This is a genomic window from Niastella soli (assembly GCF_017742245.1).
GTDB classification, from domain to species: domain Bacteria; phylum Bacteroidota; class Bacteroidia; order Chitinophagales; family Chitinophagaceae; genus Niastella; species Niastella soli.
The window spans coordinates 678,216-793,558 of the sequence record NZ_JAGHKO010000011.1; the positions used below are offsets into that span (position 1 = coordinate 678,216).

The 115,343-nt window shown below is 44.9% G+C and carries 84 protein-coding genes and 1 tRNA gene (2 of these 85 cut by a window edge); 47 read left to right on the forward strand and 38 right to left on the reverse strand.

Annotated elements, in window-relative coordinates:
• The 4 genes from J7I42_RS28585 to J7I42_RS28600 form a co-directional block, all read left to right on the forward strand.
• Positions 1–1,317, forward strand: partial view of a RagB/SusD family nutrient uptake outer membrane protein gene (locus J7I42_RS28585; protein ID WP_209142682.1) — the 3' portion only. The gene continues 294 nt to the left of window position 1, outside the view; only the last 1,317 of its 1,611 coding nucleotides appear in the window; the start codon falls outside the window, past its left edge; the stop codon is at positions 1,315–1,317.
• Positions 1,318–1,412: 95 nt separating this feature from the next.
• A complete protein-coding gene (locus tag J7I42_RS28590) occupies positions 1,413–2,450 on the forward strand; it encodes a SusE domain-containing protein (protein WP_209142684.1) in 1,038 nt (345 codons plus the stop codon).
• 11 nt (positions 2,451–2,461) lie between these two features.
• A complete protein-coding gene (locus J7I42_RS28595; RefSeq protein WP_209142686.1) occupies positions 2,462–4,360 on the forward strand; it encodes an alpha-amylase family glycosyl hydrolase in 1,899 nt (632 codons plus the stop codon).
• 10 nt (positions 4,361–4,370) lie between these two features.
• Positions 4,371–6,800 carry a glycoside hydrolase family 31 protein gene (locus J7I42_RS28600; RefSeq protein WP_209142688.1) on the forward strand — a complete coding sequence of 810 codons (2,430 nt, stop codon included), beginning with the start codon at positions 4,371–4,373 and terminating at the stop codon, positions 6,798–6,800.
• 93 nt (positions 6,801–6,893) lie between these two features.
• Here J7I42_RS28600 and J7I42_RS28605 read toward each other — a convergent pair whose 3' ends face one another.
• A complete protein-coding gene (locus J7I42_RS28605) occupies positions 6,894–8,150 on the reverse strand; it encodes a polysaccharide lyase (RefSeq protein ID WP_209142690.1) in 1,257 nt (418 codons plus the stop codon).
• Between the two features lie 533 nt (positions 8,151–8,683).
• A complete protein-coding gene (locus J7I42_RS28610; RefSeq protein ID WP_209142692.1) occupies positions 8,684–8,875 on the reverse strand; it encodes a hypothetical protein in 192 nt (63 codons plus the stop codon).
• Positions 8,876–9,571: 696 nt separating this feature from the next.
• Here J7I42_RS28610 and J7I42_RS28615 point away from each other — a divergent pair.
• The 7 genes from J7I42_RS28615 to J7I42_RS28645 all read left to right on the forward strand — a co-directional run bounded on the left by J7I42_RS28615 (position 9,572) and on the right by J7I42_RS28645 (position 18,051).
• Entirely contained in the window at positions 9,572–10,429 is an 858-nt protein-coding gene (locus J7I42_RS28615) for a hypothetical protein (RefSeq protein ID WP_209142694.1), read from the forward strand.
• Positions 10,430–10,483: 54 nt separating this feature from the next.
• A complete protein-coding gene (locus tag J7I42_RS28620; RefSeq protein WP_209142696.1) occupies positions 10,484–12,352 on the forward strand; it encodes a phosphoenolpyruvate carboxykinase (GTP) in 1,869 nt (622 codons plus the stop codon).
• 10 nt (positions 12,353–12,362) lie between these two features.
• On the forward strand, positions 12,363–13,148 hold the full coding sequence (locus tag J7I42_RS28625) for a threonine/serine exporter family protein (protein ID WP_209142698.1): 786 nt from the start codon (positions 12,363–12,365) through the stop codon (positions 13,146–13,148).
• A complete protein-coding gene (locus J7I42_RS28630; protein ID WP_209142700.1) occupies positions 13,148–13,624 on the forward strand; it encodes a threonine/serine exporter family protein in 477 nt (158 codons plus the stop codon). The genes J7I42_RS28625 and J7I42_RS28630 overlap by 1 nt, the downstream gene beginning before the upstream one ends.
• 11 nt (positions 13,625–13,635) lie before the next feature.
• Positions 13,636–14,580 carry a 1-phosphofructokinase family hexose kinase gene (locus J7I42_RS28635; RefSeq protein WP_209142702.1) on the forward strand — a complete coding sequence of 315 codons (945 nt, stop codon included), beginning with the start codon at positions 13,636–13,638 and terminating at the stop codon, positions 14,578–14,580.
• 11 nt (positions 14,581–14,591) lie between these two features.
• Entirely contained in the window at positions 14,592–16,568 is a 1,977-nt protein-coding gene (locus J7I42_RS28640) for a fumarate reductase/succinate dehydrogenase flavoprotein subunit (RefSeq protein ID WP_209142704.1), read from the forward strand.
• Positions 16,569–16,692: 124 nt separating this feature from the next.
• On the forward strand, positions 16,693–18,051 hold the full coding sequence (locus J7I42_RS28645; protein WP_209142706.1) for a rhamnogalacturonidase: 1,359 nt from the start codon (positions 16,693–16,695) through the stop codon (positions 18,049–18,051).
• A 2-nt stretch (positions 18,052–18,053) separates the two neighbouring features.
• Here the strand turns inward: J7I42_RS28645 and J7I42_RS28650 are convergent, their stop codons facing one another.
• Positions 18,054–20,849, reverse strand: coding sequence for an ATP-binding protein (locus tag J7I42_RS28650; RefSeq protein WP_209142708.1), 2,796 nt, complete (start codon positions 20,847–20,849; stop codon positions 18,054–18,056).
• Positions 20,850–21,257: 408 nt separating this feature from the next.
• Between J7I42_RS28650 and J7I42_RS28655 the strand changes: the two genes are divergently transcribed.
• The 5 genes from J7I42_RS28655 (at position 21,258) to J7I42_RS28675 (ending at position 43,401) form a co-directional block, all read left to right on the forward strand.
• Positions 21,258–22,205 carry a hypothetical protein gene (locus tag J7I42_RS28655; RefSeq protein ID WP_209142709.1) on the forward strand — a complete coding sequence of 316 codons (948 nt, stop codon included), beginning with the start codon at positions 21,258–21,260 and terminating at the stop codon, positions 22,203–22,205.
• 329 nt (positions 22,206–22,534) lie between these two features.
• Positions 22,535–30,925, forward strand: coding sequence for a Tc toxin subunit A-related protein (locus J7I42_RS28660; protein WP_209142711.1), 8,391 nt, complete (start codon positions 22,535–22,537; stop codon positions 30,923–30,925).
• Between the two features lie 44 nt (positions 30,926–30,969).
• A complete protein-coding gene (locus tag J7I42_RS28665; protein WP_209142713.1) occupies positions 30,970–38,406 on the forward strand; it encodes a SpvB/TcaC N-terminal domain-containing protein in 7,437 nt (2,478 codons plus the stop codon).
• A gap of 158 nt (positions 38,407–38,564) precedes the next feature.
• A complete protein-coding gene (locus J7I42_RS28670) occupies positions 38,565–40,985 on the forward strand; it encodes a hypothetical protein (RefSeq protein WP_209142715.1) in 2,421 nt (806 codons plus the stop codon).
• A gap of 7 nt (positions 40,986–40,992) precedes the next feature.
• Entirely contained in the window at positions 40,993–43,401 is a 2,409-nt protein-coding gene (locus tag J7I42_RS28675; protein ID WP_209142717.1) for a hypothetical protein, read from the forward strand.
• A gap of 75 nt (positions 43,402–43,476) precedes the next feature.
• On the opposite strand, the gene J7I42_RS28680 is transcribed toward J7I42_RS28675, so the two are convergent.
• Complete coding sequence (locus J7I42_RS28680; protein ID WP_209142719.1) at positions 43,477–43,857, reverse strand: YciI family protein; 381 nt, start codon at positions 43,855–43,857, stop codon at positions 43,477–43,479.
• A 174-nt stretch (positions 43,858–44,031) separates the two neighbouring features.
• On the opposite strand from J7I42_RS28680, the gene J7I42_RS28685 reads away from it, so the two are divergent.
• On the forward strand, positions 44,032–44,493 hold the full coding sequence (locus tag J7I42_RS28685) for a YybH family protein (RefSeq protein WP_209142721.1): 462 nt from the start codon (positions 44,032–44,034) through the stop codon (positions 44,491–44,493).
• 96 nt (positions 44,494–44,589) lie between these two features.
• Here J7I42_RS28685 and J7I42_RS28690 read toward each other — a convergent pair whose 3' ends face one another.
• The 3 genes from J7I42_RS28690 to pdxR all read right to left on the reverse strand — a co-directional run bounded on the left by J7I42_RS28690 (position 44,590) and on the right by pdxR (position 47,529).
• On the reverse strand, positions 44,590–45,069 hold the full coding sequence (locus tag J7I42_RS28690; RefSeq protein ID WP_209142723.1) for a hypothetical protein: 480 nt from the start codon (positions 45,067–45,069) through the stop codon (positions 44,590–44,592).
• Positions 45,070–45,246: 177 nt separating this feature from the next.
• Positions 45,247–45,933 (reverse strand): FkbM family methyltransferase, encoded by a 687-nt coding sequence (locus J7I42_RS28695; RefSeq protein WP_209142725.1) that lies wholly within the window; start codon positions 45,931–45,933, stop codon positions 45,247–45,249.
• 135 nt (positions 45,934–46,068) lie between these two features.
• Positions 46,069–47,529 (reverse strand): MocR-like pyridoxine biosynthesis transcription factor PdxR, encoded by a 1,461-nt coding sequence (gene pdxR / locus J7I42_RS28700; protein WP_209142727.1) that lies wholly within the window; start codon positions 47,527–47,529, stop codon positions 46,069–46,071.
• A gap of 76 nt (positions 47,530–47,605) precedes the next feature.
• Here pdxR and J7I42_RS28705 point away from each other — a divergent pair, with 76 nt between their 5' ends.
• From J7I42_RS28705 to J7I42_RS28740, 8 genes are all read left to right on the forward strand, one after another.
• Positions 47,606–48,247, forward strand: a complete 642-nt coding sequence (locus tag J7I42_RS28705; RefSeq protein ID WP_209142729.1) for an FMN-dependent NADH-azoreductase — start codon at positions 47,606–47,608, stop codon at positions 48,245–48,247.
• Positions 48,247–49,167 (forward strand): EamA family transporter, encoded by a 921-nt coding sequence (locus tag J7I42_RS28710; protein ID WP_209142731.1) that lies wholly within the window; start codon positions 48,247–48,249, stop codon positions 49,165–49,167. Before J7I42_RS28705 ends, J7I42_RS28710 begins: the two co-directional genes overlap by 1 nt.
• The gene (locus J7I42_RS28715) at positions 49,151–49,588 is read left to right on the forward strand and encodes a carboxymuconolactone decarboxylase family protein (RefSeq protein WP_209142733.1); all 438 of its coding nucleotides are present in this window, start codon (positions 49,151–49,153) and stop codon (positions 49,586–49,588) included. Before J7I42_RS28710 ends, J7I42_RS28715 begins: the two co-directional genes overlap by 17 nt.
• A 766-nt stretch (positions 49,589–50,354) precedes the next feature.
• Positions 50,355–51,170: a universal stress protein gene (locus J7I42_RS28720; RefSeq protein ID WP_209142735.1), complete on the forward strand. Its 816-nt coding sequence runs from the start codon at positions 50,355–50,357 to the stop codon at positions 51,168–51,170.
• A gap of 94 nt (positions 51,171–51,264) precedes the next feature.
• A complete protein-coding gene (locus tag J7I42_RS28725) occupies positions 51,265–52,095 on the forward strand; it encodes a helix-turn-helix domain-containing protein (protein WP_209142737.1) in 831 nt (276 codons plus the stop codon).
• 61 nt (positions 52,096–52,156) lie between these two features.
• The gene (locus tag J7I42_RS28730; protein ID WP_209142739.1) at positions 52,157–52,606 is read left to right on the forward strand and encodes an SRPBCC family protein; all 450 of its coding nucleotides are present in this window, start codon (positions 52,157–52,159) and stop codon (positions 52,604–52,606) included.
• Between the two features lie 564 nt (positions 52,607–53,170).
• Positions 53,171–56,290: a SusC/RagA family TonB-linked outer membrane protein gene (locus tag J7I42_RS28735; protein WP_209142741.1), complete on the forward strand. Its 3,120-nt coding sequence runs from the start codon at positions 53,171–53,173 to the stop codon at positions 56,288–56,290.
• Between the two features lie 12 nt (positions 56,291–56,302).
• Entirely contained in the window at positions 56,303–58,282 is a 1,980-nt protein-coding gene (locus J7I42_RS28740) for a RagB/SusD family nutrient uptake outer membrane protein (RefSeq protein ID WP_209142743.1), read from the forward strand.
• Between the two features lie 160 nt (positions 58,283–58,442).
• Here the strand turns inward: J7I42_RS28740 and J7I42_RS28745 are convergent, their stop codons facing one another.
• Positions 58,443–58,832 (reverse strand): hypothetical protein, encoded by a 390-nt coding sequence (locus J7I42_RS28745; RefSeq protein WP_209142745.1) that lies wholly within the window; start codon positions 58,830–58,832, stop codon positions 58,443–58,445.
• A 135-nt stretch (positions 58,833–58,967) separates the two neighbouring features.
• Here J7I42_RS28745 and J7I42_RS28750 point away from each other — a divergent pair, with 135 nt between their 5' ends.
• On the forward strand, positions 58,968–60,527 hold the full coding sequence (locus tag J7I42_RS28750) for an alpha/beta hydrolase-fold protein (protein WP_209142747.1): 1,560 nt from the start codon (positions 58,968–58,970) through the stop codon (positions 60,525–60,527).
• Positions 60,528–60,605: 78 nt separating this feature from the next.
• Here the strand turns inward: J7I42_RS28750 and J7I42_RS28755 are convergent, their stop codons facing one another.
• From J7I42_RS28755 to J7I42_RS28825, 15 genes are all read right to left on the reverse strand, one after another.
• A complete protein-coding gene (locus J7I42_RS28755) occupies positions 60,606–63,071 on the reverse strand; it encodes a glutaminase family protein (protein ID WP_209142749.1) in 2,466 nt (821 codons plus the stop codon).
• A gap of 305 nt (positions 63,072–63,376) precedes the next feature.
• A complete protein-coding gene (locus J7I42_RS28760; protein WP_209142751.1) occupies positions 63,377–64,201 on the reverse strand; it encodes a DJ-1/PfpI/YhbO family deglycase/protease in 825 nt (274 codons plus the stop codon).
• Positions 64,202–64,239: 38 nt separating this feature from the next.
• Positions 64,240–65,667, reverse strand: coding sequence for an antibiotic biosynthesis monooxygenase (locus tag J7I42_RS28765; protein ID WP_209142753.1), 1,428 nt, complete (start codon positions 65,665–65,667; stop codon positions 64,240–64,242).
• A 64-nt stretch (positions 65,668–65,731) separates the two neighbouring features.
• Positions 65,732–66,538: an alpha/beta fold hydrolase gene (locus tag J7I42_RS28770; RefSeq protein WP_209142755.1), complete on the reverse strand. Its 807-nt coding sequence runs from the start codon at positions 66,536–66,538 to the stop codon at positions 65,732–65,734.
• Positions 66,539–66,759: 221 nt separating this feature from the next.
• Positions 66,760–67,170, reverse strand: a complete 411-nt coding sequence (locus tag J7I42_RS28775; protein WP_209142757.1) for a hypothetical protein — start codon at positions 67,168–67,170, stop codon at positions 66,760–66,762.
• Positions 67,171–67,439: 269 nt separating this feature from the next.
• Positions 67,440–68,447 (reverse strand): cbb3-type cytochrome c oxidase subunit II, encoded by a 1,008-nt coding sequence (locus tag J7I42_RS28780; RefSeq protein WP_209142759.1) that lies wholly within the window; start codon positions 68,445–68,447, stop codon positions 67,440–67,442.
• Between the two features lie 9 nt (positions 68,448–68,456).
• Complete coding sequence (locus J7I42_RS28785) at positions 68,457–70,205, reverse strand: cbb3-type cytochrome c oxidase subunit I (protein ID WP_209142761.1); 1,749 nt, start codon at positions 70,203–70,205, stop codon at positions 68,457–68,459.
• Positions 70,206–70,238: 33 nt separating this feature from the next.
• Complete coding sequence (locus tag J7I42_RS28790; protein ID WP_209142763.1) at positions 70,239–70,811, reverse strand: carboxymuconolactone decarboxylase family protein; 573 nt, start codon at positions 70,809–70,811, stop codon at positions 70,239–70,241.
• A 17-nt stretch (positions 70,812–70,828) separates the two neighbouring features.
• Positions 70,829–71,398: a cupin domain-containing protein gene (locus tag J7I42_RS28795; RefSeq protein ID WP_209142765.1), complete on the reverse strand. Its 570-nt coding sequence runs from the start codon at positions 71,396–71,398 to the stop codon at positions 70,829–70,831.
• A gap of 10 nt (positions 71,399–71,408) precedes the next feature.
• Entirely contained in the window at positions 71,409–71,633 is a 225-nt protein-coding gene (locus J7I42_RS28800) for a 2TM domain-containing protein (RefSeq protein ID WP_209142767.1), read from the reverse strand.
• A gap of 217 nt (positions 71,634–71,850) precedes the next feature.
• Positions 71,851–72,420, reverse strand: a complete 570-nt coding sequence (locus J7I42_RS28805) for a Crp/Fnr family transcriptional regulator (protein WP_209142769.1) — start codon at positions 72,418–72,420, stop codon at positions 71,851–71,853.
• 97 nt (positions 72,421–72,517) lie between these two features.
• Positions 72,518–73,351 carry an alpha/beta hydrolase gene (locus tag J7I42_RS28810; protein WP_209142771.1) on the reverse strand — a complete coding sequence of 278 codons (834 nt, stop codon included), beginning with the start codon at positions 73,349–73,351 and terminating at the stop codon, positions 72,518–72,520.
• 263 nt (positions 73,352–73,614) lie between these two features.
• Positions 73,615–75,564, reverse strand: coding sequence for a sigma 54-interacting transcriptional regulator (locus tag J7I42_RS28815; RefSeq protein ID WP_209142773.1), 1,950 nt, complete (start codon positions 75,562–75,564; stop codon positions 73,615–73,617).
• 41 nt (positions 75,565–75,605) lie between these two features.
• Entirely contained in the window at positions 75,606–78,158 is a 2,553-nt protein-coding gene (locus J7I42_RS28820) for a tetratricopeptide repeat-containing sensor histidine kinase (protein WP_209142775.1), read from the reverse strand.
• Positions 78,159–78,414: 256 nt separating this feature from the next.
• Positions 78,415–79,464 carry a LacI family DNA-binding transcriptional regulator gene (locus J7I42_RS28825; protein ID WP_209142777.1) on the reverse strand — a complete coding sequence of 350 codons (1,050 nt, stop codon included), beginning with the start codon at positions 79,462–79,464 and terminating at the stop codon, positions 78,415–78,417.
• Between the two features lie 183 nt (positions 79,465–79,647).
• On the opposite strand from J7I42_RS28825, the gene J7I42_RS28830 reads away from it, so the two are divergent.
• Positions 79,648–79,722, forward strand: a tRNA-Val gene (locus tag J7I42_RS28830).
• Between the two features lie 166 nt (positions 79,723–79,888).
• Positions 79,889–80,143 (forward strand): GIY-YIG nuclease family protein, encoded by a 255-nt coding sequence (locus J7I42_RS35765; RefSeq protein WP_209142779.1) that lies wholly within the window; start codon positions 79,889–79,891, stop codon positions 80,141–80,143.
• 122 nt (positions 80,144–80,265) lie between these two features.
• Here J7I42_RS35765 and J7I42_RS28840 read toward each other — a convergent pair whose 3' ends face one another.
• The 3 genes from J7I42_RS28840 to J7I42_RS28850 all read right to left on the reverse strand — a co-directional run bounded on the left by J7I42_RS28840 (position 80,266) and on the right by J7I42_RS28850 (position 87,033).
• Positions 80,266–83,058 (reverse strand): bifunctional aconitate hydratase 2/2-methylisocitrate dehydratase, encoded by a 2,793-nt coding sequence (locus J7I42_RS28840; RefSeq protein ID WP_209142782.1) that lies wholly within the window; start codon positions 83,056–83,058, stop codon positions 80,266–80,268.
• 960 nt (positions 83,059–84,018) lie between these two features.
• On the reverse strand, positions 84,019–84,636 hold the full coding sequence (locus J7I42_RS28845; protein WP_209142784.1) for a histidine phosphatase family protein: 618 nt from the start codon (positions 84,634–84,636) through the stop codon (positions 84,019–84,021).
• A gap of 81 nt (positions 84,637–84,717) precedes the next feature.
• On the reverse strand, positions 84,718–87,033 hold the full coding sequence (locus tag J7I42_RS28850) for a TonB-dependent receptor domain-containing protein (protein ID WP_209142786.1): 2,316 nt from the start codon (positions 87,031–87,033) through the stop codon (positions 84,718–84,720).
• Between the two features lie 109 nt (positions 87,034–87,142).
• Between J7I42_RS28850 and J7I42_RS28855 the strand changes: the two genes are divergently transcribed.
• Both J7I42_RS28855 and J7I42_RS28860 read left to right on the forward strand, forming a co-directional pair.
• Positions 87,143–88,738 carry a sensor histidine kinase gene (locus tag J7I42_RS28855; RefSeq protein WP_209142788.1) on the forward strand — a complete coding sequence of 532 codons (1,596 nt, stop codon included), beginning with the start codon at positions 87,143–87,145 and terminating at the stop codon, positions 88,736–88,738.
• Positions 88,735–89,442: a LytR/AlgR family response regulator transcription factor gene (locus J7I42_RS28860; RefSeq protein ID WP_209142790.1), complete on the forward strand. Its 708-nt coding sequence runs from the start codon at positions 88,735–88,737 to the stop codon at positions 89,440–89,442. Before J7I42_RS28855 ends, J7I42_RS28860 begins: the two co-directional genes overlap by 4 nt.
• Positions 89,443–89,457: 15 nt before the next feature.
• Here the strand turns inward: J7I42_RS28860 and J7I42_RS28865 are convergent, their stop codons facing one another.
• Positions 89,458–89,970, reverse strand: a complete 513-nt coding sequence (locus tag J7I42_RS28865) for a hypothetical protein (protein ID WP_209142792.1) — start codon at positions 89,968–89,970, stop codon at positions 89,458–89,460.
• A 168-nt stretch (positions 89,971–90,138) separates the two neighbouring features.
• Between J7I42_RS28865 and J7I42_RS28870 the strand changes: the two genes are divergently transcribed.
• A complete protein-coding gene (locus tag J7I42_RS28870; protein WP_209142794.1) occupies positions 90,139–91,353 on the forward strand; it encodes an erythromycin esterase family protein in 1,215 nt (404 codons plus the stop codon).
• 54 nt (positions 91,354–91,407) lie between these two features.
• Here J7I42_RS28870 and J7I42_RS28875 read toward each other — a convergent pair whose 3' ends face one another.
• Both J7I42_RS28875 and J7I42_RS28880 read right to left on the reverse strand, forming a co-directional pair.
• Entirely contained in the window at positions 91,408–92,316 is a 909-nt protein-coding gene (locus tag J7I42_RS28875) for an ATP-grasp domain-containing protein (protein WP_209142796.1), read from the reverse strand.
• A 91-nt stretch (positions 92,317–92,407) separates the two neighbouring features.
• Positions 92,408–93,823, reverse strand: a complete 1,416-nt coding sequence (locus tag J7I42_RS28880) for a sulfatase family protein (RefSeq protein ID WP_209142798.1) — start codon at positions 93,821–93,823, stop codon at positions 92,408–92,410.
• Positions 93,824–94,212: 389 nt separating this feature from the next.
• Here J7I42_RS28880 and J7I42_RS28885 point away from each other — a divergent pair, with 389 nt between their 5' ends.
• Entirely contained in the window at positions 94,213–95,304 is a 1,092-nt protein-coding gene (locus J7I42_RS28885; protein ID WP_209142800.1) for a WG repeat-containing protein, read from the forward strand.
• A 36-nt stretch (positions 95,305–95,340) separates the two neighbouring features.
• Complete coding sequence (locus tag J7I42_RS28890; protein ID WP_209142802.1) at positions 95,341–95,736, forward strand: (R)-mandelonitrile lyase; 396 nt, start codon at positions 95,341–95,343, stop codon at positions 95,734–95,736.
• Positions 95,737–95,764: 28 nt separating this feature from the next.
• Here J7I42_RS28890 and J7I42_RS28895 read toward each other — a convergent pair whose 3' ends face one another.
• Complete coding sequence (locus J7I42_RS28895) at positions 95,765–96,286, reverse strand: hypothetical protein (protein WP_209142804.1); 522 nt, start codon at positions 96,284–96,286, stop codon at positions 95,765–95,767.
• 265 nt (positions 96,287–96,551) lie between these two features.
• On the opposite strand from J7I42_RS28895, the gene J7I42_RS28900 reads away from it, so the two are divergent.
• Positions 96,552–98,183, forward strand: coding sequence for a PAS domain S-box protein (locus J7I42_RS28900; RefSeq protein WP_209142806.1), 1,632 nt, complete (start codon positions 96,552–96,554; stop codon positions 98,181–98,183).
• Here J7I42_RS28900 and J7I42_RS28905 read toward each other — a convergent pair.
• Complete coding sequence (locus J7I42_RS28905) at positions 98,180–98,590, reverse strand: response regulator (RefSeq protein ID WP_209142808.1); 411 nt, start codon at positions 98,588–98,590, stop codon at positions 98,180–98,182. The genes J7I42_RS28900 and J7I42_RS28905 overlap by 4 nt on opposite strands.
• 134 nt (positions 98,591–98,724) lie before the next feature.
• Here J7I42_RS28905 and J7I42_RS28910 point away from each other — a divergent pair, with 134 nt between their 5' ends.
• Positions 98,725–98,910: a DUF3606 domain-containing protein gene (locus J7I42_RS28910; RefSeq protein ID WP_209142810.1), complete on the forward strand. Its 186-nt coding sequence runs from the start codon at positions 98,725–98,727 to the stop codon at positions 98,908–98,910.
• Position 98,911: 1 nt separating this feature from the next.
• On the opposite strand, the gene J7I42_RS28915 is transcribed toward J7I42_RS28910, so the two are convergent.
• Positions 98,912–99,145, reverse strand: coding sequence for an RNA recognition motif domain-containing protein (locus J7I42_RS28915; RefSeq protein WP_209142812.1), 234 nt, complete (start codon positions 99,143–99,145; stop codon positions 98,912–98,914).
• Between the two features lie 325 nt (positions 99,146–99,470).
• Here J7I42_RS28915 and J7I42_RS35650 point away from each other — a divergent pair, with 325 nt between their 5' ends.
• The 5 genes from J7I42_RS35650 (at position 99,471) to J7I42_RS28940 (ending at position 103,593) form a co-directional block, all read left to right on the forward strand.
• Complete coding sequence (locus tag J7I42_RS35650; protein ID WP_317196270.1) at positions 99,471–99,920, forward strand: cold shock domain-containing protein; 450 nt, start codon at positions 99,471–99,473, stop codon at positions 99,918–99,920.
• Between the two features lie 43 nt (positions 99,921–99,963).
• On the forward strand, positions 99,964–100,248 hold the full coding sequence (locus J7I42_RS28925) for a hypothetical protein (RefSeq protein WP_209142814.1): 285 nt from the start codon (positions 99,964–99,966) through the stop codon (positions 100,246–100,248).
• Positions 100,249–100,268: 20 nt separating this feature from the next.
• Positions 100,269–100,520 carry an RNA recognition motif domain-containing protein gene (locus J7I42_RS28930; protein ID WP_209142816.1) on the forward strand — a complete coding sequence of 84 codons (252 nt, stop codon included), beginning with the start codon at positions 100,269–100,271 and terminating at the stop codon, positions 100,518–100,520.
• Positions 100,521–100,713: 193 nt separating this feature from the next.
• Positions 100,714–101,022, forward strand: coding sequence for an RNA recognition motif domain-containing protein (locus J7I42_RS28935; RefSeq protein WP_209142818.1), 309 nt, complete (start codon positions 100,714–100,716; stop codon positions 101,020–101,022).
• A gap of 138 nt (positions 101,023–101,160) precedes the next feature.
• Positions 101,161–103,593 (forward strand): mechanosensitive ion channel family protein, encoded by a 2,433-nt coding sequence (locus J7I42_RS28940; RefSeq protein ID WP_209142821.1) that lies wholly within the window; start codon positions 101,161–101,163, stop codon positions 103,591–103,593.
• Positions 103,594–103,664: 71 nt separating this feature from the next.
• On the opposite strand, the gene J7I42_RS28945 is transcribed toward J7I42_RS28940, so the two are convergent.
• The 4 genes from J7I42_RS28945 to J7I42_RS28955 are packed head-to-tail and all read right to left on the reverse strand — an operon-like array spanning position 103,665 to position 104,565.
• Positions 103,665–104,021 carry a response regulator gene (locus J7I42_RS28945; RefSeq protein WP_209142823.1) on the reverse strand — a complete coding sequence of 119 codons (357 nt, stop codon included), beginning with the start codon at positions 104,019–104,021 and terminating at the stop codon, positions 103,665–103,667.
• Between the two features lie 10 nt (positions 104,022–104,031).
• Positions 104,032–104,148 (reverse strand): ATP-binding protein, encoded by a 117-nt coding sequence (locus J7I42_RS35770; protein ID WP_378572840.1) that lies wholly within the window; start codon positions 104,146–104,148, stop codon positions 104,032–104,034.
• Entirely contained in the window at positions 104,111–104,269 is a 159-nt protein-coding gene (locus tag J7I42_RS35775; protein WP_378572843.1) for an ATP-binding protein, read from the reverse strand. The genes J7I42_RS35770 and J7I42_RS35775 overlap by 38 nt, the downstream gene beginning before the upstream one ends.
• Positions 104,270–104,319: 50 nt before the next feature.
• Entirely contained in the window at positions 104,320–104,565 is a 246-nt protein-coding gene (locus tag J7I42_RS28955; protein WP_209142827.1) for a hypothetical protein, read from the reverse strand.
• A gap of 189 nt (positions 104,566–104,754) precedes the next feature.
• On the opposite strand from J7I42_RS28955, the gene J7I42_RS28960 reads away from it, so the two are divergent.
• Both J7I42_RS28960 and J7I42_RS28965 read left to right on the forward strand, forming a co-directional pair.
• Positions 104,755–105,324 (forward strand): YciE/YciF ferroxidase family protein, encoded by a 570-nt coding sequence (locus tag J7I42_RS28960; RefSeq protein WP_209142829.1) that lies wholly within the window; start codon positions 104,755–104,757, stop codon positions 105,322–105,324.
• 86 nt (positions 105,325–105,410) lie between these two features.
• Positions 105,411–106,067 carry a DUF6766 family protein gene (locus J7I42_RS28965; protein WP_209142831.1) on the forward strand — a complete coding sequence of 219 codons (657 nt, stop codon included), beginning with the start codon at positions 105,411–105,413 and terminating at the stop codon, positions 106,065–106,067.
• Here the strand turns inward: J7I42_RS28965 and J7I42_RS28970 are convergent, their stop codons facing one another.
• A complete protein-coding gene (locus J7I42_RS28970; RefSeq protein ID WP_209142833.1) occupies positions 106,068–106,550 on the reverse strand; it encodes a CinA family protein in 483 nt (160 codons plus the stop codon).
• A 124-nt stretch (positions 106,551–106,674) separates the two neighbouring features.
• Here J7I42_RS28970 and J7I42_RS28975 point away from each other — a divergent pair, with 124 nt between their 5' ends.
• Positions 106,675–106,980, forward strand: a complete 306-nt coding sequence (locus J7I42_RS28975; protein WP_209142835.1) for a DUF6496 domain-containing protein — start codon at positions 106,675–106,677, stop codon at positions 106,978–106,980.
• A 376-nt stretch (positions 106,981–107,356) separates the two neighbouring features.
• Here the strand turns inward: J7I42_RS28975 and J7I42_RS28980 are convergent, their stop codons facing one another.
• Positions 107,357–107,839 (reverse strand): inorganic diphosphatase, encoded by a 483-nt coding sequence (locus tag J7I42_RS28980; RefSeq protein WP_209142837.1) that lies wholly within the window; start codon positions 107,837–107,839, stop codon positions 107,357–107,359.
• A gap of 86 nt (positions 107,840–107,925) precedes the next feature.
• On the opposite strand from J7I42_RS28980, the gene J7I42_RS28985 reads away from it, so the two are divergent.
• The 4 genes in view from J7I42_RS28985 to glgX are tightly spaced (at most 19 nt apart) and all read left to right on the forward strand, a layout consistent with a single transcriptional unit that may run on beyond the window.
• Positions 107,926–109,473 (forward strand): FAD-dependent oxidoreductase, encoded by a 1,548-nt coding sequence (locus J7I42_RS28985; RefSeq protein ID WP_209142839.1) that lies wholly within the window; start codon positions 107,926–107,928, stop codon positions 109,471–109,473.
• Positions 109,473–111,302 (forward strand): malto-oligosyltrehalose trehalohydrolase, encoded by a 1,830-nt coding sequence (treZ, locus tag J7I42_RS28990; RefSeq protein ID WP_209142841.1) that lies wholly within the window; start codon positions 109,473–109,475, stop codon positions 111,300–111,302. Before J7I42_RS28985 ends, treZ begins: the two co-directional genes overlap by 1 nt.
• A 19-nt stretch (positions 111,303–111,321) precedes the next feature.
• Entirely contained in the window at positions 111,322–113,991 is a 2,670-nt protein-coding gene (treY, locus tag J7I42_RS28995) for a malto-oligosyltrehalose synthase (RefSeq protein ID WP_209142843.1), read from the forward strand.
• A gap of 9 nt (positions 113,992–114,000) precedes the next feature.
• On the forward strand, positions 114,001–115,343 hold the 5' portion of the coding sequence (glgX, locus tag J7I42_RS29000) for a glycogen debranching protein GlgX (RefSeq protein ID WP_236065600.1). It continues 805 nt past the right edge of the window; only the first 1,343 of its 2,148 coding nucleotides appear in the window; the start codon lies at positions 114,001–114,003; the stop codon falls past the right edge of the window.

A 115,343-nucleotide genomic window follows, 5' to 3' on the forward strand; every position in this document is an offset into this window, starting at 1 on the left:
AGCTGGGCAGACGCGGGTTTACCTGATTTTCATGCCATGAGCTGGTCGGCTTCCAACACTTTCCTGGCAGGGTTATATTATCGCAGTACTTATCAGATCACTTTGTGTAATGAATTTATCCGCCAGTGTTCCGATGCCAACATCAGCAGCAGGGGCATTACAGGGGATAGCGCCACTATGGTACGTTATTACAAACAGGAAGCCAGGTTGCTGCGGGCTTACCAATATTGGGTGCTGATGGACCTTTTTGGGAACGCTCCGTTTGCCACCGAAAAAGATGTATTAGGATCTGCCACACCTAAACAAATTGACAGGGCCTCACTGTATACCTATATCATGAACGAGTTGAAGGATGTGGAAGGCAGTTTGGTGGCTCCCCGCCAGAATGAATATGGCCGGGCAGATCAGGCAGCGGCATGGGCGTTGATAGCACGGGTGGCACTCAACGCTAAAGTATATACAGGAACTGCTAACTGGGATGATGCGGTCAAATATTCAAAAAAGGTGATAGATGCAGGGTATTCTCTGATCAACGATTACACACACCTGATGCTGGCCGATAACCATAACAATAAGTCAGAATTTATTTTAACCATCAACTATGATGGCAATGCCACTCAGAACTATGGTGGGTCAACGTTTATGACGCATGCCGCTGTGGGCGGAACAGAAAAGGCATCCGACTTTGGGATCGATGGCGGCTGGGCCGGTATTCGCGCCACGGCTAACCTGATCGATCTGTTCCCCGCGCCTACCAGCACAGCATTCCCCAATAATGGCAATCCCGACAAGCGTGCACAGTATTGGATGAATGGGCAGACCAAGGCCATTGCGGATATCAGCGTGTTTACAAATGGATATTCTATTACCAAATACCGGAATGTAGATGTGAATGGGGTTGCAGGAAAGAATATCTATTATGCCGACATTGACTTTCCTGTTTTCCGGTTGGCCGAGCAGTACCTGATCTATGCCGAGGCAACCCTTCGCGGTGGCTCGGGTGGCGATGGGTCACAGGCGCTTACCTACATCAATAAGTTAAGAACAAGAGCATATGCAGGCAATAGCGGAAATATCGCTGCTTCTGAAATGACCCTGAACTTTCTCCTCGACGAACGGGCCCGCGAACTGTATTGGGAAGGTTTCCGCAGGACTGATCTGGTCCGTTACGACCGGTTTACTGATGGCTCCTACTTGTGGCCCTGGAAAGGCGGATCTAAAAATGGTACGGGTGTACCGGCCTACCGGAATTTGTATCCCCTGCCAACTGCCGACCTGAACGTAAACCCTAACCTGAAACAAAATACCGGATACTAAAAAATAGTAAGACCTGTAAGGTGCATCATTGGGTCATGCAAGATCAGCGGGCTTATTTACACCTAACAGGTCCTTTAAAAACGATTGAATCGCATATGAGAAAAATATTCATCCTTTGCGCTGCATGGTGCGCCGGTTTGGCGCTGATGCTGGCCGCCTGTAATAAAACAGGTTCGCTGACTTACCTGGGCAATGGAATACCAGGATCAGTAACCGCTTCTTCTACCAAAATAGTGCTCGACATTTCGAAGATGACCACTACCGATACGAGCGTGTTGTTTACTATTAAGAACGCCAACTTTGGTTACGATGCTGCCATTGCCAATGAGCTGCAGTTTGATTCTGTGGGCGACAACTGGGCAAAACCTCAGTCGGTTACCCTTAATGCCGGGGCCACCACATTATCTTACACCACCTATAATCTCAATGCGCTGGCGCTGAAACTTGGATTACATACGAATGCAGCCGGTCAGGTGCTGGTAAGGTTGAAGAGTACCCTGTCTACGATTACTGTATTTAGCGATGCTGTTACATTAACGGTAACGCCTTTTTCTGCAGCTTCTTCGGTTTTTGTACCCGGTGCTTACCAGGGATGGAACCCCGCATCGGCCGACAGCCTGGTTTCTGAAACCTCCAATGGTATTTATACAGGCGTCATCAATTTTACCGGCAGCGATCTGGGGTTCAAGATCACCACGGCCAAGAACTGGACGGCTGCCTATGGTCAGGGTTCAACTGCCGGTACTGTTAGTTTGTCTGGCGGCAATCTTACCGCACCGGGTAATGGCGGTTATCTGCTGACGCTGAATACCGATTTGCTCACATTGACCTTTACACCACAGTGGAGCGTTATTGGCGATGCCGCCGGCGGCTGGAGTGCTGATTCCCAAATGTACCTGGATAAAACAAACAATACCTGGTATGTGACCACGAAGCTGAAAAGCGATGGCACTAATACTATTAAATTCCGTTTTAAAAATGACTGGGGGACCAATTTAGGCGCTGGCGCCGGTGCCGGTACGCTTTCATCGGGCGGTTCCAATATCATCATCCCGGCAACCGCTGCTGGCGGAGATAATTACAAGATCACCATAAACCCAACGGGGTTAACATATACCTTATTGAAAATATAAAATACTGATCAGTGAAGAGGATACTCCACGGCGCATTGCTTTGTCTTATGACCGGCAGTATTGTCTGCTGCAATAAGAACGCGGGGCTTACTACGGCGAAACTGGCCATCACCGCAGACGTGCCTGCTAAGGTCTCGGATGGTGTAACGTTTATCAACAGTGGAGCTTCGGCTGTTTTCAATTTGTATGCACCAGGCAGGAACAGGGTGGCCGTCATAGGCGAATTCAATAACTGGAAGGCAACCACCATGACACAGTCAACCGACGGCAATCGCTGGTGGGTACAGATCGATAACCTCGATCCTGCCAGGGAATATGCCTATCAATACCTGTTAGACGATACCCTCCAGGTGGCCGACCCCTATACGCACAAGGTCCTTGATCCCGATCATGATGCCGCTGTCCCCGCCAGCGTATATCCAGATCTGAAGGCTTACCCTGCTGGTACGGCGGCAAAGGGCATTGTGAGTGTAATGCAGGCAAATCCTGCTGCCTATACCTGGCAGGTGGGTTCATTTACCCGGACTGATCCTAAGGACATGGTGGTGTATGAACTGCTGGTGCGGGATTTTGTAGCTACACACAGCTATGTCACGCTTATCGATTCCCTGAATTACCTGGCCAACCTGGGTATAAATGCCATAGAGTTATTGCCGGTGAATGAATTTGAAGGGAATGACTCATGGGGGTATAATACCAACTTTATGTTCGCATTGGATAAATACTACGGTACTCCCAATGCCTATAAAGCTTTTATTGATGCCTGTCATGCCAGGGGGATAGCAGTGATACAGGATATTGTCTTGGAAGACCAGTTTGGGTCCTCGCCCATGGTGCGGATGTATGCCACTTCATCGGGCAGTCCTGCTGACAAAAATCCCTGGTTCAATCAAACGAACAGACATCCTTATGCAGTGGGTTATCAACTGAATCACGAAAGTGAGGCCACTGTGTACTATACAGAGAACGTATTGAAATACTGGATGCAGGAATACCATATTGATGGCTACCGGTTTGATCAGTCGAAAGCATTTACCCAAACCAATTCGGGCAACAACGACGCTACCTGGTCGGCATATGATGCCAGCCGGGTAGCCATCTGGACGAAGTATATCAGGTACCTGCAAAGCCTGGATGCCAGCTTTTATATCATCCTGGAACACTTTTCGGCAGACCAGGAAGAAAAAGCGCTTGCTGGCCTGGGCGCCATTATGTGGAATAACCTGAATACAAATGCCAGTCAGGCCACTATGTCGTATAATGATGCCGGAGGTTCGTGGGACCTTAAACGCCTGTTCTACGATGCGCATGGATTTACTACTCCCTATAACCTGATGACATATATTGAAAGCCACGATGAGGAGCGATTGCAGTTTAAGAACGGGCAGTATGGCAACCATGCAGGCGCGTACAATATCAGGGACCTGACGACGGGGCTTGGCCGGCAACAATTGATAGCGGCATTTGCTTTAGCGGCGCCAGGCCCCAAAATGATATGGCAGTTCGGCGAACTGGGGTACGACATTTCCATCGACTACAATGGCCGCACGGGCAGTAAACCCATTTACTGGAACTACCTGCAGGATGCCAACCGGAAAGCACTGTATAATACTTATGCAACATTGATCAAGCTGAAAAAGAAGAACCCCGTTTTTACCACCACCAATTATACTTATAAACTGGATGATGCGGTAAAGACGATTTCGCTCAATGGCCCCGATGGCACCCGGGTAATGGTGGTTGGCAACTTTGATGTAGTGGCTCAAACGGCTGTGATTGCGTTTCCAGTTACAGGTGACTGGTACGACAACCTTTCAGGAGGAAAGGTATCAGTAACAGCTTCCCCTTTTTCCATAACATTGGCCCCGGGGCAATATCATATTTACAGTACTACACTGCTAAAGCAGTAATTATATTAAAATGAAGAAATATCTTTTTGTTATTGGTTTGTTATTTACTGGTAGAAGTTTTGGTCAGGTGCATAGTGCCGGTAATGTTACTTCCGTTAAGGTAAAGGGACCGCAATTGATGCTCACTATGCAGCATGCAGTTGGTGAAATAACCGTTTATAGCCCAACGATAGTGCGGGTACGGCTCGATCAGCATTCACTGGGCAGGGATTTCTCATATGCCGTAGTGAACGGACCGGTGGCAACACACGTTGACGTAAACCAAACGCCGGAGGCGATTACACTCTTAACCGATTCGCTGAAAGTAATTATCGCCCGAAAACCATTTCATGTGGCTTTTTTTACCCGGGATGGACGTGTTATCAATGAAGACGAACAAGGACTGAATACGTCCTGGGTAAACTCCTTTGTGACCACGTATAAGCACTTGCAGGAAGGGGAGCGGTTTATTGGGCTGGGTGAAAAAGTGGGTGGCCTCGACAAACGAGGGAATGGATATACGAATTGGAACTCGGACAACTTCGGATACCGTACCGATAAAGACCCCTTGTATGCAACATTCCCTTTTTACATTGGTATCCATCACGGGTTGCGCTATGGCATTTTCTTAGACAATAGCTGGCAGACCGACTTCAACTTCGGGGCCAGTACCGACCGGTTTTCTTCCTTTGGGGCGCACGGGGGCGAAATGAACTATTACTTTATAGCCGGTGCGCGTATAGACGATATTATTACTTCTTATACGGGGCTCACCGGGCGGATGAAGTTGCCACCGTTATGGAGTTTGGGGTACCAGCAAAACCGCTACTCGTATTATCCGGAAACAGAGGTGATGCGTATTGCGCAAACCTTGCGTGAGAAGAAGATCCCCGCCGACGGGATTACCCTCGACATCCATTATATGGATAAATACAAGGTCTTTACCTGGGATAAGCAGCGGTTCCCTGACCCGGCGGCCATGAGTGCAAAGCTGGCCGACATGGGTTTTAAACTAACGGTGATCGTTGATCCCGGCGTGAAGCGGGAAGAAGGATATGGTGTATATGAACGGGGTAAAAAAGAAGGGGCCTTTATCAAATACCCAGACAGTACCGACTATATCGGCCAGGTATGGCCTGGTTGGTGCGCCTTTCCCGATTTTACCGGGGTAAAGGGACGCGCCTGGTGGGAAAAGGAGATCAGTAAATATGCCAGTGATGGGGTAAGTGGTATTTGGAATGATATGAACGAGATCTCTACCTGGGGGCAGAAGATGCCGGATAATGTTTTATTTAACAATGAAGGAGAACCCGCCACCCATTTGCAAATGCACAATGTGTATGGGTTGAATATGGCGAGGTCCAGTTTTGAAGGATTCAAACAGGCATTGAACCGGCGTCCATTTATATTGTCACGGAGCGGGTATGCCGGTCTGCAGCGCTACAGTGCCATCTGGACGGGTGATAACCGGGCGGAAGAGGACCACATGCTGTTAGGGGTGCGGCTTTTGTGTAACCTGGGTTTGGCCGGTATTCCTTTTACGGGCATGGATGTGGGTGGTTTTACTGGCGGCCCTTCTGTTGGGTTGTATGTACGCTGGATGCAGATAGGGTCATTCAATCCTTATATGCGTAACCATACAGGAGTGAATACCAAATCAAGCGAACCCTGGTCGTATGGCGAACAGGCTACTGAGATCGTAAGGAATTATATCTCACTTCGCTATCGTCTGCTGCCCTATGCTTATTCAAACTTTTACGAAGCCACACAGAACGGATTGCCCCTGATGCGAACGCTGGCATTGGATTATACGGATGATGCCGCGATCTATCGCTCCGCTTTCGAAAATCAGTTCATGTATGGGCGTGCTTTTATGGTTGCGCCGTTCACAGGATCGGAAGGTTTTGGGAATATTTATTTCCCTGCGGGAAACTGGTTTGATCTGTATACCGATCAGGTGATCAAAGGCGGCCAGGAATTGGTATCCCCGCTCACGATGTCGAAGCTGCCGGTGTATGTAAAAGCAGGCAGCATCGTTCCGATGCAATCCCTGGTGCAGCACACCGCAGAAAAACCTACTGATACGCTGCTGCTGCATGTGTATGCCGGGGACCAGGGTAGTGATTTTGTTTATTATGAAGATGACGGATTTAGCTATAATTATGAGAAGGGTGACTTCTTTCGCCGGCGTATTACCTATGACCCTGTTTTGCGGCAGATCATCCTGGGAAAGGTAGAGGGCCAATATGCGTCAAAATTTAAATTTATAAAGCTGGCGTTGCATGGTTTTGGCGATGGAAAGCTTACAGTAGGAGGGCAAGCGGCCGGTAGCGAATTCGAAGCGTTGCTTACGCCGGTTTCCAAATTCGATCCGCAAGGGGAAGCCAATGCACCCGAAGGACATACGATCAGAACGGTAACGGTGAGAAATACATCGCAGGAAGCGATACTTAAGTACTGAGTTAGCTTTGAGGTTTTTTATAAAGAAAAGAAGCCGTCCCGCTTTTCGGGACGGCTTCTTTTTCCCGTCTATATGAATTTTCTAAAGTCTAAGTTATTTTGAGAAGGTAAAGGTGATGGTCTTTGACACACCCGCTACGCCTTTTGCATCATAAGGAGTTGCTTTCAGGGTATATTTACCGAGCGCAGGTGGGTTCCAGTTACCATAAAAGTAATTACCTTTTCCATCATCACCTTGTAATGCATAAGGAGCTGCAGCATCAGTAGCTGTTAAGCTTTGTGCACCGCTCAATTCAAGCTTCACATTAGCAATAGTGCCGGCTGTAACTGCACGGATGTTTGCTTTTGTAAGGTTCAGTGAGCTCAGGCTGATTGTTGATCCATCGGTAATGGTTTTTACTTCTTTTTCTGTAGAAGCATCAACCAGGCTGAAAGAGCTAACGCTTATGCTGGTGTTGGTGGGTGGTAATGATGGTTGTGTGGTTGCTGGTGGTGTTGTAGATACGAGTTTGCTAACAGGCAACATTTGATTATAGGTTGCAGTAGCATTGGCATATTTAATGTCATCGAAGTACAGCACTCTCAGGTTGGTAGAAGTGGTTTTTGTACCATTCCAGTCTGATTTGTAAATACCCATTTTCCAGTTAGGAAGATGGAAATCACCAGTAATTGCATACATGCTGGCACCTTTACGTGTTACGATCTTTTGACCGTCTTTCCAGATCTCGATCAAACCATCAGAACCAGATGAGTGAATGATGTGGTATACATATGTATGCCATTTGTCTTTTTCAATTACACCCAGGTCAGTTCTGGCATCGTCTGGTGTTCTCATGCTAAGACGACCATTTGATACCCGGATGGAGATAGCCGGGGTAATACCGCCGCCACCATGCCATTGGCTGATAACCTCGTCTTCGGCCTCATCTTTATATTGTGCGCTGGGCATATACAAGGCATAGGAATACCAGAAATTATTGGTCGTAGGCGTAGGGAAAGATATTTCAGCCCTTGTACCACTATGACTTTCCGGATCAGTATCTCTTAACTCAAAACGAGCTGATTTTGTACCATTAAAAACCTGGTTGGTAGATTGAGTAATACCATAGGTGGTTGCAGTTTGTACAGTACACAGGGTATTTATAAAACTGCTTCCTTCTGCATCTTCCTGCCAGATTATATTTCCACTGGAAGTTGATTTTGTTGATACCTGTTCATCGCTGTCAATACCAACGGGTTTTTGATCAATATTTTTCTGACAAGCAGCCAATGTAGCCAGTAATAGGGAAACGGAAAGCACACGCTGATTTCTCTGTAAAAAATTGCCTCTTTTGTGCATCGAAGTCTTCATTTTAGGTAGTTAATTCTAGATTTTAAAAAATGTTTTCAATTGTCGGTTACGTCTTGCTTACGCACAGAACTTCCCCGTTCACATCACAGGTGCTTTTTTAAAACCTGTAATGCGTTACATGCCTGCCACGTCGCACTATGCGGCGTGTAACAGCTTAATCCTCTCTTATCAATTCTAAAGACAGATACAATACTTCGTTCTGTCATTTTTTCTTTCCAGTGACCCGGAAAGCCAAGGCTTATGCTTCATAGGGTACGAATCCATGATTGAGAACTATAGCCAAGGTAACAGATAAGGAGCTTACAAAAGGGTGATGGAAAACTGATTTAGACCTCTCTTAAAATAAATTCCGATACAATTGATTAACTCCGTGCACTCGTATATCCATAGAATTCCTTTTCAAAAACGCCTTCATGATCATTACACGATAGTGTGCCTTCACAGCCGGTGTGGTGAATCCAAATCCGTGTGTTTGCGACAGTCACTGTTTTAACAGATCAATCAAATGATCTGTCGTGAATCACGAAGAACAGTTATTGAAGCCATATCGCTTTTTGCGCGATGGCTGCTCTTCTTCCAAATTGTTTGGTGGAAATTGTTACTGGCTGCGCGAACCTGCAAGTCAGCGAGCCTTTTGCAGCAACAGTACGGATCATTTGTTTTTCTGGTACGGATGAAAAGATGCTGGTGACATCTTTGAGGAATTTTCTAATAGTGTTCATCATATGGATTTTGTCGTTTTCAAAAAGGATATTCGAGTGTGTCATTCAATTTGACAATGCAAATGTCTATCCTTTTTGGTTCAATTGATGCAATCGATTGTAGAAATGGTGACGATGTAGTCGATTTGCTATAAAATGTAATAAGTGTTATTTCTTACAATAAAAGCATTTGAAAAATTAATGTGCGAAAAACAATTCATTAACAATCTGCAGGAGATTGTGAGGTATCTGTAAAGGGTGTAAAGCTGCACAAAAAAATGAAAATTGTAATCTTTGAGAGGGTGAAAAGCAGGCGGGCGTTTCAGTCGCCGGCCGGTAACAACAGTCATCATTACTTGCACATGCTATAGCCGGGAAAAGCTTCGGAAAAGAACAATGTTGTTGTTAGTAAGGCTGAAATAGTCAGGTGTGCAAATGTGCCTGTTTGCCCAAAATTATAAAAACGTGCCGATTAGCTGCAGGTATTGAACATGTTGGTGCGGAGTGCCGGTTGTGAAAAGCAAAAAATCAAATAACTTTATTTAGCGATCTTATCCCTTTCCTAAAACGCATTGATCATGGTGCGTTAAAAACCACGCTGCATTTCCTAAAAGATCACATAAGTTTTTTAACTGTTCTGTAAAATAGTCCCAGGCCCTGTATTGTGTTATATCACTGGTTGTTTGCTGTTTTATCGTGTTTTCATTTTTTGTGCAGATCATGACACCTATCATAACAAAAGAACAAAGCCGGTTACAGGAGGCAGGCAATGGCACGGCTGCCTGGAAAAAATGGGGCCCTTACTTAAGTGAGCGGCAGTGGGGAACCGTGCGTGAAGATTATAGTGAAGGAGGTGACGCCTGGAATTATTTCACCCATGATCAGGCCAGGGCGCGCACTTACCGTTGGGGAGAGGATGGCCTGGCTGGCATCAGCAATGACAGACAGAACCTGTGTTTTGCACTGGCGTTGTGGAACGGTAAAGATCCCATTCTGAAAGAACGGCTCTTTGGTTTAACGAACACGGAGGGAAACCATGGTGAAGACGTGAAGGAGTACTATTTCTATCTGGATTCAACTCCTACACATTCGTACATGAAATACCTCTACAAATACCCGCAGGCAGCTTTCCCATATGCTGATCTTGTGGAAACAAACCGCCACCGTTCCCGACGGGAATTTGAATATGAATTGCTTGATACCGGCGTATTCAATGAAGATTGCTACTTTGATGTATATGTAGAATATGCCAAGGCAACACCAGAAGAGATACTTGTGAACATCCAGGCCGTCAATCGGAGACCGCATGCTGCCGAACTGCATCTGCTGCCTACGCTGTGGTTCCGTAACGATTGGGCGGAATGGCTGGTCACATCAGCGCCTAAGCCGGTTATCAGTGAAATACCGGGAACAGCGGGCATTCACACCGCATTGGCAAGCCATCACACCCTGGGAGATTACCTGTTGCTTTGTGAAGGGGAGACGACCTTGCTTTTTACCGACAATGTAACCAATCTGCAGACAGGGAAGCAATTCATTTTCGCTGCAAAAGGTGAGCAGGTGGCAGCAACAGCCTGAGCCCACTTTTAAAAGACAGTAATTCTTTTTCAATAGCCTATTAATATGTGATATATGAAATTACAAATTGAATTTAGTCTAAGCCATATTTCCTTTCCGGCAAAAAGAGAAATAGAATCAATGGTGGAGAGTTTCGCTTCTTATTGCGAGGCCGCAGATGTTCATTGGTGCGACGGTTCCGAGGGCGAATTTCAATATTTGTGTGACAAGCTGGTGAATAAGGGAACGTTTATTAAGCTGAATCCAGATAAACGACCCAATAGCTTCGCCTGTTTTACGGACCCAAGTGATGTGGCCCGGGTTGAAGACAGGACCTTTATCTGCAGCCGGTTAAAAAAAGATGCAGGTCCCACTAATAACTGGATGGCGCCAAAGCAAATGAAATCAATTCTTAACGACCTGATGAATGGCTGTATGAGTGGTCGTACTTTATATGTTATTCCCTTTTGCATGGGGCCAGTTGGTTCCAGATTTTCAAGATACGGTATTCAACTGACCGATTCAGAATATGTGGTAGTGAGTATGCGCACGATGACCCGGATGGGCGAAGATATTTATCCCCATCTCGAAAAAGACAACTATGTTGAATGTATTCACACCGTAGGGGCGCCATTAAAACCAGGGGAGGAAGACAGTACCTGGCCCTGCGATCCGGCAGTGAAATATATAGCGCATTTCCCAGAGGATAGGATCATTATGTCGTACGGCAGTGGATATGGTGGGAATGCTTTATTGGGGAAAAAATGTTTTGCGCTCCGGATAGCATCTGTATTGGGTAGGGAAGAACATTGGCTTGCCGAGCATATGCTTATTACAGGGGTCACTTCCCCGGAAGGCAATAAGACCTATCTGGCGGCGGCATTTCCAAGCGCCTGTGGCAAAACAAACTTTTCTATGATGATCCCTGCAAAGGGATTAGCAGGCTGGAAAATAACTACCGTAGGGGACGATATTGCATGGATCTATCCGCAGGAAGATGGCCGCCTTCTGGCTATAAATCCTGAAGCAGGATATTTTGGGGTTGTTCCCGGTACCAATTATAACACCAATCCCAATGCCATGGAAACAATAAAGGCCAATACAATTTTCACCAATGTTGCTGTTACACCGGAACTGGATGTATGGTGGGAGGGATTGACCCCACAGCCTCCTGAAGGATTGATAGATTGGCATGGGAACGAATGGGATCCTCAAAGTGGCAAACCCGCAGCCCATCCTAATTCGCGGTTTACTGTCGCGGCAAAACAGAACCCCGCAATTGATCCAGAGTGGGAGAACCCGGATGGCGTGCATATTGAAGGTTTTATCTTCGGTGGAAGGCGTAGTGCGGTTGTGCCGCTGGTTTATCAATCGTTTAACTGGAGTTTTGGCGTTTATCTTGCCGCCACCATGGGGTCGGAAACAACCGCTGCAGCCTTTGGTGAAATAGGCAAAGTAAGAAGAGACCCCTTTGCCATGTTGCCTTTTGTTGGCTATCACATCGCTGATTACCTCGATCACTGGTTGCAGTTTGGAAGGGAACTGCCAAACGCTCCTCGCATCTTCGGCGTTAACTGGTTCAGAAAGGACGAACAGGGAAAATTTGTATGGCCGGGATTTGGCGAAAATATAAGAGTGTTGAAATGGATTGTTGAACGCATTCAGGGTAAAGCATCTTCTGTTGAACGTCCCATAGGCTGGGTGCCAAGGTATGAAGACCTTGATTGGACAGGGATTGATTTTTCAAAAGATGATTTCAATAAGATCATGGATATAGACCCGGCGCAATGGAAAAAGGAATTGTTTGATCATGAGGAACTGTTTTCAAGGATCTATGATAAACTACCCAAGGAATTTTTCTTTATGCGGGTTTTATTATTATCCTCATTATGGCGGTCGCAGGGAAAATGGGGTATGGCGCCTGAATTCGAATATGATGAGTGAAGTCAAACATATGGAAGAAAAGATCGCAACAACGGTGATTGAAAACAATGCCTTTGGTACTTTATTACTCGATGTTGGCATCTCACTTTTACAAGCGGGGGCCAACAGCGAGCGGATAAGAACCGCCATGTCTGAACTGGCGGCGGTATACCAGTATGTACCGCTCGTTACCATTGGCACCAGCTCAGTTTCGCTTGTTTTAAATGATAAAAACGGGAATGCGCTGTTCAATGATGTTCGCCGCACAGCGGTACATGGAATCAATTTTGCCGTGATCTCAGGAATGAGCCGGCTGAGCTGGCTGGCAGCAGAAAAGGGATGGTCGGTACAGGAGCTAAAGAATGAAATAAAAAAGTGCCAGGCACCCGGACATTACCCCCGGTTGGTCTTACTCTGCTTTGTAAGTCTTGCCGGTGCGGCCTTCTGTTATACTTTCGGCGGCGGTTATGTCGAAATGGCCATCACATTCAGCGCCACCTTTTGTGGTTTGTTTGTAAAGCAGCAATTGACAAGAGCAAACTTCAATCCTTACATCATTACTTACATCGCAGCAACGGCAGCCTCTTTTTTTACCGGGCTTTTTCATATAACGGGTCTGATCGACTCACCGGTAAATGCATTTTCCACCTGCGTGTTGTTTCTTATCCCGGGTGTTCTGTTGATCAATTCTTTCACCGATCTTATTGAAGGAAGCACAGTGAATGGAATAGCAAAGGGGGTAAATGCCCTGAGCCATATAATGGCTATCGCATTAGGACTATTAACCACTATTGCCATTTTAAATTTGAAAGAGTAATGTCAGAATTACTAAATATGCTGTTTAAAGCTTTCTGGGTCGGCTGTGCAGCCTTTGGGTTTGCTATACTATTCAATGTGCCCCGGAAATACCTGGCCACTGTGTGGATTGGGGGCGCCCTGGTAGGACTTATTAAATACGGGGTATTACTGTATATCTCCTCTTCAATAATCCTGGCCACTTTCGTGGCAGCGCTGGTGGTGGGTATTTACAGCGTAGTCATTGCCCGCATCCGGCGTGAACCACCTATGATCCTGACTATTCCTACTGTTATTCCTCTTGTGCCGGGGGCGTTTGCATACCGTACTATGTATGGACTGATAAAACTGACCGGGAATGTGGATGCTGACTATTCCCGCATTTTATCAGAAACAGTGCGCAATGGCGCATTGACCCTTTTTATCATCCTGTCATTCACCATAGGGATTATTATTCCTTACGAGATTGGAAAAGAGATCGCTAAAAAAATCAACTAAAAAAGAAGGTCATGGAAAAAGTGCTGACCATTACACTGAACCCCGCAATAGATGTAAGTACAACTATTCCCGCGCTATTGCCTGAAAAGAAATTGCGCTGTTCGGCGCCTTCATTTGAACCCGGTGGGGGCGGGGTCAATGTATCACGCGTGTTGCATAAAATAGGTTACCCCTCTACCGCTATGTTTATGGCAGGCGGCCATACCGGCCAGTTTTTTACGGAGCTGGTTGAAAAGGAAGACATTGAAACATTGGTTGTCCCTATTGAAGGCAGTACCAGGCAAAATCTCATCGTGCATGATGGGTCAAATTATCTGCAGTACCGTTTCGGAATGCCTGGTCCGGATATAGCTGAGCGTGAATGGCGCAACTGCCTGTTGATGCTAAAGAACGCAAAAGATTTCAGTTATACCGTGATCAGCGGAAGTAATCCTGCAGGCGTTCCGCCTGATTTTTATGCGGAGGCCGCCGATATAGTAAAAGCGAAAGGATCGAAGCTGATCCTTGATACATCCGGAGACGCCTTGAAGTTTGCCCTGGAGGAAGGCGTATTTCTGGCAAAACCAAACCTGGGTGAATTGAGTCATTTGGCAGGTGGTGCGGAATTGGATGCCAATAGTGTGGTGGAAGCAGCAAGAGTTGTTATCAATAAAAGCAACTGTGAGGTCCTGGTTGTTTCAATGGGAGCTGCCGGTGCCATGCTGATCACAGCAAATGAATACTATCATCAACCGGCCCCTACAATAAAAATAAAAAGCACCGTGGGCGCCGGTGACAGCATGGTGGCTGGAATTATTATAGGCATGCAAAAACAACTGCCATGGAAAGATGTCTTGAAGTATGGGGTGGCCGCCGGGACCGCCGCCACCATAAATGCCGGTTCCGGACTATGTACCCGGGAGAACCTTGATAAGGTCCGTTCATTTTTTATTGTCAATACGGAAGAAACAATTTAATCAGTGAAGCAATGGCATTGGATTCAAAAATTCCGCAAGGACCTTTACATGATAAATGGAGCAGTTACAAAGACCATTGTAAACTGGTAAATCCGGCGAATAAGCGCAAGATGCAGATCATCGTGGTAGGGTCCGGTTTGGCGGGGGCGTCAGCTGCTGCCTCATTAGGCGAATTGGGTTATCAGGTAAAAGTATTTTGTTTCCAGGATTCGCCACGCCGGGCGCATTCAATTGCAGCACAAGGCGGCATCAATGCCGCGAAAAATTATCAGAATGATGGCGATAGTGTGTATCGGATGTTTTATGATACAATCAAAGGAGGCGACTATCGCTCCAGGGAGGCAAATGTGTATCGGCTGGCTGAGGTAAGTGGTCATGTCATTGATCAATGCGTGGCGCAGGGGGTGCCTTTCGCAAGAGAATATGGCGGATTGTTAAGCAACCGTTCATTTGGGGGTACCCAGGTGCAGCGGACTTTTTATGCTGCCGGTCAAACCGGTCAGCAACTGCTCATTGGGGCTTACCAGGCCCTGGAACGACAGGTGGCACTTGGCAATGTATGGATGTATGCACGCCACGAAATGTTGGATATTGTAAATATTGATGGGAAATGCCGCGGCATCATTGTGCGCGATCTGATCACCGGCGAATTAGAACGGTATTCAGCGCATGCGGTGCTGCTTTGCACCGGTGGCTACAGCGGTGTTTTTTTTCTCTCCACAAATGCGCTGGGGTGTAATGTAACGGCCATCTGGAAAGCACACAAGAAAGGGGCGTACTTTGGCAACCCATGCTTCACACAAATTCACCCTACCTGTATTCCGGTCGCCGGCGATCACCAAAGCAAACTGACCATGATGTCTGAATCGTTGCGAAACGATGGTCGTATCTGGGTTCCCAAAAAGCCGGGCGAAGCAAGAAAAGCAAATGAGATACCCGAAGCGGACCGGGATTACTATTTGGAGAGAAGATACCCCGCGTTCGGTAATCTGGTGCCAAGGGACGTGGCATCACGAGCTGCCAAGGAAAGATGTGATGCCGGGTATGGAGTGGGTTCATCAAAGCAGGCCGTGTACCTGGACTATGCCGATGCCATCAACAGATATGGCAGGATTGAATGTAATAAATTAAAGATCCAACAGCCAACCGCCGAAGAGATCCGTCATCGTGGAATGGCAGTGGTGAAAGAGAAGTATGGCAATCTTTTCGACATGTATAAAGGCATTACCGGAGAAAATCCATATGAAGTGCCGATGAGAATTTACCCCGCAGTTCATTATACGATGGGCGGGTTATGGGTGAACTATGAGTTGATGAGCACCGTGAAGGGGTTGTACGTATTGGGGGAGGCCAATTTTTCTGACAATGGCGCCAATCGCCTTGGTGCAAACGCCCTGTTGCAGGCCCTGGCCGATGGCTATTTTGTGATCCCCTATACCGTAGGTAATTACCTGGCCGATGAGATCAGTACCCCCGTTCCGCCAGTGAGTCATCCTGCATTCGAGGAAGCCGAGAAAAACGTGTCAAACCATATAAACAGGTTGATGAACATCAAGGGTGCTCAATCTGTTTTAAGTTTTCATAAGAAACTGGGGAAGATCATGTGGGATAAATGTGGCATGTCGCGCAATGCGCAGGGGTTGCAGCAGGCCATTCAGGACGTGAAACAGGTAAAACAGGAATTTTGGCAGGACCTCAGAATCCCGGGAAAGATCAATGAGTTAAATCCAGAGCTCGAAAAAGCCCACCGCGTTGCTGATTTTATTGAACTGGCAGAACTGATATGCGTTGATGCATTGCATAGAAATGAAAGTGCGGGCGGGCATTTCAGGGAAGAATTTCAAACGCCGGACGGCGAAGCAGTACGAAATGACGCGCAATACATGCATGTTGCGGCATGGGAATACAAAGGTGATCATGAATGGGAATTGCATAAAGAAGAATTGAAGTATGAAGAAGTGAAGGCCAGTCAGCGAAGTTATCAATAGGGGATACAGGATAGGGCAGGATGAGCAAAAGGAATTATTCAGATAATTTTTGCCAGAATCGTTTACTTATCTTCGGGGCTGCCCAAAAAGAGCCACTTCTAACGAGGACACAAATTAAAGGTTAATGATGATACGAACATGTAAGCTTGCCCTATTGCTCCTGGTTGCTATTGCCTTGAACGGAAATGTATTGGCCCAGGAAACATTCCCTGATGGAACGCCCATCCCAGATTGGTTCAGACAAAACATTCCTACCGATATAAACAAACTCGGAAAGCATTACCGGATCACCGATCATAACGTAAAAAACGACAGCACGGTCGTACAAACACAAAAATTACAGGCCGTCATAGATAAAGCATATACAAGCGGCGGTGGTGTGATAGTTATACCAAAAGGAACTTTCCTGAGTGGTTCGCTGTTTTTCAAACAGGGAACACACCTGTATCTTGAAAATGGCGCCAGGTTGAAAGGCAGTGATGATATCAGCAATTTCCCCATAGTTATGACCCGCATGGAGGGGCAAACGCTTAAATACTTTGCGGCGTTGGTCAATGCAGATGGGCTGGATGGATTCACGATCTCGGGGAAAGGGACCATTGATGGCAATGGATTACGCTACTGGAAAGCATTTTGGTTAAGGCGGGAATTCAATCCCAACTGTACCAATATGGATGAAATGCGGCCGAGGTTGCTGTATGTCTCAAATAGCAGGAACGTTCAGGTTGCCGGCGTGACCTGTATGAACTCGCCTTTCTGGACGACCCACTTTTATAAGTGTGATAACGTAAAGCTGCTCAATCTTCATATCTATTCCCCCAAAACACCGGTAAAGGCGCCAAGCACCGATGCGGTGGATATTGATGGCTGCAAAAATTTCCTGATCAAAAATTGCTATTTGTCTGTAAATGATGATGCCGTGGCACTGAAGGGCGGTAAGGGCCCGCATGCCGACAAGGACCCCAATAATGGAAGCAATGAGAATATCATCATCGAGGATTGTATATATGGGTTCTGTCACGGCGTATTAACCCTGGGAAGCGAATCTATCCATGACCGGAACATAATCCTGCGCCGGATAAAAATAAACAACGCCGAGCGTTTGCTTTGGCTCAAAATGCGCCCCGATACCCCACAGGACTATGAGTATGTATTAGTAGAGGATGTAGAAGGCAACGACATCGGTAATTTTCTGTTCATCCGCCCCTGGACGCAATTCTTCGACCTCAAAGGCGAAAAAGCATCAAGGGATTCCTATAGTCGCCACATCATCATGCGTAATATTAAACTGGACTGCAACAACTTTTTTAATGTGGGAGTTGCTGAAAACCGTAACAACGTAAATGCTTTCAATTATAAATTAGCTGACTTCACCTTTGAGAATTTGAACATAACGGCGAAGAATAATTTAGTAATAGATACATCGGTGGTTGAGAATTTTAAATTGAATAATATTACCATTAACGGAAAAAAGAGTTTTTGAGATCAATCTGATCTCAAACTCTTTATGGGAATGGTAAAAGTAAATACCGATCCGTTACCCGGTTCGCTTACGACGGTCAGCGTGCCGCCATGCTGTTGAATAATTTGTGACGAGATATAAAGACCCAATCCCATGCCGGGAAAGGTGTCCATGTTGTTTTCAGTTACCCGGTAAAAACGGTCAAAGATCTTCAGCTGGTCATTGGGAGAGATGCCGTACCCCTTATCAAGAACGCTTACCTGTATACTATCACCGGCAAGTGAACTTTTAATGGTCACCGTTGTAGTAATGGGCGAGTATTTAATAGCGTTGGTTAACAGGTTGGTGATCACCTGGCCAATGCGTTCCTGGTCGGAAGTGACCACAGGTAAGTCGCCCAATTCTATGACAAAATTATGTTTCGTTGTTCTTTTTACCTCTTCAAGCCGTTCTTGTATCACTTTATTCAGGTCGGTTGGGCCAAAACAGAAGTGTAGCTTTCCTGCCGATATTTTCGTGGTATTCAGCAGGTCATTGATCAATTTATTAAGCCGGTCAATCTGGGTATTCAGTCGTTTCATCAGTTCTCCTTCTTCCACCCATTCTCTTTTTTCCAGCTTTTCCTGTACCACTTCTGCATATACTTTTATGCTGGTGACGGGTGTTTTCAATTCATGACTGGCAACGCCTATAAAATCTTCACGGATCTGAAGCAGTTCTTTCAATTTAATTTCACTTTTACGCAGGGCTTCCTCCGCATTGGCTCGCTCTACGGCCTCCCAGGTGCGCTCAGCTACCTCGGCAGTCAATGTGATCTCTTCCTCCGTCCAGTTACGGGCAACCGGACTATGAATGCATACACCGCCTTCATAGATGCCCTGTCTGATTATAGGATAGGCGATCCAGCCGATGATCTGAAGATCGAGATAGTGTTGAAGCTCCGTTGGAGTAATATCGAGTTGGTGGCTGTTGGGGCAAATATAGGCTTCACCCAGCGGCAAACGGGTAAACGTATGTGCACCAAAATCGGTGGATAGGAACCGGCCTGAAAAGGTTGGTTGAGTTGGATCGGCGTGCCAGTCGTCATCAATGATATAGGTCCAGTTGTCGTTTTCCTGCACCAACGAGTAATAGAAGGTGCGGCTTACTTTCAGGTGTTCGCCAAGCATCCGCATGGCGGCACGTTGTGTTTCTATAGGATCGGCGATCGTGCGCAGGGTATCACTGAAATTGAGCAGAAATTGCTGACGCTGTTCCTGTTGTTTGCGTTTTGTGATGTCGGAAAATAAAACGGCCACCTGCCTGCTGTTTGCACCGCCAATCCGGGAAGCAAACGTGTAGTACCAGCGCCCGGTGGGTTCATGCCAGTTTTCAAAATGGACCGCTTCGCCTGTTTTGGCGGCCTTGTCGTATGCTTCGAACCAGTAAGTTTCTGTACCTGGCATTACTTCGCTGGCCAGTTTACCTACCGTGTCTTTTAAACCCGTTTGCTTTTCAAATGCAGGGTTCACTTCCACCCACCTAAGGTCATCTGCTTTTTCATTGTTATATACCAGTTCATAAATGCAGAAGCCTTCGTTAATGGAATTAAAAATGGAGTAGTATTTGTTTGTCGCATTGCTGGCTATTTCATCTTTGAGGTCCAGTATTTCCTTCTCCGCCAGCTTGCGTGCCGTTATATCTTCAGAGGAGGTGACCAGTCCATTCCCTAATTTTACACCCGTCAGACGGATCCATTGGTGGGACCCATCAAGCGTATAAGGGAATTCCCAATCCTGTATTTCTCCTTTCTCCACCACAGCGATCATTTTGTCAAGAACACCGCATTCTTTTATGCCCGGGTATTCCTCCATCCAGCGTTTACCGATCAATGAACGGTCGCCTCCATAATGATTGGCCCTGTTGTTTGTAAGCACCCATTCAAAGTCAATAATTTTATTTTCTTCATTGAACACGGGACAGTAATAAGAAATGCCTGAAAGCGAAACATTCAGCACTGACTGCAAAAGATTGCTGGTGGCTTTTATTTCCTGCTCGGCCTTTTTTAAGTCGGTAATGTCTTCCCACACCTGTATCAACCGATCATTGCCAATAGGTGCATTGGAAAAAAGAAACCACCCTTCCACAATCCCGGACTCTGCCTTTCTTGTATATGAATTGTTATTTCCCGTTTCAATTACTTCTTTGAAATATTGTAATTGTTCTATTCCGTCACTTCCATAACTGGAGAGCAGAGTGCCGGTAGGATCGTTGCCGCCGAACGCTTCTAAAGTCCTTTTATTTACGAAATCGAATATAAAGTCTATTATTTTCCCATGGTTGTTTCTGACCACCTTAAAAACGCCAATACCAATATTGGGTGCATCCATCATGGCCAGCAGTAAGTCCCTGCTTTTCATTATTTCTGCCTCGGCATTTTTCTGTTTGGTGATATCGCGCGTGGTCAATACAACGCCATCGCCTGATCTTACGACGGCCTGGTAAAACCAGCCATCGAATTGTTCGTAATTATAGTACATCTCTTCCTCGCTTGGTTTGCCTGTTTCGGTTACTTTAACCATTTTCTCAAAAATCCCCGCTTCAACAACCCCCGGATGTTGCTGTAGGAGGCTTCTGCCTGTGACGTCGCCATTTTGTTCAATGGCTTTTTTGTTATTGAGGAGCCAGACAAAATCAATGATCCGGCCTTCCTCATTGCGTACAGCTTTAAACAATTGAATGATGTCGAGGGAACTGTCGATCGTTGCCTGCAGCAGGTCTTTGTATTCACTCGGATTTAAGCACTGGGCGCTAATATTCTTATGGTCTTCATTATACATGCGAAAGAATTTAGTGGCTTTAGCCGGGTGTATAAAGGTAGTAATTCGTTTAGATTAATTCGCTTTATGAAGTCCTGAAAACGGGATCGATCTCCGGTATACCTTCTGTAAAATGGATGAGCTATACAGTCAGGTGACGGCCCTTACGAAAAAAAAGTATTATTTAAAACGGGAAAAACACCTGATTTTAAATTCCTGAAATGCATAAATCTGACACGGTAATATAGGAACGCATTGAAGTATAGGGTGCGGTTGATATACACCTCCCTGTTAGTGGTATAGTATACCCGGCCGGCACCATTGTGCTGTATTGTAAAACGGCCTGTTTATGGTATTGTTGAGGTTTGTCAGGATAAGTAGATTAGTATGCATTTCTCAACAATTATCTCATCATTTAAAAACTTTATTATGAAAATCTCAGGACACATCCATGAAGTGACTGACTTTGTTCATTTTGCCCCTTCTTTTTTAAGTAACCCTAAAAAGCCTTTGGCCGGTACATTTAAAAGTGCGCCAGGTCTGCATATTCATTTGGGTTCCATATTAGAAGGACTCCTTCCAGCGCAAATTCCCTCCGTTTCCGCGGAAACCATTTCATCAGCAGATGGTAAATTTAGTCTGAACATTTCTGATAGTTTGCTCAAGCACCTTATGATTAACAAAATGGCCTATTTCGTCGTCTATAAAAAAGTAGGCACTTTTAATATAAATGGGCGCATTCTTCCCGCTTTTGAAGCGGTTTACCGCAGCAGTGCTTTTGATATTACGAAATTCAAAGGCGGGGACGTTGATATTTTCTTTGCGCTTTTCGATTTTCCAACAGTAGGTGGTATTTCACAGGACAAAGTGAATGAACAGGTTAAACAGACAAAGGCGCAACTCAAGGACCTGGATAAATTAAGCGCCTGGATCAAGGATGGGTTTATTTCTGTAAGTGGCAGCGGCCGGGGCGCTGATCTTAAGTTCAACGTCCACCTGTCAACATCTACTTCATTCAATTTGTCACATTTTATAGTTGGTGAAGTGACTGATATGGATATTGATCTTCCGGGCTGGGATGTACTTACCGGGATCTTTGTAAGCAAGGACGATATTCAAAAGGAAGTTGAAAAGGGTATTGCCAGTATGATGGAGGAGGTAAATGATAATATTGAAAAGGAGTTGGCTGCACAGGTTGGCAAAGGCGCCAGTCAGCGCCCTGAGCTGGTTAAAGATTTTTTTAAAACAACTGCTTCTGTCACATTCACAAAATTGAACTTTCCTATTGTTGACCATAAGATGTCTCCGTTAGGCCCGATTGATACACGTGCTATTGTTCCAAATGTTGCCGTTGGTTTCCCAAGGAATATCGGATAGACAGTCTGAAATGACAGGACTGTTGAATTGGTATAAGCTTGTAAAAAAATGAGAAAGTTCCATCAGGTGCTTTCTCATTGTTTTTTTATACCCCTATATGTGTTATTTATCATACGATTCATTCATTAATAGTTACAGTTCAGTCAGTACAGCGTATACTGTCCCCGTTACTGCGGGTACCTTCGTTCCGAAAATCCCATTAATAACCTTATACCTGTTGTATGCGCCATGTCCACTTTCGACTGATCTGCACCGTTCCCTGTTCCCTCTCTTCTAATAACACATTTATCAACTTTACTATTAATCAAAAAACTTATTAAACAAACGCCATGAAAAAACATGAGAATCGTGGTTTGTCTGACAATCTTGCAAAAGAAAAACAGGAATTGTTTCGAAAAGAACCGTCGGCGGTTATTGTTCAAATGATAAAAAATGCCGAGCTGCCCATACCGGACAAAGAGGTCCGTGATGGGGTCTTGTCTTTCTTTGAGCAACATCCTGACTTTGATATTCGCAAAACATCTGTTTATGCGGCCGCAAAACAACAAAGGGCCTCTTTGGCAAAGGTGGACCCTCTGCAACATGCCGGAGTGATGGATACGCTTAAAACGATCCAACGCATTTCTTCTCTCAGCGATGATCCGGTTGTAATGCCGGTAATGATGGAGGCCAATCTTACTTCGGCCCATAAGATAGTTGCCCAACCTAAAAGCACATTTGTAAACACCTTTACCAAACAGCTGGGTGGAGAGGAAGCGGCAGCTCAGGTATATGAACAGGTTGCAAATGTAAATGCCCGTAATGAGTATTTGTTTACTGCGTTGCGGGATAAAGTAGCCGGTATCTCGGTCGCGGCCATCGATGGCAAAGGCGGTAAACAGGAAGCACTTGCTGTTTTACAGGAAATGACCGATCAGAGTAACCTCACGTTAAATTGGGAAACCCTTTTTGGTAATGCCGATCTGTGTGAGTGCGACGAATGTCGTTCTGTATACAGTGCCTCAGCCTATTTGGTTGAACTATTACAATATATGGCCCATGTAGGCGATAGCGGATATCCATTGCCGGAGTTGTTGAAAAGACGTCCTGATATTGGTAATCTGCAGCTTACCTGTGAGAATGCCAATACCGTGTTGCCCTACATCGATATTGTGAACGAGATCATGGAAAGCTTTATAGTGCATTTGCCCGATTACCAGGCGGAGGGTCAGGCGCAACTGGAAGTGTTTAATGTAACTGATGAGCCAACAGAAGAATTGCTGGCCATTCCACAACACATCAATTATGCAGCCTATAGTAAACTGAATGAAGCGGTATACCCGTTTGCATTGCCTTATAATCAGCCATTAGACGCAATTCGCCTGTTGTTGGAAAAGATGGGTGTGTCGAGGGGTGCTTTGCTCAATACATTTACCAAAAGCGGAACACCTGAAGATGCAGTGGCGCTGCAAAGAGCGCAACAGGCAGAAATATTGTCGCTTTCCAGACTGGAATATGTGATCTTGACCAAAGAAGATTTTTACCGGAAGTCCTATTATGATGCAAAGGCCGGCAAGGTACTTACCCAGCAGGAGTTTTATACCACTATTGGGGTAAAAAATGTATGGCAGTATTATGGTTTCAATACAGAAACCGAAATGCTGACACAAATGAAACAGGTTAAAAGCCGTTTCCTGCCAACTACTGGCATCAGCTTCAAAGAACTGGTTGCCATGCTGGACGCTGGAAGTGTTAATATTGCCCGTCCAAAAGGCGCAGCCCTGGCCATGTTACAGCGCATCCCTTACAGCTATCGCTATTTACAATCATTAGTAGTAAATGCAACCGATCCGGCTGTAAAATATGCGCAGGTAATACAATTGTTGCAGGCTGTATTTACAACACCGGAAGATAAGACCGCTGTAAAGAATTGGGTGTTGCAGTATTTTGAGCCAATTGGTAAAATGATCGTTATAGAGCTGGGTGGCACTACACCCGGCGAGGGGGCGCCACTGGCCGATTTGCGAAGTGTTGCTGAAAGTTATGATATCAGCAACGCGCTGTTGCAACACCTCGACGGTTCGGGCATTACCACAGCCGAGTATGAGGCTATACACCGGTTTGTCAGGTTATACAAAAAGCTAAACTGGTCAATACAGGAAACTGATCTGGCATTGCTGGGACTGGTTACACCTGACAGCAACACCCGGCGCTACGAAATAACACCCGGTTTGCTGCAACAACTGATAGCGGTAAAAAAAGTGGTAGCCCAAACAGGATTGCCATTGAATTACCTGCTTGCTTTTTGGACCGATATGCAAACCTTTGGCGAGCAGTCTTTGTACAGGCAATTATTCCTTACGCATAACATCCTGTCTATAGATCCCGTTTTTGCCGCCGATGAGAATTATAACTACCTCGCCAAATCGCTTACTATTGGAGCGCATTTACCAGGCGTGCTGGCTGCCCTTCAGCTAACCGCCGACGATTTGGCCATGATACGCACAACTGCGGGTATGCCCGATGTGTTATCGGTGCACAACCTGTCGGTGCTTTTCCGGTATGTAACCCTGGCCCGTTTGTTAAGGCTGTCTGTGAAAAGATTATTGCAGCTGATAGCATTGTACGGCAATCCGTTTGTAAATGCCGATGGCACCCTGGATTTTATTATGCTGTGTGAAGACCTACAGCTGGCCCGGTTTAAGCCAGAACAATTAAATTATCTTTTTACCAATAAAACAGAACCAGGGATTTTGCCTGCTGAGAAAACACTCCTTTCTCTGGCTGTTTCCTTGCGCGATGGCTTATTGGAGATAGGGCAGGAGTATAAGGAACAGCCTGGTGTGACCGCAGAAGTTTTGAAAAGTTACCTGTTATTGATATATAAAGAAGAGATAGCGGCCAGGATCATTGATTTCTTAAATGGGAAATTGGTTTATACAGCACAGGCAGTTGAAGGTTTGCCGGTAGTTGTTCCTGTGTCACTGGCGGATAGATTTGCCTATGATAAGGTGAAAGGAACAGTATCTGCAAAGGGAATATTGACTGCTGAACAATTGGATGCAATAATGGCTTTGTCCAAAGATGCAGATTATTACAGGGCCGTGAAAGAGCTTATTGTTCAACCCGGCGTTTTTGTAGATGATAACCTGTTTGTGCTTTTCCCGGCTGGCAGCCCGGAAAGAAATGGAGTGCTGGGGCCAGACATGGATGTAAACACGCAGACTGTAAAAATTGCCCTGTTTTATAAACAATACCTGCCATTTCTTAAAGCACAGCTAACAAAACAATTGATAATTGAAAAGCTAAGTGACAGTTTGCAGGTTGATGCTGCTGTGACGGAATGGTTACTCTCAGATATGCTCAGTGCTGCGGATGGCTCCCGGTCCCTGATAAAAGACATTGAAACGGTTTCGGAAACGAATACACAACAGCCAGGTGCAAATACCTGGACCGGCTATCTTATTCCTCAGTTCGACGATGTATATACAATTCTTATAAACAGCAGCAGGAAGCCTGAAGTATATCTTGATGACCAGTTATTGGTTTTGCAGCCATCGTTGGGCAATGCTTCCCAATATGAAAGTGCGCCTCAAAGGTTAAAGTCTGGCCAGTTATACAGTCTCCAGATCAAAGGACTGGGTATAAATTTGTCGCAGTTTTTCTGGAAAACCCCAACACTACCTAAAACGAAGGTCCCTGATGCCTGTTTTTTTACTGCTTTAAAACGTGACCAGTTCATAGCTGCCTGGCAGAAAGCGCATAAGGCTGCCTTGTTTATAAAAAACTTTGCATTGGAAGCCACTGAATTGAAGTTATTACAGCTTTGTCAGGATGGTTTGGCTGGCATGGACCTGAACGAATTTTCCTTGCCAATGTGGCGACGTTTCAGGGAGTATACAAAAATGCGCAACACTTATAATAAAGGCAGCATTTCGCTGGCAGAGTTCCTGGCCTGGACGCGTAATGGCATCAATACTAACCTTGCCGATAAGATCACCGCATTGACCGGTTGGGATCTTTCAGGCGTTACTGGCCTGATCAGCGCGGGCCAGTTCAATATAACGGTTGCCAGTTTTGTTGATGAAAGTCCTTTGATAAAACTGCAACAGGCATTGGCTATTTCGGAAAAATCAGGCGTAAGCACGGCTACACTCTTTTCATGGGCAGCGCCCGGCGATGATTTTAATAAATGCCTGCAGGTAAGTGAAAGCATCCGCAGCAGTATGCGTGCTTTGTATACACAGGACGAATGGCAGGAGGTAATAAAACCGGTGAACGATGTGTTGCGCACCAACCAGCGCAATGCCCTCATCAGTTATCTGCTCGTACAACCTGCATTAAAACAATGGGCAGAAAACAGGGATGTGCCACTGGATGCAGAAACACTGTTTGAGTTCTTTTTGATAGACGTACAGATGGAAAGCAACATGGAAACCTCACGTATAAAGCAGGCTATCTCTTCTGTACAAACCTTTATTCAACGTTGTTTCCTGGGATTGGAAAGTGGTATTACTTCCGACCTGCTTGACCGTCAACGATGGGAGTGGATGCAGCACTACCGCACCTGGGAGGCCAACCGAAAAGTATTCCTTTATCCAGAGAACTGGATAGAGCCCGATCTGCGGGATACCAAAAGCACCTTTTTCCGGGAACTGGAAGCTGAACTATTACAGGAAGAGATTACCCCTGAAAAGGTGGACATGGCAATTAAAGGTTACCTGAATAAACTAAATGAAATGGGTAATCTGGATTTCTGCGCCATGTACCATGAAAGTTATGTATGGGGTTACCCACGCCTTACTTTCTCCCATATTATCGGGCGTACCAGAAATATGCCTTATGTATATTATTACACCAAATTCGACCATAGCCAGCATGTATGGACACCCTGGGATAAAATTGAAACAGATATCCAGCTGATTGAAGATGAAAAAGAAAGTGGCGTCCTTACCAAACCAATGAACGGTAATAGCCTGGTGCCGGTAGTATGGAAGAACCGGTTGTTGTTATTCTGGCCGGTATTCAGCAAAAGAACTAAGGAGAACACGGTTGATGGTAAACCTGTGTCAAATATGAAGTTTGTAGAAGCTTCCAATAGAACAACAGGTGAAGTCAGGCCGCTGGAGTACCAGGAGATCAAATTGGCCTGGTCGGAATATAAAGAAGGGAAATGGACGGCCAAACAAACATCGGCGTGTGTGGTAAATACCATGCCGCAGACCAAGGCGCCGGCCGTCAGTAAGTTCTTTTTTATAGCCGAAACACAGGAGGAGCAATTGAAGGTCCATGTCAACTACGAAATAGACCTGACAATGTCATCGGCAGGTGCTTTTACCTTCCAGGACGGTAATAAAATGACTGCCACCACGGGTGACCTGATCAATGTTAACCGTTTTTATCCGGCATGGGTTGCGGGCAGGTACATGAATTTTTATGCGTCAGATGTTTATTGGACACCGGTCAGCCTTATCTACGAGAATAACCGGAATGGGATAATATTCAATAAATCGTTGGCGGGGTACAAATTGGTAAGGTCGGTTCAAAGGAATTTTGCCGATGGAGGAATGCCGCCAGGGTTTGTTTACCAGGAAGACCGTTCTGATAATTCACATAACAGAACGATGTTAGGATTTTATGATTATGGAAAGAGTACGTATGATGTACAGAATGTGTATCATCCCTATACGCAGTCGTTTTTGAAAAATGTAAAGGAGTATGGAGTCAGCAATTTGTTTCAACCATCCACTCAGGGAAACACGGTATATGCCGTTGCAAAAGAAACCTATGGCGCGCAGAATATTGACTTGTGGCCCGATGGCGGTGTTGATTTTGGAAAGGTGACCAATGTGAACTGGTTTAAAGAATCATTTGGCCCCTTTAGTGTGTATAACTGGGAATTATTCTTTCATGTTCCCCTGTTGATTGCCGACAGGTTAAGTAAAAGCCGTCAGTATGAACAGGCGCGTAATTGGTATCAATATATCTTCGACCCAACGGCACCGGGAGCAGACAACGATATCAGGCGCTACTGGCAGTTCCTGCCATTTAAAACCAGTGCCATAGACGATATTACTACTATCCTATACAACCTGCAATCAGGCATTGGTTCGGCCGATGTAGGAGCTTGGCGTAGTGATCCCTTCAACCCCCATTTGATTGCCCGTTCTCGTCCTGCGGCCTATATGAAAACGGTGGTGATGAAATACCTCGATAACCTGATTGCCTGGGGTGACGATCTGTACCGGCAAAATACGCTGGAAACCATTAACCAGTCATTGATGCTGTATGTGATAGCAGGGCATATCCTGGGCCCGCGTCCGCAGGTAGTGCCTGAACGCGGCAAGGTGAAAGCCCAGTCTTATAATTCATTAAAAGATAAATGGGATGTTTTCAGTAACGCCCTTGTAGAAATGGAGCTGGCTTTCCCATACAGTGGCCAGGTAGTATTTGAAGGCGGTAACCAGCATGGTAAACCTTATCGCGGTAATAATATATATGGTTTTGGTGCAGCTTTATACTTTAATATTCCCAACAACCCGCAGTTACTGCAATATTGGGATACTGTAGCCGACAGGTTATTCAAATTGCGCCACAGTATGAATATCGACGGGGTAGTGCAGAAACTATCCTTATTTGAACCAGCCATTGATCCCGCGTTGCTGGTACAGGCAGCCGCCAATGGGGTTAGCCTTAACAGTGTGCTGAACGATTTCAATGTGGCCATGCCTTATTACCGTTTTCAGCATTTAACAGCCAGGGCGTTGGAGATGTGTGCAGAAGCGAAAGGGCTGGGAAGTCAGTTGCTCTCGGTTATAGAGCGCCGCGATGCGGAAGCACTGGCCAATTTGCGTAGTACCCACGAAGTAAGTCTGTTAAAAGCCATCCATACCGTAAAAGCTGCTCAACTCGATGAATCCAGGGCGCAGCTGGAGGTACTGAGCAAGACCCGCGAGAACACAGGCAAAAGACTTAAACATTTTATGCAATTGCTGGGAATAAAAGATCCAGTGCCTGCGGCCGATGCCGATTATACCGATATCGCCGGGATGTTCCGGGATGTGCAGAACGCCAGTGACATGATGCTCATTGATTATGAAAGGGAGGAGATGACCAAAATGAGGGAGGCTGCCCAGTTGCAGGTGATTGCCGGTTCGCTTGAGACAATGGCCGGTATAGCAGGTGTTATTCCCACTACCACAGGAAATGGGGAACCATTGGGGGTAGGCGTAAGCGTTTCATTTGGCGGACAGCAATTGGGGGCCGCGTTTGGGGCCAGTGCAAGAGGCGTACAAACAAAGTCTAACTTTCTGCAATTCCAGTCTGGTTCCGCCGCCAAAAAAACGGCTTTCCTCCGGCAACGGCAGGAATGGATCTTACAGGCCAACACCGCCGGTAATGAAATGGTACAGATCGATAAACAGCTCATTGCCGCCCGTATACGTATTAGCATGGCCGAAAGAGAGCTGAAGAGTCAGGAAGTACAAATAGAACAGGCATCAGAAATGCAGAACTACCTGGCAACCAAATATACCAACGAGGAATTGTACCAATGGATGGAGGGACAGGTGCGCGCTGTGTACCGTCAGGCATACCAGTTGGCTTATGACATGGCTCGCAAAGCCGAAAAAGCCTACCGTTATGAAAGAGGCGAGTTGAACTCCAACTTTATTAAACTGTCTTTCTGGAATGGGCAACGGGATGGCCTGGTGGCTGCTGATCAGCTTTCACTGGCCCTCAGGCAAATGGAGAAAGCCTACCTGGATAATAACAAACGTGATTTTGAGATCACCAAACACATTTCACTGGTACAATGGGACCCCGTGGCATTGATCAACCTGAAAGAAAAAGGTGTCTGTGAGTTGCAATTGACCGAAGAAATGTTCGATCTCGATTTCCCCGGGCATTTTATGCGCAGGATAAAAAGTATGAGTGTTTCCATACCCTGTGTAACGGGACCGTATACCAGTGTAAGTGCCACCCTTACTTTGCTGAACGATAAAACCCGCGTTAGCAGCATTACCGGTTCGCAATATGCCGAAGAAACCGCTGCCAACGACAACCGGTTCGTACATAATTTCTCACAGCTGCAATCTATTGCCACCAGTCATGCCCAGCATGATACCGGGATGTTTGAATTGAACTTCCGCGACGAACGGTACCTGCCTTTTGAAGGGGCTGGCGCCATCAGCCGCTGGCGGTTGGAACTGCCGGCCGAATTCAGGCAGTTCGATTATGGCACCATACCCGATGTGATTATTCATATGCAATATGTGGCCCGTGAAGGCGGGGGCATGCTGAAGCAGGCTGCTATTGACAATTTGAACGATTTTATGGAAGATATGAACGGCGACGATGGCATGGTGCAGTTATTCAATGTTCGTCATGAATTTGCCAACGAATGGTACCGCTTTCAACACCCGGCGGATGGAGCACCGGTGCTTACGTTGACCGGACTCGAAAACAGGCTGCCATTTATTACCCGCAACCGGAAAGTAAAAAATAAACAGGTAACCGGCATAGCGCTTTTTATCAGGGGCGAAGCCAACACGGTTGCATTAAATGGCAAACCACTGGCTAAGGTTGCAGTAATCGAAGACATACAGCATTTCAGCTTTACCGGTGATTTTCCAAAGCTGGGTACCAACTGGGTATTCACCCCCGGTAGTAATGCTTCGGACGCCAACACCTGGGAAGATGCGTGGCTGGTAGTACGGTATTCATTACAGTTGAATGCATAACAGGAGATCGCATCTAAGTTTTTCACTTTAATTATTAATGCTGTATGGAGAATATTAATACAACCCAGAATAAAGCAGCCAAAACAGCCTCCAACCTTGTTCAGGTGCCGGCTATAACCCTGCCCAAAGGTGGGGGGGCTATAAAAAGCGTTAACGAGAAATTCAATGTGAATGCTGTTGATGGTACTGCCGCTTTTTCTATACCGCTTCCCTTCACTCCGGGTAGAAATGGTAATACACCTTCTTTATCACTTAGCTATAACTCCGGAGGCGGAAATGGTATTTTTGGCTTGGGATGGAATGGTGATTGTCCATCCATTCAAAGAAGGACTGAAAAGAAGCTGCCTGAATACAAAGATGAGGAGGAGTCGGATGTATTCATTTTATCGGGGTCAGAGGACCTGGTGCCGGAATTAATAAAAGACGCAAACGGTAACTGGAATAGAAATACCATTTCAAATAATGGGGTGACCATCACCCGCTACCGCCCCCGGATTGAAGGACTTTTTGCACGGATAGAGAAAATAGAAGAGAATAATATTGTTTACTGGCGGGTAAGATCAAAAGATAATGTGGTTTCCGTATTCGGACAAAGCCCGGGCTCGCGTATAGCCAGTCCGGTTGCAGGGGAGGAGCATAACATTTTTAAATGGTGCCTCGAATACACCTATGATGATAAGGGGAATATTACAAGATACGTGTATAAAAAGGAAGATAAAACGAATATTGCCCCTGCAGTGCATGAAAAGAACCGGTTGAACGACACGGCACCAGTTACCAATGTGTACCCCAAAAGGGTACTCTATGGAAACAATGTTGCCTGGTACGAAGGTGAGGCGATGCCGCCCGATAGCGGATTTTTGTTTGAGCTGGTGTTTGATTATGGGGAACATGATCGTGATAAACCAACCACCCGGGAAATAACCGGGTGGACTGCGCGAAAGGATCCTTTTTCTACCTATCGTTCAGGATTTGAAATAAGGACCAGCCGGCTTTGCCGCCGCATACTGATGTTCCATCATTTCAAAGAGGAGTTGGGCTGGGATGATTACCTGGTGCGTTCGCTTGATCTTGCCTATGATGAACGCCCGCACCTCACTTATCTGGAGCAGATCACTCAAACGGGTTATATCTGGAATACAAATGGTACCCTGAGGTCAAAACGCTCCTTACCGCCATTGGCATTTTCGTATTGCAAACCCGGTTTTTCAAAAGAGGTAAAAGAAGTATCACAGGAAGACGTTGTTAATGATCCGGTTGGTTTGGATAACCGCCTGTACCAATGGACTGATCTCTATAGCGAAGGAATGGCTGGTATGCTTACCGAACAGGCCACTGGCTGGTACTATAAAGAAAATCTGGGTGAGGGGAAATTTTCAGCCGCACAATTAGTAAGCCCCAAACCCGCCCTATCTGGTTTAAGTACCGGTGACCTCGCCATACAGGAACTGGAGGCCAATGGTAAAAAATACCTGGTAAAAACGGATGGCGCGTTAAAAGGGTATTTCGAATTAACTGCTGAAGAAACATGGGAGCCCTTTACTGCTTTTCAGCAATTCCCCAATATTGATCTAAGCGACCCCAATCTAAAATTCCTTGACTTAAACGGAGATGGCAGACCCGATCTGCTGATCTCGCATGAACAGGAATTTATCTGGTATGCCGCCAAAGGAAAGCTGGGCTATGACGATTATCAATCTGCCGCCAAAGCCGCGGACGAAGAAAAAGGGCCGGCTATTCTTTTTGCCAATAAAAATGAAAACATACTGATCGCTACAGCGGATATGAGTGGCGACGGCCTGGCGGATATTGTTATCATCACCCATTCCAATGTGAGTTATTATCCCAATCTGGGGTATGGCCGGTTTGGCGCACGCGTTACTATGCAAATGAATGGCAGCTTTGATAATAATATAAACTTCAATCCGCATTTTATTCAGCTGGCTGATATCGACGGCTCAGGCACTACCGATATAATTTATACCGGTAAGAACAGCATTCAGGTATGGTTTAATCAAAGCGGCAACAGTTTGAACGATCCGGATGAATATTTCAATCCCTTCCCGGAGATAAACGATCAAACGAAAGTAGGTGTGTTTGATCTACTGGGCAATGGGACTGCTTGTTTGGTATGGTCGTCCCCGTTACCTGCACACAGCCATGCTCCTTTGCGATATATTGATCTAATGGGTGGTAGAAAACCCCACCTGATGGAGAAATATCTAAACAACCTGGGTAAAGAAATTACTTTCCGTTACAGGTCTTCCACCCAGTATTATCTTGAAGATAAAGCCAATGGGAATAAATGGATCACCAAACTGCCATTCCCTGTGCAATGTGTAAGCGAAATAATTGTGGAAGATAATATTTCCCAAACCCGTTTTAGTAATCAATACCACTACCATCACGGCTACTATGATGCTGTTGAGCGGGAATTCAGGGGTTTTGCAATGGTAGTACAGGTAGACAGTGAGCAGTATGAAAGCTACCTAAGGAAAACACAGCACCTTGCCACTGCCATTGATGAAAGGAGTTTATTTCAGCCTGTTGTTACTACAAAGACCTGGTTTCATACCGGTGCCTGTCTGAACAGGGAACAGATATTCCATCAATTACAGGAAGAGTATTATTCCGGTACAGCTACCAACCCACAAATGTATTGGTTGCCTGAAACTGATTTGCCAATTAACCTGTCAACGGAGGAGCAGATTGAATGTTGCCGGGCGTTAAAAGGATTGCCGCTTCGCCGGGAAGTATACAGCGATGAAGGGAATGCGGCCGTACAAATTCATCCTTATACGGTTACCCAGTATAATTATGACATACAAAGATTGCAGCCCCGGGGAGAACAGCGGTATGGGATCTTCCTAACCCATGAAAAAGAAGCCCTTATTATAAATTTTGAACGCAACCCGGCTGATCCACGCATGGCACATACCATTAATGTGGAGTTTGATAAATATGGGAATGTGTTGCAGGCCGCATCCGTGGTATATGGAAGAAGAACGGCAGATGCCGGATTGCCTACTGTGGACGACCGGGAAAAACAAACCAGACAATATATAACTTATACCTGTAGCCGGTTTACCCAGGAAATAGCGCTGCCTTCGGCCTACCGGCTTCCGGCAGGTTATGAAACGCAAACCTGGGAGCTTAATACCGGTGCGCCAGCCGCTGTTTTTTTCACGCCCGGTGAAATAAAGCTGTGCTTTGAAAATGCCGCTGTACAAGTATATGAACAGGAAACAGCTATTAACGAAAAAAGAAAGCTGGAACATGCCCGCATCTTATACTTGCGCGATGATCTGTCGGGCCCTCAACCTGCCGGGTTTCAGGATACCAAAGGATTGCTATATGAAAATTATCTGCTGGCAGGGACACCCTCGCTCATGCAGCATATTTATGGGGACAAATACAATGAAAGCCTGTGGCGTGATCAGGCCCGTTATGTACAGCTGGAAGGGGATAATAACTATTGGATAAAATCAGGCCGGACCTGGTTGTACCCCGATCCTTCAATCCCTGAGGTAAATTTTACAAAAAGCAATTTCTATTTGCCGGTGGCTTATGAAGATAATTTTGGAAACCGGACGAGAGTGGTTTACGACAGGTATAGATTATTGCTTAAAAGCGCCATCGATGCCCTGAATAATGAAAGCAATGCAGATGGCTTTAATTACCGGGTAATGGCCCCGTATCTTTTACGGGATGCAAACAATAACCGAACAGGGGTGCGTTTCGACGAGCTGGGGCTGGTATCGCATCAATTCATCATGGGAAAAAGCACTGAGTTAAAAGGCGATCCCATGGATGTAAATACGACCGAGCTTTCACCGAACGATCAGCCGTCTGCGGTGCTTGAATATGCCTTCCGGTATTTTGATACAAACGGACAACAGGCGAACCGCGTGAAGAATACGACTTATGAAAGCCATTATTATAACAGTGATGCCCCAGTTGACCCCACCAGGAAAACGCAGGTAAGCTATTCCTATTCAGATGGCTCGGGGCATGAAGTGCTCAGGAAGATACAGGCAGAGCCGGGCCTTGCGCCGGAACGTGGTGTCGATGGTAAATTAGTTCATGACGCTTCGGGCAATCTGCAGTACAAAGACACCAGTCCTGCTTTGCGATGGATCGGGACGGGCAGAACGATCTTCAACAATAAAGGAAACCCCGTTAAACAATATGAGCCTTTTTTTGATAGCAGTTTTGAATATAACAATGAAAAGGAGCTGGTTGAATTAGGGTTTACGCCTGTAATATACTATGATGCGCTGGGACGGGTGATCAAAACTGAAAAGCCCAACGGTACGTTCTCCAAAATAGTATTTGATGCCTGGCAGCAAAAAGGCTACGATGATAATGATACGGTGAAAGAAAGCAGCTGGTATGCGCAACGGATAAACGGAGAAAAAGGCGAAGCCGAGCAGCAGGCAGCACAAAAAGCCGCCCTGCACTATAATACTCCCTCCACCATTTATCTCGATAGCCTGGGTAGACAATTCCTGGTTGTTACACACAATAAAACGCAACGCAGTAATGAAGCCGTGCAGGAAGAATGGTATTATACCCGAACAAAACAGGATATAGAGGGCAATCAATTAGCCATTACCGATGCAAGAGGTAATGTGGTCATGAGCTTCAAATACGATATGCTGGGCAATACCTGTTTCCAGCAAAGTATGGATGCCGGTGATCGCTGGATGCTGGTCGATGCAATGGGAAAACTACTGCGGGTATGGGATAGCCGGCAACAAACGATCAGTTATACCTACGATGCACTGCACCGGCCGGCGCAATTGTTTGTTGATACCGGTACTGGCAATATTGTCTTTGAACAATACGAATATGGAGAAATGGCACCCGATGCGCTGGGCCATAACCTGAAAGGAAGATTATTCCGGCACTATGATACATCCGGTATAGTAACCAATGCGGCATATGATTTTAAAGGCAATCTATTGACATCTTCCCGGCAATTAGTAAAGGATTACAGGAATATGGCCAACTGGAGTACGAGTCCGCTGCTTGAAACAGAGACCTTCAACAGTGAAACAGCTTATGATGCGCTGAACCGGCCAGTTAAAATAATAGCGCCCGATCGCAGTTTGTTCACCCCTTTGTACAATGAGGCCAGCCTGCTCAATAAGGTGGTTGTAAATATTAAAGGTGTGAATGAGTCAACGAGTTTTGTAAACAACATTGATTATAACGCAAAGGGACAGCGTAAAGCGATCTTTTATGGTAACAACACAAAAACGACTTACCAGTATGAACCGGAAACCTGCCGGTTAACAAGATTGTTGACTACGGGTGGTAGTAACCAGGTATTGCAGGACCTGAATTATACCTATGACCCGGCCGGAAATATTACCCGGCAATTTGATAATGCACAGAAGACTGTTTTTTATGGTGGACAACAGGTGGAAGCGCAAAGCGATTATTACTACGATGCTGTTTACCGGTTAATTGAAGCCGGTGGGCGGGAACATACGGGGCAAACAAGCGGGAACGGGACTGATAACTGGAACGACGACTGGTGCCGGTTTAGCCTGCAACCCAATTCGCCTGTACAAATGCGCAACTACACACAGAAATATGGGTACGACAGCGCAGGGAATCTTACAAAGATGCAGCATATAGCAGGCCCGCAGGGCAGCTTCACCCGGGAGTTTACCTATAATGCATCGAATAACCGCCTGATGAGTGTTACAACCGGTGATGAAAACTTTGCCTATTCGTATAACGTGCATGGAAGTATGCTTACCATGCCGCACCTGAAACAATTGAACTGGAACTTCCGGGAACAATTGCAACACGTAAGTTTAGGTGGAGGCGGTGAAGCATATTATGTATATGACAGCAACGGGCAACGGGTAAGAAAAGTAGTAGAAAGGCTTTTTAATAAAACCGAAGAGCGGATCTATTTGGGGGTGTTTGAGATTTACCGGGAACGAAGGGCTAATGTCATTCTGCTGGAAAGAGAGACCCTGCATGTAACGGACGACAAAAACAGGATAGCCATGGTAGATACCCTTACAAAGGTTAATTATGGGACTACCTCACAACTGGTGCGTTACCAGTATAGCGATCACCTGGGAAGTTCCTGTCTTGAACTGGATGCCGACGCCAACATTATTTCCTATGAGGAGTATCACCCTTATGGTACTACGGCATACCAGGCAACCGATTCCTCGCGACAGGTACCTGCTAAACGCTACCGGTACACCGGTATGGAACGAGATGAAGAAAGCGGGTTTAATTACCATAGTGCGCGGTATTATGTCCCGTGGCTGGGGCGGTGGTGTAATGCAGATCCCATAGGCATTCGGGGTGGGTTAAACGTTTATGGTTATTGCAGGGGGAATCCGGTTATGAGAACGGACCCCAAAGGGACCACAGACCAACCACCGGCGCAGAAGCATTTGATAGAACAGTTTAACGTAGAAACAAGAGCAACGCAAACTACCTATTCCCAGGCGTCCAATATCCGGAAATATGTTGACAATATTGCGGAGTCATGGATGGAAAATGCTGCTGACTACCATGTTGGTCACCATCCCGATACACCGATGTGGAGTAGCCCGCCGGGCGCAACGCAGTGGGTCGGTCCTCAAAACGCCAAGGCTAATAACCAACAGTCTGCTGGTGAACGGAAAGATGCGGCTAGTGCTAAGGCAAAAGGCCAGTATGGCAGAGAAGGTGGCGATCATGTAGGGCCAGCCGTACCGAATGGTCCCAAGGTGGTGCTTCCACAAGACGTAAAGGCAATTATCAATAGGAAGCCACCAGCGCCGGCGCCTGCTGCACCGGCCCCGCCGGCAGCATCAGGAGGCAAGCAGCCTATGTATGGCCCCGAACAACAAAGTTTCCCTTTTGCAAAAGATAAGCAGCTGGAGTTTGACTTTAGCAAGCCATTACCTGTACGGTCTGCCCCCAGCGCTTCCCCTAAGGTTGAAAGGGAACAACCGGTACAGTCCCCGTTTGTTTTTGAGGAAACAGCGCCCATACCGGTGCAGCGTTCAACGCCTGCACCGCCAGGACAGGGGTCAACGCCTGTACCTGCCCCCAGTGGGGCTTATTCTGCGGGAAAAGCTGCAGCTAACGGATTGGCGCAGTTTGTTCCAGGAACCACGGAAGGATTGATGGCCACGGAAGCCATTGCCCTTGCTGCTGCACGTGCAGGGATGCCAAGATTGGCGGCTGCTGCTTTTGCGGGTGCCCGGGCACCTGGTCCGGCAGCTATTGGTGGTATAGTGGGTGCAGTTGCCGGCGTAAAAGCAGAAAATCTTGTCCGGGATATTGGGCTTGGGGAAACTGCAGCAACCGGGGCTGGTTTAAGCGTCGCGGTGATCGCAGGCGGTTTAGCTGCGGGAGCGTTTGTCGCATTAACAGCACCAATATCCCTACCAGTTATAGCCGGTGCCATGATTGCGGGCGGTTTGTCTGCAGGCTTTGGGTACCTGATGTCCAAATAATGAAGCGATTATACTTGATAAAAGGCTGTATTAGTTCTGATACGGCCTTTTATTCCGGTACCCTGGCTAACCCAGTCCTATAGCCGGAAATGGGTGTTTTTCACGTTGTTCAACTGGCGTTTTAGATAAACCTTTGTAAGAAACATTTTTCATAACCTATGTTTGACAATGTCGCCATTAACGTCGTCATTGGTTTGATATTCGTCTACCTTCTTTATAGCCTGTTTGTAACGATCCTTGGCGAAATGCTGGCCGCCCGCCTTGGTTTCAGGCAAAGGATGCTGCGTGTATGTATTGAGCGGATGCTGAATGACGGTTATTACGACCAGGGCGCTACCCGATGGGAAAAATTCAGGAACTGGCTGGCCGCTCTCTTTCTGTACGAGCGGAATGATTTCAAATACAGTGTGGCCGGAAGGTTCTATGCGTCCCCCTCCATCAAGTATCTTTCGAAGAACAAGAAGACGCATGCCATGTCTTTCCGGAACGGCAAGCCTTCTTACATTACCAGTGACACCTTTGCCATCACTATGATCCATTTGTTGCGAAGCAAGGGCCAGGGGCGTACAGATATGGACAGGATTGACTTCGCGCTTCAGAATAATACACTTCATTTTCAGCAGGAAACGCTGACAAACATCCGCGCCATGGCAAAGGATGCAGGCGGGGATGTCAATGCTTTTGGCGACCAGCTCCGGAAATGGTTTGTGGAGGCAAATGACCAGGCCAGCGGGTGGTATAAGCGTTTTCTCACTCGTATTTCCATAGTACTGGGGCTTATCATCGCCATGATCTTCAATGTGGATTCTATCCGGATAGCGAAAACGCTTTCTAAAGACAGGGATGCCCGCACCCAGCTGGTGAACCTGAGTGTTGCAGCGGCCAGGGATACGGCCCGGTACAGCTACTTTGTCAATGGCAATAAGGATTCGGTGCTTTCTAACGCCATCGTGGACAGCGGACTGGCACATATCTCGGAGGATATGTCGCAAGCCAATATCCTCATTGGGGCCGGGTGGGGACTGAATGCACTACATAAGCGATACACGGTAGTGGTTGACAGCAGCGAGCAGCCTGGTGCTTTCCGGCAACTGGAAGCATACAGATCAGAGGCTGACAAACATCAAATGCTGGCGCGCAGCTTATTAACCAGACAGCAGGAGCTGGCAGCTATGAAATTCAGGCTCCAGCAATTTAATATCATCTTGGGCGGGGCGGGAAAAGACAGCATCGCCATCAGACAAAAAAGAAATGCAGTCAGTGACAGTGTCAGGATGCTGATTGTTCAGTTGTCACTGGACTCTCTTGGTTTGAGTACATTGCATTCCTATCGGCAGCTTACAGACTCTGTCAATGCGTTGTCCCAGGAGGAATTTGCAGCAATAGATGTGGTTGCCAGGGAAGGCGCCGATTCGCCGCATCAGGTCCGCATCTCCGGAACGGTTAACTACACCGCTGGTGAGAAACTGTGGTATGTGCTGGGTCGTATAGGTGAGGACAAGACACGCCTGCTTGGCTTTTTTATTACCGCTCTTGCGTTGTCCCTGGGCGCTCCTTTCTGGTTCGATCTGCTAGGCAAGGTTGTTGCCATCCGTACGGCAGGCGTTAAGCCCGAAGAAAAGAAGGAAACCCCGGAAAGAACCACGCTGGCTGACCAGCCATTGGTCAATGTGGCTAAAAATGAAGCGGTGGTGGTTCCGGTGGCAACGCCGTTCGAACTCGCGGTACTCAGCGCAAGGTCGAGGCTGGCAAATGAAATGGGCGTCCTTTCTGTACATGAGGGACTTGCGATTACAGCGAACCGGCTTTCAGATGCCATTGAGATCCATGTAAAGGATAGAATTACCCGGGATACTGTTAAAAGATTGTTGGGTGATGAACATAAAAATTTCCCCCTTGATATTGTTATCACAACCGGCGCGGCGGTCCACGCACTGACCAGAGGAGAGAAGATCATGAACCAGGCATTGGTAAATGGAATAGGCTCGCTGGGTTGCTACCTGAGTAAGGATGGCAGCGCAGGGGTGTACCTGTTATCTTGCTGGCATGTGATAAAGGGTGACCAGAACTGGAATGTAAACTCCGGTCCGGAAACCGTGATGGATGGGCAGGAAAAAGCCATTGGCCGGGTGGTGGATGGCTGCTTCGCTACTAATATGGATGTGGGCTTTGCGGTACTTACCAATGGTCCTGCGTCCAATGATTTTAAAAAACACTGGCGGACGGTCACCAGGAATGACGCGCGTACCTGCGGCGTAAAATTTAATGGGGCAGGATCGGAAGGTCTTCAGGAAGCAAAAATTTATAACCATAGTGTGAACATGACCGAGGGTATCCTATATCCTGATGGAGTTAAACGGGTCTTGACGGACGTGTTTTCTATCTCCCGGTTAGACAGACAGGGGCGACCGGTATCGGCACCTTCACACCGGGGCGACTCGGGCGCACTGGTGCTCGATAACGCCAATGTGCCCTTGGGCATTATCGTCGGTGGAGATGATAAGTTTACCTATGTAGTCAAATTGTCCAATATACTGGCGGAAGACGGCATTTACAGCGAATACAAAATTTTAACCTGAAACAGATATGAAAAAAATGGCTATCCTCCTGTCGGCATGGCTGATGGGAATGCTTTCATCCTATGCCCAAGAGAAAGTTGACATTACCGTGGATAATAACACGGTGAATGCAACCCCCGGCTCCGGAAAGAAGATCACTGTCAAAAGAAACGGAACGATCGAGTTCAGCCTGAAGACCCCCGAACACTGGCTGAAGGACCATAAAGCTGCGTTATCGATCAAAGGGAAAGAATTTAAATTCACCGGCCATTCACTCACGTTTACCGATGACCCAACAGCGAAGAATGGCATTGATTTGTCCAGTACCCGGGCAACAGCGGAGATCGATGGCAAAAAGTTGAGTTGGAACATTATGGTGGCTATGGAAGAGGCGAAACCAAAGGACCCGAAAACTGCTGATGTTACAACTGATGCTCCCGAAGCTGATAAAGATGAGCCGACGGGTGAGCCAGACCGAAAGCCGTATAGACCGGGCAGTATGTACTATGACGCCATTGCGCTGGCCACCCCGCACCAGCTGACGGAAAAGGAATGGGATGATGTGGTGAATTTCTATTTTAAACAAAAACTGGCCCTGCACCAGGATCTTGTAAGCCGGATAAAGAATAGCGCCAATAATCCCTTTCTTGCTGAGTCCGTGAATACCTCAGACACCTTTCTGCTCAAGATAAAAGGACTAGGGGCTGCACAGAGTGGGGGCGGTAGCATTTTATCGCAGGCGTTGACTTCCATTGGGGGGATCGATGTAACTACCATCGTAGATGGGTTTGCAAAATTCATTGTCAAAAGAACAAAGCAGGAACTGGCCATCAGCTTTTTCGATAAATTCAAAGACATGATCGCCAAGGAAAAGGACCTGCAATCGGTTTTTCCTGAAACATACCAGGCGTTGACCGTAATAGGTGACCAGATCTACAATTACCAGGCTTATATTCAAACCTTACGGGAAAGCTTTGAAAAAGACCTGAGTACCCTGGCTAAGAATCTGCCTTCCATTATCGACAATCACCAGGCATTTTTTGATCAGGAGAATAAAAGATGGTTGAAAGCCACGCTGCTTACAGGTTCCTATGTTACCAGTGGGCTGCAGGACCATGTGCATCCTGGCGACCTGCTGGCAGACTACCCGGCTGAATACCTGGATAGTTTGCTCTCAAATAACTGGAAAGGAGCGGTGCAGACCCTCCAGCTTATTTCCCTGTCATTGCGGGATACTGCATCAAACAAAGACTCTGCATACTGGGTAAGCCCACGACAGGTCAGGGAGTTGATAGCCAATTCGACGGCGTTCAACATCTACCTCGGACTGATGTATGAAACGGAAAAAACATTCGACAAAACTAATGGTGCAGGTGGTCATATTTACTTTAAGGATAGTACGGTGACCTTACAAAGAATATTAGACGCTGTACATGTTAACCTGGCACCCTTCAGAACTTTTATTACTCAATTCGGTGAAAAGGCGGGCCGGCTTAATACTATGATCCGGCAGTATAAAAAAGCAGCCAGTGATTCCCTGATGCTGGAGCAATACTATGCCTATTTCACTGCGACTGTTGACCTGCTGCAACAAAGCAGCAAGGTAACTTCGATCCCGGCTGTGCGGGACCTTGTAAAGGTAGACCTTGGTAAAGAAATGACCGACTATTTCGATATCTCGCGGTCATTTTCCAATTTAGTGCTAAACGTGAATCGGCGAAATTATGCGGCGGCCATCATCAATACCACACATATATACGATGTGATACGCATAAAATGGTCCGCCAAAAACCCAGATGTCCAGGGCGGAGCATTATTTGATGCCCCTGCCGCAGTCAAAGCTTCAAAAGATGAGATCTTTAAATATGGCGGATTTATGGCTGCGCTGGTACAGGCCAAAAGCAGTGATGAGGTAGAGAATGCCATCGAAGCAATAGCGCTGCCTACCGGTTCAGCCCGCATTAAACGAGAGACACCTTTCAATATCTCGTTGAATGCCTATGGTGGGCTCTTTTTGGGCCATGAATCCATTGCTGGTATTAAAAATAAAAAATGGATCAACAGTTATGGTATAACGGCGCCCATCGGAGTGGCATTCAGCACCAGCAGCCATCATTTGTCTTATTCGCTTTTTCTTTCGGTAGTGGACATTGGTGCCGTGGCAGCCTTCCGGTTTGCCGATACCCTAACTTCCAAAGTGCCGGTGATCGAGTTAAAGAATATCGTGTCGCCCGGTGCGTTTTTCTCCCTTGGTCTTCCCAGGTCACCGGTATCTATAAACCTGGGCGCTCAAATGGGGCCTAATTTACGAAAAGTATATGCGCCCACTGATGGTAAACAAAGCAATGATTATGCGAATCAAACGTACTGGCGTTTTAGTGTATCGGTTTGTGTGGATATACCAGTGCTGAATTTCTATACTCGGTCGGCGAAGTAGAAAGATATTACGGAATAAAAAGGATGTAACTGAAAAGGTACATCCTTTTTATTTTATTAAGTCATGTTCAATAAATCATTTCGGATAAACAAAATTTGTTTGTGCTTCCTTTGTTTTTACCGGTCTGATCTCAATACTGGCAGTAGGTACAAATGCAAATTCAGGATTTTGTTTGGCAATTGCAATGGCCTCCTCAACGCTGTCTGCCTGTATATGGTAATAGCCAACCTGGATCTCTTTTGTAGGATCAATTATAGTAGTGTTCCAGGTATTATCAGCTTTTGAAATAACACAACCTTCTCTTAATAGAGGTTGTGCTGCTATCAGTTTCCGGCTGGTTTTTAAAAGCTCAATATAAACCTCACATTGCTTAATGAAAGTCAAATGCTCATTGGCAGAAAGGTTTGCCTTTGCATCACCTGCATTGCGTATATATAGCATAAATTCGGTTGCCATATTGTTTATGCTTTAGTGTGATTAAAGAATCATTATACAAATGTAATATGATTTCGTGAGGGCCTGTGTCTGCCATCTGCCCCGTCTGTATTGAATAAAAGATAAAAGCCGCTTGTTCGCATTTGTACAATTTATCTTTTTAGGCTGCTTTTACCTTTACTAAAATTTAAAAATATGAAAAGCAGCAAAAAAAGGTTGCCTTTGTTGATGATATTGTTAGTTTGTATAAATGTGATAGTCAATGCTCAATTACAGGAAGCAAAAAAAGCCATTGCGGAAAGCAATGCCAGGTATTTTGAGTCTTTTGTTAAAAATGATTCTTCCATTTTTATCAATAGCTATGCAGAAGATGCCTGTATCCTGGCCCCTGATGCACCTGCCGCGTGTGGCCGGGAAGCCTTCGCCAGATTCTTCCGGTTGGCTTATCAGGAGTATGGTCTAAGAAACGGTAAATTCATCACTACGAATGTATATGGCGATGGGAAGGAATATGTAACGGAAGAAGGATACTGGCAATCCTTTAATGCAAAGGGAGAACTATTTGACGATGGGAAGTTTTTAGTGCTTTGGAAGAAGACCGCGAGCGGCTGGAAAATGTTCCGTGATTCGTTTAGCAGCAATCATGCCGTCAAATGATCATTTATGCTGATCCTCACCGCTGTATTTTGTCTGGTATAAGGGCCAGGCGAAATACGGCGGTGAGTGTCAATAATGTTTCAGGTGCTAATCAGTTTAATGATAAACTTCCTCTACATATTCATCAATTCGGTTTGTTGATCTGTCTACCAGTTTTGCTATGGCCGCTGCAGCTAACCCGCCTATTAAATACAAGCCAATGGTCATGATCCTGGTGCCCATTGTTTTATTGCTTGGATCGGTTGACAGCCCCATTGACTTTGGTAAAACAACAGCCGAAACACCAGCTGCCAGTCCTAGTAAAGCGCCATACAGCCATACCTTTTTTTTGCCGCCTATTGCCGCCAGACTAAAATAGGCGGTGTCACAAAAAAGTTCGCCACCAACAGCCCATCGTTGAAGTGCGCCATCTGCCGGTACATTTTTATGCATTTTTGTTAGGCCTTTTCGGATCAGGTCCATATCCAGCAGGTCCATACGGGGTGCTACGGGGCTAATTCTCCTCATTGCTTCGTGCATGCAAGCGACTGTAACTGTTCCTGCTAATCCTCCAGCTAATGCAGATGAAACTTTCATAGTATATAATTGTGTTATTAAATCAACAAACTACTATGGCTAAAAAATTTGTACCAGGTTATGGTTAAAGAGGATGTAGGGAGTCGCGGGGATGCGCGGTTAGTAGTGAACGATGGAAGGCAGACGCTTGGGTACTAAAAGAAAAGGTCCGCTTTCGCGGACCTTTTCTTTTGAAAATTATTTTGTGAAGATGAAATTCTCCTGCGTGGTATGAGCGAGTGATAGCCCATGTTTGGTGCAATGATCGATCATTTGCTTCTTGGTAGCTTCTTCACCGCCATGCTCAATGATGAGGCATTTACAGCCCAGTTTTGTTAAGTCCATTTGTTTCAAAATGGTCAAATCCATTAACTCGGCATCTATGGTAATAAAGTCATATGTTTTGTACCTGGCAACAGTGGTATTGAACGTCTGGAAGTCGTACGTTTTGATGGTGATTTTATTGAAGTTTACGCCAGTCCACATGGTGGTGGTATCCTTTTTCAGGGAAGAAACCAGTGACGTGTCACCCAACCCTTCTAATTGTCCTGAATCGTAAAAATCAGCTTCACCATTTTGTTCACCGATGGCAACCTGGTGTATCGCTACTTTGTTGTTGCCCCGATGCAGTTTGCTTACTTTGGAAAAAGCGACCTGGGAGGGTTCCACCAGATCTGCAGACCAGCCGTTTAAAATGAAATGTAAAGCGTTGCTATAGGTGATACCGTCGTTCTCGCCAATTGATAATAAAGTGCCCTTAAAATCGCCAAAATATTGGGCTATTGTTTTGTCTTCCTGGTTTTGACCAAAGTATTGTTTAATCCCCAACTTGTTGCGTAATGAAACGACAGCAGGATGGTTACTTACTCTTTTTCTTAATCTCATGGTTTATAGATGTATATGGATTCTTCCCTATTTTAAAAGACGCAAAGAACGTATTTTGTTTTGTTATTTTGAACAAAACAGGCCATTATATTGACGAATACATTATTGTAAATAATAATGCGCTTTGATCCCCATTTACAATGCCTGCTTAAGCTTTGTAAGCGCCGTAATGATCTCGTTTGGCCTTAGGGAGGCAAAGCCCAGCCGCAGGCCATTGGTGGAAAAGGATTCATTTTTGTAAAAGCTCCCGTCAGCGATCAACAGGCCTTGTTTCGATGCCCGTTCAGCCAGTTTCACCAGGTTTATTTTTTTGTCGAATTGCGCCCAAACGGCCAGTCCACCTTCTGGTACCCTGAACGCTATACTGTTAGAAAGATCGGCTTGCAGTACTTTGCAGAAAAGGTCCCTGCGTTCCTTATATGCTTTGATCGACTTCCGGAAATACCGCTCCATTTCCCCGTTGTCGAAAAGAACGGCAAAAGCCTCCTCCAGTACCGTATCGCCCTGTTTATCGATCAGTTCCCTTAATGACGCTGCGGCATTTATAAATGCAGCGGGCCCAATCATAAAACCAATACGCAATGCGGGTGCCACCGTTTTGGTTACCGAACCAATATAGATCACGTTCTGGTGGTGATCGATACTTGCCAGAGGCAGGTAGGGTTTGTTTTCATAGTGAAAATCAAAATCATAGTCATCTTCCAGTATGGCAAACCGGTATTCCCTGGCCAGGGTCAATAATTTTAACCGTCGTTCCATGCTCATAGTAACCGTTGTTGGGAAGTGGTGATGTGGAATAACATATACCGCCTTTATTTCTTTGCGTCGCAATGCCTTTTCAAGGTAGTCAATATCCAGGCCATATTCGTCTACGGGAATACGAACCAGTTTGGCGCCATGATACAGGAATGTATTATCAGCCAGCACGTAATTTGATGTGCCCACAGCAATATGCGCTTGCTGGTTCAGCAACAGCTGTGAGGCCAGGTAAATGCCCATTTGGCTCCCCTTGGTAATAAGTATATTTTCCGGAGATACGGTAATTCCCCGGGTGTTATATAAGTTGTGCGCAATAGAAGCCCGCAGGTGTTCAGATCCCTTTGCGCTACCGTATTTTAAAAAGTTCCTTCCGAACGATTTCCTTGAAATGCTCCGGTATTCACGCATTAATTCATCGATGGGTGTCAACCGTACATCCGGGAATCCATCATCAATGGTCAATTTAGCCGTTTGCAAATTCATGCCGGTGATGGCGCGGGAAAACCGGTTATTCCATTTAAAAGGTTCCTGCTGTCGTAACTCAGGTTGAATGCCTGGTAATCGTTTTCTGGTAATGATCGGCAGCTTTGATAGTACAAATATGCCTTTGCGGGGCACCGAATCGGCCCAGCCCTGGCTGATCAATTCCTCGTAGGCCAGCTTCACTGTGTTGCGGTGAATGCCGATCAACTCCGCTAAAACCCGCGTACTCGGTAATAGGGCGGAAGGTTGTAAGGTGCCATTGGAGATCAGGGTAATAAAACTGTTACATACCTGTATATGTAGTGATAGTGATGAGTTTCTATCAAGTTGTATCAATGATTTATAAGGCAACATCTGGGCTGTAGTTTATGTTGAAACTGGGCTGCAAATATAGCCCAGCATAGAAATACTTTTGTAAAAAATTATCACAGTGAAAAAGTTATTGGTCATCAACGCAAGTGCAAGAGGATCACAATCGCACAGCAGAACACTTACCGAAGTATTTGTTAATCATTGGAGACAACAGCATCCCGGTGCAGAGATCAACTGTCGGGAATTAGGCAATACCTATGTTCCTCATATAACGAATGAGTGGATCACCGCCAATGTAAAACCGGTTGCAGAAAGAACAGACAAAGACCTGGAAATATTAGGCGCCAGCGATGCCTACATAAACGAATTACGGGAGGCCGACATAGTAGTGTTGGGTACGCCCATGTATAACTGGTCTATCCCAAGCACGCTAAAAGCCTATATAGACCAGGTGATGCGTTTCAATGAAACTTTTACTATAGATCCCGCCAATCAGGAAAAGCCTTATGTTGGACTGTTGCAGCATAAAACCCTGGTACTTTTAGTGGCAAGAGGTCTCCAGGATTATGAACCTGGAGAATACAATGCAGCCTTGAACTTTCAGACGACCTATCTGAAAACCGTTTTCAATATGATGGGCATTGATGATATTCATCTGGTAGCGGTGAATGGCACTTCAATGAATAAAGAAGTACTTACAAGCACCATCAGGCAGGCCCACCAGCAGGTGCAATCAGTAATTAAAGGAATGCAACAGTAATGAGGAACCCCAAATTGAAAGGCAGCATTTTAATAACACTCGGCGCCTGTTGTTACGGCATGTTGGGCACCTATGTAAAAATGGCTTATCAGTCCGGGTTTAATACCGCCGAGGTTACCATAGCACAGTTCGCTATTGGTTGTATAGGCCTGTTTATACTTACGCTGGTGCGGCGACCGCATGCTAATACTTACTTAAGAGGGTCTATAAAAAGTACAGTCCGTCTGGTATTGGCAGGCTCTTCACTTGGGCTAACGAGTATCTTTTACTATATGTCAGTGAAGTATATCGCAGTAAGCGTGGCCATCGTATTATTGGCCCAGTCTGTATGGATGGGTGTAGTGGTGGAAGCGATCGATCAAAAAAAGCTACCGCACATTGGAAAAATGTTAGCAGTGCTGGTTATAATGGCAGGCACTGTGCTGGCCACTAACCTGCTTACCCAGTCGATCAGTTTTAACTGGAAGGGTATAGCATTCGGCTTGTTGGGGGCGCTTTGTTATACAGCCACCATGTACTCAACCAATAATCTTGAGCTGGGATTGCCACCGGTGAAACGCAGCCTGTTTATGGTGCTGGGCGGATTGATTGTTGTCCTTATGGTTTTTCATACCGCTGTTAATGAGGGATTTTCCGGTAGTATATTCTTTAGTTGGGGACTGCTGATTGCTCTTTTTGGGACCATTCTTCCGCCATTATTATTTACTCGAGGCATGCCATTGACAGGAATAGGGCTGGGCGCGGTGCTGGCAGCAATTGAAATACCCATTGCTGTTATAATGGCTGGCGTTCTCTTGAGTGAAAAGGTGTTGGTAAGCCAATGGATTGGTGTGGCGCTTATCCTCGGGGCGGTTGCCTGGATGAACATGCCTAAACGTCAAGTGATAAAATTCAAAATAAAATATGACAACAAGAATTAAAATTGATCAGGTAGAACCTGCAGGCTATAAAGCCATACTCGGATTGGAAAAGTTTATCGAAAGCACTCCACTGACCAAAGTACATAAGGATTTGATCAAGATTAGGGCTTCGCAAATAAATGGCTGTGCATTTTGTATTGACATGCACACAAAAGAAGCCCGAAAAGCAGGTGAAACAGAACAGCGGATCTATGCGCTGAATGCCTGGCGCGATGCTCCTTTCTATACAGATGAAGAGAAAGCTATTCTGGCATTAACAGAAGAAGTTACTCTTATTAGCCATAATCAGGTAAGCAATGCCACTTATGAGCAGGCTGCCAGATTGTTTGGTGAAGCTTATCTGGCGCAGATTATTCTTTCTATCATAACCATCAATGTTTGGAACCGGATCGGGATCACCACTAAGTTAATTCCGGTATAACATTTTTTCAGTTCTATTGAGTATTTAAAAGGCCGGCCGATTCTTCGGTCGGCCAGTTTTAGATAGCAAACAAATAATTTTGAACGGTTCTATTTCTTTTTTACTTATAAAGTCAATTCAAACTGCCAGGCGCCCCTACCATGGATGGGGTTAGGAAATTTGATCCTTACATGTTTATAGTTGCTTTTAGTTTAAAAACAACATCAGACAACGGTAGCCGATTTCTCCCGAAATCTCCAATGGCGTTAAGCTGAAATTCTACACTATGTCAAAGAGCTGTAAACGTGTATTACAGCTGTTTTGCGCAGGAGCAGGTGCAATACCATACAAAGGTAAAACTAGTATTTTACCCGGCAATCACAGGCTTGTCTAACCCAGTCTATAAGGGGCTATGTTGCTTATTTGTGTCTATAATGGTCTATAAAGTGTCTTGAATGCGTATAGGGAAACCTTGGTATTGTTTGAGATGGCGCCGGTCCTGTGCTGGTATTATTGTTGACAATGTTCGGAAGTTGTTCGGACTCTCCCCGGGAATGTTCGGGTGCGCCCAGGGAAAGTCCGAACAAAACCCGAACAACACCCGCCGCTATCCCGGCACAATCCCGGCGCAATCCCATCCATTCCGGCAGCCTCCTAAGGCGAATGTGCGAGACTCCCAACTCACCACTGACATTTGCTGATTAATTGTCTTTCTGACAAAAAAACGATGTTTCACCAAACAAATCCATTCTGCCCCTGTTATATAGAGGAACAATCCCATCTCTTTATGAAAAAAATACTCATTGCCACCGATTATTCAGCAGAAGCTGAAAATGCGGCTGCATATGCCGCCGCGGTGGCTTCAGAACAAGGCCACGAACTGATCCTCTTTAACTACAGCGAAATTTCCATCCATCTTTTAAACGCCCGGGTTTCGGGGAACGACATTGACGAAATGCTGGAATTATTCCAGAAAAACCTAAACAAAGCTGCCGAAGCACTTAGTAAAAAGTTTAACGTACAAGTGACCCCTTATCTGGCTTCGGGTAATTTTTATGAAAGCCTGGTAGCCTGCATCAATCAATTTAAGCCGGTGGTGGTAGTTATGGGTATGGCCAATAGATCCGTTGAACAGGACCTGTTGGGCAATACAACGACCTCTACCATCCATAAACTGGAATTTCCCTTACTGGCGATCCCTGTTAGCGCCCAATATCACCCCATTCGCAACATTTTATTTGCCTGCGATATGGAAAAAGGGGTAGAGGAGAAAGTGCTGAAAAACGTGCACGAAATTGCTGCCGCCTTCGGCGCCACGGTAGAAGTGTTTTATGTTACTGATACCATTGAAGCATTACAGGAGGCAGATGAAGCCGATCATGCTTCTATTGACAAAAATCTGGCTGGGATCAGTTATTACTACAAGAACGTACAATCACTCAGGATCATCAATGCCATCCAGGAGGAAATAAAGGACACCCATGCCGATCTGCTGATCATGTCGCCTTATAAATACGGGTTCTGGGATTCCATGGTACATCGCAGCAAGACCAGGATGATGGCTTCCGGCAACAACATACCGCTGTTGTCATTACCTTCTTAATTTTTTTGCGTTGTTTTTATAGATCAAAGGCCGGGACGTAATAGTTCGGGCCTTTGTAGTATCTTTAAAGCAGCACCAATACATTGGGAAGTAAATGACAACTTTTAGCTTCAATCCGGTAACTCCACATCCGTTATTAGCTCCATATGTTGCAAAGATGTGGGTGTTTAAAAGCAGTGGCCGTTTGCCTGAGCTGGATAGAAAACTGATCGTTCCCAATGCCAATTTCAAATTAGCCTTTACCAGCCAAAACGGATTGGTGGCCCAGGTAGAAAACAAGACCTTCACGCAGAAAGAACAGGAATTGTCTTTTACCGGCCTCATTGATTCGGCCGTTATGCTCAATCCGCACGAAGATATACAAACAGACACGATAGTAGTGGAGTTAAACCCGCTTGGGGCTTATCGGTTATTTTATTTGCCGTATGGAGCCATAAAAAATCAAATAACAGGAATGACCGATCTGCTGGGTAATCCTGTAAAAGAATTACAGTCGCGGCTGGCCGATACAGAGATTGTAGCAGAAAAATTGCAGTTGTTACAGCACTTTCTGATCAAACAATTGGAGAAGGCCGCACCTGACCTTATATACGACCATTGTGTAAAACGTATTTATGAAGGTAAAGGCCTCATTACTGTAGCGCAGCTGGAAAAAGAAACCGGCTATAGTGCCCGGTGGTTGCATAAAAAATTCACAGAACATTTGGGCACCGGGCCTAAGAACCTGGCTGAAATAATCCGGTTCAAACAGTTTTACCAGGCGTATTCAGCCGGTGCTTCCCTGCATCATTTAAAAGAATATATCTACGAATATTACTACGACCAATCGCATTTTCTCCGGGCATTTAAAAGGTTTACCGGTTCCACCCCAACCGATCTTCAAAACAGTCTGAACGACCTGGCTACGAAACATTATACAAGCTGAATTCCGATTCGTACAATACTTCGGTTTTCCGGCGGCCTAGCTTTGTACAAAAGCAAAAACAATGGAAAACAACAGTTTTAACACGAGTATCACTGCCGCGATCCCTGCAGCAGAAGCTATTAAAAAGATCAACAATGTACCAGGCTGGTGGGGTGTATCATTTATCGGACATTCCGAAAAGCAAGACGACACTTTCAGGATAACGATGGGCGGAGATTCTTTCTTCAACTTTACCGTTACCGAACTGGTGCCTGATAAAAGAGTGGTTTGGCTGATCACCGATTGTAATATGCCCTGGTATTCCGATAAAAAAGAATGGGCCAATACCCGCCTGATCTTTGATCTGCAGGAAAATAACGACGTTACCAATTTGACATTCACCCATGACGGGCTTACTCCTGATGTGGAGTGTTACAGGGATTGTGAACCTGGCTGGACGCACTGGATAAAGACCAGTCTGTATGCTTATTTAACTACAGGCCAGGGCGTTTTTAGAAAGCCTACTAAGTAGGAAGTTGACAGGGTTGATAGGGTTGATAAGGGAGGTTAATAAGTGTCAACCCTGTCAACCCCCATCCCCTTTTTTTCTGCAATCGGTTGTAGTTTTATGTAAAAAATCAATAATCCCTAAAATACGCATTCTAAATGGTTGTTTATTAGATGAATTTAAATAGTAAGTGCTCCTTTATTTCTCAATGGCAAGGTGGGGATAATCTCGTGCCTACATTTTTTGATTAAAAAAATGTAATCGGTTTCATTTTTTTGTTTTTTTTACTATTTTCGTTTTGTCAGACACTCCCAATGGTCTGCCCCTAACGATCGAAACTGACTTAAAATTTGCCATATGCTACAACCTAATTGCTTTTCCCCCAACACATTAATTGATTACACTTTACTGGTAGGTACGGTCTCGGGATAGTTTTTCAAAAACTCCGCTGAGTCCTTTTTGACCCATTCGCTGGCCCATGGCTATGGCCGTGGCGGGTAAACTGCTGCTTTTTGCGGCAGACGGGTCTGTATTTGCCTATGCTATTTATCTCCCTAATAAAAATTGTAAAAAACCAAAACGATTACTATGAATAAAATTGAACTTCCCAGTAAGAGCAGCCGACAAAAGCTGTTGTGGGAAAAAGTGCTTGCGGGAACGCTGCTGGTTTTGTTGTGCTGTTTAGCTGATACCGCAGCGTTTGCTCAAAATACTGTCAGAGGTAAAATAACCGACCATGTCGGACAGCCGGTAGCCGGCGCTTCTGTAACAGTAAAGGGCACCAGTAATGGTACCAACACGGGTGTAGATGGCAGCTTTGCTATTGCTGCTTCCAAAGGTGCGGTGCTGGTGATCTCAAGTGTAACCTTTGCGCCCAAAGAAGTGACCGTAGGTGATGGCAGCGCGCTCCTTAATATACAGCTTACCCCGGCATCAACCGATCTGGGTGAAGTAGTGGTGGTGGGGTATGGTACGCAACGGAAAGAAGCAGTTACCGGTTCGGTGGTATCGATGGGCGGAGACAAATTGCGTGAAGTGCCCTCACCAAATATTTCACAAGCGCTGCAAGGGCGCATGCCTGGCGTGGATATTGCACAAACATCTACCCAGCCCGGGGCCACTATGCAGATCCGTATTCGCGGTACCCGCTCGTTGAACGCAGACAACAACCCGCTGATCGTACTGGACGGGATCCCTTTTATCGGCTCATTGGCCGATATCAACCCAAATGATATTAAAAGTATCGATGTGCTTAAAGATGCTTCGGCAACGGCCATCTACGGTTCGCGTGGCGCCAATGGTGTTATCTTGGTGACCACTGATAAAGGCGGTAAGAACAGAAAACCACGTATCAATTACAGCGGTTATGTGGGCGCACAAAAAGTGTTTGCCAAATACCCCATGATGAACGGGCCTCAGTTTGTAGCCCTGCGAAAAGCGGCCGGTCAATATACAAACGGACAAGATGAGGCAGATAGTGTGAATACCGACTGGCAGGACCTGCTCTATCAAACCGGTATTGTAACCGACCACAACATTAGCCTTTCAGGTGGTTCTGAAACCGGGAGCTACAATTTTGGCGGCGGTTATTATAACAACCAGGGAGTAATACCCACCCAGCAGTACAAGCGCTATTCGCTGCGTGGTTCAATTGACCAGGGAGTGGGTAAGAATTTCCGCTTCGGCTTTACCACCAATACCAACTACAACCAAACACAGGGAAGCCAGGTGGGCTTATATAGTTCATTAAGCATGACGCCTATTTCCTCGCCTTACAATGCTGATGGTTCATTGAGAAGAGGCATCCGGATGATTGCCGACAACCAGTATGTGTATACAAAAGATGTGGTAAAGAACCTGCGGGATAATGATCAGTGGCTGAACGAAACCCGCGGATTTGCTACCTACAACGCGGTGTATGGCGAAGTGAAAGCGCCGTTCATCACCGGGTTGAAATACAGAGTGAACCTGGGGCTTGATTACATACAAACCAATAATGGCGCCTATACCGGGGCCGGCGTTGGCGATGCGCTGAACGCTACCACACCCTCTTCTGCATCTATTGATAACAGAAATAATGTTCACTGGACACTGGAAAATTTGCTTACGTATGACCGCACTTTTGGCAAACACAGCATTAGTGCGGTGGCTTTGTATTCCGCAGAGCAACTTAAATATACCCGGTCAAATATGGCAGGCCGCGACATACCAGCCGACGCCTTTGAATTTTATAACATCGGTCAGGCGGCCGGACAAATAACCGTTGACCCTGCCAACCAGGATTACCAGTTATCGGGGCTTAAATCGGCCATGGGTCGTGTAATGTATTCTTATGATAACAAATACATGATCTCTGCGACGGTTCGTTCTGATGCTTCGTCAAGATTGGCGCCGGGCCATAAATGGCATACTTATCCAGCGATATCTGTAGGTTGGAACCTGGCTAACGAATCGTTCATCCAGAACCTCGATTTCTTCAACTCGCTGAAACTGCGTGCTGGTTACGGTGAAACCTCTAACCAGGCAGTTTTACCTTATGCAACACTGGGTAAGCTGGATACCAGGCCCTATAATTTCGCCAGCACTTATAGCACCGGGCTGTACGTGTCGCAATTGCCAAATCCGAACCTGGGCTGGGAATTCTCCAAAACCACGAACCTTGGTCTTGATTTCAGCATTCTCAAAAACCGCTTGTCGGGTACCATTGAATATTATATTACCAAAACAGAAGACCTCCTGTACAATCTTGGACTGCCTCCTACATCGGGTGTAGGTAGTATTACTGCTAACATCGGCTCATCGGAGAATAAAGGTATTGAGCTGGGGCTGAATGGTGTCATCCTCGATAATGTCAGTGGCTTTACCTGGGAAGCAGGTGTGAACTTTTATGCAAACAAAAATAAACTGACCTCCCTTGCTTCGGGACAAACCCGCGATGAAAACAACTGGTGGTTTGTTGGGCACAATATCAACGCCATTTTTGATTACGAGCGTCAGGGTTTGTGGCAAAAAGACGATGCTTATTTAAATACCCTTGAACCCGGTGGTAATATCGGGATGATCAAAGTGAAATATACCGGTGGTTATAAATCAGACGGTACCCCCGAGCGGGCAATAGGTTCTGCCGACCGTCAGATCCTGGATGTAGACCCCGACTGGCAGGGCGGCTTTAATACCCGTTTGGCGTACAAAGGCTTTGATCTGGGTGTGGTTGGTTTCTATCGCCATGGTGGCATTCTCTTCAGTACCATTCATGGTGCAAGCGGCTATTTGAATTTGTTGAGCGGTCGCCGTAACAATTTGAACGTTGATTACTGGACACCGGAGAATCCCAATGCGAAATATCCTAAACCCGGCGGTATCGTAAGCAGTGATAACCCCAAATACGGCAGCACGCTCAGTTACTTTGATGGTTCTTTCATGAAGATCCGTACCATCACCCTGGGCTACGACTTTAATCAGAGTTTGTTGAAAAAATCGAATCTTAAATTGCGGATGTATGCTACCGTTCAAAATCCATTTGTCATGTTCTCGCCATTCCATAAAGAATCGGGGCTTGATCCGGAAACAAACTCATATGGTAGTCAAAACGTGTCGTCAACAGGAGCAATCAGTGCCAATACAAGTTTGTTGAACCGTATCCTTACCGTAGGGTACAATACGCCGTCTACCCGCAACTATGTTCTTGGTGCTAATTTGACATTTTAAATTATTTAGAATATGAACCATCTGCTTATAAAATCACTTACGGTATCGGCATGCGCCATGCTGTTGTTTACAAGATGTAAAAAAGTGCTGGATGAAGAGCCACGCAGTATTTATACACCCGAATTTTTCAAAACAGAGAAAGGCGTGCAGGGGGGGATCTCCTCTCAATATGCGCACCTTCGCTATATATACGGACAACCCTATTATTATAATACCCTGGAAACCGGCACCGACGAATATACCTATGCCCAGAGTGCTGATCAGAATTTTAAGGATGTTGATTTAAGTGGGGTGGGTAATTTAACAGCCGCCAGTAGCCGCTCTGATGCCTTATGGGGAACCGCTTTCTCAAACATCAATACGGCTAGTGGTATTATTGAAAACGCCGCGGCAGTAGGCACTGTCTCCGCTTCACTGATTGCGGAAGCCAGATTCTTCCGCGCCTTTGACTATTTTCTGCTGGTGCAAACTTTTGGCGGCGTGCCATTAGACCTGGGATCAGGCGAATTGAAATTTAATATCACAGCCTCAAGAAAATCAGTACGCAATACGGTACCTGAAGTATATACCAAAGCTGTATTCCCCGACCTGCTGCAGGCGATCAATGATTTGCCCGATGCGCCCAGGGTTACCGGTGGAGTTACCAAAAACGTTGCCCGGTTGTACCTGTCAAAAGCGTATTTGACGTATGGCTGGTGGTTGCAAAATCCAAACAACATCCCTACTTATCCGGCAGCCAACAGAACCGATCCGGATGGCCACGATGCACCATGGTATTTTCAAAAGGCCTATGATATAGCTGTTCAGGGGATCTCCAATCCCGGTTCATATGGCCTTGAAAACACATTTTATGATGTGCATGTAGGTGGCAATGATCGCAATAAAGAAATGCTCCTGTATGCTGACCATACACAGGAAAGCGAGTTTTATAATGGCGCCTGTTTGAGTTGCTTTGATTCAGAATCGGGCAATGGCAGAAATGCTGCCGTTTGGATGGTGACCTTTAACTATACGGTTATCAGAAGTGCGCCCAATGCAACTGGCGACGGTACGGCCGTAAGTTCCGTGCAACGCGAAGCCGCCCAGCCGTTAGGGCGTCCTTATGTCCGGATGTGCCCGACCATTGGCGCTATTTCGAATACGTTTGCCGAAAAAACGCTGGATTCCCGTTATGATGGTACATTCAGCACCGTATACAGAGGCAACTGGCCTAAAGGTGGTGCAACTAACGCTACGCTTTACAATGCGAATGATATGCCGGTTACACCCGGTCAGCCTGTATTGAGCTTCCTGGAGTATGAATCACAGGCGGCAGGTATCACCTATCCTACCGGCGCTACTTTTAGCGGCAAAACATCCAATGCAGTAGGTGCGGGTGTATTGCCAAACCGGGCAGATTTTGTGATCTCTCCCCGTGGTATCAGCAGAATTGTATTCCCCGGTTTATGGAAAATGGGCGTATACAGAACAGATAACGGCACCGGGTTGGGGCAACCGAACGCCACCAGCACCCGTCCATTCAAGATTGCCAAATTCTCTGAATTCTATTTAATAGCTGCCGAAGCTGCTGTTAAAGGCGCCACTCCAGTAGCAGGTAAAAGCGCCCGGGAACTAATCAATGTATTGCGTGCAAGAGCAGGTAAGTGGAAATTCTCTAACAAGGACAACGCCGCATTTGTAGCAGACAACAGTGCTGCCATGACCGCTGCCACTCCGGCCTCTATCGACATTAATTATGTTCTGGCAGAACGTTCGCGCGAATATTTCGGGGAAGGCCAGCGCTGGTTCGATCTGGTGCGTACTCAAAAGTGGAATGAGCTTGCCGGTTCTTATGAAATTGGTGGCACCGCTTACGGAAACCATACACCTCAAACCGTTACCCGCACCATTGAAGCTAAACATTACCTGCGGCCAATTCCGCAGGCTCAGCTCGATGGGATGGAAGCGACAGCCGAAGAAAAAGCGGCCTATCAAAATCCAGGTTATCAGTAGTAGACATATAGCATAGTTTGAAAAAGGGACTGTCGAAAGACGGTCTCTTTCTTTTTTATGGAGTGCTGGGGAGGTTGATAGGGGTGATAGAGTTGATAAGGTTGATAGTGGATAGGAAGAAGGGGGTTGATAAGTTGATAGGTTAAGCAGGAAAGCTTGTTCAGAACCTTCGTTTGTATGAATTAACCAGCTTTATGATTTTCCATCGTCCTTCATGCAATTGAAAATTCATCTCATGGCGTTCGCCAAGTATTTCATCATCATCAAGCGCGCCTTCATCAGTAATCGATAAAATACATTCTTTGGCTGATACGGGTTGTATGGTAATACTATAACGTTTGTTTCCTCCTGCTGGCTGTGAAATATTGGGGAAGAAATGACCGGCAATTGACTCTGGTGTTTTAGCCCAGGCTTCCTTGTTTAGTTGTCCGGTCACAATGGAATTATTTAGTGAATCAAGATATTTCTGCTTTGCAGGAGAAGATGACGTGTACGTATCGCCACAGGAGATCATAACGAGTAGGGACAGGTATAATAAAGGTTGTTTCATGGTAAGTTGATTGTGAAAGCCGTTATAAATTAACAAAATAAAAAAAGAACGCTGAAATAATTAACTCAATGAGCCTGATATTTTATTGCGTATATTTAGGCATAGGAGATAATTGCTATCTGTAATATGATCACCATGCTACAAAAAAAATTATGTGTCCTTGTACTGACTTTCTCCCTACTGCTTCTTTTAACCGTACAAGCTAAGTCACAGGACCAGGTAATAAAGGTTGATTCGCTTTACTCCCAGATCTTACAAGAGCAGCGGCTGCTGCACATAGTTTTTCCTAAAAATTACAATCCTGACGCCACTGATAAATATGAAATCTTGTACTGTCTGGATGATATAGCTGACTTTCTTACTTTATCATGGGGCATGTTGCAATGGGAAGGGTTTATACCCAAGAATATGATCATGGTGGGCATTACCAATCCCAAGCCAAACGGGGAGAATATGCGGGACAGAGATTTTACGCCTACAAAAGCCTGGGGAAAAACCGGTGGTGCAGCTAGCTTTCTTTCGTTTGTCAAAAAAGAATTGATCCCATATATCAATAAAAAATATAAAGGTTCGAACGATGGGAATGTGCTGTATGGTGGGTCGCTTGGAGGCTTATTTGTTATGTACACTTTTTTAAATGATCCGGCGCTTTTTGCCTCCTACATAGCTATTGATCCCAGTTTTTGGTGGGACAATTATCTGCTTACCAAAACTGCTGCGGGTAAATTAGACAGTAACAAAGTACTTCACAACACGCTTTATATTGCCGGCAGAGAAGGGAATGCTTATAAGGAGATGGGGATAGCCGCGATGGACAGTGTGCTTCGCAGAAAAAAACCGGAAGGGCTCGACTGGACTTGCGTTGCCTATCGCAATGAGACACACTATTCTACCAACTATAAAGGATTTTGGGACGGACTAAAATTTTCCTATGGTGGCTTTTATGCTTCCACTGGTGGCTATTCTACTTCCAGAAAAATTGCCATAAAACCAAAAAACGGCATCGTGCTGAAAGACGTTCCCTTTCAGCTGACTTGTTACAACCTGATGGCGGATAAATACCTGCACTATACAACGGATGGCACAGAACCCACTTTGTCGTCTCCTACGCTTGCCGGAGATACAACGTCTATTTCACTTGTCAGGGATTCGAAAGTTATAGTAAAATCTATAGGGATCAGATCGGAATATAATAAGTTGGATAGCGCCTTTTTTGTTATTGGCAATACTTTAAAATCGATTGCGGAGCCCAAAAATGTAAAGCAGGGTGGACTGCATTATGCTTACTATCAGGGTGCCTGGGATTCCTTTCCTGATCTTAAAAAAAATAAGCCGGTAAAGCAAGGAATTGCGGATAAAGATTTTGATGTAAACAAAATCACCAGTGATAAGAATTTTGCCTGTGTTTTAACCGGTTACATTAAGATTGAACAGACAGGATATTATATCCTGGAAATGGGTAACGGAAACGATCACTCACGAGTTTACCTAAATGACCGGCAAGTGTTAGGCAATCATTTTATTCGGGATGAAGGGGAGATGTATTTGCTTCCTTTACAAGCGGGGTTTTATCCGTTTCGAATTGAATATTTTCATAAAAAAGGGGACGCGGAGCTGGTACCTGTCTACCTAAAACCGGAAGGGAAAGAAGATTTCGCCATACCAGTTGAGATGTTGTTTAGCAATAACCAATAAAAGCAGCGCTAACCTGCTGATAAATGAAAAAGGCTCACATTGCTGTGAACCTTTCTTGTATAGTGTTTGTCGAGGCATTTATTTAACCTTCATGTTATCAGCCAGGATCTTCATAAAGAACCCGCCCACAACACTTCTGGCCTTAAAATTTTCCCGGATACCAGTGATCGCATCGTAGAAATCGTTTAAGGGAACGCGAGATGCCGTTTCAAGGGAATGCCGGTAAACAGGTGTTATTAGCTTTTCAAATTGGTCTTGTTGCGGAGCGAAAGTGGCTGTCCATAAGATCCAGTCGTTCTTGGTATAGGTTTTCCGACTATCCAATGGTAAACCGAATTTCTGCTGTTTGGTAAGGTAGTACTGGGTTTCGGTGTCATATACCTTTTGTGGGAAAAGACGAAGGTTAAGTACTTTATCCCATATGAGATTGTACTTCTGGCTCCAGGTATCTTTATTATCAAAGGTAAGACTATAATGATCGCCAGCGTCTGCCATCTCCATCCATTTGGGGACCATGCTTTCGGCGATCTCGCGGTATTTCTTTGCGGTTGCGGTTTCGCCTAATTGCTCTGCCATTTGCGCATAACAGGCGATGGCAACGATTGCCTTTACGGATAAGTTTGCATTCCGTGCCAGGTGACCTGCAAAATCATCCGTGCAAAGTTGGGTTTTGGGATCAAGCCCTTCTTTTGTCAGATAGTCAACCCAGGTCGTCAATGTTTTCCAGTGCAGTTTCGCGTAATTGGCATTCCGCTGCATTTTTGCTATTGCCGCTGTCAGAATGATCATATTGCCTGATTCTTCTACAGGCATAGGCTCCCCATAGGTTTGACCGTTTGCAGCAGGATACGTACCAAGATCGTGTGCTGCCCAGGGATGGTTGTACTTACCGGTTTCACTGAATTGAAAAATGCCATTTAGCATACCCTGAACCAATTCCGGGTTATATAGCAGGTATAACGGGGCCGATGGATAAGTTACATCTACCGTGTTGATGAAACCCCCGCTATTGTTCTCCTTGGAAAGCCACAGCATTTCTCCTTTAGGACTTTTTACCAGCGTGTGTGCTGCGATGCTTTGACGATATGCCAGCGCACAAAGGTGCGCATACTTATTCCCACCAACGTTGGTTGCCTCGGTATTCAGCTCCTTGTTAAAGGCCGCACACTTCTCCATAACTGTCTTATATTCTTTCGCTGCATCAGCCAGTTGGCCTTCTATTGTCTGCTTGCCATCATTGTTCCACCAGGGGCGTAGATTGGTGTTGAAATATTGGATAGAATACAGCTCGTCATATCCAAGCATCATTTGTCGCTCGACAAGGTCTTTCCCTACAGCGCCGAAGGGTAATACTGTGTTTAATGATAGGTGCTTTCCTGAAGAGGAGGTTGACACTACAGCCCCATTGCTGAAGGCTTTGGCGGCGTCTGAGCTTTTGGTGATAAACTGGAGGGCGCCGAGCGTCTGGGGTACTGCTACATAAAAATATCCCCAGTCAATTCGCATATCATCTGCGCCCTTTTGTAGAATAGGTTGTTCAACCGTGCCCGTTTTTAAAATTGACAGACCGCCGGCATTGTATTTCCGGGTAGACACTAACTGACTAGGCTGGTATACTGCCATGCTTGAGGAAGCACCTAAAAATACTTTTACGTTGTGCTTTTTTTCATCATTGGCCTTTATGCCATAGGTTATATATGAAACAGGCCGTGTCAGTAACTTCAGATCATTCAGCAACAGCGGAGACGTGAATGTCAGTTTCAGATCTATATTGCCACATGCAAAGTCATAGGTGGTTTGGGTGGGAGTGATCTCCACATGCTTTTGTTCTGCCAGCGCAATATTGTCCGTATTTTCTTTTACCTTATCTACCAGTCCAAAGTCCAGGAACCTGCCACCTGCGGTATTTTCCAAATGGATCGCCATAATATTTTGACCGGCTTTAAGGTCAGCTTTATCGATGGGATGATATTGAAAGGAGTTTGTCCATCCCACTTTATCATATATTTTTTTCCCATTCAAAAAGACTTCGACATTGTCGTCATGGTTCAACTTCAAAAAGAGCTCATTGATGGCGGCAAGATTTGTTATAGTAAAAGACCTTCTTACCCAGATGTGGTTGGATCTCCAGGTGGTTTTTGCAATCTTTTCATTATCGCCAATAGGAGCCTGGCCTGATCTCCAGTTGACATCGTTGAAATTCGCCGACGTCCAGTCAGCTGGTGGCTGTGTTTCGGAATAGCGAACTGTATATCCTGTTTCGTCAGAAGCGGTAACGATGGTTTTATAGTTGGTCTCAGACTTCCCCATGAATCGGTAGATCCGGCCATCCACATTGACCAATCCTAATAAAGAATTTTCTGCGCCAGTCCAATGTTGTGTTGTGGAAGCATTCAACTGATCAGTGGTTGACCAGATACTAAAATAAGTATTATGCGTAATGAGCGGATAAGCGGGTGCCTGTCTTTCCTGAGCACAGGTGCTGGTTGTTGCAAAGAGTCCTGTAATTACGGCAAGTGCTTGAATGATGTTCAATTTCGTCATGTAAATATCATTGTTCAATGAAAAAGAGCGGTAAAGTAAAGAAATAGCAATTCTGTGATAGACCAATTTGTTTCAATTTTTGTACTATTTGTTTCAAAATGATCAAATAGGACTATAATCCCTTGCGCTGCGGATGACCCTACACCAGATCTCTCTATATTTACTTTTCACCTATAGCACTTCTAATTTTACCGACGATAATGGATAATAACAAACTTGCTACTAAACCTCAACGGGCATAAAAAATGCTTCCCGATGAAGCGGGAAGCATTTAATCTGTGACAGTTGATGGTCTAACGGGAAGGTTACTTCTTCAACAACCAATTTTCTACAGCTCTGGAAAAGTCGGCTACATCAATCGGATGTCTGCTGGTAACCAGATTGCCATCGGTCACTACAGATTGTTCCAGCACGGTTGCACCGGCATTTTTCAGGTCACTTTGTATATTCCAATAACCGGTAAGTTTTTTCCCTTTAATAATATCAGCAGATGCCAGCACCACCGGTGCATGACAAATAGCTGCAATTAGTTTTCCTGATCTATTAAAGTCCTGTACAAACCTGATCACATCCTTATCAGCCCGAAGGTTATCCGGATTCCAGGCGCCGCCGGGAATAAATACGGCGTCATAATCACTGGCTTTGATCTGGTCTGCCGTGCGATCAAATTTTATCCAACCTACGGGCTGCAGGTATTGGATCGCCATAACGTGGGTTTTTGACATTTCCGGATAAGCAAGCCCATATCGCTCAGGAGCCGGGTTGTATTTAGGCGCAACTATATCTACAGTTGCTCCCAATTCCCTGAAATACCATACAGGCCCTGTTAACTCAATCTCTTCGAAACCGTCTGCAACAAGCACGGCTATCTTTTTACCTTTTAGTGCCGACTTGTTTTTAACAGGCGTAAAGAAAAAGGCTTTTAAAGCTTCATTGCCCGGGGCATTTAATAATTTAGATACAGGCATGTTTACAACAGCCGATTGTGTTGACAATTGATCCATAACGGCCAACTCGTTTACATTAATTTCACTCATATGTTCAGTATTTACTTTTACCTGAGATTGTACACCAGTTGCTGCAAGCACACTAATAATACCTGCCAGGCCAACCCGATTAAATAGTTTCATCTTTTTGAATTTAATAGTTTATTGATTTGTTTTGAATGTTATTCCCGAATAAGGGGCGCAAATTCAATGAGGTTATGGAGCCCATCCTGGAACGGTTGCTTTTTGATACTTGAATTAAGATAATCGATCACCGGTTTGATGGGCGGAAAGTTCAGGTGATATTGAAAAGCCTCATTGCTTCTGAACTTTTCATAGGTTACAAACTGGGTATCGTCTTCTTCTAATTGTGATAATTGATAAGTGATCACGCCTGGTTCACTTCTGAATTGGGGCATAGCGATATGGTACACATTCCTGAAAGTCTCCTGTGTGCCTGCCTTTGCATCCACAAAAAGCATGATGGTAAGCTGACTGTCTGCAGCATTTGCTGTTCTACGCCATTGCTGTTTTGAAATGGGTTCCAGGTCTTTTATAGTGATGCTTTTTTGTGGCTTCACCAACGCGATCTCTGCTAAGCGACTTATTGCTTTCGATTGCGCGTTGTTTCTTGATTTTGTCCATTCCTCATTGCTGACCCACCGCTCAATTACCCACAGTATGGCTGGGTTTTCCTTTTCATAGTAGGCTTCTGCCATGATATTACTTTCGATAGCCATTGCACATGATACGTAATCAGTAACCGCTTTTCTGAACTGATCCTGGTATTCGGATCTTACTTCATAGCGGGTAAGCCTGGCTACCGCATCCTGCTGGCTTAAGATTGCCAGCACGGCTTCGCCAACTGCCTTTGCTGATTGCGGATTCTGACCGGTAACCACCCGTTGATCTGTTACCACATGCGATTGCCAAAGACCAGATTTTTCGAATATGGCTCCCCGCTCAATTAATTTCGACTCTAAAAGAAAAGGGACAGCTTTGTCAAGTTTAACAGCCACCTCTTCTTCATTGCTGAAGGCATTTATTTTTTTGCCATCAACCAGGTATTTGCCGTTAGACAATTTGATATTGACAAGGCCTGCCGGGCCATGACAAACTGCGCTTACAACACCGCCGTTCTCATAGATCTTTGCAGCAATAGAAGCCAATTCCCTATTGTCCTCGAAATCCCACATAGCACCATGGCCACCGACATAATGGATAGCAATATATTGCCCGGGATCAATTGCTGAAGGCTTTTGTGTTTTTTCAATTTTTTGTCTGTAAACAGCGTCGTTCCAGAATTTTTTATTGACAGCGTCGCCCAGGTTTAATCCGTCTACAGGAGCTTTACCACCTTTGGGGCTTACAAAATCAATTTCATAACCGGCATTCGTCAACACCTCCCATGGATGGGCTGCTTCTGCCAGGTAGAATCCTGTTTTTTCACCAGTATTTCCCTTTTGACTATGGCTGGTTACTACAAATAGAATTTTCTTTTTCATCTTACTTACATTTTGCGCCTTTGTATATGATGTAATTGCCAGGAGAAAGGTTATTATCAATACAAATGGCCTGTTGGAGTTTGACATCCATGCATTTGCGCTCATTTCATGCTGTTTTAATATTTTTGAATAGACAGCCAACAGTGTGCATCATTGGCTGTATAAGATATTATTTTGCTATGTTGAGCAGCAATTTTGATACTTCGTGCGGTTGAGAAAGAAAAGGCGAGTGGCTGGTGTTTACTGTATAAATGGTTGTGATGCCCGCTGCTGCTATCATTCTATCCTGCAGACCTGGAGAAATAACAATATCCTGCAATGTTTTAATATAGACCTTCTTTACAGTGCCAAAGCCCTCATTAGTTAACGTTACTTTATTGGTAAATGGAATGGCTGGTTCAGCACGATAATTGTCAATTGCCTGTTGTTTAACAGCCGGCGTGCCATCATTGATAAAGAGATAGGTAAGACTATCGGCCTTTACATCAAGCGTCAATTTGTCTGCGGACTGAACAAGTGAATTTCCCAGTTTAGAGCCCGGATCAGACATGGAAAGATCAACCAGCGCCTGTCCCGTTGTTGGCAGGAAAGCTCCGATATAAACCAGTTTGCTGATCTTTGCAGGGACCTTTTCTGCCACGGCAGTTATAACCATGCCACCCATGCTGTGTCCAACCAGGATAACATTTTCATTTACAGCAGCAATTGCCTGAATAACTTTGTCACGGTAAACATCCAGGCTCAGGGTGTACGTTGGCGTTTTATCGGTACCATGCCCCGGCAGTTCCACCACAATTACTTTGTTGCCTTCTTTAAGCAGATCATTACGTACGGCATCCCAAACATAAGGAGCCTGCCATGCGCCATGTACCAGTACATAGGTTTTGGGGTCAGGTTTGTCTTCATTTTTGTGGCATGATGCAAATGTGGAGATGGCAAATACTGCTGCCAGCAGCGAGCTAATAGTCTTTTTCATTTTTGACATTTTTAATATAGTTGTATGCTTTGATTTGACATAACAAAGTTGCGAAGTAAATAAAAGCTTCACCTGACGCAAATGTGTCAAAATCATGTGTGTGCTAATTTTAGGTGTAATAAGAAACGGGCAGGCTTTTCAATCAACTTTAATAAGGAGCATTAAAGATCTGTTCGGTTTCTGCAAAGTGGCTTTTAATGTCCTTAATAAATGGGTACTGTTTATGATCTTGTTTCCGGGGAGGTAATTATATAGTAAACCGTCCAGGCGGCGAATATAATTATACCAACTACCAGCCACCAGGGTACGCTTTGTGGAGTTTCACTTCCTTCAATAATGAATTTATTTTGATTGCCCTTGTCATAAGCATTGATCATAAGCGGGATGGTGCCGTCTACAATGGCATTTTCCGAAATGCCTTCAATGGCAATTGCAGGGCCGTTCCTGACGGTGAAATTTATCTTCTGAATACCTTCTCTGCCCGTTGGTGATTTGCTGATAAGTATTAAAGTATGCTCCCCATCGGTTAGCTTTCGTGTATCTAATTCAAATTGAACAGGTGCTATTAATTCTGCAACAGGCTGCGTATTTTCATCTATAAATAATATTATCTTACTTTTATCGGCTGTCATCTTATTTAATTGCTTAAGATTGATAGTTTAATATGATCACTATTTCTTTCACCGGGCAGTATTAATATTTTTAAAGAATAAATAAAAGTCAATAGTGCGATTGCTGTAACTATGGAAACAATGACCCAATCCCAATTGCTTTGCGGTCCGGCTCCGTGTGTTAACCTCCTGGTTATTTTCGGTTGCTGTTTTCCGCAGAGGGGGCAGGCTGAAGCTATTTGTAGCGATAAAAACATCAACAGGGCGAGCACCGTCTTTATTTTCATCAATTATTGTTTAGTGGTTGTTTTAATATCATCCATTATTTTTTTCACAGCCTGCGGCATTACCGTTTGGGCATTATTCCCCCAACTGGTTTTTTCATGGTTAATGATTGCAGTTATTTCTTCAGGCGTTAAATTATTGTTTGTTCCAACAGCAGGCATGGCAGCAAATTCAGGTCGTGGGTCATACCCCTGCATGATAATGTTTACATATAATTCCAGGTTATTGCCCAGCACAACAGGGCTGCCTTTTAATGAAGGGAAAGCGCCTTTCAGCCCTTCACCATTGTCCTGGTGGCAACTGGCACAATTTTGTTTGTAGAGCGCCTGCCCATCAGGAAGATTTCCCTGGTTGCCGTTAGCTGCTAGCGGCGTTTCTTTTTTCTTATACAGAAATTCCTTTGGTTCTTTATCGTCGGGCAATGGTGTTTGCTGTAAGCTTTGCAAATACGCCACCAGATCGATCGCTTCTTTTGTGGCCACTATTTTCCCATTTATCGCTTGTCTGAATGCAGGCGGAACAATTACCTCCATTTCATTTATCCCTACGTCCTTTTTAATTTCAAAGAGCCAGGGGTAAGCTGGCATAATTGATTTTTCAACTACCGCTCTAGGTTGATACAGGTGTAATAAGTGCCAGGCAATGCCTGGCTGCCGTTTGCCAATATTTGTCAAATCAGGGCCGGTCCTTTCTGTGCCCATTAACGTGGCGGTGTTTCTCCAGAGATCTGTGCGGGTATTGGCGGCATAATCGGCGGCAATACCGGGTCTGCTGCCCCAGACCTTGTCCATATCTACATTCCTTACCTGCTGGGTATGACAGGCTACACAACCATTGGCTATGAAACACTTTTTTCCGAGATATTCGGCTTCGGTCAATGGTTTGTAACCGGGTAATGGAGCATTGTTTTCCTGATTATGAATGGCAGGCAGAATAGCTACCATGATTGTTAGCCCAACAAACAAAGCCAATGCTGTTCTGAATAGTTTTTTATGATCATCAAAGAAATGCATCGGTAGTTTTTAATTGGTAACGGGTTGATTGCCCAATTCCTGTTTCGCTTTTAAAATACCTGTTGGTGTACTCGGGATCACTATCTCCTCTTTCTGTTTTACCATATAGTAAAAATTATAAGCAAATAAAATGTGCGAGAACCACATCAGGGTGCCGCCAATAGCACGCCACAACCAGTAAGGAGCCATCAATGATACACTATCAATGAATGGTTTTCCGTCCATCCATAGTAACCCCTTTAGTGTAGCTCCATACATTAAGGGGAAGGTGTAGAAGATCAGTCCGATCAGGGCCATCCAGAAATGTGCGCCGACAGTAATTTGATTGGGTTCTTTTCCTGTTAACCTGGGAACAATGGTATAGATAAACCCCCATAGCATAAAGCATATGATGCCATACATGGTTATATGTGAATGGGCAACTGTAAAGTCGGTAAAGTGCCAGATCAAATTGGTAAACCGGAAGGCTTCTGCTGTTCCCTGTAATGAACCGGTGAAATAAAATACAATACCAATCAAATAGAACGGAAGTGTGTAACTGCCCGAAATTTTATTCCACGATCCTGTAAAGGTCATTAAAAAGTTGGTGGTGCCTGCCACCACTGGTATAATCATGCCGGCACTGCCAACAATGGCAATAGTTTGTAACCACCAGGGAATGGCACTAAAGATAAAATGATGGGTGCCAATTAACGTATAAAATACAATTTGTGCCCAGAATGCTAAAATACCTAAGCTGTAAGAGTAGATCGGTTTGTTTAATTGTTGTGGCAGGAAATAATACAACAGGCCAAGATTGAAAAGCATAAACCACATCCCAACGCCCTGGTGCATATAATACCCCTGCACAATTGTTTCACCCAAACCCTTTTGCCAGCCTGGCCAATAGGCAACCGCTGCAATAACCAATAAAAACATCATTGCAGAAATAATATACCAGTTAGAAACATAGATCTCTTTGGTTGTTCTTTTGGCAATCGTTTTTAAAAAGTTTCTCAGCGAAATGAAAACGCCAATACCCATTAATGCCATTACAGGCCATATATATTCTCTGTATTCGCCACCACCATTGTTAATGCCTGCCATTAGGCAGATACTTCCCGCAATGACTGAGGCATTGATCAGGATCAGCGACCAGTAGCCTGTTTTTATGCTTGTAACAGGCACATTGCTGACCCGTGGCACCACATAATATGCCAATCCCAACATGGCTAAAGATGCCCAACCCCAGAAAACTGCATTGGTATGTACAGGTCTTAGTCTGCCGAAGCTCAACCAACTGTAATGGTCAAGGTCAGGCGTTACAAATTTTATCCCTACCATTTCTCCGGCTGTTGTACCCAATAAAAGCCAACCTGTAGCACACCCTAAATACCATAAAATAAGTTTAGTTAATGCAGGCTCGATATATGGCCTGGGCTGACCTTTTTTCTTTTGTTCAATAAAGCGAAGCGGCGTTGCCTCCCTGATATTATCCAGTAATCCCTTTTTGTCGAACGGTATAGATTCGCCAGCCAGTTCATTGTTAGATAAGGAAAATTCAAATGCTCTTTTTTGTTGTTCTAATATTTCGAGCTCATCGCTGCTGATCCCTTTCAGATATTCATTGAATTTTTCTAACTCCTTTCGCTTTGAATACTGACTTATTGCAGCATAGGCTTTTATAATAACGATTATGACTGCAAATAAAAGCGGTATTAAAATCAGAATGAGGGTTATGATAATGCCCGATTCGCTGAACAGGTTTTTTGTTTCCATCGCTTAGGTGATTGGGTGGTCAATGGGAGGCTTTTATATTCCATTGTTTTCTGGAGCCGGCATATCAAACCCATTTAATACCATTGAGATGAGACAGTAGCCGCTTATGAGAAATATAAGCTCTCCGGCCCCATTTTGACCAAGCAGCTTAACGGCCAGATTATAGGTAGAGGCAGGAACAATGTGGCCCTTAACAAGCGCCGAAGCCACGTCATGTGCGATCGCCTCCTGTTCGTTTAAACCTTCCGGACGGCCACCGGCTGCCAAGGTTGCGATAATAGGGGAGGAAAGACCAAATGCGGCTGCCATGATCTCATGAGCATACAGCTCGAAGCGGGAACCAAAGGCGCCGCCTACGGTAAGGATGGCCACTTCACGTACAGTTTTGGGAAGGGTGGCATTATTGTCCAATGACCTAAGAAATGCCAGTGCGGGCACGCCAAATTGTGGGAAGTGTAACATGGGTGGAAAAGGGCCCAGCAGCGCTCCCTGGGCATCCATCATCACTACCGGCCCCTGACTTTTGGTTATAAGGTTAGCGATCTCATTATGAACGTATCGAAGATTCGGACTAAGTGTATCTGGTGGCAATGGTTGTAAACGCATTGTTCAGGTTTTAAGTTTTACAAAAGATCACTGGTAAATTGACCGTCAATAAGAATAAAGGCCATGCGGCAGCTTTTGCCCGACCGGTTTGCCCAGGCATGATTGGTACCTCGTTGGATGATAATATCTCCGGCTTTAATAGTTACTTCGCCCTGATCAACCACCAGCGTCATCTCGCCCTCAAGCACAATCCCATAATCGATGGTTGCGGTCCGGTGCATTAAAGGATGCGGTGCGTTCTGACCTGCTTTTGAAGCATCTTCACCGCCCATTGATTTGAAATGCTTACCTGCTTCATCTTTGGTAAGATTTCGGATCTCATCTCCCTCGGGCGGAAAATCAATAACTCTTATGCGCGTGCCGCTTTTTGGCGGAGCCAATACCAGACTTGTTTCCTCGGGATCTCCAGATACGCTATTGATCAGCGCTGGCGACTGCGCAGTATTCCATACTTCATGAAACTTCGCTCCGTTAGGCCCTCCGATCATATAAGTGTGCTCAGGCGATGCATCTGAAAGTATAATTGCTTTCCCTTCTGTATTATGACCTGTTACGATACGTCTAACTGTTTTTTGTTGCTGTTCCATGGTATTGATGTTAGTTTTTCTTTGAATTTTTGAAAACAAAAACGCCGAGGTAGTGAAACAGTACCCCTATTGCCCATGCCGGTGTAGACCATAAAGGCCATGGATAGGTCCTGTCCGTTAAATACCATACGAGCCAGATAGCCGGTGTGGTAAGGAAGAAAACGAGCAGGTGAATTCTGAAACCTTTTTGGGGATTGACAGGTGCTGATGTTTCCCAATTTGTTTGTTGTGACATAAGATTTAAATTGATGAGGTGATTGTTTATTCTGTGATAAAATTACTCTTGTGTATTATAACAGGGAGGAGCCCCAGTCACTTTTAGCGAGTGATCATAATCACTATTAATGAGTGATTGTGATCACCCAGCGATTTTAAACAGGTTACTGTAATAAACAAACGAGGGTGTACCATTTCTGATACACCCTCGTTTATCCGGGGACTTACCTGTCTTTTTATTTACTGTTAGTATATAACCGGCTTAAAGTTTCCCGGCGCAGGCCAAGGAATTCAGCTATCATTTTTTTTGGTATTTGTTGTATCAGGACAGGATATAACTTCGCAAATTCTTCATATCGCTTTTGCGGGGCATTGAACAATAATATTTTGATCCTTTGCTGTAAGGCAACAAACCCCCTGGTCATTTTTACCCTGAAAAAATGCTCCATTTTGTGCATTTCTGAAGCCAGCTTTTCTCTGCCGTAAAGGGTTAAACATAATACTTCACCCGGCACCAGGCATTCAAGGTACATAGCAGCCGGGGTTTGGTTGAAATAGGAGCTATAGTCAGACATCCACCAGTTTTCCTGCGCGAACATGCAAACGTATTCCTTTCCCTGATCGTCGGTATAAAAAACCTTGTAGATGCCCGATAGTACCAGGTACTCGTATTTTACATCGTCGCCTTCCTGGATCAGGTATTGCCCCTTTCGTACTTTTTTTAATGTAAAGAAGGATCTTATGAATTCAAATTCTTCATCGGTGATGGGCGTGATCTGTTCTATATGCAACCTTAGTCTGTCCATATGATCAATAGTCTGTTAACTTACTTTTAAGCGTTATTTTATAGAATTAATGACAGTTTATTGGGATTTCCGGGTTTTAGGATCTTAAAAGTTACATTCAAACTCTTTCATTTATCCAGCGTATAATGTCCCTGAACACGATCCCGTGATATTTATCGTTTATCAGATCGTGATAATGCCCTTCATATAAATTAAGTTGCTTGTCAACCGAGGAAGCATGTTCCATAAAATATTCGCTTCCGCCAGGTTTAGTGACGCTGTCTGCCGTGCCGTGAAGGACCAGAATGGGTAGTTTTATTTTTTGCATTTCCTCTTTCAAATATTCAGTCGCCAATAATAACTGTTGCATGGTTTTGGCAGGTTGTTTTTCTTTTGCCAGCAACGGATCGTTGTTCATGGTAACTACGATCGCCTTATCACGCGAAAAATCCTCGTTATTTAACTTAACAAGCCGGGTATGCGGAATGATATGGCTCAGGAGTTTTATGACAGCAAGGACAACGCCTGGTGCTGACACCTGAAATGCAAAACTTTCCGAGATCAATCCCCTTAATTTATCCTGGTATTGTAAGGCATAAATTGACGCGAATACCCCACCTGCACTATGTCCCAATAAGAAAACAGGCAGCGTTGGGTGCGCCGCATTGATAATATTTAAAAGCAGATCAATATCTGCAAGGGTATCATTATAATCCTCCATGTAGTACCGCTCGCCATCCGATTGTCCACGACCACAAAGATCAAGTGCGTATACTTCAAAATTGTTTTCGTTGAGTTGCGTTGCAAAGCTTTGATAGTACCCGCTGTGCGCATTTAAACCGTGAATAATAAGGATGATCCCTCTTGATATGCTGCCCGCGCTCCAGTTCCTGTAAAAAATATTTTGTCCTTTGGCATTACGGAAGGTTGATACCGTTTGTTTTGATTGCACGATAAGTTGATTTAAACGTATAGCATTTTGGCGGGTTATAACAATGGACCAGTGCATTGTCTTGTGCTTTGCTACAATGAAGTCAGGCTATTTCTATGCCATTTAAGATAAAAGGTAAATAACAGGATAAGTTAGTGTCACAGTTAGGTGAAAACGAAAACATTAGCAGTTATCGCAAGGAAATTGAGTGCCTGCACGCAACTCCAAAGTTTTTGGAGTTGCCAATCAGAAAGTCTAAAAATATTGGAGTTGGGTCTTATTGCTTACAGATCCTGCTTTTTAATGTTCAGCTTTGCTATTTTTGCTTCCAGGGTGGTGGGTTTAATATTCAGTAATTCCGCAGCGCCATTGGCCCCGCGTATCCGGCCGTTGGTCTTTTTTAAGATGGAAATGATATAGGCCCTTTCTGTTTCCTGTTGAATAAGCTTTACATCACTAAGTGTTTCGATGCTTACGTGGCCAGATAAGGGCGGAGCTGCCACCGTGAGGCTTCGTCTTAACTCCAATTTTGACATTCCATCATTAAGAATAACAGACTGCTCCATAATATTCTCCAACTCCCGAATATTCCCCGGCCAGTTATAGGCATACATTTCTTCCATCATGGCAGCTGAAATGCCTGTGAATGGCTTATTGAATTCCTTACAGAACCTGTTTGCAAAGAATAATGCCAGTGCTTCAATATCAGATTTTCGTTCCCGTAAAGCCGGCAAAGTAATGGGAAAAACATTCAGGCGATAATACAGGTCGAGCCGGAAATTTCCTGCAGCAACTTCTTTTTCCAGGTTTCGGTTGGTAGCTGCTATGATCCGGACATTCACTTTTACCGGCGAATCGCCTCCCACATATAAAATTTCCTTTTCCTGCAAAACACGCAGTAGTTTAACCTGCATATCGAGCGGCAATTCTCCAACCTCATCCAAAAAGATAGTTCCTCCGTCGGCTTGCTCAAATCTTCCTTTTCTTTTTTCAAAAGCGCCTGTAAATGCCCCCTTCTCGTGACCAAATAGATCAGACTCCATCAACGTGGCAGGAATGGCCGCACAATTTACTTTTACGAAAGGCCCGTTTGTTCTTTGTGAAAGTGCGTGAATATGCTGGGCTACCTTTTCTTTTCCTGTGCCGCTTTCCCCAAGGATCAGAACGGAAGTGTTATAGGGTGCTACCTGTGCAGTGAGGTCCAATGCAGCTAATAAAAGCGGATGATTTCCAATAATACCCTGAAATCCGGAATGATTCACGGCATTATTATGTTCTTTATTAAAGTAAGCGGGTTGGCTCATCTGAGGGGTCACCTGACCAATCATTTTTTCTGCAATCGCTGTCAAACATATTTTCAACCGATTCAATAAAGCAAGATGCTTTTCTGTATAAATAGAACGTTGACGGCTATAAAAGAAAATGTGAAGGGGAGTTCCGTTACTAAATGCCACCGGGACCACGAGGTATTCCTGAAGGGTAAAAGAACCAAACAAAAGCTGTGGCAGGGCAGGGGCGGTCAATTTTTGTTTTGTTGTTCCATCCCTGTGTATGGTCGCCTCAACATCTGTATGGCTATTTTTAAGTGCGCTGGCAAGCGCGTCTTTATTTAAACCTGTAATTGTTGTTAGTTCTTTTTCACTAATAAACTGGTATTCGTCAAATCCGATGCGTAAATACCCCATATCATTGAATTGCGCCGCAGCAAGCGGCCTGGGGCCCCACAAAATAAGATCAAATGGGATATAAGGTTGTAATAAGCGGGCAATTTGCAGCAACTGTTGTTTAGTGTCTGAAGTTTCAATCCCTATTTCGGTCAATTGCTTCTGTAAAAACTCTTCCTGCCGCAATTTTGTCTCCAAACTATGGCGGTGACGATACAGGGCGATATCCAGCGTAACCAGCAGGTCTCTTTCCCTGAATGGCTTTACAAGAAAACCATAAGGCTCGGTAGCCTTTGCTTCTTCCAGTATTTTTTGGCTTGAATTGGCAGATAAGTAAATAAAAGGAATATTTTCAGTCTTCAATTTCCTGGCCAGGTCAATGCCCGAACCTTTTCCTTCTAATCGAATATCAAGCAGTACAAGGTCAGGTTTTTGGTTTTGGAGATGCGCCGCAGCCTCTTCAGCTGAAGCCGCAATACCTGTTACGTTATAGCCGGTCTTCTCTACGGCCAATCGAAGTGTATTCGCCACAATAAATTCATCCTCTACAATCAGTATTTTGGTATTCATATATTTGTTACCCTGCTTTTAAAGCAGGGCATTGTTTGAGATCATTTAATTAAAACCGGAAACCTGACAGTTATATGCACGCCTTCATTACTTTCAATGTTAAAGCTGCCCTTTAGCTGTCTGGTAAGCCCCCGCATCAGATCAAGCCCCAGCGAATGATGTTCCCTCGTATCAAACCCTGCCGGTAAGCCAATTCCATTGTCCGATATTTTCAGCACTAACTGATCTCTTCCTTTGTGTTGCAAAAGAAGACTTACATGCCCTTTCCGTTCATTCAGAAAAGCATACTTAATAGCATTGACAATCCCCTCCGTAATGATCAGGCCGAGTGGGATTGCCTGCGATACGTCAAGCTCCAACGGCTCAATAGATTGTTCAAAAGTTATCTGGTTATTGGTGTCAAAACTCTCATGCAGGTAATGCACCAGTTCGTTGATATAGACAGGCATGGCGATCGTTGTCGTATTATCATCCTGGTACAGCTTTTGGTGGATCAGGGACATTGCCTGCATTCGTCGCAGGCTGTCGTTGACAGCGAGCCTAGCCGTTTCATCTTCAAGATATATGGATTGCGAATACAACAAGCCGGTTACCATTTGAAGGTTGTTCTTAACTCGGTGATGCACTTCCTTGATCAGCCATTCTTTTTCTTTGAGCAGTTTATCCTGTTCCGCATTCAGGGTTTCCAGGAATAGGTTTTTCTGGTCCAGTTCCTTTTGATTCGCCTCCAGCTTACGATTGCTTCTTTGCTTTATAAGGTAACGGTTGAATAATAATGCTACAATGATCAGTAATAATGCTACAAAGGCCCGGGTAATATTTTTTGTTCTGTTGGCCTGCTCAACAGTGATCCGCTGCAGTTGATTTTGGTTGTTGAGTAACTTAATATCCTTTTCCTTCTTAGCCGTTTCAAACTGCACCTCTAGTTCCTGTATTTGCCAGTTTTTTGTTTCATTAAGAAGGGAATCACTCAATTGCTTATGCCTGAGTACATGTTGTATAGCGGAAGTATAATTTCCCAGGCCGGAATCAGCTCTAAAGAGCATCAGATTGATATCTTTCATCTGCGCCAGTGAATTCGTGCTTTCTGCAGTGCTCAATGCCTTTTTTAAATAGGCTATTGCTTTCCCGTATTGCAATTTATTGATAAAGAACTGCCCGATCTCACTATAGACATCGGTGGTTATTTCATTGTCCTCCTTCAGTTGCCCTGCCAGCTTTATTAATTCAAGATAATACTTTTCGGCCTGCCGGTGCTGGTTCACAGCCTGATAACAGTATGCCAGTGAACCTACCAGGCATGCTTGTGCGTCAACGCCGATGGGTTTATTTTTAGCGTTGATGTCAAGAATATAGGCCAGCGCTTCCTTTTCCTTTTTTATTTTTACAAGCTCCCTGGCAAAAAAGCCGGCATCCCTGAATTTATAAAAATTGTCACCAGCATTAAATACCCGGTTATTGAGCGTTTTTGAATACCACTCCACACTTTTATCGGGTTGCCCTATTTCCCGGTACATATTGGCAAGACGGCGGTAAAAAGTAAGGGCGGAGGTGGAATCATTGGTGGCCTCAATGCTTTCTATTGCCTTTAACCCATAAAAAATGCACTTGTTGAAATCGCCTTTGTTGCGGTAAGTAACTGCCAGCAGATCATAAATATAGTGCAGCTCCCGATAACCGATAGCTTTGTAACGGTCCAGTGCATCCAATAACGCTGTTTCCGACTGGTCCAATCTGCCATTCACCAGGTGTATATCCGCAATCGTCTTTAAAACAAATGCTTCTCTTTCCTGATTTCCGCTTTTTCTATAAAGCGAACACATTTTCTCATAACAATGCAGCCTGGTTATGCCGGTATTCTCCCGTAATGGGATCAGCGTTGCCAGCTCGTACCATAAAAGCGCTTCCCGCTCCTCATTACCAGGCATGCTTACTTCAGCTATCGTTTGCTGGTATAGCTTTTTACTTGGCTGTAAACCTTCGGTAATAAAACTAACCATTGCCCTGATATGTGTACGTTCAGGCTGCCATGTTGCCGACAAATTGAGCGGTGCTATTTTACTCGCCTGCTCCAGGAAAAGAATTGAGCTGTCAAAATCATGTTGTGTCCTTTCTTTATGAAACAGATAATGGCGGCCCAGGATGATCAAAAAACGAAAGCGGGTTGAATCGCGCAATGAGCCCAGGACGTTAAGCGCAGATCCCACGTCATTTTTTCTGATAAACGCATCTCCTTTTATTAAACTGGCCTCATTTTTTCCATTTTCATATTTCAATGTCTCACTAAGATGAAACGCCTGGTCTGCAAACCAAATAGCGCTGTCGAGCTGCGTTAGGGGATTTCCGGTTTTGTACACATAATATTCTCTATACGTAAAATACCTGCCCAGTTTTAGCAATACGTGCACCCGGCTTGTATCTTCTTTGCTTTTCCGGAGTTGTAATAACAATTGCGATTGTTCATTCCATATCCTTTGGGAAAAAGAAAACAGGGGAGTGACCAGCAAAATAATAATGCTGGTGATAAAACAAATGACCCTATTATTATCCCGCTTCTTGTTTAAAAAGAAAGCGGCTAAACGTAATAGTGGCATAAAGGCGTTATATTCAAGGAAATTTTAATTTTTCAATAGAGCCATAAATTTCATAAATGTCTCTTTTACAAATTTCATGATAAATCTCTTAACTGGGAGGCATTTACTGAAGGTTTGAAAGAATAGTTGCCATTTAACAATAAGCCTAACCGGTAGCCGGGTAGGTTTATAATATATATGATATTTTTATCTACTTTTAGAGATCACTTCCAGGGGCACTTTCAAAACGCGAAGCCCTATCCATTCCATCCAACAGCTATTTCGTCTTTTGCACCTCGTTTTTCAGCGATGAAGCCCTGATTATGAGGTCGGCCCGCAGAGTGATGGAGTTGGTGCTGTACAAATTACCGGTGCCTTGGAGGTGGTTGATGAGGTTGGTGACGGCGATGTTGCCCATGGTCTCGCCTGCATAGTCGACCGTAGTGAGGTTGGGCTCAATGACCTTACTGATGGGGTCGTTATTGAAACCGGCAAAAGCTACATCGTGAGGAATGTGAAACCCGGCTGCTTTTAGCGCCATCATACAATAAACGGCGGAGGTGTCATTGGCTGAGAATACCGCGTCAGGCCGTTTGGCAGCTGGCATGCTCAGAATATGCTTTGCGGCTGCTGTACCGTCTTTTTCCGACAGCTCGCTTATGAGATGCATCTTGTCCTGAAAAGGCAGGTCATGGTCTTTAAGTGCCTGCCGGTACCCGTCAAAGCGGTCTTTATATACATTCCGGAGCAGGTTACCGCCAATGTGCATGATCCGTTGACAACCCTGGTCTATCAGGTGTTTCGTGATCTTATAAGCGGCGTCGTAGTTATTGATGACCACAGAAATGCTGGACGGATGAGAATACACCCGGTCGAAGAATACCACTGGGATGTTTCGTTTGAAAAAGGGTTCCAGGTGATTGATGTTGCGGGTATCGTAGGCGAGGGAGATCAGTAACCCGTCGACCCGTTTGTTAAACATGGTATCTGCATTCTGCTTTTCGTTTTCTGCCTCTTCCAGCGATTGGGCAATGATCAGGTTATACCCATGTTTGTTGGCCGCCTTCTCCATACCAGCGAGTACAGAGGACATGAAATGGCTGTTTAGTCTGGGTACGAGCACCCCAAGTGTTTTGGTGGTTTTACTGCGAAGACTGCTGGCAAACGTGTTGGATTGGTAACCTAATTCCAATGCGACCTCCGCAATCTTTTTACGGGTGTTTTTGCTAACAGCGGGACTGTTTTTCAAGCCTCTGCTAACAGTTGCAGCGGAAATATTGAGGTGCTTGGCAATATCGTATATCGTTACTTCCCGGTTTTCGGCCATTGTAACTGTGTGATGTTTGTCAAAGAAAAAGAGCTTTTTTTGAATAAAAAAATGGAAGTGGTAAAGGAGGATAAGATAAAATTGAAAAAAAAGTTTGCCAAAAGTGTGTAATTACAAAATGGAACCTTACTTTTGCAACCCCAATGATAATCAAGGGCGTTTAGTTCAGATGAAAATCATAAAGGGAGTTTAGCTCAGTTGGTTCAGAGCATCTGCCTTACAAGCAGAGGGTCGGCGGTTCGAGCCCGTCAACTCCCACAGAAAAAAGGCCTCCAATAAAACGGAGGCCTTTTTTATTGTTATTAGTTTAGCATATTGGGTTCAGCGCATCCCGATTTACAATCGGGAGGGTCGGCGGTTTCCCGCGCAGCGGGATCAACTCCCACAGAATGGAAAAGGGTCACTGATTAGTGAGCCTTTTTTTATGTCCTTCAACGTTTACATATTATACTCTTCTACACGTGACCGTTACTGCATCGGGCACACCGGCGATGACTTACAAGAACGACTAAGAAAGAACAATTCAGATCATAAGGGATTTACTGGTAAAACTGGAGACTGGGTTATTGTTTATACCGAAGTCTGCTCAACAAAAACTGCAGCCTATCAATGTGAGCGGGAAATCAAAGCATGGAAAAGTCGTAAGAAGATTGAATTGCTAATTAGCTCCAGGCTATAAACTTATTTCAGTTGATTCAATAGCTCTTTTCGGCGATCGTGCCGGGTCTAAACAAAAAATGCTGCAGGAGTTTTTTTCTCCCGCAGCATAAATATAATAAATCCGTTTTACGGGTTATAATACTAATATGTAAGACTGTCTTTGCTTGTAGTTAAGTTCTTCAGCGGAGGTGCGAACTTCGTCAGATCGATACCTGCTACTGCGGCTTTGTATTCGTTCATATTTGGAATTCTTCCAAGGATTGCAGAAAGAACGACCACAGGTGTAGAGGCAAGAAGGGATTCTCCTTTTTTGCGCTCAGAATCTTCAACTACTCTTCCCTGGAAAAGACGGGTAGAGGTTGCCATAACGGTATCGCCTTTAGCCGCTTTTTCCTGGTTACCCATACAAAGGTTACAACCCGGACGCTCGAGGTACATCATATTTTCGTATTCAGTACGTGCTGCGCCTTTGGGAGCATTATCATTGAATTCAAAACCAGAATATTTCTGCAGTATTTCCCAGTCGCCTTCGGCCTGAAGCTCATCAATGATATTGTAAGTTGGAGCTGCCACTACAAGCGGAGCACGGAACTCAACTTTACCTTGTTGTTTTTCCAGATTTTTGAGCATTTGGGAAACGATTTTCAAATCGCCCTTGTGTACCATGCAGGAGCCAACGAAACCAAGGTCCACTTTTTTCTCGCCACCATAGTAAGAGAGCGCGCGAATGGTATCGTGGGTATATCTTTTAGAAACGTCTGCATTATTAACGTCTGGGTCGGCGATCATTGGTTCAGCGATCACATCCAGGTCAATTACCACTTCAGCATAATATTTAGCATTTGCATCTGGTGTTAACGCGGGTTTTTCACCTGATTTAATCTCTGCGATCCTTTTATCTGCTCTATTGATCAAACCCTGAAGAACCTGCCGGCTGTTATCCATGCCCTTGTCAATCATGATCTGAATCCTGCCTTTCGCAATTTCCAGTGATTGAATTAGGGTGTCGTCTTCAGAAATACAGATAGAAGCTTTTGCTTTCATCTCTGCCGTCCAGTCTGTAAAGGTAAATGCCTGATCAGCAGGAAGTGTTCCGATATGTACTTCAATGATACGGCCCTGGAAAACGTTCTCACCGCCAAATTTCTGCAGCATTTGCGCCTGCGTAGCGTGTACTACATCTCGGAAATCCATGTGGTCCTTCATTTCTCCTTTGAAGGTTACTTTCACAGATTCCGGAATGGGCATAGATGCTTCACCGGTTGCCAGTGCCAGCGCAACTGTACCCGAGTCAGCGCCAAACGCAACACCTTTCGACATCCTTGTATGTGAGTCACCACCAATGATGATAGCCCACTCGTCAACCGTAATATCGTTGAGTACTTTGTGAATTACATCGGTCATTGAATGATATTCGCCCTTGGGGTCACGGGCAGTAATAAGTCCAAACTCATTCATGAACTTCATGAGCTTTGGAATATTTGCCTGCGCTTTCTTATCCCAAACCGAAGCGGTGTGACAACCTGATTGATAAGCACCGTCAACTATTGGTGAAATAACAGTGGCTGCCATAGATTCCAGTTCCTGAGCAGTCATCAAACCGGTGGTATCCTGAGAACCTACGATGTTCACTTCTACGCGAACATCTGAACCAGCGTGTAATACTTTACCTGGGGTAGTTCCAACAGCATTTCTGTTAAAGATCTTCTCAACAGCTGTAAGACCCTGCCCTTCGTGAGAAATTTCTTTTGAAGGAGCAAAAACCGGGGGAATATCAATGCCGAGCAGTTTGGCCGCAATGGTCTGGATCTTTTTACCGAATACGATAGCATATGATCCTCCAGCTTTGATGAATTCCATTTTCTGCGGCGTAAGCGCCTTGGAAATATCGATCAGTTCCTTATCGCCATTATAAAGTTTCTTCTTCTTTGTGTTGATCGTAAGCACGGTGCCGGTAGCAACGGAATAAACCTGCTCAAGAATAGGTTCGTTATTTTCATTGCGAACGATCTTGCCATTGGCGTCTGTCTTTTTCACCCAGTTTTTGAGGTCAATACCAATTCCGCCGGTAACGTCAACTGTGGTAAGGAAAATGGGAGAAATTCCGTTTGTACCGCCCACAATAGGGGCAATATTTACAAATGGAACATAAGGACTTGCCTGTCTGCCCGTCCAAAGCGCCACGTTATTAACGCCAGACATTCTTGATGAACCCACACCCATAGTGCCTTTCTCAGAAATCAGCATCACGCTTTTGTCGGGATGTTGTGCCTGCAGCGCTCTGATCTCGGCTTGGGCCTGGGGGGTAATCATACATTTACCATGCAATTCACGATCTGAACGTGAGTGCGCCTGGTTGCCCGGAGAGAGCAAATCAGTAGAAATATCACCTTCGCCGGCTATAAAAGTCACTATTTTAATTTCTTCAGGCACATCGGGCAGTTTTGTGAAAAACTCAGCCTGAGCGTAACTTTCAAGTATATCTTTAGCTATTGGATTTTCGTTTTTGAATGCCTCTTTCAGGCGGTCTGTATCAGCATCATAGAGGAATACCTGTGTTTTAAGCACTTTTGCAGCTTCTTTTGCAATAGAAGCGTCATTCCCCAGCGCCAGATCAAGCAACACCTCAATTGAAGTACCACCCTTCATGTGGGATAACAGCTCAAAAGCAAAAGCAGGGGTAATTTCTTCAACTTTGGATGTGCCAAGAATGATTTCTTTTAAAAACTTAGCTTTTACTCCGGCAGCACTCGTAGTTCCGGGCAAAACATTGTAAATAAAGGTATTGAGAGAATCTTTTCTGTGTACATTTTTGAGATCTCTAATTTGCGCGATGATTTCACTTAGTAATTCGCCGCCATCGATCGGCTTCGGATGAAGATCCTGACTTTTTCTTTCTTCAATTTCCTTAAGGTACTCATTGTAACGGCTCATATGATTTTCTTTTTTTATGTCCATGACATTCATAGCGATCTAAAGAAGATTCCATTTAACAACAGATTCTCCATTAAATAGTTATTTTATGCATGTAAGTGAATTTTCGGGGGCAAATTTACCGATGATGCCGAGATTACAGCTTCTTTGTATGTATAATTTTTTGAGACAACCGTTTGTGTGTTGTCTAATCCTGAAAAAGACAATTACTAATTGTTCTGCAAGTATTTGTCTGCTAACGACTTAAGTTTAAAAACGCGTATGAGCGGTCCCTTTATTTGGTTCAACAATTTGCCGGCAGACTCCACAGAAGAAAGGTATCCAATAAATCGGAGGCCTTTTTTATTGTTATTAGTTTAGCTCATTTGGTTCAGCGCATCCCGTCCGCCCCTACTGTCCTGGCACAACCTGCCTGTAGCATTATAAGAAGCCATTCTGTCCCTTATTTTTCCTTAACAAGAAACCACTCCATTTGGCGCAACCAGAGGCCTTTTAGGCTTATTATCGATTAGGTGCTACCGGCAGAGGTGTAAAACAATATAATGACGAGGCTGACTAGTAGTGCAGTCCTGGTCATCCTCCAGTTTACTTCTGGTCAGATTCTCTCCAGATGTAGTCCTACAGGCCATTTCCCGCCTAAAAACGCCACTGAAACGCCACCAAAACGCCACTAAAAGGCCACTGCTCAGTGGCATATCGGAGGGGTATTCCTTGCCGTTTGGTGGGATATGTAGTATATAAGTGATATATATCACCAGGATCTGACTAGGGTCTTGCCGGGCTTTTATTATGCTTTACTAAAGAAAAGCAGGTATTCCCCCAAGGGAAGGCGGAAAGAAATACCAAACGATAATACTCGAAGCCATATTAAACGGTTGTATTTAAATCCCTCAACTTTTCAACCTGATATCCAACTGGGGGACGCGGCCGGGTAAGGTTAAAGCTAATTGTGGAGAGCTTTTAGGAATTGGTCAGATGACGGACATCATTTGCTTCCAGGATACTGAACCTGCCATTAAAATAAGATACGCGATAAAGACAAGTATTGCTATGGTTGAAGTTTGCCATACAACTGATAGGTGATTGACTGAGCATGCACAACAATACCAGCAATGAGCGCCCGTGCATACAGATAAGCACCCGCTTTTCAGTTGGCCTGGAAAGGATAACGTCCAGCGCTTCCTGAAGGCGTTCGGAAACCTGATTGGGGCTTTCGCCTTTTTCAAAGGACAAGTCACATTGTCCGCTCTGCCAGTAATTTTTCATTTCGTGGAATGCACTCAGCCAATCTTCTTTACTTTCATTCCCCTCCCAAATACCAAAAGACAGTTCATCAAGCCCCGGCAATAGCTCCCACGGAATACCTTCTTCTAAAAAATTTTTTACTGTTTGGTGAGTACGCTTAAGGGCGGATGTATATACCTTATCAAAAGGCACATGTTTATAATACTGGTAAAATGCCTTTCCCTGCTCTCTTCCCAGATCATTAAGATCAGTATTTACGCCTCTTCCCTGTACAATGCCCAACCTGTTGTAATCGGTTTCCCCATGCCTGATGATATACAGCTCTTTATCCATATTCTATTTCCTTTAAGCCCCGCAAGATAAGATTAAGCACCAACAACAAATCCATTCTTTATCCTCTCTTAAATAAAACCATTAGTTCCTGTTACCGGTCTTTGCCTGCCGCACCACACCATTGTTACCTATCTTACAGGTCAGGCTTAAGCGGAAACGCGCGCCGTTGAAACGGCTCATGGAGACAAGGCTATAATCCGGGTCTGTTACCGTAGTGCGGTAGCGTCGGGTGTCCAGGACATTGGTGACATCCAGCGCGAGGGACAACCGGTCATTGAACAGTTTTTTGCTCAGGCCAAGATCTGTCCAGTGCAGCGCTTGCAAGCGGCTTTGTGCGGTAGCCACCGGACCGTTGTAATAATACCGGGTTTGAAAGCCTGTGGCCCATGGCAGCTTAACCTGAGCAGTCAGCCGCCCACCAGACGAACCTCCTGAAAACGCAAAGTCAAAACCGTTGTACTTACCGGTCTGCCGGAAACGGTAAACATTGAAATCCGCATTTAATTGCAGGGCTTTTACCGGGTTCCACATCACATTCAGTTCCACGCCACCACGCTGTTCACTGGCAAGGTTAACCGGCAGGGTAGTGTAAATGCCTTCTGCATTGCGGTAGGTATAATCTGCTGTAGGCGTTCCTATATGCTGAAAGAAGAAGGTTGGGTTGATCGTAAAACGGGCCGTTCGCCTGAGCATGCCCAATTCAAATACTTGCGCATAAGAAGGATTGAGGTTTGGATTGCCGGTATTCCGGGAGGTCAGGTCAGTCAGTTCAGCGAACGGGGATAATGAGTACAGGGAAGGCCGGCGGATGCGGGTGCTGTAATGTGCCTGCAAGGTAAGATCAGGTTTTAATGCATAGTTCAGGTGGGCAGTCGGAAAGAACCAGGCGTAGCTTTTGCGGATGTCGTTGTTGATGCGTATGCCGGTCAGTTCAGCACGCAGCCCAACAAGGTAACTCCATTTACCATGTTTATTACTTAACTGCGTATAGGCGCCCTGTATGCTTTCGCGGTAACGCAATTCGTTTGGCGGCCCCGGTGCTATTAGGAAATTATAGTTCACGCTGCGGTGCTCGGTTTTCAGACCGGCTTCCAGTTGCAGGTCTTTGGCATTTAAGGGCTGTACCCAGTCGCTTTGCGAAAGCAGGTCGCGGTTTGCCTCGCCCGTACGGGTGGTTATGGCAGGGTACGATACAGCTTCCGGAAGCACTTTATCAGTCAATAGTTGCCAGTCTTTAATACTGTTCCACCAATCGTATTGCAGGTCAATTGTCCACTTTTTTTTTGGCCTGGCGAAGGTTTGGGTGTAATTGTATTCCAGCTGACTATAGCTGCGCCGCTCCCTCGATTCACCGTTTCTTTTTAAGGTACTGTCCGTGGAAGTTTTGCCGTAGTTGTAATCCAGCCCGGTCTTGTCATGGTCGTGTGTACTGTTCCGAAGGTAAGCTACCGTCATAGATCGCTTTTCACTCAACTGGTAGTCTATGCCGGTGTAAAGCATTTTACCGTCATCGTGCCGGTTTTCATGCTGGCGCATGGCCACCGACGTTAATTGGGTTAGCTGGTCGCTGGCATACAGCCCCTTATAATCCGACTTGCGCAAACCCAGCGTTGAAAAGAAATTGAACTTTTCTGATTTATAGTTCAGGCTCGGATTGAGGCGGGTATCATTAGGTACACCGGCCATTACCTGCACCTGGCCGTTAAAACCGGTCTTCCTGTTCTTTTTCAGGATGATGTTGATCACCCCGCCGGTACCAGACGCATCATAGCGCGCCGAAGGGCTGCTGATCACCTCTACACGTTCCACCTGTCCGGCCTGCAATTGCTCCAGCGCATTGCCCTGCACAAGTCCCGACCGGCGGCCATTGATCAACACGATAACCCCCGGGTTGCCCCTCAACGTCACCTGGCCTTGCGGACTAACATTGACGGACGGAATGCCGTTCAGCACATCGCTTACCGAACCGTTCTGTGAAAGCACATCCTTACCCACCTCGAACACTTTTTTGTCGGGCAACAACACCAATGCCGGTTTATCGCCAGTCACGGCCACTTCCTTTAACAACCTGTTATCCGGCAGCAGGTACAATGTACCAAGCACAGCGTGCTGCCTGGCGGACAGCTGTAGCTTTTGGCTTAGTTGCTGGTAGCCGATCATGCGACATTGTAAAGTGTATTTGCCAGGCTTGACGGGGCCGACAACAAATGCCCCGTCGTCTTTTGTTATGACGCCGGATACCGGTTTGCCCAAACTATCCAGCAAACTGACCGTTGCGTAAGGCAGGGGTGTACCACCGGTTGTATCGGCCAGTTTGCCGCTAACGGTTTGCGCATAAGCATTAGTAATTGGCTGAACAAGGATACATAACAATAACAGGGATGTATAAATTTTCATGTTGCAAGTGTAGACCGATGTAATGGCGCCTGCAATTCGGGGTATGTGAACTGCACTATGGACTTGCCAACTACACTGTATCGTTGCAAAACCGGCGTACCTTTATCTTATGCAAAAATGGTTATTGATCGCTATGCTGTTTTTACTGTCGGCCTGCAGTGAACCGGATATCAGGTATGATGCCAGCGAGGCCCGGATTGCCCCACCGGTCAACAACAGCCTGTATGCACGGGTGAATATTGACCTGAAGGAAAAGCATTTTACAACACCACTGGGTGTAAAGGTGCATAGTTTTGGCGCGTTCGAGGTTTTTTGGGATGGTACCCGTTTAGGACAGAACGGCATACCGGGCACGCCCACACGGGCTGAGGCGCCCGGTACTGAAACCAGTTATTACCAGGTGCCCGATGCGCTTTCCGGCCTGGGCAAACATGTGGTAGAGCTGAAGGGAACGCAAGTCCATCTGAATGAAATGGGGCGTTCGGTCATGGTCAAGCCGGAAAGCTACCTGGGCTTGTTGCGCCGCCCGCTGATTGACCTGGCTTTTGTGAACCTGATGGCCGGCGCTTTTCTGATCGCTGCCTTTTATTACGTTTTTCTGTACCTGAACAGCCAGGCAAAGACCAAGACCACACTATTGTTCGCGTTGATCTGTATCCTTTTCTTTGCCCTGCTGGTTATGGAGTATATCAAGTTTACCATTGACATTCCCTATACTCGTTTTTATTGGCGATTAAGCCTGGTAGGTTGGCTTACTTTTGCCATTGCAGTACTTATTCCTTTTTATTTCATTATCCACTTTAAACTGCCCAGGCCGGCGTTGCTAACCGCCCTCCTGGCCAGCGTGCTGCTCTTTATTTACGTTTTCAATTACGGGCACTACGACCACACCGCTCATTTATACAGCCTGACCTGGTGGATCAGTTCCGTACTGGTGGTAATTTATGCATGCATCAAAAAGCGCAAAGGGAGCCTGCTGGTGCTGCAGGGACTCTTGTTATCGATGCTGATCAGCCGGTACATGTACTATGACTTTTCGCTGTACATCGCTTTTACGATCATTTTGTTATGTATCTTATACCTGCAAACCAACGCGTCCCGGCAACTGGAACTGGCGCACCGGGAATCGCAGTTATTGTCCTCCCGCCTGCAACTCGAACTGGTTAAGAAGAACATCCAGCCGCACTTTCTACGGAACACGCTGACCTCGCTGATGGATTGGATAGAAGAAACACCAGCCGAGGGCGTCAAGATGATCAAGGCGCTTTCCGGCGAATTTGACCTGATGATGGAAATGTCTGAAGCATCACTGGTGCCCATCCGGCAGGAGATCGATTTGTGTAAGCGCCATTTAGAGGTAATGCAGTTCCGCAAGGAAGTGAACTATGTATGGACGGAAGAAGGTGTTGATGAGACCGAAACCATACCGCCGGCAGTATTGCTAACCCTGGTGGAAAACGGCATCACCCATAACCTTCCCACCGAAAACAGCCTGCGTTTCCACCTGCAATTTTACCGGGCAGACGGCTTTAAACATTATGTACTGGATTGCCTGGGAAAGAGCCGCCCGGCCGGCAATACTTCAGGCGGCAATGGGTTTAAATATGTAAAAGCCAGATTAACCGAAAGCTATCGGGATAATTGGCAATTTGAAGCGGCATGCTATGATGGCGGCTGGCGTAACCAAATACAGATCGGTTTATGAACATCCTGATCATTGAAGACGAAATGCGCATTGCGCGGCGACTGGCCCGGATGACGGCTCAGTACTTTGAACAGCAATCGGCAGGCATTATGCTCTGCGACGACCTGGAGACCGGTTTAAAGCACCTGAATCAACATCCTGTGAATTTGCTGTTATTGGACCTGAACCTGAATGGTGAAGATGGCTTTCAGGTACTGGAAGCAATGGTGGCCCGTTCGTTCCAGACCATCATCGTATCTGCTTATACGGAAAAAGCCATTACCGCTTTTGCTTATGGCGTACTTGACTTTGTGCCCAAGCCTTTTGACGAAGAACGGCTTTTTCAGGCGTTTGGCAGGTTGACGGCAGCGCCGGTCCTTTCGGAAAACCAACTAAAATTCCTGGCTATTCGAAACAGCGGACTGATCCGTTTTATAGATGTTGCCGAGGTTACCTGTATAGAAGCGGCCGGCATTTACAGTGAACTGCATTTACAGAATGGTACAGTTGCACTGCACGACAAAAGCCTGGATGCGCTGGAGCGCATACTCCCGGCAAAAGATTTTGTACGCATCCATCGTTCGCACATCATTCGTTGGGCGGGCGCGGAAAAGCTGATCATTGGACCCGGCGGCAAATATGCCATGCAGCTAAAGAACGGCAACCTGTTACCAGTAGGGCGTTCACGTTATAAAGCCTTGTGCGAACGGTTAAAGGCTACCTGAAGGGGATAAGCCATATTAAGCAGCTTTTATTTTGTCGTAGAGCTGCAATACAAATTTCTTTAGAAATCCGGCATTCAAATTTGGATTGTAACCATACAGTTCATAAACGCTTATGCCCACTGGAATTGCCATACAAGGTCGGATCGTGCTAAAATAATTTTCGTCAAATAGTTTTCCGTTATCATAATAAAAAATTGACATAGAAAACATATCATTCATTATAGGACTTTGCTCCCTGGCTTTTACAGAAACTAATTTATTGTCTCTTGAATAAAAGTTAATTGTCAGCAAACTTTTGCTTTGCTTAAAAAAGCATGTAGCACTAATCCTGTTCTTTTGAACTTGAGCTGTCACTTGAATAGTGTCAAATTGAAAAGTAATTGTATTTGTATCGCTTTTGGTTGTATCTAGTTGATAAGTATAAATGTTTATTGCATTTGTCCTGGCATTTGTTTGTTGTCCGAATAAATCGGTTTGGGAAAAGAAGAGCAGTGATAGTATGATAATTGTCGTTTTACACATCTTCATTTAAGTGTTATTAAATAAGTGGCTTGATTGGTTAAAGTAGTATCAAGATGCAAAAGGCTTGAGAATTACATAAAGGCGTGTCAATAATTATAGCCATTTCTTCACCAGGGACAACCAGGGCCACTATAAAATTTCGTATATTGGTTTCTGGCACCTCAAATACAAAAAATGAAACGACTTGCTCTTTTATTCTCTCTTGTATGTTTATCCTTTTGTTTGTTTGCTCAGGTTGAATTGGAGAAAAATATCCTGCCATTAAACCTGGACGGTAGCGTATCAATTGCTCAGTTTCAACCACTGATCAACGATATGGGTGCATATAAGATAGTGGGTCTTGGCGAAGGCACTCATGGTACAAGAGAATTTGGTGAAATTCGGATCGCTCTTATAAAAGAGCTGATAGAAAAGAAAGGATTTAGGGTTATTTGTTTTGAGAACGCATTTGGCGATAGTTATTATTTTAACCAGTGGCTCAATTCAGGGGAATCCGTAAAAGAAGGGATGAAAAAATACCTGATTGCTCTTTGGCAAACCAGGGAACTGGAAGAGTTTTTTGAATGGGTAAGGACGTTTAATAAAAACAATTCCGAAAAAGTTTCTATTGCCGGAATGGATTTTAATTATCTGGCTAATATGGCAAAGGTAATTGGCAGTGAATCAAAAAAGCTACATCTGGAACAGCTGAACTTATTATCCGGAGACTTATACAAAGATGCTTTATACTTCGATTCTGTGTGGGATAATCAAATGAAAATCGAAAACAGGAATGATTTCGGCACTAAAATAAGAAGTATAAGATCAAAATTATTGCAGATTGACAGTATTATAAAAACTAATAATCTTCCTGTTTCAAATTTGCTTCAATCTGCGCTTCTAAATGGTAAATGCTGGGGTTCAGGAGGTGGCAGAGACAAGGGTATGGCTCTTATGGCTGTAAACTTAGCTGAGAATAATAAGATGATCGTTTGGGCGCATGCGGTCCATTTGGCATTACAGTCCCCTTACAAAAATAATATGGTAGGTGGTTGCGGGGGACACATAAAACAGCTGGTTACCGATTATTATGCGCTGGGGATGGGGACCGCAAATGGAAAATATGCCGGGACCAAAGACAGGTTCGATACCCGGATAAATATCATGAATACGTATAAATTGCCGGCAACTAAGAAAAACAGTTGGGATGACTATTTCGTACAAATGAATATGCCTTCGTTTTTTATCGATCTGCGTAACTCGAAAGCCGAGAATACGTCTCTGCCCCTACGCCAGGTTGGCTATGGCCCCCCTCAACGCATTTCATATACTGATGAGGTAAAATTACCCGCATTATTCGATGGCTATATTTTCATAAAAAATACCAATGCGCCGGAATATCTACGATAAAACAGGGCAACCGAAAGTAGGAGGCGACATTGTTAGTCGCTTTACAGCCTACCATTAACAATGTTGTCGAATGAGCTCGTAAAATTCAAGCGGGTCGCCCTTATCCGGAAGCCCTGCTACTTGTCCATCGCCTAACTCAATAACGACCCACTTGCCCTGATTTGTCTTGGCAATATCCATGGAAAAGAAATTGCTTTCAATGTTTTTAGCAATGCCCATGAATAGGTCTAATGGCGGATGTTCGTCTGTTGAATATTCGCCTTCTTCCCAATAGTTGTAACAATTCAGTAATTGTTTATTTAAAAAGAATAAACGGTACTCTTGTTTTAATGGCATTCCGCTTTTAGAATGAGTTGTTAAGTCATTTAATTCTATAAACTCTCTAAATACAAGCCCTTCATTAAGATCTGTATTTTGTAACGCTACAAATTTTTGAACAACGGATATTACATTGTTCTTTTCCGTTGCCGATGGAATAAAGCAAGCGGTGTCCCAGTAATGTTTTTGTGATTTTACAAAGTCTTTTACAATTAAAGGCGAATTTCCAAATATGGCAATGTTTTTAAATACCTCGTCGTAATTCACTTGAGCATTTTCGACCGTCAACCAGGTTGTTTTTGGGGTATATGCACTTATGAATTTGTAACTGTCAGGTAAATAATGGCAGTTTTGATATTCAGTTGGTGAATTTATCAGCTGAAAATTCTTTGTTAGAAGAGTGTTGTAGAGTAGTGTATATTGATTTGGCTTTAACATCCACCCCCGGTAAATTATTTTTTGCAAGGTGTTGCTGTGCTTTATCCGCCTGGTTGCATATTCAGCATCTTTGTCTTTTGTCAAACTCTCGTAACTAAAAAGCTGGGTAGTGAAACCGTTTTGTTTGGCTGAAATAAATTCGACCTCGTAGTCTGTTTCTACTGTTGGTTTATTATCAAATGGGTTGTCGCAAAAAAGTATATTCATGGTTAATCGTTGGGGCGTTTAAATTGCCACCAATAAATATTTCCGCTATTATACGCTACTTTCTGCGGGAAACCAATAGCTCTCCGATATATCAGTTTTCCTTCTTCGGGTTTTGAAATTCCTTGTCTATAGATGCGCCTTCGTCTTTTTGTTGTTGCATCCATTCCTTTAACCGGGCATTATATGCGGTTATCCTGTTAGCATAACCAGGATCGTTGGCCAGATTATGCAATTCATAAGGGTCTTTTTGCAGATCGTAAAATTCAACGGCCGGGCGGGTGGTGATCCTGGTCACTAACCGGCTGGCCTCAGGTGAAGTATTTCCCTTTTCGATCCACGAATTCCAATAGCTGTTTTTATTATTGGGTTTCATCATAAACCGGTTATAATAGTTGCTTTCAAAGGCCAGGTTCATGATCAGTTTATACCTTTTGTCCCGGATCGACCGAATGGGATAAGCAGTACCCTCCGGTATATTATTATGAACGCCGAAAGCGTACTCTCTGTTTTCTTTACGCTGACCAAGGATTACCGGTAAAAAATCTTTTCCATCAACTTTATCAGGTACCTTCCCGCCGGCAATGGCACATAGGGTAGGGGTAATATCTTCATATTGAGCAATAGCGTCTGATTCTGTTCCGGGTTTCACCACCCCTGGCCAACGGACGATCATAGCGCTTTTTTGTCCGTAATCATATAAGTTCCATTTGCCGCCGGGGAACTGAGGCCCTTGTTCTCCCAGGAAAATAAAAATGGTATTTTTCTCCTGTCCGGTTTCCTTTAATAACTGCATTATCTCGCCTACCTGATTATCCAGTCTTCTCACCTCAGCCAGGAATTTACAAAACTGGGTGCGGGTATCTTTTGTATCTACCCAATGGGGTGGCAGTTGCAGTTGATCGGCTTTAAATTCCGAAGGGTCGCCCATTGTCCATGGCATATGTGGATTAATACTCATTATGAACAGACAAAACGGACTGTTTGATTTGTCCGTTATGAAGGTATGGATACCATCCATCGAATAGTCGTCTGTTGGCGATACGCAATTGGGTTCAAACCCTTTGATGAATGTAAAAGGAAATACGGATGCCGGTTTGGTACTGTGATCTTTACCGGTCAGGGCCACTTTGTAACCCAGGTCGCCCAAATAGTGACAAACACTTTTTATACTATCATATACTCTTTTATGATTTTGATAAGAACCATGCCGCAGCGGATAAAGCCCCGTAAACAAGGAGGCCCGGGTAGGTACGCACATGGCTTCAGATGCGATCATCTGGTTAAACTTCATTCCTTCATGGGCCAAATTGTCGATATTGGTTGTTTTGATATTCTTCCCGCCATAACAGCTCAACTGGCGGGAGTCCAGGTCATCAGCCATGATAATAACCACATTCGGCCTACCGGGCCTTCTGATCTCCGTTGAATCGCTGCCCTTTGCCGGGTGAATGACCAACCCCAATTGCGTCAGCAGCGCTATCAATGGTATAAAGTGTTTTTTATTCATATAATTGGCTTCATCGATTAGAAACACAATATCGTTTGATAAAAGAGGTTGTTAGTGCCATTTTTGTAGCTTTTTGTATCAATTTTGTAGCCCCAGGTTGCCGTATTTCCCAATATGGGATAGTCGAACACTAACCGAACACTTATCGAACATTAGGCGGGGCTTTGCTGAAGGCCTTCCCTAAGTGGGAATAGGAAATAAGCAGTCCCTGGTACCGAAACTTTCCAGGTGGAATGGCCTTATACTTTTCCTGATAAGGATAAGTAATATTTTCTGGTGAAGGCGCCGCAGGCCCATGGGAAAAAGGTGGGGGTAAAGGATACTGATAACACCCTTCATTTGTTTGAAAGATAAATACCTTTGTTGCAGGCATCTCAAAAGTCTGATCCATGAAATATAACCTGTTGCCGCCATCTGTTGTAAGTACATACGCTGTTGTATACAGCGAACGGGTGCATGATGGCATCACCATCTTTAAAAACAGTCACGAAAAATGGGGCGTGTTGAAGGAATCCGCTAATGGCGAGTTTGTTATGCTGGTTGAACCGGTTTATCATTCGATCGGCTTTAACCGCGTGTTGAATTATATTGAAGCGGTGACCTATACAAACGATCATTGGATGAGTGATCAGAATAACTTTTATTTTTTTGATGTGAACGGCCAGTTAAGAGTAAGTGTGCCCGGGGTTTCCACTGTGCGGATAGATGATAGTGGCCGATTGTTGGTGCTAAAGGATAACTGCATGGGTTTGTTGGATAGCAGGGGGGAGACCCTTATCGCCGCTTCCTATGTGTCATTATTTAATTTACAGGGCGACGTATACAAAGCACAACAAGGCGGAGGCTATGGCATTATAGACGTCAACGAAAACGTCCTGCTCGATTTTAAATACAAATACATTTTCACAAACGTTAAAAACGACAGGGTTATAGTGCAGGACCTGGCTGACCGGTATTTTTCATTTCATTTTCCCTCCAACGAATTGCATGCATTGCCCTACGATCGCATATTCCTGGCTACAAGCAATACGTACATGGGCGGCAGGGCAGAGCCTGGTTTGTACAAAGCGATCAGACAATATCAGGAAACGGAGTTCGACTGGTACGATAACGGTATGAGTGAGTATAAAGGCGTATGGGGCATTATTTATCCTGATGGTACCACTAAAATTCCGTGTGAATACGCGTTTGTAGATGCCTTTGTGAACCCTCATTTTTTCAAAGTAGCTCAGGGTAACTTTACCTTCTTTTTTGATGAAACCACCGGACAATTAACCGCCACGGGAGTGAAATGGGGCGTGGTAGATGCCAACAACAAGATCGTTGTGCCGATAGAATACGACTGGGTAGCGGAAGCGGGGGGAATAGGTTGGACGGTAAATAAGGGCGGCACGGTATTCTTTAACGATGATTATGAAGAAGAACGCTGGGACGTGCGGGGTGGTAAAAATGACCAGGTCACTGCCGCAGGACCAAATTGATTGAAAATTATTGAAGTAATAAACAGCTTACAGTATATGGAAATTATAAAGGTGGGTTCACAGGCTTCCGTAAAAGGACCGGCGGATTGGTTTACCGGTGACGTACGCATCGATCCATTATTTCAGGCAAATGAGACCCGGCGAGGGGCGGCATCGAGTGTTACCTTTGAACCAGGTGCTCGTACTGCCTGGCACACACATCCTTTAGGACAAACATTAATTGTTACTGCTGGTTGTGGTTGGGTTCAAAAAGAAGGCGGCCCGGTTATAGAGGTCCATCCGGGGGATGTGGTTTGGTTTGAACCAAACGAAAAACACTGGCATGGGGCTACGTCCACTACTGCCATGACCCATATTGCCATACAGGAAAATCTAAATGGAAAGGTGGTTGAATGGATGGAAAAAGTAACGGCGGAACAATATTCCAAATAGAGCGGAAAAAGCTAGTCTGCCCGAATGCTTATTGTTGGTGATAATTCTTTATCGTAGGCGCAGTGGGCGAATAGTAAGGTGAATGTCCATAATAGTTGCTAACGCCAATACTTCCGGAAATGCTAAATGTTCTTTCGTCGTTCACATACATCACCCCCATATAAGCCGAGGAATAAGCGCCAAAGCGGTTATTGTTCATGAAAGGGCTGGCCTTGTAGCCAGGTTGAGTGAATGGACTTCCGAAATTGAAAATGGCCGGCGCCACAGAAACGCCCGCGAAGGCGTACACATTATTGTTTAACTGGCGGTTAAGCTGTAATCCCATGGGAGCTGATAAATAAGGCCCGCCACCACCATTAAAAAACATATAGCCCGCGGAAATACCAGCGTATTTAGAAAGGAACCATTTCTTTTGATGCGTATTGGAGTCGGCCACCTGGCCATAATGCCTGAAGAAGGGTTGGTTCATGGAACCAAAACCCAACGGCGCCTGGGCTTTAACTACCACAGCGGAGATCAGTATCGCGGCAAAAAGGATTGTCCGTTTCATCTCCATAAAGATAAGTCCTTTTACGGGAAGTTAAAAGCCACTACTGGTTAATGAATTGCTTTTAATACGCTTTTATACCGGGAAAGCCGGTACCGGGCAGCGCCACTGAAGTTCACATTAAAAAGATAGTTAATTTTTTGCCGGGGGTACTATCCTTTTTGCTCCTTAGTGACTAACACTTAGCTCAACTTTTAGCTACTGGCATGGGAATTAGAGGTATTGGTGTTCGCGTTTCTTAAGTTTTATAAACCCCAATAATTTTTAAATGGAACAGCAATCCGGGATCTCTGACAGCCAGGTTGTAGAGCTTTTACCAACTGCAGTATGTGTTTGCGATATGACCGGCAGTATTAAAAGATATAATGAGCAGGCTGCACAATTATGGGGCAGACGGCCTCAATTAGGGGATGCGAATGAACGCTACAGTGGTGATTATAAATTATATCATACTGATGGGACTTTTATACCGCATGATCAATACCCGGTAGCTGCCTGCCTGCAGGACGGGTTGCCTAAAAAAGACCTGGAGTTTATCCTGGAACGGCCTAACCTGTCACGAATTTTTATAAGAGTAAACATTGTTCCGGTTTTTGATGACAATGATAAACAGACAGGCGCCGTAGCTTGTTTTGAGGACCTTACCCAACAAAAAGAAGCAGAACGAGGACTGAGTAAAAAAATAGGGGAAGAAAAGTTACGCGAACTGGCTGCCTCGCTGGAGAAGCTGGTGCAAAAGAAAACCCAGGACCTGGTAAGGAAAACCGAAGAACTCAAGAAGAGTGAAGAACGGTACCATAAAATGGTAGAAGAGGTGGAAGATTATGCCATCCTGATGCTTGATAGTAATGGAACGATCATGAACTGGAATAAAGGGGCTGAAAAAATAAAAGGCTATAAAGAAGTGGAAATTATAGGCAAGAATTTTCAGGAGTTTTACCTGCCCGAAGACCGGGAAAAAGGACTGCCCATGCAACTACTGCACAGGGCCAGAAGTACAGGGAAGGCGCTGCATGAAGGCTGGCGTAAAAGAAAGAACGGCACTGTTTTTTGGGGAAGTATTGTACTTACTGCCATACACAACGATGAAGGAGTGATCATTGGGTTTACCAAAGTGACCCGCGATCTTACGGAACGAAAATTGGCCGAAGATCAAATGACAGAATACATGAGTCAACTGGAGTTTCAAAATAAGGAACTGGAACAATTTGTATATGCTGCTTCGCACGACCTGAAAGAGCCTTTGCGCAAGCTTAACCTTTATATGAATTTTATTGCCGACCAGCCTTCGAACCAGTTGGATGAAAAGTCAAGAGACTATTTAAACCGGTCATTGAAAGCGGCCGAACGAATGAAGGCCCTGATAGAGGACCTGTTGGTGTATTCCCGTTCTACAGTAAAAGCCGAGGATTATGAAGCAGTAGACCTGAATGCAATCGTAGAGGAAATAGTACAATCCCATAAAGAAGAGATCAGCGAAGAGAAAGGCAGGGTGATCGCAGAAAAGTTACCGGTTGTACAGGGCGTCCCATTCCAGTTGAAACAACTGTTTTTTAACCTGATCAACAATTCCTTTAAATACAAACATCCCGACCGGAATGTGGAGATCCATATAACCTCCGAATTAATGAAGGGGAATAAGATCCCGGCGCCTGGTGTGGAAAAACACAAACATTATTACCTGATCTCGGTTACAGATAACGGAATTGGCTTCGAACCCGAATATGCCGACCGGATCTTCGAGATCTTTCAACGGCTCAATAATTCTGTCAATACAAAAGGGTCGGGGATAGGGTTGGCCATTTGTAAAAAAATAGTACAGAATTATAAAGGGGGTATCACGGCAACGGGGGATCCAGGTAAAGGCGCCTGCTTTTCCATCTTCCTGCCAGCCGATTAAGCGGTCCGCCCGCAATAGGTCAGTAACTTTTTTGCCAGCCCGAGCAGTTCCTTCATATTATCGGGCTTTACAATGTACTCTGATGCGCCGTTATTCAGGCATTCATGCTGATGCATGTAAGCATTGGAAGTGCTTAACACCACTTTGGGGATTGTCGCGTACCTTTTTTTTGATTTCATAAAGGATAATACTTCTGAGCCTTTTAGTTCGGGCATGTTGTAATCCAGGATGATTAGGCAGGGAAGGTCATCATCCGGGGCGGAATGCAAATATTCAATGGCTGAATGGCCATTGAGGAACTTATGCAGTGTTGCTTCCGGTTCTATATTTAAAATGGCTTCTTCAATCAGTTCAATATCTTCGGCATCATCGTCTGCCATAAGTATATTTACTTTACTTTTTCCCATAGCTTTTAGAATTGTGCAATTTTAGAACCTGTATATATCTTCCTGATAAAATGGCGCCGTGTGGAATAATTTCCCCTCCATGGTTGTGCTTTACCGTTGGCATAGTTTTCTCCTACTTAATAAAACAATATACTATGACAGATAATAAGAAAAACGTAGGCAAGCAGGATGATATCAGGGTTGATGCTAATGATCCCAGTGAAGTGGAATATCTGCATCGGCAGTTTTCCGATCGATCTCATCAGGAGATCAGGGAAGCAATTGAAAAAGCGGGACCTCTACGTGCAGACATTATCGCTTACTTACAAAAGAAGAAATAACCTAGAACGTTTCTTCCACTTTGATAAAGTAATTCATAAATCGAAGGTTATTCAGTGCCTTAATGGCTGTCTGGCCTGCGGAAAATTCAATTTCAACCAGTGCTTCGCCTGTTGAAAAGCCGTTTTCAATATTGCAAATAATCTGGGCGGATGTTAAAAAGCCAAAAGGAAAAAAAAGCGCTACAACCTGGGATGTGGTGGCAAACCTGTTCAGGTTAGTTATGAGTAGATACATTATATTTTATTTACTGATTAACATATTGACCAGGTATAGTGTATGGGCAAGAGTTTTGGAAGGCAGGATATTACACAATAAAAAGCCAGTTTTCTAAAGCTACGCTTATTATTAATGGCAATCTAATTTATTATTAGTACCTTCGTAACCTTATTTTTCTCCTGCACCTGTTCTGAATCTTCACAACACTTAGTAAGGCAGATCATAAGCTGTTCCTGCTCAATTCATTCAAGATAGATCACTCCTCCCATTTTTCAATGTGGTTGAAATAATTGGGTAGTGTGTTAAACAATATTCCTGCCTAGGAGTCATTAAATTTATTATTATGGGAAGATCGCAAGACACCTTTGCAAAAAGAGAGCGCGAAAAACATCGCATAAAAAAGCAAGAGGAAAAAAAGGAAAAGATGAAGGAAAGAAAAGCTAGTGGAAAAAGCAAGAGTCTGGAAGATATGATGGCTTACCTGGATGAAAATGGCAATTTGACCAATACGCCGCCCGATCCAAAGAAAAAGAAAACGTTCCGGCAGGAAGATATGCAGGTAAGCGTACCTAAACTGGAAGACAGGCCGGTTGAGTTGCCAAGAAATGGAACTGTTGCTTTTTTCAATACCCATAAAGGGTTTGGATTTATCAATGATGCCGAAACACGGGAACGCATATTCGTGCATGTCAATGATTTGTCAGTATCGATCCAGGAAAATGATAAAGTGACATTTTTTATAGAGAGAGGCCCTAAAGGGCCACAGGCAGCCAATGTAACGCTTGTTAAATAATTGTTCTGTCTGCTAATTTTATCAACCTTTTTAAAGATCGTTCATGTTATTTTTAAAAGAGCATCTGCATAATGTTTATTACAACTGGACGATCGGGTTGAACCATTCGGTCCAGAACAATGAACCTGACCGTCGCATTTTCGACAGATTCAATGGAAACCAGGTTTTGTTCATCATCAATTACTTCGGCCAATCACTTGGCAAGCTAACAGTAAACGATGGTCGTAAAATTGAAAAACTTATCTCAACCCAGTTGCCCGGGGAAATAAAAAGCGAGTTATCGGTTTTTAACTGGTTACGAGGCATGTATTTGTATTATAGTAATTGAACTTACCCAAAAATACAATCATGAATATACACGTATACAATTTAAGTCTGAATACCATTGATCGCGATCTGCGAAGGTTATTTTCGCCATTTGGCATTGTGGTCTCTGCTGAAGTTTTAAGAGATAAGTTGAATGGGCGCTCAAGATGCAATGCAATGGTTGAAATGCCTATCGATAGTGAAGCCCGCCAGGCTATTGAATCGCTTCACCAAACGTTGTTAGATGGCAAAAAGATCTCTGTGAGCGAACATGTTGTGACGCCCAAATGGTAGTTCTGAGTTAGTATTAGCTGGTTGTCCCTTTTGAAAAAGAACCTCCACAGGAATAAAAAATGAATTATCAATTAAAAGCCGTACCTTCATTGTATTAGTTTGAGCTTCGCATCAGTAAACGTCATTAATCTGCTATTGCACTTTTATTTCCTTATTGCTTGCCTTTCTCAGATATCATTTTAAAATTTTAGTTATGAAGATTTATGTTTCAAACCTGTCATTTAATGTGCAGGATGAGGAGTTGTTGAATTTGTTTACACCTTTTGGCGCTGTTGCTTCAGCGAAGGTGATTACTGACAGGGAAACAGGTCGGTCCAGGGGTTTTGGTTTTGTAGAAATGGAAGATGATAATGCCGCCCAGGAAGCAATGCAACAGTTGGATAAGACGAGTGTTGATAACAGATCAATAGGCGTTTCAGAAGCCCGGCCTAAATCCGACAGATCATTCGGCAATAGTCCTTTTAAAAGCGATAATGGCGGCTATAACAAACGTAAATGGTAGTGAATTGATCGATAATAAAAAATTGAACCCTGACGGTACCGTCAGGGTTTTTTTATGTTCCTTAGTGCTATAAATCAACCTGATAACTATAAATTTCCCATTTCTTTTTATAGCTTAGCGGCGTAAAATCCTGTATTGATGAAAAACACGCCTGGCCGTCTGGCCATCCTGATCATTAGCCTGTTGTTTGCGTATCCGTCATGGGCGCAATATACCCCTCGTTCACCACATGTGGCAGATTCCAGCCGGAAATTCAACATAAACGATACCACCCGCAAGGATACAAGCCGGTTTAGAAGGAACAGCGTTTTGAGAGACCTGTTTGCCGATTCGGCCAAACTCACCACAAGCGATTTTCAATTACAGATTGAAAAAACTTACCTGATCCTGAACAATGTCAGGAATAAAAGTGAATTGGGCCTTCCGGTTAAATTGTTAAGATCACGGCTGGCCGATACCGACTCTATGCTGGCGGTATTAAAAGATAATGTGCTCAACAACAGCGCCGCCCTTAACCTGCGCAATTTGCAGGTGTTCAAGACCCTGTTGATAAATATACAGGCCAGTTGTAGAGAAGACCGCCAGTTGCTGGATAGTACCGAAGGTAAACTGGTTGACCTGCGTAACAGCATGAAAACCCTGGTAGGGGACACCGTAATGCGGCAAATGTGGCGCGATTCGGTTTTGCGCGCGCAGTTTCAACCTCAGTTAAAAGGTATGAGGGAATTATTCAGTGGTTCTACTCAAAAATTACGCGGCAGTCTGGCAGCGATCAATTTGTTGCAAACACATGTTTCTTCCAACTCACTTACTTCTTCCCAATTGCTCGATAAGGTAAATACCTTGTTGAATACCTCTACTGCCCGCATATTTGGAAAGGAATACAATTACCTGTGGGAAAAAGATACCACCACGCTTTCCAGTACGGCCCGCAACTCAATGGGCAAAGCGTACGATGGCGAGCGTAAGGCATTACATTATTATTTTAAGGACAGTGGCCATAAGCGATTGTTCCTGCTGCTAATAGGTTTGTTGTTCTTTATCTGGCTCTATCGCAACATCAGAACACTGAAGCGGATGAATGCGATGGACAATATCGGTTATCTCGAATTCGAGTACCTGCCGCATAATTATATCGTTGCTGCTTTTATTATGATGTTTGCAGTAGCGCCCCTGTTCGATCTGCATGCACCTTCAGTTTATATTGAATCCATGCAATTTTTGATGCTGGTTATACTCACCATTATCTGCTGGAAAAAATGGCCCCGCCGTTTATTCCTTTACTGGATAGTGATGGTAGTACTGTACATCTGTTTTTCCTTCACCCATCATATGGCTGATCCCGGTTTGGGGCAACGCACCTGGTTAATATTACTGAATATATTATCTGTAGTGTTTGGTATGCTGTTCCTTTCCCAAATACAACAGAACCTGCCCATGCGCGGCTTTTTGAAGTTTGTGATCAATCTGCATAATATCCTGAACCTGGTGAGTGTGATCTGCAATATGGCTGGCCGGGTTTCCCTGGCCCAGATCCTGGGCAGCGCCGCCATCTTTGCCTTTACGCAGGCCATCGGTTTGGCTGTATTCAGTAAAATATGCATGGAAGCCATTCTGCAACAGATTGTGGCCAGCCGCTTACGCCGTAATGTACAAACGCGGTTGAATTACCTGCCATTGCTCTCCGGTTTCCGCCGGCCCATTCTGTTCCTGACTGTGGTGCTGTGGCTGATCGTATTTACTACCAACCTGAATATCTATACATCGGTACTGGATGCCCTGAGTGTGTTCCTCACCACGCCGCGTACTATTGGCAGTGCGGCCTTTACATTAGGCGGGGTGTTGTTATTTTTCTTTATTATCTGGCTGGCGCACCTGCTGCAGAAATACGTAGGTTTCTTTTTTGGTGACACTGGTGGTGGGGAAGATGATGAAATGCACAACAAAGGACAACGTTCCCGGTTACTGATAGCACGGCTTATTTTATTATGTGTGGGCTACCTGCTGGCAGTAGCAGCCTCTGGTGTGCCGGTTGATAAGATCACTATTGTATTGGGCGCCCTGGGTGTAGGTATTGGTTTGGGTTTGCAGAATATTGTAAACAACTTTGTGTCTGGTATTATCCTCATCTTCGACCGGCCACTCCAAATTGGCGATGTGGTGGAAATTGGCGATAAACAGGGCCGCGTACGGGAAATTGGTTTACGGTCGAGCACCCTGATGACCAGCGATGGCGCCGAAGTGATCATTCCCAATGGGGATGTGTTATCGCAACAGATCACCAACTGGACGCTAAGCAATACCCAGCAACGAATTCAGTTAAACCTGAGCGTTACAGGCAATAATGATATGGAGGTAGTTACAAACACCGTTAAAAAAGCCATACTGGCTTCAGGGTTTGTATATGAGAACCGCGAACCGTCGGTGTTGTTCACCAAAGTGCGCGATAATGGTTTTGACCTCACGGTTTATTTCTGGTGCGTTGACATTAGTAAGGCCGGGGAAGCAAAGAGCGCTATTAATTTGTTATTGTATCAACACCTGAAGGCACAGGGAATACAAATGGCATAAGATCGCAATTATTATAAATAAAAGCATCGTTCTGGTTCTGCCGGAACGATGCTTTTTATTTTTATAATGAATTACAGGCTAAGATGTAGCTTAACCATTTCGCGAAGTACTTTTATTGAAAATGGTTTTTCGAGCGAATCATTGGCGCCAGCAGCCTTTGCCAGGTTTTTAATATAAGGACTGGCCGACAAGATAATTACAGGAATATGACCAGTACTTTGGCCGGATTTTAAGAATCTGCAAATGTCAAGTCCATCCACCCCTGAAATTTGTTTATCCAGAATATACAGGTCTGGGATCTCTGTCTGATTTTCCAGTATCGCATTGCCATTGGAATAGGTGACCAAATTATATTCATCGGGATCAAATATCAATTTCAGTGCATCTAGGGTATCAGGATCATCATCCACAAGAATTATCCGTTTCATAAAGAGCATGTTAAATACCAGGGAGCGTAAAAGTAAAAATGCTCCCTGCTCGTTCTTTACTTTGGACAGAAATTGTGCCACAGTGTCTTTCAACGATTGCTGCACTGATATACAGCCCTAACCCCATACCGGGATGTTCCCATTTGTGTGTGCGAAACCCTGAAAAAGCGTTTAAATACATCGCGGATCATGTTATCAGGAATGCCACGGCCATTATCCTTTACGCTCACACTAATGCCGGTTTCCACACCACCAGCCGATGCCCCATGACAATGATGTTTCTCTTTTTCATTTTTTTTTAAACGGCATATTTCCTTTCAATGGCCTTGCCTACCTTTTCAATTAGTTCCTGAGGCCGGTCTTCATTAATTGTCCATTCGCCGTTATTATGAGATACATGCCCAAATGAAGCATCATTTAAGACTACATGAAAGGATACAGGAAAACCATCTTTGTTGAATTTATCAGATGGGTTTACCCAACCCGTATACTTTTTACCATCTGCTTCAAAAGCAATGTTGAATATCTTGTCTTCTGCGGTCATAGCGGAGAGTGTTTAATAGATAGCTGAAATATTTGTACCATGCCTGGGCAATTATACCCGCATCCTGGGGAATCAATAATAAAGTACAATCTTCTGTTCTATAATTAATTACCTGCTTGTGCCAATTACGTGTGGGCACAACATTTTGTATGGGTTATTAATATTTATAAATGCTAAAACCTAACGAATATGCCTGCAACAACTAAGTCACGCAACACGAAAAAGAAAACAGGTGTAACAGCCACCGCAAAAGGTAATACCCAACTACAGGATTTTTTTATGGAATCCCTGAAAGATATTTACTGGGCCGAAAAGCGGCTTACCAAAGCATTGCCCAAGCTGCAAAAAGCAGCCACTACGCAGGAATTAAAAGCGGCCATTGAAGAGCACCTGGGCCAAACCCAGGAACATGTTGCCCGTATTGAAGAAGCCTTTGAAATGATGGGTAAAAAAGCCCAGGCCAAAAAATGCGAAGCCATGGAAGGTTTGGTAAAGGAGGGTGAAAGCATTTTGGAAGAAACTGAAAAAGGGTCCATGACACGCGATGCCGGTATCATTGCCGCTGCACAAAAAGTAGAGCATTATGAAATTGCTACCTATGGTACGTTGGTAACACTCGCAAAAACCATGGGGCAGGATGATGTGGCCGAGTTGCTGGCGCAAACGCTGGAAGAAGAAAAACAAACTGATGAAACGCTTACCTCCATTGCGGAAGGCGGTATAAACTGGTCGGCTGAAGAAGAAGAAGAGGAAGAATAAAGATTTTTTTACTGATGAGCATTGTTGGATTGTAGAGTCCCGGCGGGAGCGCCGGGACTCTTTTGGGTTGTTGTAAATCCTTTCATATGCGACGGTTCATTCATAACAACAGTTTGTCTATCGTTTTCCTGCTGCTCTTTATAGTTAGTCTCCTTGGGCAGACTTTTACCGGCATAATAGAATATAATAAAGAGCAGCAGGAGGAAGGTCAGCCTACTGTTACCCTGTCAAAATATCTTACCTCCGGACACTTCCTGGAAGCTACATTTGAAAACTGGGAAAGTGAGTTTTTGCAAATGGCTTTTTTTGTGGTATTTACCATCTGGCTGTATCAAAAAGGATCATCTGAATCGAAGAGGTTTGAGGAAGGGGAGGAAGTGGACCGCGAGCCGGACCCCAATCGGAAAGGAGCGCCCTGGCCGGTACGCAAAGGTGGCTGGGTGCTGGTTATCTATAAGCATTCTCTTACTATTGCGTTGTTATTACTCTTTCTGTTTTCTTTTGTCCTGCATTTGTATGGAAGTTTTAAAGACGAAAATGAACAACTGACACAAAAGGGCCTGCCGTTGTGGTCGTTTGGTAAATATATAGGCAGTACCCGTTTCTGGTTCGAATCGTTCCAGAACTGGCAAAGTGAGTTTTTATCGGTGTTTGCCATCATTGCGTTGTCCATATATCTTAGGCAGAAAGGATCTCCGCAGTCGAAACCGGTTGATGCCCCCTGCAGTGAAACGGAGGAGTAGTTACTTTAGAACAGTTGCCAGTTTTTGCAATACAGCTTGTGTATAATGTAGCTGCGCTTCCGGTGGGTTCTTGTCATTACTACGTAACATTCCCTTCAGTAGTATTTTTTCTTTATATGTAATGGCGAAGTAAGCAAACTGTTTATTATCCGATTCCGGTACCGGGGTGGCGTAACCGGTAATGCCTATGCCCCAATGCGCGCCAAAGATGCGGCACACCTGTAGCGCCATTTGTTCGGCCACCGATGGTGAAACACAGTTGACCGCCATGGCATGGATCGGTTCTACCTGTAAATGTTTGAACTTTTGCGCTACATTATAAGCAGTGAGCCCACCCTGGTAGAAATCCGTGGCGTCCGGAATATTGGAGAAGGCATACTGTAATAAACCTGCCGTCACACTTTCTGCCACCGCAATCGTTTCTTTTTTACGCTTTAGGTATTTACCAATTCTAATAAGCTGGTTTTTATCAAACAGTTCCATATTCAATCGCTCACAAAAACATTGCCTTTGCTTATATGCCGGGTTGTAGACATTCATCTACACTCCTGACTGGTAATGAAATTGATGGAATCATGATAATTATTAATCCTTTAAATTATTTTTTATGGCTAAATATTCAAGAGGTGCAGGTAAAAAAGTTAAAAAGGCCATGCATGAGATGAAAGAAGGTAAATTGAAAAGCGGCCGGAGTGGCAGAAAAGTTAAAAGCCGTAAACAGGCCATTGCCATAGGGTTGTCTGAAGCCCGGGAAGAAGGCGCCAAAGTGCCTAAAAAGAAATCAGCTACAAAAAAGCGGGCAACGAAAAAAAGCGCCACTAAAAAAAGTGCAGTCAAAAAAAGAGCTACTACCGCCAAAAAGAAATCTACCAGCAGAAAAAGGACAACCAGGAAGAGATCAACAAGTCATTAACTAATAGGTTCCTGGCGCTTCGATGAGTCGCAGCGCCTGAGGTAGGAAGTCGGAGGTACGAAGTGCGAAATTCTCATGAACAATAAGTTACTGCGTTTAATAAACAATGCCGAAGGAGGAAGCATGATGTAGGAAATACGAGTTCTTCATACTTCTTACATCCTACTTCTTACTTCATATTCAAACCCGCCAATAGCGAACAAGCTCTTAGAGGTCTTGATCTTATAAAAGAAATCCTGGCGCAAGCGTCCGCTTGTGCCAAATTGGAAATTGCAACTTGTCAAAGCCCACTGCCGACTGCCGAAAAGACTTGACCTGTGATCGCTTAAGCTCACTAATAGTGCGGGACCCGATGGCGAACCTTACAGGTCTTTTTTTACTCCTTGCCTTTTCTTATCATCTTAAACGCTTTTTCAGCATCAACAGTTCCCAGACAGCTGAATACTTTTCCGTCTACTTTATTGTAATTAATAAAAAACTCTTCAATTTGTTTATGGTGTTCTTTACCCAGTTGATCTATTGTGTCAATGGTTGAATAGGTAATGGAGCCTGCCGGTACACAGAAATACCGGTCATTGCGAATCGCTTTTTTACCTTCCTTTCCCTGTACGGCTTTTAATGCCCCAATAATCCGGCACGTAAGATGTGCACCAGTAAAACTGGCAAATTCTGACAATACCAATGCATCCAACGGGTCGCCATCTTCACCAAGGGTACCGGGTATAAAGCCAAAGTCATAAGGGAACACCATGCCTAGCGGCAACAACCGTTTCAGGATAAAGATCTTTTGTTTTGGGTCATATTTATACTTTGCTTGTGTGGCCCTTGGTGATTCAATAACAACTTCAATGGTTTGCATATACCCTTTTACAAATTTAGTTGCAAAAATCTTTCCGATGCCATGGTGCGTTTTTTGAAGTGATAGGTAAATTATAAGCTTGATCTATGATAAAAAGAGATGGTGCGTTGCCAAGTTTATGGCAACAGACGGTAAATCCGCTTGATATTAGCAATACGGCCCCGGATACAAAATATGATGTGATCATTGTTGGCGCTGGTATTACGGGCATTAGCCTGGCGCATCGGTTACAAAGTGCCGGGTTGCAGTGTCTGGTGCTGGAAGCACATAGTTGTTGTTTTGGTACAACGGGCGGCACAACTGCCCATCTTAATACCTTGCTGGATACGCCCTATACCACCATCATCAAAAACTTTGGCGAGGAAAATGCCAAACTCGTAGCGCAAGGTGTAAAGGAAGCGGTGCATAATATTGAAAAGAACATTGAGAAATACCAGATAGCCTGTGGGTTTGAAAGAACGGCGGCTTACCTGTTTGCACAGGACGACGATCAGCAAAAGGAACTACAAGACATTGTGGAATCCTGCGAAAAAGTGAGCGTGCCGGTGCATTACACCAATACTATTCCGGTAAACATTCCTTTTATAAAAGCCATCGAGATCCCTTCTCAGGCAAAGTTCAGTCCGGTTAAATACGTATACGAGCTGGCAAAGGCATTTATCGATGCAGGTGGCCAGCTTATAGAGCAAACGGCGGTTGTCACTCATGCCCATCGAACAGATGAGGTGACCAGTGAGGAGATCATAGAAGTGCAAACGGATACTGATCTTACCTATGTGACAAATGCATTGGTGTATGCCACCCACATTCCGCCGGGTGTAAATGTGTTGCATTTACGTTGTGCGCCCTACCGGTCATATGCAATGGCAGTAAAGCTGCCGCTTGATAACTATCCTGCTGAGTTGTGTTATGATATGGTTGACCCTTATCATTATTACAGAACACAGGTGATAGATGGTGAGCCCTATTTTATAGCCGGTGGGGAAGATCATAAAACAGGGCATGAAGAAAACACGACAGCTTGTTTTAACCGCCTGGAGGCCCATGTAAGAAAGTATTTCAATGTAGAAAGTATTACACATAAATGGAGTTCGCAGTATTATGAACCGGCCGATGGGCTGCCATATATTGGCGAACTGCCAGGCGCCCGGCCAAACGTGTTTGTGGCCACTGGTTATGGCGGCAATGGCATGGTGTACAGTCAGGTCGCTACTATCCTGCTATCAGACCTTATATTAACAGGCGCCAGCGCTTATAAAGACGTGTTTGATCCTAACAGGGTAAAACCAGTAGCGGGCTTTGCCAATTTTATAAAGGAGAATGCCGATGTGGTAAAGAACCTGGTGAGTGGGCTGGTAACACGCGACCAGTTGGAGTCCTTGTCTGATCTGGCGCATGGTGATGGTAAGGTAGTTGTGTTTGATAAACATAAAATAGCGCTCTATAAAGATCCGGAAGGCAATCTGCATGTGCTTAACCCCACTTGCACGCATTTAAAATGCGGGGTGACGTGGAATGCGGCTGAACTCTCGTGGGACTGTCCCTGTCATGGCGCGCGGTATTCCATTGATGGCGATGTATTGAATGGTCCTGCGAATATGGACTTAAAAAAGATTGACTTAAAGGAAGATTAATGCTTACCACCTATATCTCTATTGGCCCTGCGCCCATAAAAGATGGCCAATGTACTTTTACTGTTTGGGCGCCTGCGTGTAGCTCTGTAAAGGTGATTGTAAAGACATCACCTGACCATCCCTGGCCAATGGAAAAAGGGGAGGGCGGTTACTGGACGGTTACCATTGATCAGGTAACACCGGGGATGGAATACTGGTATCAATTAGATGATAATTTGCTTCGGCCCGATCCTGCATCGCACTGGCAGCCAACAGGCGTGCACGGCGCTTCCGCAGTGCCTGATACTTCATTTAACTGGACTGACACCGATTGGCAGGGCATAGAGCTCGTTGATATGATCTTGTATGAATTACATACCGGCGTCTTTACAGAAGCCGGCAATTTTCTGGGTGTCATCTCCAAATTAGATCACCTGCAAACGCTGGGAATAACCGCTATTGAATTGATGCCCATTGCCCAGTTCCCCGGCCATCATAACTGGGGTTATGATGGCGTTTTTCCCTTTGCAATTCATAATGAATATGGCACGGCAGCCCATTTAAAAGAGCTGGTAAATGCGGCTCATCAACGGGGCATCGCTGTTATACTCGACGTGGTCTATAACCATGCCGGCCCCGAAGGGAATTATCTGCCCGACTTCGGCCCTTACTTTACGGATAAATACAAACTGTTTTGGGGTGGGGCCGTAAATTTCGACGGCGCTGGGTGTGATGGCGTTCGGAATTTTTTTATTCAGAACGCGCTGATGTGGCTCAATGAATTTCATATAGATGGACTTCGGGTCGATGCGGTACATGCCATCTTCGACAGCAGTGCGCTGCATTTTATGGAAGAGCTGACCGCGCAGGTAAGGTTACTGGAACAACGCGTACAAAGAAGAAAGATCCTGATAGCCGAATTTGACCTGAACAATCCGCGTTATATAACCCCGGTTGCACAGGGTGGTTATGGCATGGATGCGCAATGGGTAGATGAGTTTCACCATGCACTGCATTCGCTTATTACCGGTGAGCAAACCGGGTATTATGAAGATTTTGGTACCATGGAAGACCTGGCGCGTTCCCTGCAGGATTCTTATGTATATACCGGACAATACTCCAAACATCGCAACAGGCATTTTGGTAGGGTGCCTGCCAATACAGCATACAATCAATTTATAGCATTTGTACAGAATCACGACCAGGTGGGTAATCGCCTGTTGGGTGACCGGCTAACGGCCACCCTTTCACCCGAAGCGCTGAAACTGGCGGCCGCCACGCTGATGTTATCACCCCATGTGCCCTTGTTGTTTATGGGGGAGGAGTATGGCGAAAAAAATCCCTTCCTGTACTTTACCAGTCATTCAGATGAAGAATTGATAGCAACCTTATGCGAAGGCCGGCGAAAAGAATTTGCAGTATTTAATTGGGAAGGAGAAGTGCCCAATCCGCAGGAGGAGGCTATTTTCAATCAATCTAAGATAAGCTGGCGTATTGATGAAGTGCCGGGGTTGTTCAGGTTCTATAAATACCTGATCGCTTTACGAAAGAACCGACCGGCCCTGCATAATTTCCGGCGCGGGAATGCGGTGCGAAACATTCGCATCCAAAACAGGGTATTGCAATTTGAACGGCATGGCAATGAAGATGTACTGATCATTTATTTAAATCTTGGAAAAGACCCGGAGCACATCCAATTTGAACATGCCCGTACTAAAGTATTCGATTCTTCCGATGTGGAATGGTATGGTCCCGGCAGCCTGGCGCCCGCTGTTGTACAGCCGGAACAACCCTTCTTAATAAATCCGTTCTCTGCAATTGTTTTCGAATTACCAAAGGTTGAAGAATAAATAATAAAGTGAATGGTTTATGAGAATACCTGTATCAACTTACCGGTTACAGTTGAATGCCTCATTTAATTTCAGTCATGTAGAAGCACTTATCTCTTATTTGCATGAATTGGGTATTTCCACCATTTATGCCAGCCCGTTCTTTACAGCGCCAGCTGGCAGCCTGCATGGTTATGATGTTGCAGATCCTTATACGTTGAACAGTGAAATCGGGACCATTGATCAGTTGCAGCGTATTAATGAAGCGTTACATCAAAAAGACATGACCTGGTTACAGGATGTGGTGCCCAATCACATGGTGTTTGCCATGAGCAACCACCGGCTGGCCGATGTGCTGGAACGGGGGCCGCATTCCCCTTATTATAACTGGTTCGATATCGACTGGCAGCATCCCGATCCCATGCTTACCGGAAAGGTACTGACACCCTTCCTGGGAAAATCGCTGTCAGAATGCCTGCAACAACAGGAAATTAAAATAACGCTCAATCAAACAGGTTTTGTAATAAAATACGGTGAGCAAACCTATCCCTTGTCAACCAGTGCTTATGAGGCCTTATTGGCTTTGTTGCCGCAGGAAACTGCTACGCAGCTGATAATACAATTGCAAAAGGAAGCCATGCAGGATTGGCCATTGCTTTCGTGGCGCGAAATAAAGACTTCCCTGGTAAATGCATTTATGGCCAATGCCCAGGGGGTGACGGAGGTGTACAAACTACTGGACATAATAAACAACGATGCCCGTGTATTACAAAACCTGTTACAGCAACAATATTACCAGCTTTGTTACTGGAAAAATGCCAACCAGGTTATTAATTATCGCCGGTTCTTTGCCGTGAACGAACTGATCTCCGTGAACATGGCCAATGAACTGGTTTTTTATGAATACCACCAGTTGTTGCACAATCTGTATCGGCAAAAAGACGTGCATGGGTTGCGGATTGACCATATAGATGGACTGGAAGCGCCGCTTGAATATCTAAACCGGCTGCGCCAGCTCTTTGGTAATGATTGTTATGTGGTGGTAGAAAAAATATTGGAACAACAGGAGCAACTTCCAGGAAACTGGTCCGTGCAGGGCACCACCGGTTATGAGTTTACTGCACAGATCAGTTGGTTGTTGACCGATATAACGGGCGCCCGCCAGTTGAAAACTTATTATCAAACCCTTTTTCCGAAGACGCCGGATTACAAGACCATCATTTTCGAAAAGAAACGGAACTTTCTGGAGACCTATATGGTAGGGGAATGGGATAACCTGGTGCGGCGTTTATATACGTTGCAACTGGTTCCCGAAACGGTAAAATCGGAGGATACCAAACAGGCGCTGGCACTGTTTATGTGCTGTTTGCCGGTGTACCGGTTGTATCCCGGTGAAGAACCTCCCAATGGCCAGGCACCCGAAATTATCAACGACACTTTTAAAGAAGCCATGGCAAGGGGCCCGGAATGGAAGGATGCCTTGCGATCATTGCAAACCATCTTTACCATCGATGAAAACGATAAAAGCGTGAACCTGCGCCGCCTGGAGTTTCAAAAACGGTTGATGCAGTTTACCGGTCCGCTCATGGCCAAAGGCGTGGAGGATACAACCTTTTACGTGTACAATGCCCTGTTAGGACATAATGAAGTAGGGGACGCCCCCGACAGAGATGAATATACAGTGGCCGACTTTCACCAATGGATGCGGCAACGACAACAACAATTCCCTTTTTCATTAAATACCACTTCTACTCATGATACCAAACGCGGCGAGGATGGTCGCTTGCGCGTGAATGCGCTCACGTGGTTTGTGCCCGAATGGCAACAGGTAAATGAGCAATGGCGATTGATCAATGCTTCGTGTAAAGAAAGCTGTGACGGGCATTCGCTGCCCGGGAGTGAGGATGAATATTTTATTTATCAATCCCTCCTTGCCGGTTTTCCTGCTGATGAGCGGGTCACCCCCGAATATCTTGACCGGTTGAAGGCTTATTATATAAAATCGATCCGCGAAGCAAAGTTGTTTACCAACTGGCAGACACCCGATATCCGGTATGAAGAAGCAGGGTGCCGGTTCATAGAAAAGATGCTGTCAACACAGCATAATTTTCTAAAAAGCTTTCTGCCATTTTTTAGAAAGATAGTCACCACCACTCAAGTTTTGTCATTAACACAAACACTGGTGAAGATCACGGCACCGGGCGTGCCGGATATTTACCAGGGCAGTGAAGGCTGGAATACCAGTTATGTAGACCCGGATAACCGGCAGCCGGTTGATTTTGACATATTTAAACAATATGTAATAGCCTTAAAAGAAGAGGAACGGAAGGGCTGGACAGCTGTATTAAAGTTGGTGAAGGATAAAAGAGGTGAAGGAGGGGAGAAATTTTATGTTACCTGGAAGGCCCTGCAATGCCGGCGCGACATGGCGGCCGTTTTTTTGCATGGCGACTATATACCCTTGTATACTACCAGTAATTGTGGAATTATTGCCTATGCAAGGCGCTATAAAAATGAATGGGTACTGATAATAGCACCGGTTGCTATCAATGAAGCCCTTACCAATTGCTCTATTACCCTGCCAAACGACGCCCCGGTACAATGGAAAAATATCTTTACCGGTGAAATGGTCGAAACAACAGGCGAATTACCAATACATACCCTATTCAACAATTTCCCGGTTTTATTGCTCACCGGAGAAGTTAAATAATTACTTATTATGATTGCGGAAAAAAAATTAGGGACGATGCCGTCAGGCATTTATCCGGGAAAGGCGTTTCCGTTGGGATCAACGTACGATGGGAAAGGTGTTAATTTTGCTATTTACAGCGAACATGCAGAGGAAGTAGAATTATGCCTGTTCGAAGACCTGGACAGTAAAACAGAATTTGTAAAAATAAAGCTCAAGGAACGGGAACACCACGTATGGCATATCTATGTGGCCGATCTGAAACCCGGGCAATTATATGGTTACCGCGTACACGGGCTGTATGACCCCGATGATGGCAAACGTTTTAATTCCAATAAATTATTGCTCGATCCCTATGCCAAGGCGCTCTCAGGCCTCATAGACTGGCACGACAGTGTGTTTAGTTATAAGATGGGCCAGGATGACCTGAGCCTTAATGGTATGGATAGCGCGCCTTATATGCCGCGCTCGGTCGTAATAGACACGCAATTCGATTGGGAGAATGTACAGCCGCCCAAGATCCCGTACGACCAGTCGGTGATATATGAAGTGCATGTAAAAGAGTTTACCAAACTACATCCCGATGTTCCCGAAGAATTGCGCGGCACCTATTCCGGGTTGGCGCATCCGGCAACAATAAATTATTTTAAAAGCCTCGGAATAACCGCCATTGAGCTGATGCCCGTACATCATTTTGTAGCCGACCGCCACCTGGTTGAAAAAGGGTTGACCAATTTCTGGGGGTATAACACCATCGGCTTTTTTGCACCGGATGTACGCTATGCTTCCAGTGGTGTAAAAGGCGAACAGGTCACCGAATTTAAAAACATGGTGAAGGAACTGCATAAAGCAGGAATTGAAGTGATCCTCGATGTGGTATATAACCATACGGCCGAAGGAAACCACATGGGCCCTACGCTGTCGTTCAAGGGCATCGATAATGAGGCATACTACCGCCTTACGGAAGATAAGCGGTTTTATATGGATTATACCGGTACCGGCAATACGCTTAATGCCAATTTGCCAGGGGTGCTGCGACTGATCATGGACAGCTTACGGTATTGGATCACAGATATGCAGGTAGATGGGTTCCGGTTCGATCTGGCCGCCACACTTGCCCGTGAGTTACACGATGTGAACCGCCTGAGCGCTTTCTTTGATATTATTTATCAGGACCCACTCATTTCACAGGTGAAGTTAATAGCCGAACCCTGGGATGTGGGCGAAGGCGGTTACCAGGTAGGGAAGTTTCCACCCGGCTGGGTTGAATGGAATGGTAAGTACCGCGACTGTATGCGTGACTACTGGCGTGGTGGCGATAGCATGCTGACCGAATTTGCCGAACGTTTCACCGGAAGTGCCGATCTGTATCA

Coding starts and splice junctions, on each gene's coding strand:
- J7I42_RS28975 (WP_209142835.1), top strand. CDS start 106,675: ATGGCTAAATATTCAAGAGGTGCAGGTAAAAAAGTTAAAAAGGCCATG.
- J7I42_RS28770 (WP_209142755.1), bottom strand. CDS start 66,538: ATGAAAAAGACTATTAGCTCGCTGCTGGCAGCAGTATTTGCCATCTCC.
- J7I42_RS28655 (WP_209142709.1), top strand. CDS start 21,258: ATGAAAATCTCAGGACACATCCATGAAGTGACTGACTTTGTTCATTTT.
- J7I42_RS28880 (WP_209142798.1), bottom strand. CDS start 93,823: ATGAATAAAAAACACTTTATACCATTGATAGCGCTGCTGACGCAATTG.
- J7I42_RS28760 (WP_209142751.1), bottom strand. CDS start 64,201: ATGAAACTATTTAATCGGGTTGGCCTGGCAGGTATTATTAGTGTGCTT.
- J7I42_RS28850 (WP_209142786.1), bottom strand. CDS start 87,033: ATGAAAATTTATACATCCCTGTTATTGTTATGTATCCTTGTTCAGCCA.
- J7I42_RS28790 (WP_209142763.1), bottom strand. CDS start 70,811: ATGCGTTTACAACCATTGCCACCAGATACACTTAGTCCGAATCTTCGA.
- J7I42_RS28875 (WP_209142796.1), bottom strand. CDS start 92,316: ATGAATATACTTTTTTGCGACAACCCATTTGATAATAAACCAACAGTA.
- treZ (WP_209142841.1), top strand. CDS start 109,473: ATGCTTACCACCTATATCTCTATTGGCCCTGCGCCCATAAAAGATGGC.
- J7I42_RS28900 (WP_209142806.1), top strand. CDS start 96,552: ATGGAACAGCAATCCGGGATCTCTGACAGCCAGGTTGTAGAGCTTTTA.
- J7I42_RS28780 (WP_209142759.1), bottom strand. CDS start 68,447: ATGCATTTCTTTGATGATCATAAAAAACTATTCAGAACAGCATTGGCT.
- J7I42_RS28795 (WP_209142765.1), bottom strand. CDS start 71,398: ATGGAACAGCAACAAAAAACAGTTAGACGTATCGTAACAGGTCATAAT.
- J7I42_RS28610 (WP_209142692.1), bottom strand. CDS start 8,875: ATGATGAACACTATTAGAAAATTCCTCAAAGATGTCACCAGCATCTTT.
- treY (WP_209142843.1), top strand. CDS start 111,322: ATGAGAATACCTGTATCAACTTACCGGTTACAGTTGAATGCCTCATTT.
- J7I42_RS28805 (WP_209142769.1), bottom strand. CDS start 72,420: ATGGACAGACTAAGGTTGCATATAGAACAGATCACGCCCATCACCGAT.
- J7I42_RS28855 (WP_209142788.1), top strand. CDS start 87,143: ATGCAAAAATGGTTATTGATCGCTATGCTGTTTTTACTGTCGGCCTGC.
- J7I42_RS28845 (WP_209142784.1), bottom strand. CDS start 84,636: ATGGATAAAGAGCTGTATATCATCAGGCATGGGGAAACCGATTACAAC.
- J7I42_RS28590 (WP_209142684.1), top strand. CDS start 1,413: ATGAGAAAAATATTCATCCTTTGCGCTGCATGGTGCGCCGGTTTGGCG.
- J7I42_RS28620 (WP_209142696.1), top strand. CDS start 10,484: ATGAAATTACAAATTGAATTTAGTCTAAGCCATATTTCCTTTCCGGCA.
- J7I42_RS28640 (WP_209142704.1), top strand. CDS start 14,592: ATGGCATTGGATTCAAAAATTCCGCAAGGACCTTTACATGATAAATGG.
- J7I42_RS28750 (WP_209142747.1), top strand. CDS start 58,968: ATGCTACAAAAAAAATTATGTGTCCTTGTACTGACTTTCTCCCTACTG.
- J7I42_RS28720 (WP_209142735.1), top strand. CDS start 50,355: ATGAAAAAAATACTCATTGCCACCGATTATTCAGCAGAAGCTGAAAAT.
- J7I42_RS28840 (WP_209142782.1), bottom strand. CDS start 83,058: ATGAGCCGTTACAATGAGTACCTTAAGGAAATTGAAGAAAGAAAAAGT.
- J7I42_RS28925 (WP_209142814.1), top strand. CDS start 99,964: ATGTTATTTTTAAAAGAGCATCTGCATAATGTTTATTACAACTGGACG.
- J7I42_RS28985 (WP_209142839.1), top strand. CDS start 107,926: ATGATAAAAAGAGATGGTGCGTTGCCAAGTTTATGGCAACAGACGGTA.
- J7I42_RS28980 (WP_209142837.1), bottom strand. CDS start 107,839: ATGCAAACCATTGAAGTTGTTATTGAATCACCAAGGGCCACACAAGCA.
- J7I42_RS28960 (WP_209142829.1), top strand. CDS start 104,755: ATGCCTGCAACAACTAAGTCACGCAACACGAAAAAGAAAACAGGTGTA.
- J7I42_RS28635 (WP_209142702.1), top strand. CDS start 13,636: ATGGAAAAAGTGCTGACCATTACACTGAACCCCGCAATAGATGTAAGT.
- J7I42_RS28740 (WP_209142743.1), top strand. CDS start 56,303: ATGAACCATCTGCTTATAAAATCACTTACGGTATCGGCATGCGCCATG.
- J7I42_RS28785 (WP_209142761.1), bottom strand. CDS start 70,205: ATGGAAACAAAAAACCTGTTCAGCGAATCGGGCATTATCATAACCCTC.
- J7I42_RS28725 (WP_209142737.1), top strand. CDS start 51,265: ATGACAACTTTTAGCTTCAATCCGGTAACTCCACATCCGTTATTAGCT.
- J7I42_RS28895 (WP_209142804.1), bottom strand. CDS start 96,286: ATGAAACGGACAATCCTTTTTGCCGCGATACTGATCTCCGCTGTGGTA.
- J7I42_RS28800 (WP_209142767.1), bottom strand. CDS start 71,633: ATGTCACAACAAACAAATTGGGAAACATCAGCACCTGTCAATCCCCAA.
- J7I42_RS28905 (WP_209142808.1), bottom strand. CDS start 98,590: ATGGGAAAAAGTAAAGTAAATATACTTATGGCAGACGATGATGCCGAA.
- J7I42_RS28965 (WP_209142831.1), top strand. CDS start 105,411: ATGCGACGGTTCATTCATAACAACAGTTTGTCTATCGTTTTCCTGCTG.
- J7I42_RS28755 (WP_209142749.1), bottom strand. CDS start 63,071: ATGACGAAATTGAACATCATTCAAGCACTTGCCGTAATTACAGGACTC.
- J7I42_RS28630 (WP_209142700.1), top strand. CDS start 13,148: ATGTCAGAATTACTAAATATGCTGTTTAAAGCTTTCTGGGTCGGCTGT.
- pdxR (WP_209142727.1), bottom strand. CDS start 47,529: ATGTTGCCTTATAAATCATTGATACAACTTGATAGAAACTCATCACTA.
- J7I42_RS28935 (WP_209142818.1), top strand. CDS start 100,714: ATGAAGATTTATGTTTCAAACCTGTCATTTAATGTGCAGGATGAGGAG.
- J7I42_RS28885 (WP_209142800.1), top strand. CDS start 94,213: ATGAAATATAACCTGTTGCCGCCATCTGTTGTAAGTACATACGCTGTT.
- J7I42_RS28650 (WP_209142708.1), bottom strand. CDS start 20,849: ATGTATAATGAAGACCATAAGAATATTAGCGCCCAGTGCTTAAATCCG.
- J7I42_RS28680 (WP_209142719.1), bottom strand. CDS start 43,857: ATGGCAACCGAATTTATGCTATATATACGCAATGCAGGTGATGCAAAG.
- J7I42_RS28930 (WP_209142816.1), top strand. CDS start 100,269: ATGAATATACACGTATACAATTTAAGTCTGAATACCATTGATCGCGAT.
- J7I42_RS35650 (WP_317196270.1), top strand. CDS start 99,471: ATGGGAAGATCGCAAGACACCTTTGCAAAAAGAGAGCGCGAAAAACAT.
- J7I42_RS28765 (WP_209142753.1), bottom strand. CDS start 65,667: ATGAGCGCAAATGCATGGATGTCAAACTCCAACAGGCCATTTGTATTG.
- J7I42_RS28970 (WP_209142833.1), bottom strand. CDS start 106,550: ATGGAACTGTTTGATAAAAACCAGCTTATTAGAATTGGTAAATACCTA.
- J7I42_RS28670 (WP_209142715.1), top strand. CDS start 38,565: ATGTTTGACAATGTCGCCATTAACGTCGTCATTGGTTTGATATTCGTC.
- J7I42_RS35770 (WP_378572840.1), bottom strand. CDS start 104,148: ATGGGGTTAGGGCTGTATATCAGTGCAGCAATCGTTGAAAGACACTGT.
- J7I42_RS28695 (WP_209142725.1), bottom strand. CDS start 45,933: ATGAGATTAAGAAAAAGAGTAAGTAACCATCCTGCTGTCGTTTCATTA.
- J7I42_RS28735 (WP_209142741.1), top strand. CDS start 53,171: ATGAATAAAATTGAACTTCCCAGTAAGAGCAGCCGACAAAAGCTGTTG.
- J7I42_RS28870 (WP_209142794.1), top strand. CDS start 90,139: ATGAAACGACTTGCTCTTTTATTCTCTCTTGTATGTTTATCCTTTTGT.
- J7I42_RS28815 (WP_209142773.1), bottom strand. CDS start 75,564: ATGAATACCAAAATACTGATTGTAGAGGATGAATTTATTGTGGCGAAT.
- J7I42_RS35765 (WP_209142779.1), top strand. CDS start 79,889: ATGTCCTTCAACGTTTACATATTATACTCTTCTACACGTGACCGTTAC.
- J7I42_RS28715 (WP_209142733.1), top strand. CDS start 49,151: ATGACAACAAGAATTAAAATTGATCAGGTAGAACCTGCAGGCTATAAA.
- J7I42_RS28910 (WP_209142810.1), top strand. CDS start 98,725: ATGACAGATAATAAGAAAAACGTAGGCAAGCAGGATGATATCAGGGTT.
- J7I42_RS28915 (WP_209142812.1), bottom strand. CDS start 99,145: ATGTATCTACTCATAACTAACCTGAACAGGTTTGCCACCACATCCCAG.
- J7I42_RS28890 (WP_209142802.1), top strand. CDS start 95,341: ATGGAAATTATAAAGGTGGGTTCACAGGCTTCCGTAAAAGGACCGGCG.
- J7I42_RS28605 (WP_209142690.1), bottom strand. CDS start 8,150: ATGAAGACTTCGATGCACAAAAGAGGCAATTTTTTACAGAGAAATCAG.
- J7I42_RS28940 (WP_209142821.1), top strand. CDS start 101,161: ATGAAAAACACGCCTGGCCGTCTGGCCATCCTGATCATTAGCCTGTTG.
- J7I42_RS28625 (WP_209142698.1), top strand. CDS start 12,363: ATGGAAGAAAAGATCGCAACAACGGTGATTGAAAACAATGCCTTTGGT.
- J7I42_RS28860 (WP_209142790.1), top strand. CDS start 88,735: ATGAACATCCTGATCATTGAAGACGAAATGCGCATTGCGCGGCGACTG.
- J7I42_RS28820 (WP_209142775.1), bottom strand. CDS start 78,158: ATGCCACTATTACGTTTAGCCGCTTTCTTTTTAAACAAGAAGCGGGAT.
- J7I42_RS28660 (WP_209142711.1), top strand. CDS start 22,535: ATGAAAAAACATGAGAATCGTGGTTTGTCTGACAATCTTGCAAAAGAA.
- J7I42_RS28825 (WP_209142777.1), bottom strand. CDS start 79,464: ATGGCCGAAAACCGGGAAGTAACGATATACGATATTGCCAAGCACCTC.
- J7I42_RS28955 (WP_209142827.1), bottom strand. CDS start 104,565: ATGACCGCAGAAGACAAGATATTCAACATTGCTTTTGAAGCAGATGGT.
- J7I42_RS28730 (WP_209142739.1), top strand. CDS start 52,157: ATGGAAAACAACAGTTTTAACACGAGTATCACTGCCGCGATCCCTGCA.
- J7I42_RS28645 (WP_209142706.1), top strand. CDS start 16,693: ATGATGATACGAACATGTAAGCTTGCCCTATTGCTCCTGGTTGCTATT.
- J7I42_RS28675 (WP_209142717.1), top strand. CDS start 40,993: ATGAAAAAAATGGCTATCCTCCTGTCGGCATGGCTGATGGGAATGCTT.
- J7I42_RS28600 (WP_209142688.1), top strand. CDS start 4,371: ATGAAGAAATATCTTTTTGTTATTGGTTTGTTATTTACTGGTAGAAGT.
- J7I42_RS28685 (WP_209142721.1), top strand. CDS start 44,032: ATGAAAAGCAGCAAAAAAAGGTTGCCTTTGTTGATGATATTGTTAGTT.
- J7I42_RS28615 (WP_209142694.1), top strand. CDS start 9,572: ATGACACCTATCATAACAAAAGAACAAAGCCGGTTACAGGAGGCAGGC.
- J7I42_RS28945 (WP_209142823.1), bottom strand. CDS start 104,021: ATGAAACGGATAATTCTTGTGGATGATGATCCTGATACCCTAGATGCA.
- J7I42_RS28710 (WP_209142731.1), top strand. CDS start 48,247: ATGAGGAACCCCAAATTGAAAGGCAGCATTTTAATAACACTCGGCGCC.
- J7I42_RS28665 (WP_209142713.1), top strand. CDS start 30,970: ATGGAGAATATTAATACAACCCAGAATAAAGCAGCCAAAACAGCCTCC.
- J7I42_RS28745 (WP_209142745.1), bottom strand. CDS start 58,832: ATGAAACAACCTTTATTATACCTGTCCCTACTCGTTATGATCTCCTGT.
- J7I42_RS28690 (WP_209142723.1), bottom strand. CDS start 45,069: ATGAAAGTTTCATCTGCATTAGCTGGAGGATTAGCAGGAACAGTTACA.
- J7I42_RS28865 (WP_209142792.1), bottom strand. CDS start 89,970: ATGAAGATGTGTAAAACGACAATTATCATACTATCACTGCTCTTCTTT.
- J7I42_RS28775 (WP_209142757.1), bottom strand. CDS start 67,170: ATGACAGCCGATAAAAGTAAGATAATATTATTTATAGATGAAAATACG.